General features: G+C 73.3%; 106 protein-coding genes (1 of these 106 running past the window's edge). 45 read left to right on the top strand and 61 right to left on the bottom strand.

The genetic code is table 11. From position 1 onward, the window contains the following. Window positions 1–44, bottom strand: the 5' portion of a protein-coding gene (locus QP089_RS32920; protein WP_353070656.1) for a PPA1309 family protein. 511 nt of this gene lie to the left of the window's left edge; 44 of the gene's 555 nt are visible here — the first part of the coding sequence; it begins with the start codon at window positions 42–44; the stop codon falls past the left edge of the window. 110 nt (window positions 45–154) lie between these two features. On the opposite strand from QP089_RS32920, the gene QP089_RS32915 reads away from it, so the two are divergent. Further along, window positions 155–3097, top strand: coding sequence for a UPF0182 family membrane protein (locus QP089_RS32915; protein WP_285916943.1), 2943 nt, complete (start codon window positions 155–157; stop codon window positions 3095–3097). Between the two features lie 44 nt (window positions 3098–3141). Here the strand turns inward: QP089_RS32915 and QP089_RS32910 are convergent, their stop codons facing one another. Then, a complete protein-coding gene (locus QP089_RS32910) occupies window positions 3142–4224 on the bottom strand; it encodes an NAD-dependent epimerase/dehydratase family protein (protein ID WP_285916942.1) in 1083 nt (360 codons plus the stop codon). Between the two features lie 89 nt (window positions 4225–4313). Between QP089_RS32910 and QP089_RS32905 the strand changes: the two genes are divergently transcribed. The 3 genes from QP089_RS32905 to QP089_RS32895 are packed head-to-tail and all read left to right on the top strand — an operon-like array spanning window position 4314 to window position 6474. After that, window positions 4314–5735, top strand: coding sequence for a zinc-dependent metalloprotease (locus QP089_RS32905; protein ID WP_285916940.1), 1422 nt, complete (start codon window positions 4314–4316; stop codon window positions 5733–5735). Continuing rightward, window positions 5732–5920 carry a hypothetical protein gene (locus QP089_RS32900; RefSeq protein ID WP_173099227.1) on the top strand — a complete coding sequence of 63 codons (189 nt, stop codon included), beginning with the start codon at window positions 5732–5734 and terminating at the stop codon, window positions 5918–5920. Before QP089_RS32905 ends, QP089_RS32900 begins: the two co-directional genes overlap by 4 nt. Continuing rightward, window positions 5917–6474 carry an NUDIX hydrolase gene (locus tag QP089_RS32895; protein WP_285916937.1) on the top strand — a complete coding sequence of 186 codons (558 nt, stop codon included), beginning with the start codon at window positions 5917–5919 and terminating at the stop codon, window positions 6472–6474. The genes QP089_RS32900 and QP089_RS32895 overlap by 4 nt, the downstream gene beginning before the upstream one ends. On the opposite strand, the gene QP089_RS32890 is transcribed toward QP089_RS32895, so the two are convergent. The 3 genes from QP089_RS32890 to QP089_RS32880 form a co-directional block, all read right to left on the bottom strand. Then, window positions 6471–7139 (bottom strand): hypothetical protein, encoded by a 669-nt coding sequence (locus tag QP089_RS32890; protein WP_285916936.1) that lies wholly within the window; start codon window positions 7137–7139, stop codon window positions 6471–6473. The genes QP089_RS32895 and QP089_RS32890 overlap by 4 nt on opposite strands. Further along, the gene (locus tag QP089_RS32885) at window positions 7136–7684 is read right to left on the bottom strand and encodes a M48 metallopeptidase family protein (RefSeq protein WP_285917197.1); all 549 of its coding nucleotides are present in this window, start codon (window positions 7682–7684) and stop codon (window positions 7136–7138) included. The genes QP089_RS32890 and QP089_RS32885 overlap by 4 nt, the downstream gene beginning before the upstream one ends. Before the next feature lie 154 nt (window positions 7685–7838). Beyond that, window positions 7839–8639 carry an enoyl-CoA hydratase/isomerase family protein gene (locus tag QP089_RS32880; protein ID WP_285916934.1) on the bottom strand — a complete coding sequence of 267 codons (801 nt, stop codon included), beginning with the start codon at window positions 8637–8639 and terminating at the stop codon, window positions 7839–7841. A gap of 209 nt (window positions 8640–8848) precedes the next feature. On the opposite strand from QP089_RS32880, the gene QP089_RS32875 reads away from it, so the two are divergent. After that, entirely contained in the window at window positions 8849–10180 is a 1332-nt protein-coding gene (locus QP089_RS32875) for an ABC1 kinase family protein (protein WP_285916933.1), read from the top strand. 179 nt (window positions 10181–10359) lie between these two features. Here QP089_RS32875 and QP089_RS32870 read toward each other — a convergent pair whose 3' ends face one another. From QP089_RS32870 to QP089_RS32850, 5 genes are all read right to left on the bottom strand, one after another. Next, window positions 10360–10554 carry a hypothetical protein gene (locus QP089_RS32870; protein WP_285916932.1) on the bottom strand — a complete coding sequence of 65 codons (195 nt, stop codon included), beginning with the start codon at window positions 10552–10554 and terminating at the stop codon, window positions 10360–10362. A gap of 97 nt (window positions 10555–10651) precedes the next feature. After that, complete coding sequence (locus tag QP089_RS32865) at window positions 10652–10930, bottom strand: WhiB family transcriptional regulator (RefSeq protein WP_285916930.1); 279 nt, start codon at window positions 10928–10930, stop codon at window positions 10652–10654. Between the two features lie 122 nt (window positions 10931–11052). Then, the gene (locus tag QP089_RS32860) at window positions 11053–11310 is read right to left on the bottom strand and encodes a hypothetical protein (RefSeq protein WP_285916928.1); all 258 of its coding nucleotides are present in this window, start codon (window positions 11308–11310) and stop codon (window positions 11053–11055) included. 251 nt (window positions 11311–11561) lie between these two features. After that, window positions 11562–12437, bottom strand: coding sequence for an acyl-CoA thioesterase II (gene tesB / locus QP089_RS32855; RefSeq protein ID WP_285916926.1), 876 nt, complete (start codon window positions 12435–12437; stop codon window positions 11562–11564). A 75-nt stretch (window positions 12438–12512) separates the two neighbouring features. Next, window positions 12513–14579, bottom strand: coding sequence for an ATP-dependent DNA helicase UvrD2 (locus QP089_RS32850; RefSeq protein WP_285916925.1), 2067 nt, complete (start codon window positions 14577–14579; stop codon window positions 12513–12515). Between the two features lie 174 nt (window positions 14580–14753). On the opposite strand from QP089_RS32850, the gene QP089_RS32845 reads away from it, so the two are divergent. Further along, on the top strand, window positions 14754–15038 hold the full coding sequence (locus QP089_RS32845; protein ID WP_285916923.1) for a mycoredoxin: 285 nt from the start codon (window positions 14754–14756) through the stop codon (window positions 15036–15038). Window positions 15039–15109: 71 nt separating this feature from the next. Here QP089_RS32845 and nudC read toward each other — a convergent pair whose 3' ends face one another. Beyond that, on the bottom strand, window positions 15110–16027 hold the full coding sequence (gene nudC, locus QP089_RS32840; protein ID WP_285916922.1) for an NAD(+) diphosphatase: 918 nt from the start codon (window positions 16025–16027) through the stop codon (window positions 15110–15112). A 35-nt stretch (window positions 16028–16062) separates the two neighbouring features. Continuing rightward, the gene (locus QP089_RS32835) at window positions 16063–17460 is read right to left on the bottom strand and encodes a dipeptidase (RefSeq protein ID WP_285916920.1); all 1398 of its coding nucleotides are present in this window, start codon (window positions 17458–17460) and stop codon (window positions 16063–16065) included. 152 nt (window positions 17461–17612) lie between these two features. On the opposite strand from QP089_RS32835, the gene QP089_RS32830 reads away from it, so the two are divergent. After that, a complete protein-coding gene (locus QP089_RS32830; protein ID WP_285917196.1) occupies window positions 17613–18815 on the top strand; it encodes an RNA-guided endonuclease InsQ/TnpB family protein in 1203 nt (400 codons plus the stop codon). Window positions 18816–18926: 111 nt separating this feature from the next. Continuing rightward, window positions 18927–19217, top strand: coding sequence for a DUF4031 domain-containing protein (locus tag QP089_RS32825; RefSeq protein ID WP_285916919.1), 291 nt, complete (start codon window positions 18927–18929; stop codon window positions 19215–19217). Here the strand turns inward: QP089_RS32825 and QP089_RS32820 are convergent. Then, a complete protein-coding gene (locus QP089_RS32820) occupies window positions 19214–19849 on the bottom strand; it encodes an HD domain-containing protein (protein WP_446474104.1) in 636 nt (211 codons plus the stop codon). The two genes, QP089_RS32825 and QP089_RS32820, sit on opposite strands and share 4 nt — an antisense overlap. A 140-nt stretch (window positions 19850–19989) precedes the next feature. On the opposite strand from QP089_RS32820, the gene QP089_RS32815 reads away from it, so the two are divergent. Genes QP089_RS32815 through QP089_RS32795 form a run of 5 tightly spaced genes read left to right on the top strand, consistent with a single transcriptional unit; the run spans window position 19990 to window position 25817 of the window. Further along, on the top strand, window positions 19990–21132 hold the full coding sequence (locus tag QP089_RS32815; RefSeq protein ID WP_285916918.1) for an ATP-grasp domain-containing protein: 1143 nt from the start codon (window positions 19990–19992) through the stop codon (window positions 21130–21132). Next, window positions 21129–22703, top strand: coding sequence for an IucA/IucC family protein (locus tag QP089_RS32810; protein WP_285916916.1), 1575 nt, complete (start codon window positions 21129–21131; stop codon window positions 22701–22703). The genes QP089_RS32815 and QP089_RS32810 overlap by 4 nt, the downstream gene beginning before the upstream one ends. Next, entirely contained in the window at window positions 22694–24286 is a 1593-nt protein-coding gene (locus QP089_RS32805) for an IucA/IucC family protein (RefSeq protein ID WP_285916915.1), read from the top strand. Before QP089_RS32810 ends, QP089_RS32805 begins: the two co-directional genes overlap by 10 nt. Next, on the top strand, window positions 24283–25356 hold the full coding sequence (locus QP089_RS32800) for an alanine racemase (RefSeq protein ID WP_285916914.1): 1074 nt from the start codon (window positions 24283–24285) through the stop codon (window positions 25354–25356). Before QP089_RS32805 ends, QP089_RS32800 begins: the two co-directional genes overlap by 4 nt. A gap of 11 nt (window positions 25357–25367) precedes the next feature. Further along, window positions 25368–25817, top strand: a complete 450-nt coding sequence (locus QP089_RS32795) for a hypothetical protein (RefSeq protein WP_285916911.1) — start codon at window positions 25368–25370, stop codon at window positions 25815–25817. Here the strand turns inward: QP089_RS32795 and QP089_RS32790 are convergent. Continuing rightward, window positions 25786–26436 (bottom strand): maleylpyruvate isomerase N-terminal domain-containing protein, encoded by a 651-nt coding sequence (locus QP089_RS32790; RefSeq protein WP_285916909.1) that lies wholly within the window; start codon window positions 26434–26436, stop codon window positions 25786–25788. The genes QP089_RS32795 and QP089_RS32790 overlap by 32 nt on opposite strands. A 114-nt stretch (window positions 26437–26550) precedes the next feature. On the opposite strand from QP089_RS32790, the gene QP089_RS32785 reads away from it, so the two are divergent. After that, window positions 26551–28149, top strand: coding sequence for an AMP-binding protein (locus QP089_RS32785; protein WP_285916908.1), 1599 nt, complete (start codon window positions 26551–26553; stop codon window positions 28147–28149). Between the two features lie 78 nt (window positions 28150–28227). On the opposite strand, the gene QP089_RS32780 is transcribed toward QP089_RS32785, so the two are convergent. The 10 genes from QP089_RS32780 to QP089_RS32735 all read right to left on the bottom strand — a co-directional run bounded on the left by QP089_RS32780 (window position 28228) and on the right by QP089_RS32735 (window position 41634). Next, complete coding sequence (locus QP089_RS32780; RefSeq protein ID WP_285916906.1) at window positions 28228–28533, bottom strand: hypothetical protein; 306 nt, start codon at window positions 28531–28533, stop codon at window positions 28228–28230. A 121-nt stretch (window positions 28534–28654) separates the two neighbouring features. After that, entirely contained in the window at window positions 28655–29434 is a 780-nt protein-coding gene (locus tag QP089_RS32775; protein ID WP_285916904.1) for a class I SAM-dependent methyltransferase, read from the bottom strand. 94 nt (window positions 29435–29528) lie between these two features. After that, on the bottom strand, window positions 29529–32891 hold the full coding sequence (locus QP089_RS32770) for an ATP-dependent helicase (RefSeq protein ID WP_285916902.1): 3363 nt from the start codon (window positions 32889–32891) through the stop codon (window positions 29529–29531). 75 nt (window positions 32892–32966) lie between these two features. Continuing rightward, window positions 32967–36143 carry an ATP-dependent helicase gene (locus QP089_RS32765; protein WP_285916899.1) on the bottom strand — a complete coding sequence of 1059 codons (3177 nt, stop codon included), beginning with the start codon at window positions 36141–36143 and terminating at the stop codon, window positions 32967–32969. 108 nt (window positions 36144–36251) lie between these two features. Next, window positions 36252–36515 carry an MGMT family protein gene (locus QP089_RS32760; protein ID WP_285916898.1) on the bottom strand — a complete coding sequence of 88 codons (264 nt, stop codon included), beginning with the start codon at window positions 36513–36515 and terminating at the stop codon, window positions 36252–36254. After that, entirely contained in the window at window positions 36425–37750 is a 1326-nt protein-coding gene (locus QP089_RS32755) for a S8 family serine peptidase (protein WP_285916897.1), read from the bottom strand. Before QP089_RS32755 ends, QP089_RS32760 begins: the two co-directional genes overlap by 91 nt. Beyond that, the gene (locus QP089_RS32750) at window positions 37744–38547 is read right to left on the bottom strand and encodes a hypothetical protein (RefSeq protein ID WP_285916895.1); all 804 of its coding nucleotides are present in this window, start codon (window positions 38545–38547) and stop codon (window positions 37744–37746) included. Before QP089_RS32750 ends, QP089_RS32755 begins: the two co-directional genes overlap by 7 nt. Before the next feature lie 54 nt (window positions 38548–38601). Continuing rightward, the gene (locus tag QP089_RS32745; RefSeq protein WP_285917192.1) at window positions 38602–40272 is read right to left on the bottom strand and encodes a S8 family serine peptidase; all 1671 of its coding nucleotides are present in this window, start codon (window positions 40270–40272) and stop codon (window positions 38602–38604) included. Beyond that, entirely contained in the window at window positions 40266–41228 is a 963-nt protein-coding gene (locus QP089_RS32740; RefSeq protein WP_285916893.1) for a hypothetical protein, read from the bottom strand. The genes QP089_RS32745 and QP089_RS32740 overlap by 7 nt, the downstream gene beginning before the upstream one ends. A gap of 211 nt (window positions 41229–41439) precedes the next feature. Next, complete coding sequence (locus QP089_RS32735) at window positions 41440–41634, bottom strand: CsbD family protein (protein ID WP_285916892.1); 195 nt, start codon at window positions 41632–41634, stop codon at window positions 41440–41442. 176 nt (window positions 41635–41810) lie between these two features. Between QP089_RS32735 and moeZ the strand changes: the two genes are divergently transcribed. Further along, complete coding sequence (gene moeZ, locus QP089_RS32730) at window positions 41811–42992, top strand: adenylyltransferase/sulfurtransferase MoeZ (RefSeq protein WP_285916891.1); 1182 nt, start codon at window positions 41811–41813, stop codon at window positions 42990–42992. Window positions 42993–43062: 70 nt separating this feature from the next. On the opposite strand, the gene QP089_RS32725 is transcribed toward moeZ, so the two are convergent. Next, on the bottom strand, window positions 43063–43782 hold the full coding sequence (locus tag QP089_RS32725; protein WP_285916890.1) for a TetR/AcrR family transcriptional regulator: 720 nt from the start codon (window positions 43780–43782) through the stop codon (window positions 43063–43065). 166 nt (window positions 43783–43948) lie between these two features. On the opposite strand from QP089_RS32725, the gene QP089_RS32720 reads away from it, so the two are divergent. From QP089_RS32720 to QP089_RS32710, 3 genes are all read left to right on the top strand, one after another. After that, window positions 43949–46132 (top strand): MMPL family transporter, encoded by a 2184-nt coding sequence (locus QP089_RS32720; protein WP_285916888.1) that lies wholly within the window; start codon window positions 43949–43951, stop codon window positions 46130–46132. A 213-nt stretch (window positions 46133–46345) separates the two neighbouring features. Next, a complete protein-coding gene (locus QP089_RS32715; RefSeq protein ID WP_285916887.1) occupies window positions 46346–46648 on the top strand; it encodes a hypothetical protein in 303 nt (100 codons plus the stop codon). An 80-nt stretch (window positions 46649–46728) separates the two neighbouring features. Beyond that, on the top strand, window positions 46729–47517 hold the full coding sequence (locus QP089_RS32710) for an SGNH/GDSL hydrolase family protein (protein WP_353070655.1): 789 nt from the start codon (window positions 46729–46731) through the stop codon (window positions 47515–47517). 6 nt (window positions 47518–47523) lie between these two features. On the opposite strand, the gene ku is transcribed toward QP089_RS32710, so the two are convergent. After that, window positions 47524–48456, bottom strand: coding sequence for a non-homologous end joining protein Ku (ku, locus tag QP089_RS32705; protein WP_285916883.1), 933 nt, complete (start codon window positions 48454–48456; stop codon window positions 47524–47526). 117 nt (window positions 48457–48573) lie between these two features. Here ku and ligD (QP089_RS32700) point away from each other — a divergent pair, with 117 nt between their 5' ends. The 8 genes from ligD (QP089_RS32700) to QP089_RS32665 all read left to right on the top strand — a co-directional run bounded on the left by ligD (QP089_RS32700) (window position 48574) and on the right by QP089_RS32665 (window position 56137). Further along, window positions 48574–49548: a non-homologous end-joining DNA ligase gene (gene ligD, locus QP089_RS32700; protein ID WP_285916881.1), complete on the top strand. Its 975-nt coding sequence runs from the start codon at window positions 48574–48576 to the stop codon at window positions 49546–49548. A gap of 24 nt (window positions 49549–49572) precedes the next feature. After that, window positions 49573–50481 carry a non-homologous end-joining DNA ligase gene (gene ligD, locus QP089_RS32695; RefSeq protein ID WP_285916879.1) on the top strand — a complete coding sequence of 303 codons (909 nt, stop codon included), beginning with the start codon at window positions 49573–49575 and terminating at the stop codon, window positions 50479–50481. Window positions 50482–50622: 141 nt separating this feature from the next. Further along, on the top strand, window positions 50623–51948 hold the full coding sequence (locus QP089_RS32690) for a dihydrolipoyl dehydrogenase family protein (protein WP_285916878.1): 1326 nt from the start codon (window positions 50623–50625) through the stop codon (window positions 51946–51948). 37 nt (window positions 51949–51985) lie between these two features. Then, window positions 51986–52213 (top strand): hypothetical protein, encoded by a 228-nt coding sequence (locus QP089_RS32685; RefSeq protein WP_285916877.1) that lies wholly within the window; start codon window positions 51986–51988, stop codon window positions 52211–52213. Between the two features lie 192 nt (window positions 52214–52405). Continuing rightward, on the top strand, window positions 52406–53023 hold the full coding sequence (locus tag QP089_RS32680) for a TetR/AcrR family transcriptional regulator (protein WP_285916875.1): 618 nt from the start codon (window positions 52406–52408) through the stop codon (window positions 53021–53023). A 349-nt stretch (window positions 53024–53372) separates the two neighbouring features. Continuing rightward, on the top strand, window positions 53373–53606 hold the full coding sequence (locus QP089_RS32675; RefSeq protein WP_285916873.1) for a DUF3107 domain-containing protein: 234 nt from the start codon (window positions 53373–53375) through the stop codon (window positions 53604–53606). A gap of 151 nt (window positions 53607–53757) precedes the next feature. Continuing rightward, window positions 53758–54051 (top strand): GlsB/YeaQ/YmgE family stress response membrane protein, encoded by a 294-nt coding sequence (locus tag QP089_RS32670; protein WP_285916872.1) that lies wholly within the window; start codon window positions 53758–53760, stop codon window positions 54049–54051. A 631-nt stretch (window positions 54052–54682) separates the two neighbouring features. Continuing rightward, window positions 54683–56137 (top strand): DEAD/DEAH box helicase, encoded by a 1455-nt coding sequence (locus QP089_RS32665; protein WP_285916871.1) that lies wholly within the window; start codon window positions 54683–54685, stop codon window positions 56135–56137. 307 nt (window positions 56138–56444) lie between these two features. On the opposite strand, the gene QP089_RS32660 is transcribed toward QP089_RS32665, so the two are convergent. After that, window positions 56445–57128 (bottom strand): glycerophosphodiester phosphodiesterase, encoded by a 684-nt coding sequence (locus tag QP089_RS32660; RefSeq protein WP_285916869.1) that lies wholly within the window; start codon window positions 57126–57128, stop codon window positions 56445–56447. A 70-nt stretch (window positions 57129–57198) separates the two neighbouring features. Here QP089_RS32660 and QP089_RS32655 point away from each other — a divergent pair, with 70 nt between their 5' ends. After that, entirely contained in the window at window positions 57199–58077 is an 879-nt protein-coding gene (locus tag QP089_RS32655) for an alpha/beta fold hydrolase (RefSeq protein ID WP_285916867.1), read from the top strand. A gap of 40 nt (window positions 58078–58117) precedes the next feature. On the opposite strand, the gene QP089_RS32650 is transcribed toward QP089_RS32655, so the two are convergent. The 3 genes from QP089_RS32650 to QP089_RS32640 are packed head-to-tail and all read right to left on the bottom strand — an operon-like array spanning window position 58118 to window position 65141. Further along, complete coding sequence (locus QP089_RS32650) at window positions 58118–58921, bottom strand: class I SAM-dependent methyltransferase (protein WP_285916866.1); 804 nt, start codon at window positions 58919–58921, stop codon at window positions 58118–58120. 14 nt (window positions 58922–58935) lie between these two features. Beyond that, window positions 58936–59370: an acyl-CoA thioesterase gene (locus tag QP089_RS32645; protein ID WP_285916865.1), complete on the bottom strand. Its 435-nt coding sequence runs from the start codon at window positions 59368–59370 to the stop codon at window positions 58936–58938. After that, on the bottom strand, window positions 59367–65141 hold the full coding sequence (locus QP089_RS32640; RefSeq protein WP_285916863.1) for a type I polyketide synthase: 5775 nt from the start codon (window positions 65139–65141) through the stop codon (window positions 59367–59369). Before QP089_RS32640 ends, QP089_RS32645 begins: the two co-directional genes overlap by 4 nt. A 926-nt stretch (window positions 65142–66067) precedes the next feature. On the opposite strand from QP089_RS32640, the gene QP089_RS32635 reads away from it, so the two are divergent. Then, on the top strand, window positions 66068–67141 hold the full coding sequence (locus QP089_RS32635; RefSeq protein ID WP_285916846.1) for a right-handed parallel beta-helix repeat-containing protein: 1074 nt from the start codon (window positions 66068–66070) through the stop codon (window positions 67139–67141). A gap of 61 nt (window positions 67142–67202) precedes the next feature. On the opposite strand, the gene pyrF is transcribed toward QP089_RS32635, so the two are convergent. Beyond that, entirely contained in the window at window positions 67203–68057 is an 855-nt protein-coding gene (pyrF, locus tag QP089_RS32630; RefSeq protein WP_285916844.1) for an orotidine-5'-phosphate decarboxylase, read from the bottom strand. Window positions 68058–68144: 87 nt separating this feature from the next. Here pyrF and QP089_RS32625 point away from each other — a divergent pair, with 87 nt between their 5' ends. After that, entirely contained in the window at window positions 68145–68738 is a 594-nt protein-coding gene (locus tag QP089_RS32625; RefSeq protein WP_285916842.1) for a pyridoxamine 5'-phosphate oxidase family protein, read from the top strand. A gap of 31 nt (window positions 68739–68769) precedes the next feature. Here QP089_RS32625 and QP089_RS32620 read toward each other — a convergent pair whose 3' ends face one another. The 4 genes from QP089_RS32620 to QP089_RS32605 form a co-directional block, all read right to left on the bottom strand. Further along, on the bottom strand, window positions 68770–69705 hold the full coding sequence (locus QP089_RS32620) for a CU044_5270 family protein (RefSeq protein ID WP_285916841.1): 936 nt from the start codon (window positions 69703–69705) through the stop codon (window positions 68770–68772). Further along, entirely contained in the window at window positions 69698–70303 is a 606-nt protein-coding gene (locus tag QP089_RS32615) for an RNA polymerase sigma factor (RefSeq protein WP_353070654.1), read from the bottom strand. Before QP089_RS32615 ends, QP089_RS32620 begins: the two co-directional genes overlap by 8 nt. Window positions 70304–70408: 105 nt before the next feature. Next, window positions 70409–71263, bottom strand: a complete 855-nt coding sequence (locus QP089_RS32610) for an oxidoreductase (protein ID WP_285916839.1) — start codon at window positions 71261–71263, stop codon at window positions 70409–70411. A 25-nt stretch (window positions 71264–71288) separates the two neighbouring features. Next, complete coding sequence (locus tag QP089_RS32605; RefSeq protein ID WP_285916838.1) at window positions 71289–71510, bottom strand: hypothetical protein; 222 nt, start codon at window positions 71508–71510, stop codon at window positions 71289–71291. A gap of 45 nt (window positions 71511–71555) precedes the next feature. Between QP089_RS32605 and QP089_RS32600 the strand changes: the two genes are divergently transcribed. Genes QP089_RS32600 through QP089_RS32590 form a run of 3 tightly spaced genes read left to right on the top strand, consistent with a single transcriptional unit; the run spans window position 71556 to window position 73001 of the window. Next, entirely contained in the window at window positions 71556–72068 is a 513-nt protein-coding gene (locus QP089_RS32600) for an RNA polymerase sigma factor (protein WP_285916837.1), read from the top strand. After that, the gene (locus QP089_RS32595; RefSeq protein ID WP_285916836.1) at window positions 72065–72523 is read left to right on the top strand and encodes a hypothetical protein; all 459 of its coding nucleotides are present in this window, start codon (window positions 72065–72067) and stop codon (window positions 72521–72523) included. The genes QP089_RS32600 and QP089_RS32595 overlap by 4 nt, the downstream gene beginning before the upstream one ends. Before the next feature lie 46 nt (window positions 72524–72569). Then, window positions 72570–73001, top strand: coding sequence for a DUF3995 domain-containing protein (locus tag QP089_RS32590; RefSeq protein WP_285916834.1), 432 nt, complete (start codon window positions 72570–72572; stop codon window positions 72999–73001). A gap of 22 nt (window positions 73002–73023) precedes the next feature. Here QP089_RS32590 and QP089_RS32585 read toward each other — a convergent pair whose 3' ends face one another. Both QP089_RS32585 and QP089_RS32580 read right to left on the bottom strand, forming a co-directional pair. Beyond that, on the bottom strand, window positions 73024–73686 hold the full coding sequence (locus QP089_RS32585; protein WP_285916832.1) for a response regulator transcription factor: 663 nt from the start codon (window positions 73684–73686) through the stop codon (window positions 73024–73026). Next, on the bottom strand, window positions 73674–74831 hold the full coding sequence (locus QP089_RS32580) for a sensor histidine kinase (RefSeq protein WP_285916831.1): 1158 nt from the start codon (window positions 74829–74831) through the stop codon (window positions 73674–73676). The genes QP089_RS32585 and QP089_RS32580 overlap by 13 nt, the downstream gene beginning before the upstream one ends. A 131-nt stretch (window positions 74832–74962) precedes the next feature. Between QP089_RS32580 and QP089_RS32575 the strand changes: the two genes are divergently transcribed. Further along, window positions 74963–75373 carry a DUF6069 family protein gene (locus QP089_RS32575; RefSeq protein WP_285916829.1) on the top strand — a complete coding sequence of 137 codons (411 nt, stop codon included), beginning with the start codon at window positions 74963–74965 and terminating at the stop codon, window positions 75371–75373. Here the strand turns inward: QP089_RS32575 and QP089_RS32570 are convergent. From QP089_RS32570 to QP089_RS32540, 7 genes are all read right to left on the bottom strand, one after another. Next, window positions 75370–76836, bottom strand: a complete 1467-nt coding sequence (locus QP089_RS32570) for a serine/threonine-protein kinase (protein ID WP_285916828.1) — start codon at window positions 76834–76836, stop codon at window positions 75370–75372. The genes QP089_RS32575 and QP089_RS32570 overlap by 4 nt on opposite strands. A 39-nt stretch (window positions 76837–76875) precedes the next feature. Further along, window positions 76876–77904: a family 2 encapsulin nanocompartment cargo protein polyprenyl transferase gene (locus QP089_RS32565; RefSeq protein ID WP_285916827.1), complete on the bottom strand. Its 1029-nt coding sequence runs from the start codon at window positions 77902–77904 to the stop codon at window positions 76876–76878. Between the two features lie 51 nt (window positions 77905–77955). Further along, a complete protein-coding gene (locus QP089_RS32560) occupies window positions 77956–79326 on the bottom strand; it encodes a family 2B encapsulin nanocompartment shell protein (protein WP_285916825.1) in 1371 nt (456 codons plus the stop codon). Then, window positions 79323–81665 (bottom strand): terpene synthase family protein, encoded by a 2343-nt coding sequence (locus tag QP089_RS32555; RefSeq protein WP_285916822.1) that lies wholly within the window; start codon window positions 81663–81665, stop codon window positions 79323–79325. The genes QP089_RS32560 and QP089_RS32555 overlap by 4 nt, the downstream gene beginning before the upstream one ends. Next, window positions 81665–83098 (bottom strand): family 2B encapsulin nanocompartment shell protein, encoded by a 1434-nt coding sequence (locus tag QP089_RS32550; protein WP_285916821.1) that lies wholly within the window; start codon window positions 83096–83098, stop codon window positions 81665–81667. The genes QP089_RS32555 and QP089_RS32550 overlap by 1 nt, the downstream gene beginning before the upstream one ends. Window positions 83099–83600: 502 nt before the next feature. Continuing rightward, the gene (locus tag QP089_RS32545) at window positions 83601–85004 is read right to left on the bottom strand and encodes an MFS transporter (RefSeq protein ID WP_285916820.1); all 1404 of its coding nucleotides are present in this window, start codon (window positions 85002–85004) and stop codon (window positions 83601–83603) included. Between the two features lie 86 nt (window positions 85005–85090). Further along, the gene (locus tag QP089_RS32540; protein WP_285916818.1) at window positions 85091–85693 is read right to left on the bottom strand and encodes a LapA family protein; all 603 of its coding nucleotides are present in this window, start codon (window positions 85691–85693) and stop codon (window positions 85091–85093) included. Window positions 85694–86135: 442 nt separating this feature from the next. Between QP089_RS32540 and lpdA the strand changes: the two genes are divergently transcribed. Beyond that, window positions 86136–87539, top strand: a complete 1404-nt coding sequence (lpdA, locus tag QP089_RS32535) for a dihydrolipoyl dehydrogenase (protein WP_285916816.1) — start codon at window positions 86136–86138, stop codon at window positions 87537–87539. 56 nt (window positions 87540–87595) lie between these two features. Here the strand turns inward: lpdA and QP089_RS32530 are convergent, their stop codons facing one another. Next, complete coding sequence (locus QP089_RS32530; protein ID WP_285916813.1) at window positions 87596–88174, bottom strand: TetR/AcrR family transcriptional regulator; 579 nt, start codon at window positions 88172–88174, stop codon at window positions 87596–87598. 76 nt (window positions 88175–88250) lie between these two features. On the opposite strand from QP089_RS32530, the gene QP089_RS32525 reads away from it, so the two are divergent. The 3 genes from QP089_RS32525 (at window position 88251) to ddaH (ending at window position 90305) form a co-directional block, all read left to right on the top strand. Next, a complete protein-coding gene (locus QP089_RS32525; protein ID WP_285916811.1) occupies window positions 88251–88577 on the top strand; it encodes a rhodanese-like domain-containing protein in 327 nt (108 codons plus the stop codon). Window positions 88578–88664: 87 nt separating this feature from the next. Beyond that, window positions 88665–89285, top strand: coding sequence for a TetR/AcrR family transcriptional regulator (locus QP089_RS32520; protein ID WP_285916809.1), 621 nt, complete (start codon window positions 88665–88667; stop codon window positions 89283–89285). A 177-nt stretch (window positions 89286–89462) separates the two neighbouring features. Then, a complete protein-coding gene (ddaH, locus tag QP089_RS32515; protein ID WP_285916807.1) occupies window positions 89463–90305 on the top strand; it encodes a dimethylargininase in 843 nt (280 codons plus the stop codon). Between the two features lie 2 nt (window positions 90306–90307). Here ddaH and QP089_RS32510 read toward each other — a convergent pair whose 3' ends face one another. Beyond that, entirely contained in the window at window positions 90308–91606 is a 1299-nt protein-coding gene (locus QP089_RS32510; RefSeq protein ID WP_285916806.1) for an MFS transporter, read from the bottom strand. An 88-nt stretch (window positions 91607–91694) separates the two neighbouring features. Between QP089_RS32510 and QP089_RS32505 the strand changes: the two genes are divergently transcribed. Continuing rightward, a complete protein-coding gene (locus QP089_RS32505) occupies window positions 91695–92699 on the top strand; it encodes a hypothetical protein (protein ID WP_285916804.1) in 1005 nt (334 codons plus the stop codon). Window positions 92700–92832: 133 nt separating this feature from the next. On the opposite strand, the gene QP089_RS32500 is transcribed toward QP089_RS32505, so the two are convergent. Next, complete coding sequence (locus QP089_RS32500) at window positions 92833–94302, bottom strand: WS/DGAT/MGAT family O-acyltransferase (protein WP_285916802.1); 1470 nt, start codon at window positions 94300–94302, stop codon at window positions 92833–92835. Window positions 94303–94557: 255 nt separating this feature from the next. Here QP089_RS32500 and QP089_RS32495 point away from each other — a divergent pair, with 255 nt between their 5' ends. Continuing rightward, complete coding sequence (locus QP089_RS32495) at window positions 94558–95235, top strand: uracil-DNA glycosylase (protein WP_285916800.1); 678 nt, start codon at window positions 94558–94560, stop codon at window positions 95233–95235. Here the strand turns inward: QP089_RS32495 and QP089_RS32490 are convergent. Continuing rightward, window positions 95232–96092 carry a hypothetical protein gene (locus QP089_RS32490; protein ID WP_285916799.1) on the bottom strand — a complete coding sequence of 287 codons (861 nt, stop codon included), beginning with the start codon at window positions 96090–96092 and terminating at the stop codon, window positions 95232–95234. The genes QP089_RS32495 and QP089_RS32490 overlap by 4 nt on opposite strands. A 131-nt stretch (window positions 96093–96223) precedes the next feature. Here QP089_RS32490 and QP089_RS32485 point away from each other — a divergent pair, with 131 nt between their 5' ends. Both QP089_RS32485 and QP089_RS32480 read left to right on the top strand, forming a co-directional pair. Then, window positions 96224–97009: a lysophospholipid acyltransferase family protein gene (locus tag QP089_RS32485; RefSeq protein ID WP_285916797.1), complete on the top strand. Its 786-nt coding sequence runs from the start codon at window positions 96224–96226 to the stop codon at window positions 97007–97009. 73 nt (window positions 97010–97082) lie between these two features. After that, window positions 97083–98243 carry a DUF5925 domain-containing protein gene (locus QP089_RS32480; RefSeq protein WP_353070653.1) on the top strand — a complete coding sequence of 387 codons (1161 nt, stop codon included), beginning with the start codon at window positions 97083–97085 and terminating at the stop codon, window positions 98241–98243. A gap of 12 nt (window positions 98244–98255) precedes the next feature. Here the strand turns inward: QP089_RS32480 and QP089_RS32475 are convergent, their stop codons facing one another. Together QP089_RS32475 and QP089_RS32470 are read right to left on the bottom strand one after the other, a co-directional pair. Further along, window positions 98256–99437 carry a trans-sulfuration enzyme family protein gene (locus QP089_RS32475; protein WP_285916795.1) on the bottom strand — a complete coding sequence of 394 codons (1182 nt, stop codon included), beginning with the start codon at window positions 99435–99437 and terminating at the stop codon, window positions 98256–98258. 339 nt (window positions 99438–99776) lie between these two features. Beyond that, window positions 99777–100580, bottom strand: coding sequence for a DUF2470 domain-containing protein (locus QP089_RS32470; protein ID WP_285916793.1), 804 nt, complete (start codon window positions 100578–100580; stop codon window positions 99777–99779). Window positions 100581–100644: 64 nt separating this feature from the next. Here QP089_RS32470 and rpsD point away from each other — a divergent pair, with 64 nt between their 5' ends. Next, on the top strand, window positions 100645–101250 hold the full coding sequence (rpsD, locus tag QP089_RS32465; RefSeq protein ID WP_285916791.1) for a 30S ribosomal protein S4: 606 nt from the start codon (window positions 100645–100647) through the stop codon (window positions 101248–101250). A 92-nt stretch (window positions 101251–101342) separates the two neighbouring features. On the opposite strand, the gene QP089_RS32460 is transcribed toward rpsD, so the two are convergent. The 10 genes from QP089_RS32460 to QP089_RS32415 all read right to left on the bottom strand — a co-directional run bounded on the left by QP089_RS32460 (window position 101343) and on the right by QP089_RS32415 (window position 111296). Next, complete coding sequence (locus tag QP089_RS32460; RefSeq protein WP_285916789.1) at window positions 101343–101834, bottom strand: MarR family winged helix-turn-helix transcriptional regulator; 492 nt, start codon at window positions 101832–101834, stop codon at window positions 101343–101345. Window positions 101835–101924: 90 nt separating this feature from the next. Next, entirely contained in the window at window positions 101925–103004 is a 1080-nt protein-coding gene (locus tag QP089_RS32455) for a hypothetical protein (RefSeq protein WP_285916786.1), read from the bottom strand. A gap of 25 nt (window positions 103005–103029) precedes the next feature. After that, window positions 103030–104331: an MCE family protein gene (locus tag QP089_RS32450; protein WP_285916784.1), complete on the bottom strand. Its 1302-nt coding sequence runs from the start codon at window positions 104329–104331 to the stop codon at window positions 103030–103032. Then, window positions 104328–105428 carry an MCE family protein gene (locus QP089_RS32445; RefSeq protein WP_285916781.1) on the bottom strand — a complete coding sequence of 367 codons (1101 nt, stop codon included), beginning with the start codon at window positions 105426–105428 and terminating at the stop codon, window positions 104328–104330. Before QP089_RS32445 ends, QP089_RS32450 begins: the two co-directional genes overlap by 4 nt. Beyond that, window positions 105428–106474: an MCE family protein gene (locus QP089_RS32440; protein ID WP_285916780.1), complete on the bottom strand. Its 1047-nt coding sequence runs from the start codon at window positions 106472–106474 to the stop codon at window positions 105428–105430. The genes QP089_RS32445 and QP089_RS32440 overlap by 1 nt, the downstream gene beginning before the upstream one ends. Continuing rightward, window positions 106474–107505, bottom strand: coding sequence for an MlaD family protein (locus QP089_RS32435; RefSeq protein ID WP_285916779.1), 1032 nt, complete (start codon window positions 107503–107505; stop codon window positions 106474–106476). The genes QP089_RS32440 and QP089_RS32435 overlap by 1 nt, the downstream gene beginning before the upstream one ends. After that, window positions 107505–108581 carry an MCE family protein gene (locus QP089_RS32430; protein WP_285916777.1) on the bottom strand — a complete coding sequence of 359 codons (1077 nt, stop codon included), beginning with the start codon at window positions 108579–108581 and terminating at the stop codon, window positions 107505–107507. Before QP089_RS32430 ends, QP089_RS32435 begins: the two co-directional genes overlap by 1 nt. Beyond that, a complete protein-coding gene (locus tag QP089_RS32425) occupies window positions 108578–109642 on the bottom strand; it encodes an MCE family protein (RefSeq protein WP_285916776.1) in 1065 nt (354 codons plus the stop codon). The genes QP089_RS32430 and QP089_RS32425 overlap by 4 nt, the downstream gene beginning before the upstream one ends. After that, window positions 109639–110493, bottom strand: coding sequence for an ABC transporter permease (locus QP089_RS32420; RefSeq protein WP_285916775.1), 855 nt, complete (start codon window positions 110491–110493; stop codon window positions 109639–109641). Before QP089_RS32420 ends, QP089_RS32425 begins: the two co-directional genes overlap by 4 nt. Continuing rightward, window positions 110493–111296 carry an MlaE family ABC transporter permease gene (locus tag QP089_RS32415; protein WP_285916774.1) on the bottom strand — a complete coding sequence of 268 codons (804 nt, stop codon included), beginning with the start codon at window positions 111294–111296 and terminating at the stop codon, window positions 110493–110495. The genes QP089_RS32420 and QP089_RS32415 overlap by 1 nt, the downstream gene beginning before the upstream one ends. A 291-nt stretch (window positions 111297–111587) precedes the next feature. On the opposite strand from QP089_RS32415, the gene QP089_RS32410 reads away from it, so the two are divergent. The 3 genes from QP089_RS32410 (at window position 111588) to QP089_RS32400 (ending at window position 113816) form a co-directional block, all read left to right on the top strand. Further along, complete coding sequence (locus QP089_RS32410; protein WP_285916773.1) at window positions 111588–112124, top strand: MarR family winged helix-turn-helix transcriptional regulator; 537 nt, start codon at window positions 111588–111590, stop codon at window positions 112122–112124. An 81-nt stretch (window positions 112125–112205) separates the two neighbouring features. Beyond that, window positions 112206–113099 carry an aggregation-promoting factor C-terminal-like domain-containing protein gene (locus QP089_RS32405; protein WP_285916771.1) on the top strand — a complete coding sequence of 298 codons (894 nt, stop codon included), beginning with the start codon at window positions 112206–112208 and terminating at the stop codon, window positions 113097–113099. A 75-nt stretch (window positions 113100–113174) separates the two neighbouring features. Further along, on the top strand, window positions 113175–113816 hold the full coding sequence (locus QP089_RS32400) for a TetR/AcrR family transcriptional regulator (RefSeq protein WP_285916769.1): 642 nt from the start codon (window positions 113175–113177) through the stop codon (window positions 113814–113816). Between the two features lie 18 nt (window positions 113817–113834). Here QP089_RS32400 and QP089_RS32395 read toward each other — a convergent pair whose 3' ends face one another. After that, window positions 113835–115073 carry a COG1361 family protein gene (locus QP089_RS32395; RefSeq protein WP_285916767.1) on the bottom strand — a complete coding sequence of 413 codons (1239 nt, stop codon included), beginning with the start codon at window positions 115071–115073 and terminating at the stop codon, window positions 113835–113837. Between the last annotated feature and the right edge of the window lie 270 nt (window positions 115074–115343).

Below are 115343 nucleotides of genomic sequence, written 5' to 3'. Positions count from 1 at the left end.
TCGAGGTCCAGCACGACTTCTTCCAGAAGACTCACGGAGCCCATCTTTCCCCGTCCGGGGGCCGGGAAATGCGGGAACCCCGGCGGTAGTCGGTAAGTTGCTTACACAGCACCGGCCGGCGGCCGGTGGGGGGCGATCTCGATCGGAGGGGCAATTGGCCTTCCGGACTGCCGGTACCGCGCGCCGGTTCGGCGCCGGGCGCACCCGGCTGATGCTGCCGGTCCTGGTGGCGCTGGCGTTCCTGCTGGTCGCTTTCCTGGTCTTCACCGCGGTCTACACGAATCTGCTGTGGTACCGCTCGGTGGGCTTCTCGGAGGTCTACACGACGCGGCTGCGCGCGGAGGCCGTGCTGTTCTTCGGCTCGGGCCTGCTGATGTCGCTGGTCGTGGCCGCGAACGTGGTGGTGGCGTACCGGCTGCGCCCGGCGTACCGGCCGCTGTCGGTGGAGCAGCAGGGGCTGGAGCGGTACCGGTCGGTGATCGATCCGCGCCGGCGGCTGATCTCCGTCGGGCTGCTGGCGCTGCTGGGCGCGCTGACCGGGTCGTCGGTGGCGGGCCGATGGCAGGTGTGGCTGGCGTTCCTGAACCGGACGCCGTTCCATGTGAAGGACCCGCAGTTCCATAAGGACGTGTCGTTCTACGTCTTCACCTATCCGTTCCTGCGGCTGGTGCTGGGCGTGGTGTTCGCCACGGTGATCCTGTCGTTCGTCGCGGCCGTGATGGTGCATTACCTGTACGGCGGCCTGCGGCTTCAGGGGCCGGGCGACAAGGCGAGCCCGCCGGCGCGCGCTCATCTGTCGGTGCTGGTGGGCCTTTTCGTGCTGCTGAAGGCGATCGCGTACTGGCTGGACCGGTACGGGCTCGTCCATTCGGAACGGGGCGTGGCGACGGGCGCGTCCTATGCGGACGTGAACGCGCTGCTGCCCGCGAAGACGATTCTCGCGGTCATCGCGCTGCTGTGCGCGGTGATGTTCTTCGGCAACCTGCTGCGGCGCGGCATGATGCTGCCGGGCGTGGGCTTCACGCTGCTGGTGCTGTCGGCGGTGCTGCTGGGCGGGGTGTATCCGCTGCTGATCCAGCAGTTCCAGGTGAAGCCGGACGAGCTGGCCAAGGAACGCAGGTACATCGAGCGCAACATCGACTTCACCCGGCGGGCCTACGGGGTGAAGGACGCGCAGGTCGTCCCGTACGGGTCGCAGCCGGAGAAGGACCCCGGCAAGCTGCGGCAGGAGGCGGACGGGCTCGGCGGCGTCCGCGTCCTGGACCCGAACGTGGTGGGCCCGACGTTCGAGCAGCTGCAGCGGATCCGCCCGTTCTACAAGTTCCCCGACACCCTCGACGTCGACCGCTACCTGGTCGACGGCAAGGCCACCGACACGGTCGTGGCGCTGCGGGAGCTGTCGGGCGCGCCGTCGGGGCAGCGCAGCTGGGTGAAGGACCGGATGGTCTACACGCACGGCTACGGGTTCGTGTCGGCCTACGGCGACCAGATGGCGCAGGGCGGCAACCCGGACTTCATCACCCGCGACATGCCGGCCTCGTCGGCTCGGATCCAGGTGACCAAGCCGGAGATCTACTTCGGGGAGCGGTCGCCGCGCTACTCGGTGGTCGGCGGGAAGGGCCAGAAGGAGCTGGACTACCCCGACAACAGCCCCGACGACGGGCAGCAGAGCAACACCTACGACGGCGACGGCGGCGTCCCGATCGACTCGTTCTTCCACAAGCTGCTGTACTCGGCGAGGTTCCAGGACAAGAACCTGCTGCTGTCCGGCGCGATCAAGAAGGACGCGAGGATCCTCTACGACCGGTCGCCGCGCGAGCGGGTGCAGAAGGCGGCGCCGTGGCTGACGCTGGACGGCGACCCGTACCCGGCGGTGGTGCAGGGCCGCATCGTGTGGATCGTGGACGGCTACACCACGTCCGGCGGCTACCCGTACTCGGAGGAGACGAGCCTGGGGCAGGCGACCCGCGACACCATCACCGACACCCGCTCGGCGGTGGCGCGGCAGGCCGACGACCACATCAACTACATGCGCAACTCGGTGAAGGCCACGGTGGACGCCTACAGCGGCGCCGTCCACCTGTACCAGTGGGACACCGAGGACCCCATCCTCAAGACGTGGATGAAGGTGTTCCCGAAGTCCGTCCAGCCGAAGGCGTCCATCCCGACCGAGCTGGAGGCGCACTTCCGCTACCCGCAGGACCTGTTCAAGGTCCAGCGCAAGATCCTCACCAAGTACCACGTGACGGATCCGTCCGCGTTCTACAACGGCGAGGGCTTCTGGGAGGTGCCGCAGGACCCGACGACCAAGGGCAAGCTGCAGCCGCCGTACTACCAGAGCCTGAAGATGCCCTCGTCGTTCGACGGCGCGACGGACTTCTCGCTCACGACGGTGTTCAACCCGCGCGACAACCCGCAGCTCGCCGCGTTCATGGCGGTCGACTCCAACCCGTCGAGCAGGTACTACGGGCAGATCCGGATCCTGCAGATGCCGCGCGACGCGCAGCCGCCGGGCCCCGGGCAGGTGCAGAACTCCTTCGAGACGGACTCGAAGGTGAAGACCGACCTGTTCGCGCTGAGACAGGGCGGGACGAAGACCGTCGCGGGCAACCTGCTGACCATCCCGTTCGGCGGGAGCCTGCTGTACGTCGAGCCGATGTACACCAAGGCGTCCGGAGGCAAGGAGCAGCAGCCGTACCCGCTGCTCGGCAAGGTGCTGGTGCGGTACGGCAACGAGGTCGCGGCGGCGGGGACGTTCGAGGACGCGCTGAAACAGGTCCTCGGCGGCTCGGGGGCGCCGGCGGTGACCGGGACGCAGCCGGGGCCCGGCGGGCGGCTGACGCCGCAGGAGCAGCAGGCGATCAACGAGCTGCAGAAGGCCGTCGGCGACTACGAGACGGCCCAGAAGAAGGGCGACTACCCCGGCATGGGCGACGCCTGGGACCGGATCAAGAAGGCGCAGGAGCAGCTGTCGGCCGCCCAGCGGGCCGGCGGCAACCAGGCGAAGCCGAACGCGACCCCCACTCCCTCGTCGTCGCCGTCCTCGCCGTCCCCCGGCGCCTCGCCGGCGGGCTCCACCGAGGCGTCGGCCGGCTGACCCGCCGCCGGGCCGCCGCACCCGCGGGTCCGGCGGCCGGCGGGTCAGCGGCGGCGCTTGCGGGCGCGGCGGATCGCGGCGGCGGCGCCGATCGCGGCGACGGTCGCGCCGGCCGCGGTCGCCATCGTGGCCTCCTTGCCGCCGACGCGGCGCCCGACGACGGCGTGCCGCCCGGCGGTCTCCTCCATGATCGCCCGCAGCGCGGCGGCGTTGTCGTGGGCGGGCTTCCAGCCCGCGGCGCGCAGCCGGGCGCAGTCGACCACCCACGGGTAGGCGACGTAGTGCAGGTCGGTGGCGGGCGCCGGGGTCATGCCGAGCCGGTGCAGCCGCTGCGCCATCCCGAAGGTCAGCGCGGCGGGCAGCTCGAAGCTGCGCTTGCCGGTGATCTCGGCGACCTCCTCGGGGCCGAGCCAGCCCTCGCAGCCGACCGCGACCGGCCCGGTCAGCTCCTCGGTGACGACGACCTCCAGCGCGGACGCGAGGTCCTCGAGGTGGCAGAACTGCCAGCCGGGCGTGCTGCCCTTCACCGACAGCAGCCGGGGCGCCTCGAAGTGCCGGGTGACCACGGTGTCCACGCCGGGCCCGGCGAGGGCGGCGGGCCGGACGACGGTGATCTCCAGCCCGGGGTGGGTGAGCGGCGCGGTGGCGGCCAGCTCCTCGATCTCCAGGTGGTCGCCGGCGATGCTGGCGTCGGCCTCGGCCAGCAACGGCGCGTCCTCGGGCAGCGGCACCTCGTTGCCGGGCCCGGCGCCGTACACCATCGCGCTGGTGACCAGGACCACCCGGCGGACGCGGGCGGCCGCGGCGGCGGTGACGACCGTCTGGGCGCCGCGCACGTTGTGGGTGCGGCGCTGGCGCCCTTCCGCTTCTGGGGAGTGCTCGACGTCCAGGTTGACGATCACGTCCACGTCGGAGAGCCGGTTGGACAGCAGCGGGTCCCGGATGTCGACGACGCGCCACGTGGCGCCGGTCACGTCGCCGCGGTGCCCGTCGATGGCGACGACCTTGCGGATGTCTTCCCGTTCGGCGAGCCGGGCGGCCAGCAGCCGACCCGCTCCGGAGGCCGCGCCGGTGACGGCGACGACCGGAGCCTTGCTACGCCGAGGGCGAACCTTGCCCGTTGCCACGGAGGTGCCCCCTTCCTTGAGTACGCGACCTTGCCGGGACCGGCTAACGTTGCGGATATGAGCCCATCATGCATCCCAGGGGCGAACCGATGAGTGACACTCCCTTCGGCTTCAACCGTCCCGGCGACGGAGACGACGACCGTCCCCAGGATCCATTCAAGGGCATGGGCGGCGACATGGCGCAGTTCGCCGACATGCTGCACCGGTTCGCGGACATGATCGGCGCCCAGGGGCAGGGCGGCGCGTCCGGCGGACCGCTGAACTGGGACCTGGCCAAGAACATCGCCCGCCACCAGGTGGTCGAGCAGGGCGACCCCTCGATCGTCGACACCGAGCGGCGCCAGGTCGAGGAGGCGCTGCGGCTGGCCGACCTGTGGCTGGACGAGGGCACGACGCTGCCCGCCGGCATCCGGGCGCCGAAGGCGTGGAGCCGGTCGGAGTGGATCGAGCAGACGCTGCCGGTGTGGGCGAAGGTCTGCGACCCGATCGCCTCCCGCATGGTCGAGTCGATGGGCGGCGCGCTCAGCGGCGGCGAGATGCCCGCCGAGATGCAGGCGATGGCCGGCCCGCTGATCGGGATGGTCAAGCAGATGGCCGGCGCGATGGTCGGCGGGCAGGCCGGGCAGGCGCTCGGCGCGCTGGCCCGCGAGGTGACCGGCTCGGCGGACGTGGGGCTGCCGCTGGCCCCCGACGGCGTCGGCGCGCTGCTGCCCGCGGGCGTCGAGGCGTTCGGCTCGGGCCTGGAGGTGTCCGAGGACGAGGTCAGGCTGTACCTGGCGCTGCGGGAGGCCGCGCACCAGCGGCTGTTCACGCACGTGCCGTGGCTGCGCGCGCACCTGCTCGGCGCCGTGGAGGAGTACGCGCGGGGCATCACCGTCGACCTGTCGGGCATCGAGCAGGCCGTCCAGGGGCTCGACCTGAGCAACCCGGAGGCGATCCAGGAGGCGCTGGGCGGCGAGATCCAGCTGCAGCCGGAGGAGACGCCCCGGCAGAAGGCGGCGCTGGCCCGGCTGGAGACCACGCTCGCGCTGGTCGAGGGCTGGGTCGACACCGTCGTCAACGAGGTGGCGCAGGGCCGGCTGCCCGAGTCGGTGAAGCTGGCCGAGGCGGTGCGGCGGCGGCGCGCGACCGGCGGCCCGGCGGAGCGGACGTTCGCGACGCTGGTCGGCCTGGAGCTGCGGCCGCGCCGGCTGCGCGAGGCGGCGGCGCTGTGGCGCACGCTGACCGAGGTGCGCGGCACGCAGGGCCGGGACGCGGTCTGGGAGCACCCCGACCTGCTGCCGACGGCCGACGACCTCGACGACCCGGACGGCTTCGTGCACGGCCGCGAGATCGAGGGGCTGTCCGACCTCGACCTGAGCAACCTGACCAAGGGCACCGGCGCGGGCCCGGCCGAGGCCGGCCGCAAGCCCGGCGACGGCGCCGCCAAGGCGGACGAGAAGCCCGACGAGAAGCCCGACGACCCCGGCGAGGGCGGCGCCGGGCCGGACGGCGAAGGGCCGCGGTCGTGAGCGGGACCCGCGTCCCGCACGGCGCGTCCCGGGTGAACGGCTGCCGGTACGAGCCGGGGTCGTCCACGAACGTGATCCGGCGGCGCGTCGCGCGGGAGAGCCTGTGCTGGCAGCGGCCCGTCGACCAGGAGCGGCGGCGCCGGCATCCGGCCAGCTCGCCTTACGCGCGCGCCAACCGCACGTGACCGCGCCGCCCGCCGCGGGGCCGCTGCACGCCGACGCGTTCGCGGTGCTGGCGTCGTGGGCGCCGCCCCACCCGAAGGACGAGCGGCTGCGGCGGGAGTTCCTGCGGCATCTGGAGGAGCATCCGGCGGACGGGGTGTGGCGCGCGTGCGCCGACGGGCACATCACGGCCAGCGCGGCGGTGCTCGACGCGTCCCGGTCCCGCGTGCTGCTGACGCTGCACTCCAAGGTCAAGGCGTGGTTGCAGCTCGGCGGGCACTGCGAGCCCGGTGACGCGACGCTGGCGGGCGCGGCCCTGCGGGAGGCGACGGAGGAGTCCGGCATCCCGGACCTGCGTCCGCTGCCCGGGCCCGTCCAGCTGGACCGGCACCGGGTGGGCTGCCATCCGGGCGGCACGTGGCACCTGGACGTCCAGTACGTCATGATCGCTCCGGAGGGCGCCCGGCACGTGGTGTCGGACGAGTCGGACGACCTGGCGTGGTTCCCCGTCGACGCCCTCCCCGAGAGCGCCGACGACCCGCTCCGCCGCCTGGTCGCCCGCGCGGTCCGCGCCTAGTGGAGCGGGGAGCCTTCCAGAAGCGCGCGGGTGTTCTCCCAGCCTTCCAGGCCGGGGTCGAGGAGGCGCAGGTCGGCGGGGGTGCGGATGCGGTGCCAGGCGGGCCCCTGCGGGACGAGGCCGGGGCGCGGCGCGGCGGCGCGCAGCAGGGCCAGGGCGTCCGGCACGTCGAGGGCGCCGGGGCCGAGGTCGTCGAGGGCGGCGGCGAGCCAGCCGGGCAGGGGCAGCCGGGCGGCGAGCGCGACCAGCCCGGTGCCGCCGGTGTCCTGGCAGGCGGCGGCGGGGGCGCTGCCGAGGGCGCGGAACAGCTTGCCGATCAGCAGCGGCGGCAGGTCGGGGGCGTCCGGCGCGATCAGCGCGGCCTCGCGGGCGCCGAGCGCGTGCAGGGCGGCGAGGGCGGCGGCGGGCGCGGGCTCGCGGACGATCGGGGTGCCCGGCCAGGTGATCGTCTCGGCGTCCGGCGGGCCGCCGGGCGCGACGACGAGCGCGGCCGCCACGAACTCCAGGCCGGCGGCGACCTCGTAGACGTCCTCGAGCATGGCCAGCCGGAATCCGGCGTCGTCCACCCCGGGGGGAGCGGCGGACGGACCGGACGGGTCGAACGGCAGGACCGCGGCGCAGCGGCCCGTGAGCTCGGAGGAGGGCGGGTTCCCGGGCAGGGTCACCCGGCGACCTCGTGCGGGAACTCCTCGCCGTGCAGGCCGTCGCCGTGGTGCATGCCGTCGCCGTGGACGACCTCGTCCGGCGCGTCGCCCTCGATCGGCAGGTGCGCGGCGGCGGCGACGCCCTCCAGGTACCCGCGGGCGCGGTCGGCCTTGGGGTAGTTGCCGACGAGCTGCCAGAAGTCGGCGCCGTGCCCGGGGATCAGCAGGTGGGCCAGCTCGTGCACCAGCACGTAGTCGACGACCCAGGACGGCATGCCCCGCAGCCGGGTGGACAGCCGGATCGTGCCGTCGTCGGGGGTGCAGGAGCCCCAGCGGGTGCGCTGGTTGGCGACCCAGCGGACGCTGACCGGGTCGGCGCGGCCGGCGAGGTAGCGGCGGGACAGCTCGTGGGCCCGCGACTGGAGGGCGGCGTCGGAAGGGCGGCGGCGGCGTTCGCGCTCCTCCAGCCGTTCCAGGATGGTGGCGATCCACTGTTCCTCTTCGGCCTTGCTGAGCCTGGAGGGCACCATCACCACCACCTTGTCCCCGTCGCGGTAGGCGGACACGGTCCGGCGGCGCCTGGTGCTGCGGCGGACCTCAACGTTAGGGGGCACGGCGCAACCGTACCCAAAATTTTGCGTCCTCCACAGGGGGTGTTTGACGTCAGCGCAGGTCAGAGCCCATCTTTTGCTCGATTCTCAGCCGCTTTCCACAGCCTCGTCAAGCACCGGTGAAACGGGGGGAACGCTTCTCCCGCTGGGCCGTCAATCCCTCGATCATGTCCTTGGACGCCATCGTCACGGGCTGGGCCAGGGATTCCCAGCGCAGGGCGGCCTCCATGCCGGCGTGCCCGCCCTCGGCGAGGGCGACCTTGGCGAGCCGGGTCGCGACGGGCGCGCCGGCGGCGATCCTCCCGGCGATCTCGAGGGTCCGCTCCAGCACGTCCGCGCGCGGGAAGGCCTGGTTGACCAGGCCGTGCCGCTCGGCTTCGGCGCCGGTGAGGACGCGTCCGGCCAGCAGCATCTCGCGGGCCAAGGGCAGCCCGGCGACCTCGGGGAACAGCCAGGTGGCGGCCATGCCGGGGTGCAGGCCGAGCGCGGTGAACGGGGCGAGCAGCTTGGCGTCCTCGGCGGCGTAGCGCAGGTCGCAGGCCAGGGCGAGGCAGAGGCCGGCGCCGACGGCGTGCCCGTTGACGGCGGCGATCGTGGGGACTTCGAGGCTCCGGATCGTCAGCCACGTCCGGTAGAACTCCAGCATCCGGTCGCGGAGCGCGGGGACGGCGACGGCGTTGGTGTCGGCCAGCCAGGAGAGGTCGCCGCCGGAGCTGAACGCGGTGCCGGCCCCGGTGAGGACCACGCAGCGCAACCCGGCGTCGCCGCGCAGGTCCGCGACGGCCTGCTTGTAGGCGGCGGTCATCTCGTCGGACATCGCGTTGCGCCGGCCGGGGTCGTTCAGCGTCAGGACGGCGACCCCGTCGGGACGGCGCTCGACCCGCAGCGGCTCGGGCTGTTCTCCGGACATGGCTCCGCACCGTACCGTGCGGCACCCGCGCCGCGCTCGGGCGCCCCCTCCCCGGCCCCGGACCGGACCGCGTCCGGCCTCGGGAAACGCGTGAGAAAGCGCACACTTACCACGGAATCGCAGGTCATGGCGGTCCGCTCCGCCCGGCTCCCGGATTCGGGCCCGGTCGTTGTGGCGCGAACAACAGCCGATCACCGACAATGGTCCGCGTGAGCGATCTTCCCCGCCGCGCGGTGACGCGGTCAGCAAAGCTGGCGTCCCTCCCCCTCGGCTTCGCGGGGCGCACCGCCCTCGGCATCGGGAAGCGGACGATCGGCCGGCCCGCCGAGGCCGTCGCCATGGAGATCCAGACGCGCACCGCCGAGCAGCTGTTCAAGGTGCTCGGCGAGCTCAAGGGCGGCGCGATGAAGCTCGGCCAGATGCTGTCGATCTTCGAGGCGGCGCTGCCGCCGGAGATCGCCGGGCCGTACCGCGCCACCCTCACCCGGCTGCAGGAGGCCGCTCCCCCGCTGCCCGCCTCGACCGTGCACAAGGTCCTCGCCGAGGCGCTCGGCGAGGACTGGCGCGACAACTTCACCTCCTTCGACGACCGGCCGGCCGCCGCCGCGTCCATCGGCCAGGTGCACCGCGGCGTGTGGGCCGACGGCAGGCCGGTCGCGGTGAAGGTGCAGTACCCCGGCGCCGGCAAGGCGCTGATCAGCGACTTCAACCAGCTCGCCCGGCTCGGCCGGCTGTTCGGCGTCCTGATGCCGGGCCTGGACGTCAAGTCGATGCTGGCCGAACTGAAGGAGCGGGTGGTCGAGGAGCTCGACTACACCATCGAGGCCGAGTCGCAGACGATCATCCGGGACGCCTACCTGGACGACCCCGACTTCTACGTCCCCGAGGTGATCGCGCAGTCCGGCGATGTGCTCGTCACCGAGTGGATGGACGGCACCCCGCTGTCGAAGATCATCAGCGACGGCGACCAGGAGACCCGGAACCACGCGGCGCTGCTGTACTGCCGGTTCCTGCTGTCGGGGCCGAAGCGGTCCGGGATGCTGCACGGCGACCCGCACCCCGGCAACTTCCGGCTGCTGGACGACGGCCGGCTCGGCGTGCTCGACTTCGGCGCCGTCGACCGCATCCCCGGCGGCTTCCAGCGGCGGCTCGGGCTGCTGCTGCGGATCGGCACGATGGCCGACATCGACGAGATCGAGGACGCCCTGCGCGACGAGGACTTCATCCGCGAGGGCGTGGAGGTCGACCCGGAGGAGCTGCAGGCGTTCCTCGCCCCGGTCACCGAGCCGTTCGTCACCGAGACGTTCAAGTTCAACCGCGAGTGGCTGCGCGACATGGCCGCCCGCGTCACCGACCTGCGGCCGACCAACGTCGTCCGGCAGCTCAACCTGCCGCCCGAGTACGTGATCATCCACCGGGTGCTGTCGGCGGGCACCGGCGTGCTGTGCCAGCTGGAGTGCGAGATCCCGGCCCGCGCCGAGTCGCTGAAGTGGGTGCCGGGCTTCGCCGACGACGAGGACGGCGAGCTCGTCACCGGCTAGGGCGGGCGAGAACGATGAAACGGGCCCCGCGGCGCTGATGAGGCGCCGCGGGGCCCGTTTCGGTGCGGCCGGCGAGTGGGCCGCCGCCGCACCGGGTGCCCGCCGGGAGGCGCGCCCGCCCGCCGAAACCATCCAAGAAGCGGCGGTCGGGCGGCCTGCGACCGGCGGGCCTGGGTTGGTCACCGGTGGTTCTTCGGCATGTGCGTGTCGTGGTCGGCGGTCGCGGTCGGCGCGAGCAGCACGCGCCGCACCCGCGACGCCCTCGTCTGCGCCTCCCTGCGCGCGCGCCGCAGGGCGCGCACGCGGGCGGCGAGCTCGTCGGGCACGGTCACGGGTATTCGCTCCCGGGACAGGTCCTGGCTGAGCAATGTCATCTCGTTCTCCCTGGCCGCCCGCAGGCGCGGTCCCCGCGCGGGGACCGCGCCTGCGGGTCCGGTCCGGCTGAGCGTCGGTGCGGTCGGCATCAGGCCCTCACACCGTCGCCTCGTCCGGCAGCGGGTGCTTGCGCGGGCGGCCGCGGGGCCGCTTGCGCGCGACGATCACGCCGCGGACGAACAGCTCGCCGCCCCAGACGCCCCACGGCTCCTTGCGCTCGAGGGCGCCGGCGAGGCACTCCTTGCGGAGCGGGCACTCCAGGCACAGCGCCTTGGCGAGCTCGACGTCGGCGGGCGCCTCGGCGAAGAACAGCTCGGGGTCGGTCCGGCACGGCAGAGTGAGGTCCTCCTCGCTGATCGCGAGAGCCCCCTGCATCACAGTCACCCTTGTTCCTCTCGTTGGATCTCAACGGGCGTGTCGGTTGGGTCGTCCGGGCAAAAGAAGAAGGCCGCGGATCCGGTATCGGATCCGCGGCCTGGGGGCTCGCCGGTGTCTTGCTAGACCGGTCGCCTCCAGGGATACGGACCCGACACGCCACCCGCCGGGGTGGCGCCCATGTGGGCCGTGGCCGGAGCCTGGGACTTCATGTCTCCGAGTGCGAAGACACTCCGCCCCTGCTCGTCCTGGATTCGCTGCTCAAGGCGCAGATCGCGCAGGTCGCGCAGATCGCGCAGACGGGTGCCGTCGACATACGTGGTCGAGGCGCCGGGGCAGGCGGGAGCCCAGGACGTCAGCGATTTCATCGACGTGTTCATCACCGGACTGCACACCACCTTCCTGGCTCCTCGGGCCGGGGCCGGCGGATCCAAGATCCACACCGGTCGGCCGGTTGATTGCTCGCGACGAGCGTACGGTGCTCCCGCCGAAGCAAGCAAGATATTTTTGACCTGCGGTTTCGTGGGCGACTTCACCCTCGTTCCGGGGAACCGGCGCCGCTCGCGCGGCGTCGAAACTCCCGGGAACGCCTTACAAGACGATCATCGCACACGGGACGCGGCGCGTCCCGTCAGCGCTCCCGTCCGGAGTCGGACACCCGTACGAGCCCCTCCTGCATCACCGACACCACCAGCTCCCCGGAGCGGGTGAACACCTGCCCGCGGGCCAGCCCGCGGGCGCCGCCGGCGAACGGGGTGTCCTGGTAGTACAGCAGCCAGTCGTCGGCGCGGAACGGCCGGTGGAACCACATCGCGTGGTCGAGGCTCGCGCCCATCGTCCGCTTGTCGCCCCAGGCCAGCCCGTGGTTGAGCAGGACGGTGTCGAGCAGCGTCATGTCCGAGGCGTAGGTCATCAGGCACACGTGCAGCAGCGGGTCGTCGGGCAGGTCGCCGAGCACCTTCAGCCACACCACCGACTCCGGCGAGGCGAGCGCCGGGTCCTTGGCCGCCTCCCAGGTCAGCGGCGTCGCGTGCCGGACGTCGAACGGGCGCCGGTCGACGAAGGCGCGCGCGCCGGCCTCGCCGAACAGCGGCGTCAGCCGGGCCAGCGAGTCCGGCAGCGACTCGGGGTCGGGGGCGTCGGGCATCGGCGCGTGGTGCGCCGGGCCGTCCTCGACGACCTGGAACGACGCCGACAGCGTGAAGATCGCCTTGCCGTGCTGGATGGCGCTGACGCGGCGGGTGGTGAAGGACCGGCCGTCGCGGACCCGGTCGACGGTGTAGACGATCGGGACGAGCGGGTCGCCCGGCCGGATGAAGTAGGCGTGCAGCGAGTGCACCGGGCGGTTCACCGGGACGGTGCGCCCGGCGGCGACCAGCGCCTGCCCGGCCACCTGGCCGCCGAAGACCCGCTGCCGGCGCTCCTCGGGGCTGCGGCCGCGGAAGATGTCGTTCTCGATCTGCTCGAGGTCCAGCAGGTCCAGCAGTGCCTTCAGGGAATCGCTCACGACCGCCAGTCTTCCGTATCCGCCCATGTGACGGGGCTCTCACCCCCGCGCCACACCCCGTCGCCGGGGGCCGCGTCACACCCCGCAGAGCCTCAGGACGGCCTCGCCGTAGCGGTCGAGCTTGACCCGGCCCACGCCCGGGATGCGGGCCAGGTCCTCCACCGACTCGGGGCAGCGCTCGGCGATCGCCTGCAGCGTCGCGTCCGTGAACACCACGTAGGCGGGGATCCGCTGCTCCGCCGCCACCCCGGCCCGCCAGTCCTTCAGCGCGAGGAACAGCTCCTCGTTCAGCTCGGACGGGCAGTCCTCGCAGCGGCCGAGCTTGCGCTCGACCGCGGCGGTGAGCGGCCGCCCGCACACCCGGCACGGCTGCGGCCCCTTGGCGGCGCGGCGCTTGGTGCGCTCGACGCGGGCGGGGGTGTGCGTGGCGGTCTTGCCGGTCAGGCCGTCCAGGAACCGGGACGGCCGGCGCTGCTGCGAGCCGCCCGGCGAACGCGACAGCGCCCACGACAGCGTCAGGTGCACGCGCGCGCGGGTGACGCCGACGTACAGCAGGCGGCGCTCCTCCTCGATCTGCTCGGGCGTCTTGGCGTAGACGATCGGCAGCGTGCCGTCGGTCAGGCCGACGAGATACACCGCCTCCCACTCCAGGCCCTTGGCGGCGTGCAGCGAGGCGAGCGTGACGCCCTCCAGCGGCGGCGCGTGCTGCGCAGCGGCCCGCTCCTCAAGCTCGGCGACGAACTCGGGCAGGCCGACCTTCGGGTCGTCGGCCGCCATGTCCTCGGCGAGCTGCGCCAGCGCCGCGAGCGACTCCCAGCGCGCGCGGGCCGCGCCCGCGCCCTCGGGCGGCTGGTCGGAGAACCCCGCGCCGGACAGCACGTGCCGGACCGTCATGATCAGCCCGGTCCCGTCGGTCTCGGCGTCGGCGCCCGCCCGGGCCGCGCCGCGCAGCCGCACGACCGCCTCGCGCACCTCGGGCCGCTCGAAGAACCGCTCCGCGCCGCGCAGCACGTACGGGACGCCCGCCGCCGCCAGCGCCGCCTCGTAGGTCTCGGACTGGGCGTTGATCCGGAAGAGGATCGCGATCTCGCGCGCCGGCACGCCCTCGTCGATCAGCTTGCGGGCCCGCCGCGCCGTGTCGTCGGCCTCGGCGATCTCGTCGTCGTACTCGCTGAACACCGGCTCGGGGCCGTCCTCGCGCTGCGCGACCAGTTCCAGCTTGTGCCGCGCCACCTTCGCCTGGTCGATCACCCCGTTCGCCAGCCGGACGACCTGCGGCGTCGACCGGTAGTCGCGGACCAGCTCCACGACCTTCGCGTCCGGATGCTCGCGGGTGAAGCCGAGCAGGTAGGAAGGGCTGGCGCCGGTGAAGGAGTAGATCGTCTGGTTCGGGTCGCCGACGACGCACAGTTCGTGCCGGTCGCCGAGCCAGGCGTCCAGCAGCATCTTCTGCAGCGGGTTGACGTCCTGGAACTCGTCCACGACGAAGTACCGGTACTGGTCGCGGACCTGGTTGGCGACCTCCCGGTGCTCGGTGAGCACGGCCGCGGTCAGCTCCAGCATCCCCTCGAAGTCGAGCAGGTTGCGCTCGCGCCGCAGCTGCTCGTACATCGCGTAGACGCGCGCCACGTCCACCACCTCGACGGACGGCCTGCGCCCCGCCCGCACGACCGCCGCCGGGTAGTCCTCGGGGCGGTTCTGGGTGACCTTCGCCCACTCGATCTCGCCGGCCACGTCGCGCAGCTCGGTGCGGCCGAGCGACAGCCCGCACATCCGCGCCGCGTCCGCGACCAGCTTGATCTTCGAATCGATGATCTTCGGTGCCTCGCCGCCGACGACCCGCGGCCAGAAGTAGCTGAGCTGGCGCAGCGCCGCCGCGTGGAACGTGCGGGCCTGCACGCCGGGCGCGCCGAGCTGGCGCAGCCGCCCGCGCAGCTCCCCGGCCGCGCGGGTGGTGAACGTCACCGCGAGCACCCGCTGGGGCGCCACCACGCCGGTGTGCACGGCGTAGGCGATGCGGTGGGTGATGGCGCGGGTCTTGCCCGTCCCGGCGCCCGCCAGGACGCACACCGGCCCCTGCACCGCCTCCGCGACCGCCCGCTGTTCGGGGTCCAGTCCCTCCAGCACCGACTCCACCACCATGCCCCCATACTCGCAGCAAGTCCCGACCGTATCCCCCCGCATCACCGGTTGTGGACGGACCGCCGCGGCGCCGCCGGACACGCCCCTGCTCGCGGAATGCCGGAGGGGTATCTAGTGTTCTTCGGAAGGCGAGGTCCGCAGATCGTCCGAACGAACGAGGGAGACGACGTACCGATGGCGACGCCGACGACCGACCGGGTCGAGGGGCCGACCGGCCAGCTCACCATGTACACCACGACGTGGTGCGGGTTCTGCCGGCGGCTGAAGAGCCAGCTGGCCCGCGACGGCATCGAGATGGTCGAGATCGACATCGAGCGCGACCCCAAGGCCGCCGAGTTCGTGATGAGTGTCAACGGCGGAAACCAGACGGTGCCGACGATAGTCTTCCCGGACGGCTCGGCCGCGACCAACCCGAGCGCGAAGGAAGTCAAGCGCCGCCTGGCCGAACTCGCAGGCTAGAACTCGGCGAAGGCCCGCCGACCACACGGTCGGCGGGCCTTTCGCATCCCCGCGTGCGCAGGTCGGACCCGTCAGAAGGGCGGCATGTGCGGGAGGGGGCCGCCGTACCAGCGCATGATGAGCTGGGCGGCGATCGACAGGACGCCGGGGGCGACGATCTCCTTCGCCTCGATCGCGGCGCTCAGCTCGTCGCGGGTGTACCAGGCGGCGTCGAGGATCTCCTCCGGATCGGGACGCAGCGGGACGGTGCCGTCGGCGGTGGCGGTGAAGCCGAGCATCAGGCTCTGCGGCAGCGGCCACGGCTGGCTGCCGAGGTAGCGGACGTCCCGGACGGCGAGCCCGACCTCCTCCTGCACCTCGCGCGCGACGGCCTGCTCCAGGGACTCGCCGGGCTCGACGAACCCGGCGAGGATCGAGCGGCGGTCGGCGGGCCACTGCGGGCCGCGGGCCAGCAGGATCCGGTCGTCGGCGTCGGTGACCAGCATGATCACGGCGGGGTCGACACGGGGGAAGTGCTGGGAGCCGTCCTGCGGGCAGACCCGGACGTGCCCGGCGGAGGCGACGCGGGTCTCGGTGCCGCAGCGGGGGCAGAACCGGTTGGTGCGGTGCCAGTGGTCCAGGGCGACGACGTGGGTGAGCAGGCCGGAGTCGCGGTCGGCGAGCACCGCGCCGACGCGGCGCAGCCCGGCCGGCTCGGCGCCCTCGATCGCGGGCAGCTCACCGGACACGCCGAAATAGGCGGTGCCGTCATCGTCGACGCCGAGCAGCCAGCGCTCGCCGTCCGGGGCCTGGTCCGGGGAGAGGAACACCAGCGCCGGTTCGGGGTCGTGGCTGACGAGGGCCCGCCCGTCCTGGACGACCAGGACCCGCGTTCCCGGGTCGGCCCAGGCGGCGGCGAGCCACGCGTCGTCGCGCCGCCTCAGCGCGACCCGGTCGAGCGTGCCGCGCGCGAGCGCCAGCCATGCGAGCGGTCCTTCGGTCACCGTCATCGGGCTCCTCTCCTCCACCGGACGTGTACGACGGTTCAGCGGAGTGCGGTGGCGAGTTCTTCCCACAGGTAGGCGGCGGCCTCGGCGCCCTTGAGCAGCAGCGGGATCTCGACCTTCTCGTTGGGGGCGTGGATCCGGTCGTCGTCCAGGCCGACCGCGACGAAGATCAGCGGCGCTTCGAGGACGTCGGCGAGGTCGGCCTCGGGGCCGCTGCCGCCCTCCCGGGTGAACAGCACCTCGCGGCCGAACGCGCGTTCCATGGCGCGGCGGGCGGCCTTGACGCCGGGCGAGTCGATCGGGGAGAAGCAGGGCCGGACGCCGCCGCCGGGGACGTGCACCTCGGCCTCGACGCCGTGCGGGGTGTTCGCGGCGACCCAGTCCTTGAACGCCTGCTGGACCTTGGCGGGGTCCTGACCGGCGACGAGCCGGAAGGAGATCTTGGCGTGCGCCTCGCGCGGCACGATCGTCTTGCCGCCCGGGCCGGTGTGCCCGCCCCACATGCCGTTGATCTCGGCGGTCGGCCGCGCCCAGACGCGCTCCAGGGTGGTGTAGCCCTTCTCGCCGTAGGCGGCGCGGCTCTCGCCCGCGGTGCGCAGCCACTCCGCCTCGTCGAACGGGAGCTTGGCGAACAGCGCGCGCTCCTCGTCGGTCAGCGGGACCACGTCGTCGTAGAAGCCGGGGAGGGTGACGCGGCCGTCGGCGTCGTGCAGCGCGGCCATCAGCGTCGCCATCGCGTGCAGCGGGTTGGGGACGGCGCCGCCGAACGAGCCGGAGTGCAGGTCCGAGGACGGCCCGCGCAGCGTGACCTCCGCCTCGGTGAGGCCGCGCATGCCGGTGCACATCGACGGGACGTCCGCGGCCCACATGGTGGTGTCGCTGATGACGATGGCGTCGCAGCGGAGCCGTTCGCGGCGCTCCCGGAGCAGGTCGGCGAAGTGCACCGAACCGGACTCCTCCTCGCCCTCGACCAGCATCCTGATGGTGACGGGCGGCGCGCCGGCGCCGGACGCGGCGAGCCCGGCGCGGATGCCGAGGGTGTGGAAGAACACCTGCCCCTTGTCGTCGGACGAGCCGCGCCCGATGAGCCGCCCGTCCTTCTCGACGGGCTCGAACGGCGCGGTGTCCCACTCGTCGAGCGGTTCGACCGGCTGGACGTCGTGGTGCCCGTAGACGAGCACGGCGGGGGCGCCGGGGTCGGCGGCGGGCCATTCGGCGAACACGGCCGGCAGGCCGGGCGTCTCCCAGATCTCGACGGTCGGGAATCCCTGCCCGCGCAGGTACCCCGCGAGCCAGTCCGCGGACCGCCGCACCTCGGTCGCATAGGCGGGATCCCCCGACACCGACGGGATCGCCAGCCACTCCTTGAGATCGGCGACGAACCGGTCGCGGTGGGCCTCGATGTACTGGACGATTTCCTGAACTGGCTCGTTCACCTGGTCCTCCGAAGGATGCCCCGGCCTTCGGGCCGGGGAGGGATCCGGACTCCGCCAGAAGCGGCCCGGCGCAGCCGGTACCCGCCGAGAACCGGGTCCGCTGACGTCCGAAAACCCTTACATGCAATGGTCCGGTGCGTAAATTGATGGTCGTGCGGACGGCGTACAAGTGCCGGGCCTACCCCGACCCCGAACAGGCGGCCATCTTCGGCCGCACGTTCGGGTGCGTGCGCCTGGTCTGGAACAGGACGCTCGCCGAACGCCACCGCGTCTGGTGCACCGGCGGCAAGCGCACGTCCTACAAGGAGACCGACGCGGCGCTGACGGCGTGGAAGAAGACCGAAGAACTGGCGTTCCTGAACGAGGTGTCCTCGGTGCCGCTGCAGCAGGCGCTGCGCCACCAGCACGCCGCGTTCGCCAACTTCTTCGCCGGACGTGCCCGCTACCCCCGCTTCAAGACCCGCAACTCCCGCCAGTCCGCCCACTACACCCGCTCGGCGTTCCGCATGCGCGAGGGCGAACTGCGGATGGCCAGAACCACGGCGCCCTTGGCGTTCGTGTGGTCCTTCCAGGGCGTGGACCTGGCCGAGTTGAACCCGACGATGGTGGTGGTCTCGCGGGAGCCGGACGGCCGCTGGTACGTGACTTTCGCCGTCGACACCGACGCCCCCGAGCCCCTGCCGGCCACCGGGCACCAGATCGGCATCGACCTGGGGGTCAAGGACTTCGCGGTGACCTCCGACGGGAACCGCATCGCCAACCCCCGCCACATGGACAAGAAGGAGCGCAACCTCGCCCGCTACCAGCGACGCATGGCCCGCAAACAGCCCGGCTCGGCCAACCGCCGCAAGGCCAAGAGCAAGGTCGCCCGCGCCCATCGCAAGGTCCGCGCCGCCCGCGCCGACTTCCTGCACCGCACCAGCACCGACCTCGTCCGCCAAGCCGACACCATCGTGATCGAAGACCTGAACGTCTCCGGCATGGTGCAAAACCGCAAACTCGCCCGCGCCATCTCCGACTGCGGATGGGGCGAGTTCCGGCGCCAGTTGGAGTACAAGTGCGAGCGTGCCGGGCGCACCCTGGTGGTGATCGACCGCTGGTACCCCTCGTCCAAAACCTGCTCGGCCTGCGGCCACCTGCTGGCCGAGCTGAGCCTTTCCACCCGGCGCTGGACGTGTCCGGGCTGCCGCACCCGCCACGACCGGGACGCCAACGCGGCCAAGAACATCCTTGCGGCTGGTCGAGCCGTAGCCGGGGACACCCCCGACGATGTCTGTGGAGCTGATGTCAGACGGCAAGGATCCCCCCTTCCGCAGTCGGCCGCGAAGCAGAAACACCCACGGCGCGAGCCGTAGGAACCCCCTCCCAGCAGGGAGGGGAGGAAGTCAACTGCATGCCCCTTCGCATCGTTGTCGTACTGTCAGGCACTGTAGGGGATCCCGGTCCCTCGTCCCCCAGGAGGCGCTTTGATCCTCATCGATCCGCCGTTGTGGCCCGCGCGCGGGCGGGTGTGGTCGCACATGGTGAGCGACGTGTCGTACGACGAGCTGCACGCGTTCGCGGCGGGTCTCGGCATGCCGGTGCGGGCGTTCGATCGCGACCACTACGACGTGCCGTCCGAGCTGTACGAGGCCGCAGTCTCGCAGGGGGCGGAGGCGGTCGGCTGCCAAGAACTGCTTTTGCGTCTGACTCGTGCGGGGTTGCGGCGCCGGAAGGCGGTCCGGCCGCAGCGTGCGGGCGGTCTGGGCGTGGGTTAGGCGTTGAGGAGCATCAGCTCCGTCTCGATGTTGCGGCGCGCCCGCTCCTCGTAGCGGTCGCGCGCGGTGGCGGTGTGGAAGAGGCGGGGAAGGGCGAGGAGGCCGTTGAGCACTTCGGCCCGTCCGGCGCGGAAGAGGTCCTCGGGGACGAACGCGTACTCCTCGCGGACGGCGGCGGCGTAGGCGGCGTACCGGTCGGGGTCGGCGCCGAGGACGGCGAGGTCGGCGTCGCACAGCACCTGGCCGCCGCGGTCGCCGGGCTCGGGCGCGTGGGTGACGGTCAGCTCGACGAGGCGGACGACCTCGTCGACCGTCGCCGCGGGCAGGTCGGTGTCGGCGAGCATGCGGGCGGCGAGGCGGGCGCTGCGGTCCTCGTTGTCGGCGCGCTCGGGGTCGTAGACGGCGTCGTGGAACCAGGCGGCGAGCCTGACGGTGTCGGGGTCGAAGGCGCCGGCGTGCTCCGGTTCGGCGGCCAGCTCGTCGACGAGGTCGAGGACGGCGGTGAGGTGCTCGCGGGTGTGGTACCTGCGGTGCGGTTCGCCGTAGCGCTGGTCCAGTTCCATGCCGATGTGCCGGGTCTGCGGGCCGGCCAGCGCGACCCACCGCCCGACGAGGTCCGTCCCTGTGTCCACGGCGACCATCCTTCCGGATCGCCGGACGCGGCGGGACACGCGATGCCATCGTTCTTGCCTGGGGCACGGGGCGCCGCCAGTATGGTGACGGTTGCGAGTTAGGCAAGGCTTACCTCACCGACTCACTGGAAGGGCCGACCGTGGCCGCCTCCCTCTACGTGGTCGCCGGCAAGGCGACCGACTCGGTGACGCACGGGTTCCTGCCCGCCGCCGCGCGCCTCGGGCTGGACGTGGTGCTGCTCACCGACCGTCCGGCCGCCCACGCCCGGGTCGCCGGGCGGGTCGTCGAGTGCGGCGTCTCCGACTTCCGGCACATCATCGACCGGGTCGAGGGCGAGCCCGCCGGGATCTTCTCCAACAGCGACTTCCTGCAGGCCCCGACCGCTCTGGCCGCCGCCTACTTCGGGCTTCCCGGCAAGGACTGGCGGGCCGCGACGCGCGCGAAGAACAAAGGGCTGATGCGCCGCCATCTCGCCGCGCTGGATCCGGTGTTCTCGTCGGACGCATGGTGCGTGCCGCCGGACGCGCCTTATCCGCTCGTCCTGAAGCCGCGCGAGGGCGTCGCCAGTGAGGACGTGTTCCTCGTGCACGACGGGCGGGAACTGGAGATGCGGCGCGAGGAGATAGCGACGCGCCGCAGCGATCCGCTGGTGGCCGAGGAGTACCTGCCGGGGCAGTTGCACACGCTGGAGACGCTCGGAGACGGGCGGCGGCTGCACGTGCTGGGCTCGTACCGGACGACCCTGTCCCCGCCGCCGTTCTTCGTGGAGGAGCGCCTCGAATGGGCGCCCCCGCCGCCAGAGACGCCGCAGATCCTTGCGCAGCTTGAGGCGCTGGGCGTCGGGTTCGGCGCGTGCCACACCGAGTTCGTCGTGCACGACGGCCGCGCCCGCATCATCGAGGTGAACTACCGGCTCATCGGCGACCACTGCGACTTCCTGCTAGCGGACCTGTTGGGCGTCCCGTTGTTCGAGCGGATCGTGGGCGTCCATCTCGGGGAGCCGTTGGCGCTCGACCTCCCGTCCGTGCGAGGGCATGCCGTCGCGGAGGCCGTCATTGCGGATCGCGCCGGAGTTCTGCAGGCCGCGCCCGGTCCGATGGAGCTGCACGACGGTGCTGTACGGCTGGCCTACCGTCCGCAGCGCGCCGTAGGCGATTCCGTCGCGCTGACGCGCACGAACCGCGACTACCTGGGGACGGTCCGCGCCATCGGTCCGGCGCAGGACGAGGTGGAGGCCGCGCTGACGCGCTTCCGGTCGGCCCACGACTGGACCATCACGTGACCGATCCCGACCTCGAGGGCCCGCTGGCGGCCCGGGTCCTGGACGCCCTGCTCCGGGAGGACTACGCCGGGCTGCGGCGCTTCGTCGACCGCCGGACGCTCGCGCTGCCGGGCCGTACCGTGCGGCTGGTCGACGCCGATCCGGCCTTCCTGTCGGAGTTGCGCGTCGACCCCGCGCAGAACCTTGCGTTACGCGACGTCTTCGCGCTGGTGCGGCAGGTGGCCGATCCGCGGGACGACACCGAGGCGTTCGAGCGGGAGTGCCTGGACGCCCTGGCGACGGTGAAGCTCCACAACGACGTCCGTCCCGCCGTGCACCGGCGCCTGGCGCGGATACCGGACGAGCTGAGGACGGGCCCCGGCACGTTCTACGAGAGCCTCGCCGCCTACAACGACCATCCCGTGCATCCGACGAGCCGCGGCCGTTCCGGGCTCAGCATGGCCGACCTCAGCCGCTACGCGCCCGAGTTCGCGCCGGCTTTCCCGCTGCGATGGGCCGCCGTGCGCGGCGCGACGCTGATAGGCGAGACACCGATCTGGTGGCCCGAACCGGACGATGTGGGGCTGCGCTCGGCGGACGCGCTGTTCCCCGTCCACCCGCTGGCCGTCCGCCTGGTGCGGGACGAGCCCGCCGCCACCATGGCGCCGGAACCGTACCTTCAGGTCGCGCCGACGCTGTCGATGCGGACGGTGGCGGCGGCGCCGCTGGAGCACGTGAAGGTTCCGCTGCCGACCAGCACGCTCGGCCTGCGCAACCGCCGCACGATCGTCCCCGGCACCCTGCCGGACGGCGCGCTGGTGGAACGCGTCCTGCGGCGCGTCCTCGCCCGGGAACCGCACCTGCCCGTACTGCTGGCCGACGAGCAGACCTACGGACACGCCGACAGCCCGCTTCTGGCCTACCTGGTGCGGCGTTTCCCGCCGGAAACCGCACGCGCGCACATCGTGCCTATCGCGGCCCTGTTGGCGGAGTCTCCGGACAAGGGGCACGTCATAGAGCGCTGGGACGTCGAGGCCCTCTTCGACGCCTACCTGGCAGCGCTGTTCTCGTGGAACGTCACGCTGTTCCGCTACGGGATCGCCTTGGAGGCCCACCAGCAGAACGTCGCGCTCGTCCTGGACGACGGCCCGCTGCGCCTGCTCGTGAAGGACAACGACGGCGCGCTCATCGACCCGGCCCGGTTGCGCGAGCGCCTCGGCCCGTCCCCCGGCGCCGACCCCCGCGACCTCGTCGACCGGCGGATGGTCACCGCCGACCCCGACGCGCTCGCCCGCGTGTTCGTCACGATCACCCTGCACCTGTGCGCCGCGGCGCCCGCGCTCGGGCTCGCCGAGCGCGGCCTGCTGCCCTGGCGCACCGGCCGCGCCCTGATCCGCGACCGGCTCGACGCGGCGCTCGGCCCGCCGGACGCGTTCCTGCGCTCGCGCACGCTCGACGCCGGCGCGCTGCCGGGCAAGGCGATGGTCACCGCCGGGACCCTCGTCGACAAGGCCAGGACCGGCGCCGCCGACATCAACAAGCACTACGGCCCGCCCGGGCCGAACTACCTACGGGATGCGACGTGCTTCTGACCGACCGGGCCCTGACGGCCGACGACGCCACCTCCACGGCGCTGCTCAACTGCCTGATCCGGGAGGTGTGCGGGCCCGAGCAGCAGGTGTGGCCGGACGGCGGGCACCTGGTCGCCCGGCTGCCGCGCGCCGGCGTCGTGCTGCGCACCGGCCTCGCCCGCCCGCCGGCCGGCCCCACCTACCGCCTGGCGCCGCCGTACGAGGAGCGGCGCGGCGACGCGTGGATCCCCGCCTCCTGGGACCGGCTCGCCGACCTCGTCGCCGGAGAGCTCGAACTGGCCACGGGGCAGCCGAACCCGGAGTTCCTGGCGCAGGTCGGTGACAGCCACGGCGCGCTGGCCGCGATCATCGCCGCGCGCCGCGAACCCCAGGACGACCGGTACCTCGAATCCGAGCAGTCGCTTGTGGCGGGCCATCGCTTCCATCCGTCGCCCAAGTCCCGGCAGGGCTCCCCCGCCGACTGGCTCCGCTACGCGCCCGAGACGAGGGCCCGGTTCCGTCCGCATTGGCTGGCCGTGCGGGACGACGTCGTCGCGGAGGAAGGCGATCCAGAGGCGTTCGCGGCGTTGGGCGGGCCGTCCGTACCCGGTTGCAAGACGCTGCCCGTCCATCCGTGGCAGTTCTCGTTGTTGGCGGGCAATCCGCTGCTGCGCGACGCGCTGGCGCGGGGGCTCGTCCACGACCTGGGGCCGTCCGAGGTCGAGGCCGTGCCGACGTCGTCCGTCCGCACGGTGTACCTGCCGGACGCCGACCTGTTCTGCAAGTTCAGCCTGGACGTGCGCATCACCAACTGCGTCCGCAAGAACGCCTGGTACGAACTGTCCGGTGCCGTCGCGTTGAACGAGCTGTTGCCCCGCGTGTTCACGTCCCTGGGCACGACCCTCCTCGCGGAGCCCGCCTACCGCAGCGTCGCCCTCGCCGACCGCCGCCTCTACGAGGGCCTTGGCGTCATCGTCCGGCAGGGCGTGAAACAGCTTCCCGGCACGCCCCTGCTAGCGGGCGCACTGGCCGACCCGTACAACACCCTCCTGGACGACCTGCCGGCGTTGTCGACCGCCGACGGCGCCCTCGCGTGGTGGAACGCCTACGTGGCCCACGTGGCTCCCCCTGTTCTGCGGGCCTTTCTCGAACACGGCGTCGTTCTGGAGCCGCACCTTCAGAACGTGCTCGTCTGCGTCGACGCGGACGGCATGCCCGTGCACGCCGCGTTCCGCGACCTGGAGGGCACCAAGCTCACCGCGGGCCGCTGGGACCTGTCCCACCTGCCCGCCCGCGTCGCCGAGCGCCTCACCTACGCGCCCGTGCACGGCTGGAACCGCGTCGTCTACTGCCTGCTGGTCAACCACCTCACCGAAACGGCGGCGGCCGTCGCCGACCTGCATCCCGCGCTCGAACCGGATCTCTGGACGGCGGCCCGGAGCCATCTCGCGTGCCTCGACCACCACCCGCAGATCAGGGCCCTGCTCGCCGGCGTCCCGCTGCCCGCGAAGGCCAACCTGCGCACCCGCTGGTCGCGCTCTGCCGACCGCGGCGCCACCTACGTCCCCGCCCCCAATCCGCTCTCCGCGCCGCTTCCGCTGTGAACCTCGACGACGTCCGCGACCTCGACCGCTTTCCCGCCTACGTCTACGATTTGCCCGGCCTGGAAGCGCATGTGGAATCCATTCGCGCCGCGCTCGGCCGCACCGAGCTCTTTTACGCCGCCAAAGCTAATCCCGACGCGGAGATCCTCCGCACCATCGCCCCGCACGTGGACGGAATCGAGGTCTCCTCGGGCGGCGAACTGACCCACGTCCGCGAAACCCTCCCGGACGCCCGCATCGCTTTCGGCGGACCGGGAAAGACCGACGAGGAGCTCGCTCTCGCCACCGGCATCGACCGCATCCACGTGGAAAGCCCGCGCGAACTCGACCGCCTGCCACGCCCCGCGAACGTCCTCCTCCGAGCCAATCTGCCCTTCCAAGACCCGAACGCCGCCCTCACCATGAGCGGCCCTTTCGGCATGGACGAGGACGCCCTCGACGCCTGCGCCGCGCGAATCGCCGAGAATCCGCACATCACCCTCTGCGGCGTCCACGCCCACCTCGCGTCCGGCCTGGACGCCCCCACCATGCTCGACCTCGCCCACCGGATAGCCGAATGGGCGATCCCCTGGCTGAAAAGCCACGGCGTGGACGACCCCGAATTGAACATCGGCGGCGGAATGGCCGTCGACTACACCTCTCCCGCGTCCCGCTTCGACTGGCGGACCTACGGCGCGGGACTGGCCGACATCCCCGCCCGCCTCCGCATCGAACCCGGCCGCGCCATGACCGCCTACCACGGCTGGTACCTCACCGACGTCCTCGACGTGAAAACGACGCGAGGCGAGACCTACGTCATTCTCCGCGGCGGCACCCACCACCTCAGAACCCCGGTCACGAAAGGCCACGACCAGCCCTTCGACGTCCTCACCGCGACCGGCCCGCACTCACCCGCGACCCTCGTCGGCCAGCTCTGCACCCCGAAGGACGTCTTCGCCCGCAACGTCCCCGTCCCGCCGCTGCGCCCCGGCGACCTCATCGCCTTCGCCATGGCCGGCGCCTACGCCTGGAACATCTCCCACCACGACTTCCTCATGCATCCCAAGCCCGCGTTCCGTTACCTCCGCTAGGGTCACGATCCGTGGCCGACATTTACGACTTCTTCCTGGCGATCAACCTGCGGGAGCTCCCGGACGCCGAGGTCGCCGAACTCCGCTGGCACCTCGGCCTCGGCCCGCAGCCCGAGGACCTGACGATCCCGATCGACTTCTCCGAGGTCATCGTGGGCGCCGACGGCGAGCCCGCCGTCGTCCAGACCCCCGAAGCCCAGCTCGCCCAGCGCGGCCCGGCCTGGCGGATCGGCGGCGCGCTCTTCTCCGCGCTCGAACGCCGCGAGAACGGCGGCTGGGCCCTGACCGCCCGCCAGGAACTGCACCCCGACTACTACGACCACGTCGACCCCCTGCTCGAATGGCTCGGCGCCCGCGCCGACTACGAGCACACCGCGTACGTCGGCTACGAGCGCTGGTACGAGGACACCGAGATCGAACGCCTCCTCGTCATCGAGGACCACAAGATCCTGCGCCGCTGACGCGGGGCGTGCCGTCCCAGCGCCAGGAGGTGGGGCGGGGACGGCCCGGAAGGTCGCCTCGTCCGGTGGCCCAGAGGAGCGTCGGCCAGGGCTCGGTGTCGCGCGGGGCGTCCGGGAACAGGCGCGCCAGGACCTTCGCGCACAGGTCGGCGGGCGGATTCCAGAGCAGGCCGAGTCCCTGGGCGACGTCGTGGGTGTGGACGAGCGTCTCCACCATGCCCATCGCCGCGAACCCCTCGGGGTCGGACGCACCGAAGACGTGGTGGGCGCGGACGTCCGGCGGCGTCGTCCGCGCCAGGGCGACCAGCATCGCGCCGCACGCCTCCAGCACCTGCAACAACCCGTCGGGGCCCGCGTCGCGGTCGGCGTACGTGACGTTCGCGGGGCCACCGGGGCGGCGGCTCTCCCACAGGAACGGCACCTCCCGGCCGGCGGGCCGCGCTCCGAGCTGGGCCGCATAGGCGAACAGGTCATCGCTCAGATGCTCGACGGTCTCCCAGCACGTCCATTCCAACGTGCCCGCCTTGCCGTCCCAGCCGTCCGGCGGCGCCTCCCGCAGCAGTTCGACCGCCGATCGGACGGTCCGCTCCAAGTCGTCCGGTGTCACCACATCGCGCATCCCCCGACCGTACTTGCCTCGGGCCGCCGGCCGGCGGGCGAGCGGGCGCGGGCGCGGCGGATTAGGAATCATTGGCACGGCAACGTATGGCGGAGGCGATGCGAGGAGGGTCCGGTGCTGGAGCGGGTGCGGTCGGTCGTGAAGGCGGGGGCGCGGGCGACGCGGGCGGTGTGCGACGTCGGGATCATGCATCCGGTGCGGCCCGACCGGGCGGCGCGGCTGCTGTTCCCCTACGTGCGGTTCGGGCCGGTGCCGGCGACCGTCGGCGCGATGGCGGCGCTGCGGTTCCCCGGCCGGACGGCGCTGGTCGATGAGCGGGGCGCGCTGACGTACGCCGAGCTCGAGGAGCGGGCGGCGTCGCTGGCGACGGCGTTGAGGGAGCGGACCGGCGACGGGCGGATCGCCGTGCTGTGCCGCAACCACCGCGGGTTCGTCGAGGCGGTGCTCGCGGCGTCGCGGCTGGGCAACGACGTGGTCCTGCTGAACACCGACTTCTCCTCGACGCAGCTCGGGCAGGTCGTCGAGCGGGAGGGCGTCGAACTGCTCGTCCACGACGAGGAGTTCGGCGCGGCCGTGGAGGAGTCGGGGTTCGCGGGCGCCCGGGTGCTCGCCTGGACCGACGGCGGCGCCGGGGAGTCGATCGACGCGCTGGTCGCCGCCACGGAGGCGGAGCCGCTGAACCCGGACCGCACCAGCAACGTCATCGTGATGACGTCCGGCACCACGGGCACGCCGAAGGGCGCCCGGCACGACCTGTCGGTGTCGTCGCTGCTGCCCGCGGCGCTGAGCCATCTGATGCGCGTCCCGGTGCGGTCGGGGGCGCCGATCGTCATCGCGCCGCCGCTCTTCCACATTCTCGGTTTCGCGTACACGGCGGTCGGTCTGGGGATGGGGATGCCGCTCGTCCTGTTCCGGCGGTTCGACCCGGAGGACGTGCTGACGGCCATCGCGGACTGCCAGGCGGAGACGCTGGTCGCGGTGCCGGTGATGCTGCAACGGATCCTGGACGCCGCGAAGAGCGAGCGGCGGCGGACGCCGTCGCTGCGCGTGGTGATCTGCGGCGGGTCGGCGCTGCACCCGCACCTGTCGGAGGCGTTCATGGACGAGTTCGGCGACGTCCTGATCAACGTGTACGGGGCGACGGAGACGGGCTGGGCGACCATCGCGACGCCCGAGGACCTGCGGGCGGCGCCCGGGACGGTCGGCCGGCCGTCCTTCCGGCTCACGATCAGGATCCTGGACGAGGACGGCAACGAGGTCCCGGACGGGGAGACCGGCGAGGTCTACACCGGCGGCGGCCTGCGGTTCGCCGGGTACACCGGGGGCGGTGGCAAGAAGGTCCGCGACGGGCTGACCGGCACCGGCGACCTCGGCCACTTCGACGCCGAGGGCCGGCTGTTCATCGACGGCCGCGCCGACGACATGATCGTCTCGGGCGGGGAGAACGTGTTCCCGGGCGAGGTGGAGAACCTGCTCGGCGAGCACCCGGACGTCGCCGAGGTGACGGTGAAGGGCGTCGAGGACGAGAAGTTCGGCCAGCGTCTCGCCGCGTACGTGGTGCGCAAGGAAGGCTCGCAGGTCACCGAGGACGACCTGAAGGCCCACGTGAAGAAGCACCTGGCCCGCTACAAGGTGCCGCGGGACGTCCATTTCGTGGACGAGCTGCCGCGCACCAGCACCGGCAAGGTCAGGTCGAAGGCGCTGGCCGACTGACGGAGGGCGGCGTCCGGAACCAAGGCCGCGGGCCCCGGACGCGCCCCGTCACCACCCCGCCGGCAACACCGATGATGGTCAGGCGGCGCCGCGGTTCTTGGCGGCCATGCAGATGCGGGCGAGGTCGTTCAGGGCGTCGGCGCGGCGCTCGTCCAGGGAGCGGCGGTCGCCCGGGCCCGCCTCGGCGAGGGTGTCGATGACCAGGGAGAACACCGGCCACTCCGCGGGGCCGATGGCGCCCTGGAAGTCGATGCCGTCCTCGAGGTCGTCCAGGTCGAGGTTGCGGGCGAAGGTGGCGAGCGCGGCCTCGGCGGCCACCACGCCGATGCGCATCGCCAGCGCGGCCGGCTCGCGGTCGAGGGGGCGCACGGTGCTAGAACCCATGTTCGACAAGATAGAACACACGAGCGACGCGCGTCGAACATTCGCTCGAAAACATCCGGGCGAAACACGCGAATCAGTACCCCTCAAGGGGAACGCGCCGGCGCTCCGCTCCAGGCGCCGTTCAGCCGGCGACCGCGTGCTGGAACAGGTACGAGTGCGTGAAGTGCAGTTCGCCGTCCACGCGGCTCGGCCGCATTCCGGTGGCGGTGCCGCCCGCCAGCTCGTCCTCCAGCTCCCGGCGGATCCGCGCGGCGGCGTCGGCGGGCGTCCGCGACAGCTCCAGCCACGGCTCCAGCGGCCGGGTGAAGTCGATGCGCTGGGACCGCTTCACTTCGGCGCCCGCCTCGGTGACGAGGCCCGCGATCCGCGCCCCGGTGAGCAGGGTGCCGTGCGAGGGGTCGCGGAGCCGCTCGATCCGGTCGGGGTCGCCCTCCAGTCCGTCCGGCCGGACGAGGTCGGCGATGATCAGCGCGGCGCCCGGCCGGCTGACCCGGGCCATCTCCCGCACGACGGCGGCGGGGTCGGCGACCTGGTGCAGGGAGAAGCGCGTCACGACGAGGGTGAAGGAGCGGTCGAGGTAGGGCAGCGCGGTCGCGTCGCCCTCGGTGAAGGTGACGTTGGTGAGGCCCCGCCGGTCGGCCTCGCGCTTGCCCTCGGCGAGCATCGCGGGGGTGAGGTCGAGGGCGGTGACGTGCCGGACGCGGTGCGCGATCGCCAGGGACACGATCGCGGTGCCGGCGGCGACCTCCAGGACGTTGTCGTCGAGGTCGAGTTCGGGATCCATGAAGCGGACGAGGTCGTCCAGGTGCCGGGTGAACGCGGCGTTCAGCCGCGGGTCGGCGAACCCGGCCGCCTGCTTGGAGAACTCGCGTACGACCTTGTCGCCGTGGGTCACCGTCACGTCGCCTCCCTCGTTGCGTTCCCCGGATCATCTCCGAAACGGGGTGCGGTGGCCAGGGGCAGTGACACTCTCACTGACGCAGGGTAAGCACCCGTCAGGCGGCGGGGACGGTCTCGAGGAGGGCGGCGAGGCCGGCGGCGTCCAGCAGGTCCGCCGGCCGGACGGTGGTGTTCGCGGCGACGTAGTGGAACGCGGCGCTGACCTGGCCGACGTCGACGCCCGCGAGCTCCGCCCACGCCAGCCGGTACGCGGCGAGCTGCACGGACGCGAACCGGGCGTCGTCGCCGGACGGCGGGCGGCCGGTCTTCCAGTCGACGACCTCGTAGCCGCCGCCGGACCGCCGGAACACCGCGTCCATCCGGCCGCGGACCAGCCGGTCGCCGATGATGGTCTCGAACGGCACCTCGATGTCGAGGGGCTCGCGGGCCGCCCATTCCGACTCCTCGAACCGCTCCTGGAGGCGCAGGAGGTGGGCGTCGTCGGCAGCGCCCTCGTCGGCGGCGCCGGGCAGCTCGTCGGGGTCGATGAGGCGCTGCTGGCCCCAGCGGCTCTCCAGCCAGGCGTGGAACGCGGTGCCGCGCCGCGCGTACGGGGCGGGCGGGCGCGGCATCGGGCGGCGGATCTGCCGGGCCAGCGCCGCCGGGTCGCGGGCGAGCGACACCAGCGACGACACCGACAGGTGCGCGGGCAGCTCGACGAGGAGGCCGTCGCCGCCGCGTCCCCGGTCGCGTTCGGCGAGCAGCAGCTCGACGTCGCGCGCCCACGCCGTCATGCGGCCCCGGTCGGCGTCGGACAGGCCCGCGTCGCCGGCCCACAGCCGGTTCCGCCCGGCCATCGCGTCCTCGACCATGCGGGCGGCCTCGACGACGGCCTCGTACCGTTCGCGGGCGGACGCGTCGGTCCTGCCGCGCTCGCCCGGCGCGACCGGCCACTGCGCCTCCTCGGGGTCGGCGAGCAGCGGGTTCGTCTCGCCCTCCTCGGGCGGGTCGGCCCACACCGCGACCGTCCCGGCCCCGGCGAGGCACACCGCGCGGACCTCCTCCAGGAACGGCGACGGCCCGAGCGGGCGCCCCGACGATCCCCACCAGTACCCGGTGGTGATGAGCAGGCTCGACGCGCGCGTGACGGCGACGTAGGCGAGCCGCCGCTCCTCGCGCAGGTCGCGTTCGGAGCACGCGTGGTCGAACGCGGCGAGGTCGTCCTTCTCCAGGCCGTTCAGCGGCGGCAGGTCGGCGCGGTCGCCGCGCAGCATGAACGGCAGGACGCGCGGGTTCGCCGTCCAGCGGGTCGCGTTCTGCGGCGGCGACGGGAAGATCGAGCCCTTCGCGGGGCCGCCGTTCTTCTGCGGCACGTACGACAGGCCCGGCACGACGACGACCGGCCACTCCAGGCCCTTGGACGCGTGGACGGTCAGCAGCTTGACGCTGTTGGTCTCGCCGACGCGGCCCGCCTCCAGGCCGAACTCCTCGGTCTCGGCGGCCTTGAGGTAGGCGAGGAACGCGCCGAGCGTCGGGTCCTCGGCGTCGCCGGCGAAGGTGGCGGCGGCGTCGATGAACGCGTCCAGGTCGGCGCGCGCGGTGACGGGGTCGAGGCCGGACCGGGCGGCGACCTCGATGTCCAGGCCGAGCGCCCGCTCGACCTCGTTGACCAGGTCGGGCAGCGGCAGGCCGACCTGGCCGCGCAGCGTCCGCAGCTCGTCGCGCAGCCGCCGCAGCCGCCCGTATCCCTCCGGCGAGTACGCGTCGGGGGCGCCGAGGTCGTCGAGCGCGTCGACGAGGCTGCCGGTCTCCTGGTTCAGCTCGCTGACCAGCTGCCGGAGCGGGTCGTCCCCCGTTTCCGGCGCCGGGTCGCCGCTCTCGGGCGGTGCCTCCGCGGCGGTCTCGGGCGGGGTGACGTCGCGCGCCGACTCCTGCGCCAGCGCCCGCGCGCGCCGTCCGAGCGCCACCAGGTCGCGGGGGCCGAGCCGCCAGCGCGGGCCGGTGAGCAGCCGGGCCAGCGACGCGCCCGCCGTCGGGTCGTGCATGACGCGCAGGGTCGCGACGACGTCCTGCACCTCGGGGACGGTCAGCAGCCCGCCGAGCCCGACGACCTCGACGGGGATGCCGCGCGCCTCCAGCGCCCGCCGGATCAGCGGGAACTGCGACCGCTTGCGGGCGAGGACGGCGACGTCGGAGTACTGGAGCGGCTCGGCCTGCGGGGCGCCGTCCGGCGCGACCGCCGGGTCGCCGGACATCAGCCCGGCGATGCGCCCGGCGATGCGGTCGGCCTCGTCCTCGACGGTGGCGAACAGCGCGCACTCGACGCGCCCGCGCCCCTCGCGCCCGGCGCCGGGGATCAGCCGCGGCACGGCGCGGGTCTCCGCGCGCAGCTCCTCCTGGATCTTCGCGGCGGCCTCGAGGATCTGCTCGCCGTTGCGGAACGACCGGCTCAGCTGCACCACGGGCGCCGGCATCGGCCGCCCCGACCCCACGGCCGGTTGCAGCGGGAAGTCGTGGGCGAACCGCAGCAGGTTCCCGGCGCTCGCGCCGCGCCACCCGTAGATCGACTGGCACGGGTCGCCGACCGCCGTCACCGGATGCCCGCCCGCGAACAGCGACTTCAGCAGGACGAGCTGCGCCTGGCTGGTGTCCTGGTACTCGTCGAGCAGCACGACGGAGAACCGCGACCGCTCGATCATCCCGACCTCGGGATGCCGGTAGGCGATCCGCGCGGCGAGCGCCATCTGGTCGCCGTGGTCGATGACCTCCCGGTCGGCCTTCGCCCGCGCGTACTTCTCGATCAGCGGCATCATCTGCTCGCGGACGGCCTGCTTCGCGAGGATGTCGCGCTGCGCCTTCAGCGGCTTCTTCACCGCGGCGAACCGCTCGTCGAGCCACGCGCCGACCTTGCGGACGTCGTCGGCGGTGCGCAGGTGCTCGGCCAGGTCGCCGGACAGCTCCATGACGGCCTTGGTGACGGTGTCGGGCTGCCACTCGATGCGGTCCATCGGCCCGTCGTAGGCGTCCACGACCCGCGAGCAGATCTGCCACGCGACCGCCGGCGAGATCAGCCGCATCGTCGGCTCCAGCGCCTCGCGCAGCGCGTGGTCGCCGAACAGCCGCGCCGCGTACGAGTGGTACGTCGACACCATCGGCTCGCCGTCGAACAGCGCCTCGCCGCCGAGCCGCTCCAGCTCGTCGCCCGGCAGCACCTCGCGCAGCTTGTCCAGCCGCTTGCGGACCCGCACGCCGAGCTCGGCGGCGGCCTTGCGGGTGAAGGTCAGGCCGAGGACGCGCTCGGGCCGCACGAACCCGTTCGCGACCAGCCACACCACCCGCGCGGCCATCGTCTCGCTCTTGCCGGACCCGGCGCCCGCGATCACCGCCATCGGCGCCATCGGCGCCTCGATCACCCGGGCCTGCTCCTCGGTCGGCTCCGGGATCTCCAGCAGCCGGGCCAGCTCCCCCGGCGTGATCACCTCGTTCCCCCCGAGCCAATCAGTGCCTTCCGAAGGGGGACGACCCCCCGCTCCCCCCGCCCGGCTCCGCCGGATTCATTCGCCAACCTGTCCGCCCTCGTCGTGGACGGGACAGCAGGAGCGTACGGGACACGTCCGACACTTGTCGTTCGCACGCGCCTGGAAGACGTCGCTGGCCATGCCGGTCGCGACGACCTCGATCAGCTTCTTGGGCCATTCGGGGTCGTCGTCCTCGGCGGGCGGCGGCTGCTCCTGCTCGCGGGCCCTGGCGGTGAAGGCGGCCTTGCCGACCTGGATCAGCTTCGCGCCGCCCGGCTCGATCAGGCCGTGCCGCTCGAACGCGCCGAGCATCACCGCGTACTGGTAGACGCCGAGCTGCGGGTGGCGGGCCAGGTCGTCCTTCGGGACGGCCGTGGTGGAGGTCTTGATGTCGATGATGACGGCGCGGCCCTGCTCGTCGCGTTCGGCGCGGTCGATGCGGCCCTTGATGACGACGCGGCCGAGGTCGACCTTGAACGACTCCTCCAGCGCGACGACCTCGTTGGGGTTGTCGCGGTGCCAGGTGAGGAACTTGTCGACCATCGCGGCGGCCTGCTCGCGCTGCTTCTCGGAGTACCAGGAGCTGCGGAAGTCCAGGTCGTTCCAGATCTCGTCGAGGCGCTCGGCGACGTGGACCTCGCTGACGCCGTCGTCCGCGCCGGCCATCTCGGCGACCGCGTGGATGACCTTGCCCATGGTGCTGAACTCGTTCGGGCCGCCCTCCTGCGCGCCGACCGCCGACGCCAGCAGCCAGCGCAGACCGCAGGTGGTGAACGCCTCGACCTGCGACGGCGAGATGGTGATCTGCTCGTCCTCGGCGAACGCGGGGCCCGGGTCGGACAGCGCGGTGATCGCGTACCAGTTCTCGGGTCTCGCGCCCCGCACGCCCGCGCGCGCGAGGCGGGCGAGGTGTCCGGCGGCGGCGCGGCGCAGGGGCTCGGGACGGGTCGGGTCGGACACCACCGACCGCAGGTCCGCGACCAGCGCGGACAGCGACAGCCAGCGGGTCTTCTCGTCGAGCTGGGACTGCTCGATCGCGCCGGGCAGCAGCTCGTTGAGGAACCGGGACGGCCGTTCCTCGGTGTCATCGCCGCCGACCGCCGTCACCACGAGCCGTTTGCGCGCGCGTGTGACAGCGACGTAGAACAGGCGGCGTTCCTCGTCCAGCATCTTGGCCGCCATGGACGCGCCGGCCGCCGCGTCCGAGTCGGGGGCGGCGCCCGCCGCGTGCTCGATCAGCTCCTCGACGCCCAGCAGCGAGCCGCGCAACCGCACGTCCGGCCACACGCCCTCCTGGACGCCGGCGACGATGACGACGTCCCACTCCAGGCCCTTGGAGCGGTGCGCGGTGAGGATCCGGACGGCCTCGCCCTCCGGCGCCTGCTCGGCGAGGGTGTCCCCGGCGATCTCCTGCGCGGCGATGTCGTCGACGAACAGCTCGGGACCGGCCTGCGGCAGCCGGTCGACGAACCGGGCCGCGTGGTCGAACAGCGCGACGACCGCGTCCAGGTCCCGGTCGGCGGACGCGCCGCGCGTCCCGCCCTTGACGCTCTGCTCCAGCAGGACGTCGGCCTGGCCGCTCTCCTGCCACACCGCCCACAGCACGTCCTCGGCGGACCCGCCGTCGTGGACGCTGCGCCGCGCCACGTCGATGAGGGTCGCGACCCGTTCGGCGGGGGCGCGCACCCTCTCGTGGACGGGCACCAGCTCGCGCGGATCGTTCACCGCCGCGACCAGCAGCTCCCCGAGCGGGCGCTGACCGCCCGACAGCTCCTCCAGGTCGCGCAGCGCGCGCTTGAGGCGCCGCATCGCCAGCGCGTCGGCGCCGCCGAGCGGGCCGGTGAGCAGGTCCTCCGCGACGACCTCGTCCAGGTAGCCCTTCTTCAGCGCGGCGCGCAGCAGCACCAGGAACGGGCGGACGGCCGGCTCTTGCATCAGCGGGACCTCGTCGCCCGCGACGACGACCGGGACACCCGCCTGCGCCAGCGCCCGCCGCAGGACCGGCACCTGCCGGACCGCGCTGCGCACCAGCACCGCCATCCGCGACCACGGCACCCCGTCGAGCAGATGCGCGCGGCGCAGCTCGTCCGCGACCAGGGCCGACTCCTGGCTTTCGGAGTCGGCGATCACCGCGCGGACTTCGCCTTCCTCGGCCTCGTCGGGGGTGAGGAGGGCGCGGTGCTCGGCGGCGTTGCCGGCGGAGCCGGCGGGCAGGCGGCGCGCGATCCGCCGCGACGCCGCCAGGATCTCCGGGCCCATCCGGCGGCAGGTGCGCAGCGCGACCACCGGCGCGGGCCGCCCGTCCAGGGTGAGGAAGCGGTTCGGGAACTCCTGGATGCCGCGCACGTCCGCGCCGCGGAACCCGTAGATCGACTGGTCGGGGTCGCCGACCACGACCAGGTCGCGGCCCTCCCCCGCCAGCAGGTGCAGCAGGGCCTCCTGCGCCGGGTCGGTGTCCTGGTACTCGTCGACGAACACCGCGTCGTAGGCGTTGCGCTCGCGGATGCGGACCTCCTCGTCCGCGAGCATCCCGGCGGCCATGTAGATCAGCTCGCCGTAGTCGTAGGTGGGGACGGGGTCCAGCAGGAACCGCTCGACGTAGCGCTCCATGAACGCGCCGATCGCGGGCCAGTCGTCGCGCCCGCGCATCCGCCCGAGCGCGACCAGCTCCTCGGCGTTGAGCTGCCGCTCGACGGCCCGCAGCGTGAAGTCGCGCAGCTCCTCGGCGAACCCGCGCGTCGCCAGCGCGGCCCGCAGCCGCTCCGGCCACTGCCGCGCCCCGTCCGCCAGCTCCCCTTCGAGCAGCCGCCGCACTTCGAGGAGCTGCTCCGGTCCGGACAGCAGCCGCGGCGCGGGCTCCTCGTTCAGCACCGCGTCCCGGCGGATCAGCGCGTAGGCGTAGCTGTGGAACGTCAGCGCCAGGGGCGTCCGGGTCGTGCGCCGCAGCCGTCCGGTGATGCGCTGCCGCAGCTCGCCGGCGGCCTTGCGGCTGAAGGTGAGCACCAGCACCCGCTCGGGGTCGGCGCCCCGGTTCTCGATCCGGTCGACGACCGCCTCGACGATCGTGGTGGTCTTGCCGGTGCCGGGCCCGGCCAGCACCAGCATCGGCCCGCCGGCATGCTCGACGACCCGCCGCTGCTGCTCGTCGAGCAGGGGCGGGACGGCGCGCGCGGGACCCGCGCGGCGCACGAGACGGTAGGAGGCAGGCGGCACAACAGTTCATTGGAACAGATCACCGGGGCAACTCGGACCACAAAGCACGCATGTCGCGAACGTGACCCGAGGAGAACGCGTGCAACCGGAGACCCGCCGCCCCGGACGTCAGGAGCGGCCGTCCCAGCGGGCGCGGGCGAGGTCGACCCGCCGCCCGTCCGGGCGCAGCGGGGTGCCCTCGGCGCGGTAGTGCTCGTGCGCCTCGATCTCGTTGCAGGCCGGCGGGCGCCCGTCCGCGCGGATCACCCGCCACCACGGCACACCGCCGCCGAACAGCGACATCACCCGTCCGACCTGCCGCGGCCCGCCCCGCCCCACCATCTCGGCGATGTCCCCGTAGGCGAGGACGCGGCCCGGCGGGATGCGGTCCACCGTGTCCAGGACCGCCTCGGCGTACTCGTCAGGTTCCGACCACATGCGCCGATTCTCCAGTCCCCGCCCCGCCACCGCCAACCGGCCAGGACCAGGCCCGCCAGGGACAGCGCGCAGATGGCGACGCAGCCGACGACCAGCGCGCCCGAGCGGTGCACGACCTGGACGGGTCCGATGTCGCCGGCCGCGAACCGGCGGTCCGGGGGAAGGCCCGCGCCGTCCATCCGGGTGCCCGCGAACGCGTCGGACGCGGTGACCGCGGCCAGCGCGTCGACCTGCCCGAACCCGACGCCGAGGTCGTAGCCGCCGGCCGGCCGGTGCTGCGTGCTCGCCACGATCGCCTGCGTGACCAGCGCGGGGGCGAGGCCGGGATGGCGTGCCCTGATGAGCGCCGCGACGCCGGAGACGAACGCGGTCGCCGGGCTGGTGCCGTCGCCGATCCAGTACCGGTCGCCAGGGCCCGCGCCGATGATCTGGACGCCCGGCGCCGACACGACGACGGCCGAGTTGCGGTTGGAGAAGTCCGCGTGCCGGCCCCGCGCGTCCACGGCGGCGACGGAGATGACGCCGGGGAACGACGCCGGATAGGTGTACTGGGTGTGGCCGCCGCGCCGGGCCGTCCGGTCGGCGCCGCCGTTGCCCGCCGCCGCGACCACCACGACGTTCCGGGCGACGGCGTAGGCGACGGCGGCGCGCTCGCGTTCGGTCGGGTACGCGCGGCCGAGCGACAGGTTGATCACGTCGGCGCCGTGGTCGACGGCGTACCGGACGCCCTGCGCGATCGTCCCGGCGTACCGGCGGTTCCCGGTGAACGTCGCGAAGCCCGGTTCGTCGCGTTCCAGGATCACCCGCAGCGCCAGCAGCCGGGCCTGCGGCGCGACCCCGACCATGCCGAGGGCGCCGCCGGGGCCGTGCCCGTGGCCGGCGATGACGGACGCCATGTTGGTGCCGTGCAGCCGTTTCGGCGGGACGCCGGGCGGCGACGCGCCCGCGGTGTAGTCGGGGCCGGTCGTGACCGAGCCGGCGAGGTCGGCCTGGGCCGGGTCGACGCCGGAGTCCAGGACGGCCACGGTCGCGCCGGCGCCCCGCGACAGCGTCCACGCGCGCGGGACGTCCAGCGACTCCAGCACCCGCATGACCGCGTCGCGCACCTCGTCGGCGCGGACGGTGCCCGGGACGAGCGGCGGGACGGCCAGCACCGCCGCGGCCAGCATCGCGGCCGGCCGTCTCAGCACGACCACTCCCGGGTGCCGCAGCGGATCTCGGCGGGCGCGGTGAGGGGGCGCAGCACGGCGTCGGCGAGTTGCGGCGCCAGTTCGGCGAGTTCGGGGAGCCGCCGCGCGCCGCGCAGCGTGGGCCGGCCGTCGGCGTACCCGGCGGTGGCGGCGACGACGTAGGGGCCGCGCTGCGCGGCGGCGGCCGCCTGCCGGGCCGCGTCGCCGAACTGCGCCGTGACCGTCCCTGCGAACGGCAGTGCCCGCAGGCCCGGTGTCGGCGCGCGCGGCGGGAACCACGCGACCGCGCCGTGGGCGGACGCGGTGTCGGGGAACGCCGCGACCCCGACCGTGACGGCGAGGCCCTGCGCCTGGTCGAGGTAGGTGGCGCGCAGGACCGCCTGGCAGCCGCGCGCGGTCAGCGACGCCGACAGCTGCGGGTCGACGGCGGTGTCGCAGCGGGTGTCGGTGCCGATGCCGATCCTCCGGGCCGTCTCGGCGGACCCCTCGTCGAGGGTGTAGCGGAGCGCGGCGGGGAAGATCCTTCCGGCGGGCCAGGCCCGGTAGCGGCGGCCGATCTCGGTGGCGACGGCCGCGGAGCGCTCGGCGGGGGTCGGTGCGCGCGTCAGCTCCCCGGCCAGCCGGACGCCCGCGACGACGAGCACCGTCGCGCACGCGGCCGCGATCAGTAGCGGCGCCGCCGCCGCGCCGGGCGGCCGGTGCCGGTGGCGGGACGGCGCGTCCGGGGCCGTGCCGGGAGCAGCGTCGGGGACCTCGTCCGGTTCGGTGTCCGGGCCAGGGATCTCCGCGCGCGCCACGAGCGGAGCGTAACGGACGGGCCGTCGGCGGCGCCCGATGACCGGCCGGTCAGATCAGGATTGGCCGGACGGTTCCTCCGGCGCGCCGAACGAGGGCCGCGCCGCCGGGTCGGGCGGCGCGTGCCCGGCCGCGCCCGGCGCGGGCCCGTCCGGCGGCGCGAACGACGGCCGGCCGCCGCCGGGCCGATCCGGTGGCGCGAACGCATGGGTGCCCTGGCCCGGCTGGTCCGGCGGAGCGAAGGCCGGGGCCCCCTGGCTCGGCTGCCGGGGCGTGTCGGCGGCGGTGCCCGCAGCCGCGGGCGGTCCGGCCCCGGGCGGCCCGGCCCCGGGACGGCCGGGCATCTGCGGGGCGGGCGACCCGTACACCGGACGGTTGGGCGCGCCGGCGGGGACGCCGCCGTACGGCGCCTGGGCGTACGGCGGCCCGTTCCGAGGCATGAAGCCGCCGGGCGGGCCCGCGGGAGCAGGGACGGAACCGGCCGGCAGGAACCGGGGGTGGCGGCGGTGGAACGCGACGGCGACGACGATCGAGCCGACGACGCCGGCGACGCCGATCAGGATGATCCCGGCGACCGTGGGGGTGACCCAGGCCGGGCGGTCGATGATCGTGACCGGGCCGGGGTCGTCGTCGCCGAACCGCTTGGCGCCGGGCTTGCCGGCCGCCGAGGCGGGACGGCCCCGGGCGAGCGAGTCGGCGGCGGTGAGCGCGCGCGGCGCGTTCACCTCGCCGAACCCGACGTCGGGGTCGTAGCCGGACTGCGGGCCGAAGCGGGCGCCCTCGACGAGGGCCTGGGAGACCAGCGCGGGCGCCATCTTCGGGTGCTTGGCGCGGATCAGCGCGGCGACGCCGGAGACCAGGGCGCTGGCGTCGCTGGTGCCGTCGGACAGGAAGTACTCGCCGCCGGGGCCCGCGACGGGCAGGCCGGCGCCGGGCGCGGACACCACCACCGACAGGTTGCGGTTGGAGAAGGGCGCGCGGGCGTGCGACGGCTGCGTCGCGGCGACGGCGATGACGCCCGGGTAGGACGCCGGGTAGGAGTAGGGCGCGAACCCGTTGCCGTCGATGAGCCGCTGGTCGTCGCCGTCGTTGCCGACCGCGGACACCACGACGACGCCCTTGCCGATGGCGTAGCCGATGGCGTCGCGCTCGGCCGGGATCTCGTCGTCCTTGCCGAGGGAGAGGTTGATGACGTCGGCGCCGTGGTCGGCGGCGTACCGGATGCCCTTCGCGACGGCGTCCTCGGCCTCCCGCGACCCGCGGTAGCGGGCGAAGCTCGGGTCCTCCTTCTCGCCGATGACGCGGATCGCGAGGATGCGCGCCTCCGGCGCGAGGCCGATGACCCCGTCGCCGCCGCCCGGCCCGTGGCCGTGCCCGGCGATGAGCGACGCCATCCCGGTGCCGTGCAGGTGGGCGGGCCTGCTGCCGCCGTCGACGGCGGCGAGCATGTTGGGGCCGACGGTGACCGATCCGGCGATGTCCTTCTGCTGCGGGTCGACGCCGGAGTCGACCACGGCGACGGTGACGTTCCGCCCCTTGGTGATCTTCCAGGCGGCGTCCATGCCCAGCTCGTTCAGCACGCCCCGCTGCCGGGACCGGACGTCGTCGGCGCGCGCGGGCGAGGGGAGCAGCGGGAGCCACGCGCCGGTGAGCGCCGCGGCGAGCAGCGCGGACGCGGCGGCGCGCCGCCCCCGGACGGCGGACCGGGCCCGTGTGCCGGTCAGCATTTCCACCCGCGCTCGTGGCAGTCCGGCAGGGCCTTGGCGGCGAGGGTCCGGGCGACGGTGTGCCCGAGCTGCGCCGCGATCGAGAACGGCTTGCCGGGCCGCTCCTTCCTGACGGCGGCGGCCGGGCGGCCGTCGGCCTCGCCGGAGGTGGTCAGCACCACGTACGGGCCGCCGCGGTCGGACGTGCGGTCCTGCCGGGCGGCGTCGGTGAACCGGGCGGACGCGGTGCCGGGGAACGGGGCGGCGCGCAGCGCGGGGCGCACCGAGCCGCTGCCGTCCGGGCCCTGGGAGCCGGGCAGCTCCCGGAAGGCGCGGTCGGCGGCCCAGGGGTCGGCGAACGCGACGACGCCGACGGTGACGACGATGCCCTGGAGCTGGTCGGTGTAGGTGGCGCGCAGGACGGCCTTGCAGCCGTGCTTGGCCAGCGTCGCCGCGATCTCCCGGTCGACGCCGGTCGCGCAGCCGGTGTCGGGGACGATGCCGGTGCGGGTGGCGTACTCGCCGCGCCCGTCCCGCGGGCTGTAGCTGATCTTGGTGGGGAAGATCCGCTCGGCGGGCCAGGCCTGCCAGCGCCGGGCGACCTCCGTGTTGGCGGCCCGCTCCACCTCGGCGTTGGTGGGGTCGCGATGCAGTTCGGCCCAGGCCCCGCCGATCGCGATCGTGCCGGTGGCCAGGTAGACGCAGCCGAGGACGATGGCGACGACGAGCCACTGCCGGGCGCGCAGCCCGAGCACGGTGACCGAGGGCGCACCGGGAACCCCAGGAGCACCGGGAACACCGGGCATCGGGCCGCCCGGCGGCGCCAGGGGGCCGGACGGTCCGGCGGGCATGCCGGGGACCGGTCCGGGCGGGCGGCCGGGGGGCGCGCCCGGCCGGGGGCCGGAGGGGGCCGGGGTGCCGGGCTGGAAGCGCGGGCCCGGCGGGGGCGGCTGCTGGGAGGGGGGCAGGAATGCCACAACAGCCAAGATTATCTCTGGTTCATGACATTCCGCCCTTACATCGGGGTGAGGGGGCCGTCCTAACCCGGACGTCCCCGCTCCCCGACGCGGAAAGGGGCCCCTCCGAGGAGGAGCCCCTTCCGGTCATGCAGGCGCCGCCGCGCCGCGACGTGAGGGGTCGCGGCGCGCCGTGCGGCCGGTCGCCGCTCCGTCGCGGCGCGCCGTGCGGCTACCGCTCCATGGTCCGGCGGGCCTCCTTCGCCGCGTCCTTGACCTGCTCGCCGACCTGCTTGGCGCCGCCGGCGGCCTGGTCCTTGCGGCCTTCGGCCTCCAGGTAGGGGTCGCCGGAACGGTATCCGGCCTCCTCCTTGCCCCGGCCCTTGGCCTTCTGGGTCTTGTTCTTGAGCTTGTCGAGGATGCCCATGGCTCCTTCTTCCGTACGAGGTCCGTACTGAAGGGGCCCTTGCCCGCTATGTTCCGATCCATGCCTCGGGCCACCGCCCTTCGGGGAATGACGGCGGACATGGCAAGGTTGTGCGGTGAGGGGACGACGACGTCCCGCCCCCGTAACAGCCGAGCGTCAGCACAGGAGCACCCACCGTGTCGTTGCCACCTCTGGTCGAGCCCGCAGCGGAGCTCACCCGCGACGAGGTCAACCGCTACTCGCGGCACCTCATCATCCCCGACGTGGGGATGTCCGGGCAGAAGCGCCTCAAGAACGCCAAGGTCCTGGTCGTCGGCGCGGGCGGTCTCGGCTCCCCCGCGCTGCTCTACCTGGCCGCCGCCGGCGTCGGCACCCTCGGCGTCATCGACTTCGACGTCGTGGACGAGTCGAACCTGCAGCGCCAGATCATCCACCGGCAGTCGTCGCTCGGCAAGCCGAAGGTCGAGTCGGCCGCCGAGACGGTCCGCGAGATCAACCCGCTGATCGACGTGGTGGTGCACGACACCGCGCTCGACCGCGACAACATCATGGACATCTTCGGCCAGTACGACCTCATCGTCGACGGGACCGACAACTTCGCGACCCGGTACATGGTCAACGACGCTGCGGTGCTGCTCGGCAAGCCGTACGTGTGGGGCTCCATCTACCGGTTCGACGGACAGGCGTCGGTGTTCTGGGCCGAGCGCGGCCCCTGCTACCGCTGCCTCTACCCCGAGCCGCCGCCGCCCGGCATGGTGCCGTCGTGCGCCGAGGGCGGCGTCCTCGGCGTGCTGTGCGCGTCGATCGGGTCCATCCAGGTGAACGAGGCCATCAAGCTGCTGACGGGGATCGGCGAGCCGCTGGTCGGCCGGCTGATGATCTACGACGCGCTGGAGATGACCTACCGCTCGGTCAAGGTCCGCAAGGACCCCGAGTGCCCGCTGTGCGGCAAGAACCCGACGCAGACCGAGCTGCTGGAGGACTACGAGGCCTTCTGCGGCGCGGTCTCCGAGGAGGCCAGCGAGGCCGCCAAGGACTCCACCATCACCGTCCAGGACCTCAAGGGCATGCAGGACCGCGGGGAGGACATCTTCCTGGTGGACGTCCGCGAGCCCAACGAGTACGAGATCGTCTCGATCCCGGGCGCGACGCTGATCCCCAAGGGCGAGTTCCTGAACGGCTCGGCGCTGGAGCGCCTCCCGCAGGACAAGAAGATCGTCCTGCACTGCAAGTCGGGCGTCCGCTCCGCCGAGGCCCTGGCCGTGGTGAAGAACGCCGGCTTCGGTGACGCCGTGCACGTCGGCGGCGGCATCCTGGCCTGGGTGAACCAGATCGACCCGAGCCAGCCCTCCTACTGACGCCCCGCTCCGCCGGCTGGACGAGGCCCCCGGATCCCTCGCGGATCCGGGGGCCTCGTGCCGTCCGGGGCTAGTCCCCGGCGGGCGGGGTGTAGGTGAGGCCCAGTGGCGGGGCGACCTCCTGGAGCATGAGCTCGAACATGGGGGCGGCGTCGTCCAGGGCGAAGCCGAGATGGCCGAACGCCTCCAGGCTGACGCTGCCCTGCAGCCGCACCCAGCACTTGAGGAACTGCTGGATCACCCCGAGCGGGAGCGCCACGCCGAGGCGCTCCTCGCGGTAGCGGCGCAGCTGGGGCAGCAGGTCGGGGGCGATCTCCTCGTCGGGCGGGACGGGGAACGGCTTCTTCTGCCACAGCTCCAGGAACAGTGACATGAACGTCCAGCCGAACTGGCGGGCGCACTCCTCGGCGAAGTCGGTCTGCTCGTCGGGGTCGAGGCCGCGGATCGGCGCGCCGAACAGCAGCGCGTACTCGCGCGGGTGCCCGAGCGACCAGCGCCGGAACTGCCGGGCCACCGAGAGGAACTTGCCGCTCATGTCGTCGTGCGGCACCGCCGCGATGGCCGACTGCAGCTCGGCGGTCAGCTCGGTGTAGATGTCGCCGACGACGTGGCGGAGCAGCTCGGAGTGGCTGTCGTAGTAGCGGTAGAGCGCGGGCGCCGTCATGCCCATCTCGCGGGCGATGGCGCGCAGCGTCACCGCCTCGGCCCCCTGCTCGACCAGGATCCGCCGTGCGGTCTCGGAGATCTCCCGGACCGTCGCCTCGCGCAGCCGGTCACGCCGTGTGCTCACGCTCCGCCCCACTTCCTGCCCGCCGGTGCGGCCGCCTCCGGCCGCCCCCGCATGATTCCCCAAAAACACCATTGACGAAAGTGAACGTCATATGCAAAGTTTACAGCGTTCGCTAGTTTACGGCGTTCACGAGAGTGACGCGAGGTAACAGGCAGGGGGAACGACGATGTTCGAGCGATGGGGCCGCTGGGTGCACCGCCGCCGGCGGTGGGTCCTCGCGGTCGCCGGCGCGGCGCTGGTCTTCGCCGGCGTCTGGGGCACGGGCGTGTTCGGCGCGCTGACCTCGTCCGGCGGCTTCGACACGCCGGGCAGCGAGAGCGCGCGGGCGGCGCAGATCGCCGAGCGGGAGCTGGGCCGCGACCAGGCCGACGTGGTCGTCCTCTACACGGGACGCCCCGGCATGACGGTGGACGACCCGGCCTACCGGGCGTCGGTGGACAGGGCCCTGGCCGCGCTGCCGAAGAGCGAGGTCGCCCGGACGTCCACCTACTGGACGACCAAGGCGCCGCAGTTCGTCAGCAAGGACCGCACGTCCACCTATGCAGTGCTGCAGCTCACCGGCAAGGACGAGGCCGCGCGGCAGGACTCCTTCGACGCGATCAAGGACGACCTCACCGACGCCGGCGGCGGCCTGACCGCCAAGGTCGGCGGCCGCCTCGGCACGCAGACCGCGATCAACGAGCGGGTCTCCTCCGACATCGGCCGGGCCGAGGGCATGGCCATGCCGGTGCTGCTGGTGCTGCTCGTGCTGATCTTCGGCGGGCTGGTGTCGGCGAGCCTGCCGCTGCTGATCGGCGGCCTGGCCATCCTCGGCTCCTTCACCGCGCTGCACGCGCTCACCTACGTCACCGACGTGTCGATCTTCGCGGTGAACATCACCACCTTCCTCGGCCTCGGCCTCGCGATCGACTACGGCCTGTTCATGGTCAGCCGGTTCCGCGAGGAGATCCGGCGGGACGGCGCGACCACCGAGGACGCGCTGGCCGCGACGATGGCCACCGCCGGGCGCACGGTCGCGGTCTCCGGCGTCACGGTCGCGGTGTCGCTGTCCGGGCTGCTGCTGTTCGACCAGAACTTCCTCGTCTCGATGGGCTACGGCGGCATCGCCACCGTCTTCGTCTGCATGGCCGGCGCGCTGACCGTGCTGCCGGCGCTGCTGGCCGTCCTCGGCCCGAAGGTGAACGCGCTGGCCATCCGGCGCCGCCGCAAGGCCGCCGCCGGGGTGCGGGGCGAGGCCGACGGCTGGTGGGGGCGGCTCGCGCACAGCGTGATGCGCCGCCCGGTGATCTACGCCGTCGCGACCGTCGCGCTGCTGGTCACGCTCGGCAGCCCGTTCCTCCACATCAACTGGGGCGGTGTGGACGCCAAGGTGCTGCCGTCCGGGGCGGACGCGCGGGTCGTCTCCGAGGAGCTTCAGACCCGGTTCCCGAGCAACCCCACCGAGGCGATCCAGGCCGTGGTGACCGGCACGTCCGACCGGGCCGCGGTCCAGGCCTACGGGGACTGGCTCGCGGCGCTGCCCGGCGCGACCGGCGCCACCGTGACCGGCGCGAAGGGCGACACGACCCGGATCGCGCTCACCTACTCCGCCGAGCCCGACTCCGCGGCGGCCCGCGACCTGGTGCACCGGGTCCGGGACGTCCCGGCGCCGCCGGGTGCCCGGACCCACATCGGCGGCGACACGGCCGACGTCGTGGACCAGCTGTCCAGCATCGGCGGCACGCTGCCGTGGCTGGCGCTGCTCGTCGGCGGCGTCACGTTCGTTCTGCTGTTCCTGGCGTTCGGCTCGGTGGTGCTGCCGCTGAAGGCGATCGTGATGAACATGCTGTCGCTGTCGGCGACGTTCGGCGTGGTGGTGCTGATCTTCCAGGACGGCCACCTGTCCGGCCCGCTGGACTTCACCGCGACCGGCGCCATCTCCCCGTCGATGCCGATCCTGATGCTGGCGATGCTGTTCGGGATCTCGATGGACTACGAGGTGTTCCTGCTGTCGCGGGTCCGCGAGCAGTACGACCGGACCGGCTCCAACACCACCGCCGTCGCGACCGGCGTGCAGCGCACCGGCGCCATCATCACCAGCGCCGCACTGCTGTTCATCGTGGTGATCGGCGCGTTCGCCACGTCCGGCGTCGCGTTCATCAAGATGACCGGCGTGGGGATGGCGGTCGCGATCCTGGTGGACGCGACGGTCGTCCGGGCGCTGCTGGTGCCGGCGACGATGCGGCTGCTCGGCCGCGCGAACTGGTGGGCGCCCGGCCCGCTGGCCCGGCTCTACGGGCGGTACGGGATCCGCGAGAGCGACGCCGCCGCGCCGCCGCCGCGCACCGCCGAGCCGGTCTCCGCGCCCTGACCCGGACCGTCCCGGCCCCGGCCCCTCTGCTCCACGGGGCCGGGGCCCGGTCGCGAGAAAAGGGCCGCCAAGAATGGCAAAGCGCTTGTGGACCGCTGCAACCGGCGGGAAACTGAATGACGTTCGCCCGGCGCCGTTCGTGTGACGCGCACCGCGACGGTTCGCGCCCGGCGCCCCTCTTCCCACGGTTCACGGGTACTCCCTGGAGGCATCATGTCCGCGTTGGCGATCACCGAGGCCGAGACGGCCTTCGGCCATCTGGAGCGCCTGACCGAGGAGCTGCGCTCGCGCGGCTGGGCGGTGGAGATGGCCCCGCCGTCGGACCGCTGGCCCTCCGCCCTCGTCGCCAACCCCGAGATGCGGATGTTCAACGAGAACGTCATCGCCGTGCAGGAGCGGTCCGACGCCTCCTGGTCGTACTTCTACAGCTGGGGCGAGCGGATCGCGCCCTGCACCGACCCCTCCGCCGCCGCCGCGCTGCTCGGCCGCGTCCTCGCCACCCGCCGCGACGGCTGACCTCCGCCGCGACCGCGCCGCGAGAATCCTCACATTCCGGACGGCCTGGCGATCACCGCAGGTCAAATAGCATGGCTCCCATGCTCTGGACGCGTTACGCCGCGATCGGCGACTCCTTCACCGAAGGGGTCGGCGACCCCTACGAGGGGGATGCGGCCGGCGGGGGCTGGCGCGGTTGGGCGGACCGGGCGGCGGCCGAGCTCGCCGTCCGGTCGAACGGATCCGGCCCCCACCGGTTCGGCTACGCCAACCTCGCGGTCCGCGGCCGCCTGCTCGGCCGGATCATCGACGAGCAGCTCCCCGCGGCCCTGGACCTCAAGCCCGACCTCGTGTCGGTGTCGGGCGGCGGCAACGACCTGCTGCGCCCGGGCGCCGACATCGACGCGCTCGCCGCCCGGATGGACGAGGCGGTCGCGTCGATCCGCGCGACCGGCGCCGACGCGGTCCTGTTCACCGGCGTCGACCCGGTCGGCTCGCCCGTCATCCGGCGCACGCGCGGGCGCGTCGCCGTCTACAACGAGCACCTGCGCGCGATCGCGGCCCGGCGCGGCGCGTTCGTCGTCGACCAGTGGTCGATGGACGTCCTGGGCGACTGGCGCTGCTGGAGCGTCGACCGGCTGCACATGTCGCCCGAAGGGCACCGGCGCGTGGCGCTGGCGATGCTGGAGGCGCTCGGCGTCCCCGACGCGGGCGACTGGCGCGAGCCGAGGCTGGAGCCGCTGCCGGAGCTGAGCCCGGGCGCGCAGCGGCTGGCGAACGCCCGGTGGGTGCGCGGCTACCTGGCGCCGTGGATCGGGCGGCGGCTGCGGGGCCGCTCGTCCGGCGACCTCGTCACCGCCAAGCGCCCCACCCTCGCCCCGATCGAGTAGCGAGCCTCACGCCGACTTGCGGGTGCGGCTCTTCGCGGGCTCCTTCTTGCCGGTCGACTTCGACGTGCCCTTGCTCGACGCCGTCTTGCGGCTGCGCGACGCGGGCTTCTTCTCGGACGACGACTTCTCCGACGACGATGCCGCCCGGCCGCCGCCCCCGCCGCCGCGGCTCTTCTTCGCGGCCTCGACGCTGGCGCGCAGCGCGCTCAGCAGGTCGGCGGCCGGCTCCTCCTCGGCCTCCTCCGACGGCCGCGTGACCTCGCGCCCCTCCACCTTCGCGTCGATCACCGCCTGCAGCGCCTCGCGGTAGGCGTCCTTGTACTCGGTCGGATCGAAGTCGCCCGCCATCGAGTCGATCAGCGACGAGGCCATCGACAGCTCCTGCTTGCGGACCTCGATGTCCTCGTCCAGGAACGGGAAGTCGGGCTCGCGCACCTCGTCCGGCCACAGCATCGTCTCCAGGACGAACACCCCGTTGCGGACGCGCAGCGTCGCCAGCGACTCGCGCTGCCGCAGCGCCACCTTGACGATCGCGACCTGGTCGGAGTTCTCCAGCGCGTCGCGCAGCAGCACGTACGGCTTGGCGCCCTGCGCGTCCGGCTCCAGGTAGTAGGACTTGGCGAAGTAGATCGGGTCGACCTCGGACTCCTCGACGAACTGGAGCACGTCGATCCGCCGGCTGGTCGACAGCGGCAGGTCGGCGAAGTCCTCGTCGGTGAGGACCACCATCTCGCCGCCCGGCAGCTCGAACCCCTTGGCGATGTCGGCGTAGGGGACCTCCTCGCCGTCGACCGTGCAGACCCGCTTGTACTTGATCCGGCCGCCGTCCTCCCGGTGCACCTGGTGGAAGCTGACGTCCCGCTGCTCGGTCGCGGAGTACAGCTTCACCGGGATCGTCACCAGCCCGAACGAGATAGCGCCCTTCCAGATGCTCCGCATGCAGTGTCCTTACCCAGCCGGTTCCGCTCCTCCCCTAGCGTCGCAACCCCGTTCGATTTGCGCCATAACGGGCTCTTGATCCTTTTCTTCGGCGCGGCCATCGGGTAAGACGCCGGTATGACCATGCCATGGCCCGTCGAGCCGATGATGGCCGCCACCGGGGACCTGCCCGGCGACGGCGAGCGCTGGGGCCTGGAGCTGAAGTGGGACGGCGTCCGGGTGGTGTCGCAGGTCGCGCCGGACGGCGTGCGCGCCACCGGCCGGCGCGGCAACGACGTGACGTCCCGCTACCCCGAGCTGACCGCCCTGTCGGACCTGCTGCCCGACCACGACGTCGTGCTGGACGGCGAGGTCGTCGCGTTCGACCGGGGCCGGCCGAGCTTCGAGCGCCTCCAGCGCCGGATGCACGTCGCCGAGCCGCACCCCCGGCTGATCCGCGAGGTCCCCGTCCGGTACGTGGTGTTCGACGTGCTGTTCCTGGACGGCCGGGTGCTCTACGACGTCCCCTACGCCGAGCGCCGGGCGCTGCTCGCCGGCCTCGACCTGGCCGGCAGCGGCCCCGTCGAGGTGCCCCCCTACCTGCACGGCGGCGACACCACCCAGGTGGACGAGCTGCTCGCCTTCACCGTCGAGGAGCATCTGGAGGGCCTGCTCGCCAAGCGGCTGGACTCCCCGTACCGGCCGGGCCGGCGCGTCGACTTCTGGCGCAAGGTGAAGAACTTCCAGACCCGCGAGGTGATCGTCTGCGGCTGGAAGCCCGGCCGCGGCCGGCGCGAGGGCGGCGTCGGGTCGCTGCTGCTCGGCGAGTACGACGCCAAGGGGCGGCTCGGCTTCGTCGGGCACGTCGGCACCGGCTTCAGCGACCGCGCGCTGGACGACCTGTACGAGGCGCTGTGGCCGCTGCGCCGCCCGACCAGCCCGTTCGACGAGCCCGTCCCGCGCGAGCACGCCCGCGACGCCCAGTGGGTTGAGCCGCGCCTGGTCGGGGAGGTCGCCTACAGCGCCCGCACCAGGGACGGCCGCCTCCGCTTCCCGTCCTGGCGGGGGCGCCGCGACGACAAGGACCCCCTGGAGGTCACCAGTGAGCAGTGAGTCCCCCGCGCGGGAGGGCATGCGGTGAGCGGCGGCCGGCAGGTCGACGTGGACGGGCGCCGCCTCAGCCTCTCCAACCTCGACAAGAACCTGTACCCGGAGTTCACCAAGGGCGAGATCATCGACTACTACGCGCGGATCGCGCCGGTGATGCTGCCGCACCTGAAGGACCGTCCCGCCACCCGGATCCGCTGGCCGGAGGGCGTGGACGGCGGGAGGTTCTTCGAGAAGAACGCCCCCTCGCACACGCCGGACTGGGTCCGCACGGCGGAGATCCCCACGCCGGGCAGCTCGTCCGGCCGGGAGACGGCGGACTTCGTCGTCGTCGACGACCTGCCGACCCTGGTGTGGTGCGCGAACCTGGCCGCGCTCGAGCTGCACGTCCCGCAGTGGAAGGTCGGCCCGCGCGGCAAGCAGCACGCCCCCGACCTGGTGGTGTTCGACCTGGACCCGGGCGAGCCCGCCACGATCGTGGAGGCGTGCGAGGTGGCCGCGCTGCTGCGCGACCTGCTCGCCGAGGACGGGTTCGACTCCTACCCGAAGACCAGCGGGAAGAAGGGCCTGCACCTGTACGTGCCGATCAAGGAGCCGAACGACGCGGCGCGGACGTCGGAGTACGCCAAGGCCGCCGCGCAGCGCCTGGCGTCCGAGCATCCGGACCTGGTCGTCGCGAAGATGGACAAGCGGCTGCGCAAGGGCAAGATCTTCGTGGACTGGAGCCAGAACAACCCGGCCAAGACGACGGTCGCGCCGTACTCGCTGCGCGCGGCGTCCAGCCCGTCGGTGTCCACCCCGCTCGTCTGGGACGAGCTCGGGGCCTGCCGCGACGCCGCCGACCTGGCGTTCTCCCCCGACGAGGTGCTGGCCCGCGTGGAGCGGGACGGGGACCTGCTGAAGCCCCTGCTGGACGGGCGCCGCCGCGCCCTCCCGTGACCCGGGCCTGACACGATCTCTCACTTTCCGGGCGCCGTATGTGTCCGAACCGGCACGCTCCGGCGTCGTCTTCCGTCACCATGTCCACGGGGGACGCCATGTGAGCGGGGACACACACCCGCCGTGCGGAAGGAAGAACAGTTGTCGCAGAACCATCACTACGACGCCGTGGTGCTGGGCGGGGGGACGGCGGGGGAGCTGGTGGCCACCGGCCTGGCCCGCGCCGGGCGCGACGTCGCGCTCGTCGAGAACCGGCTGGTCGGCGGGGAGTCGCCGTACTTCGCCTGCGTCCCGTCCAAGTCGCTGCTGCTGTCGGCGCGGCGCGGGGAGACCTGGGAGATGGCGGTCGTCCGCCGCGACGCCCTGACCGGGCACCGCACCGACGAGCGGGTCGTCGCCCGGATGGCCGAGGAGGGCGTCACGGTGCTGCGCGGCCGCGGCCACGTGACGGGGCCCGGCCGGATCGAGGTGGACGGCGCCGGGCACGGCTTCGGCGACCTGGTGCTGTGCACCGGCAGCGAACCGGTGATCCCGCCGGTCGACGGCCTCGCCGACGTCCCGCTGTGGACCAGCGACGGCGCCCTGTCGGTGCCCGACCTGCCGCGCCGGCTGGTCATCCTCGGCGGCGGCCCGGTCGGCTGCGAGCTCGCGCAGGTCTACGCGGCGTTCGGTTCGCAGGTCGCGGTGATCGAGGCGTCCGGGCGGCTGCTGACCGCCGAGGCGCCGTTCGCGGGCGAGGTGCTCGCCGACGCGCTCCGCCGGATGGGCGTCGACCTGCGGCTCGGCGCCGACCTCTCGCATGTCGAGCGCAAGGAGTCGGGGCTGCGGCTGTGGCTGTCGGACGGCGGCACGCTAAACGCCGACCGGATCCTGGTCGCCGCCGGGCGCCGCCCCCGGGTGGAGGGCCTCGGACTGGAGACGCTCGGCGTCGCCACGTCCCCCGGCCACGGCGTACCGGTGGACGAGACGTGCCGGGTGCCCTGCTCGGCCGGCGACGTGTGGGCGGCCGGCGACGTCACCGGCGTCGCCCGCACCGCGCACGCCGCCCGCTACCAGGCCCGGCTGGTGCTGGCGAACCTGCTGGGCGAGCACCGCGCGGCCGACTACCGCGCGATCCCGCGCGTCGTCTACACCACGCCCACCGTCTACTCGGTCGGGATCTCCCCGAAGCAGGCCGAGGAACTCGGAATAGACCTGCTGACCGCCGGGTACGACCTCGCCGCGACGGCGCGGGCGGCGGTGGAGGCCGACGAGCGCGGGCGGGTCGAGCTGTACGCCGACCGCTCCCGCGGACTGCTGATCGGCGCCGCCGCGGCCGGACTCTACGCCGAGGAGTGGATGAGCGAGATCGCGCTGGCCATCCGCGCGGAGACGCCGCTGAGCGTGCTCACCGACGTCGTGCACGCGTTCCCGACCTACGGCGAGTCCGTCGAGGCGCCGCTGCGGGAACTGGCCGGGCGCCTGTGACGGACCTTCCGAAGGGCTCTAGCGAGGAGGACGCCTGATGAGCGAGACCGACGACCTGCGGCGCGAACCGCCGGAGGACGACGCGAGCGACGCCGCCGGGACCGGCGACGCCAACGAGGCCGACCGCGCCGAGCAGCTGGCCGGGCTGGACGAGGACGGCGACGCGGCGGCCGAGTGGCCGGGCCAGGTGCCGATGGACGTCAACGAGGCCGACGCCGCCGAGCAGCACCGCGAGATCCCGCTCGACGAGGACGACTACCGGTAGCCGTCCGGGGACGGCGGCCCGCCCGTCCGGCTGCGGCGGGCCGCCGCCGGAAATACACTGACCTGCGCGTGCGAGGAACGTCGGGGGACTTTGTTAGTGACCCACGAGGTTACCGGCGCGTAGGATGATGGGATTGTTCCCCTGCGACGGACACCCTCCACCGTCGCACTGATCTGGTGATCGGAGAGTGTGGTGACGGCTACCCCGGACGCCCGCCCCCGTGGCACGCGACTGCCGCGGCTGGCGCGCCGCAGGCAACTGCTCGGCGCGGCCCAGGAGGTGTTCGTCGCGCAGGGGTACCACGCGGCGGCGATGGACGAGATCGCCGAGCGTGCGGGAGTCAGCAAACCCGTGCTCTACCAGCACTTCCCGGGCAAGCTGGAGCTGTACCTGGCCCTGCTGGACGAGCACGCCGAGGCGCTGGTGAAGACCGTCCGCGACGCGCTCGGGTCCACCACCGACAACAAGCTGCGCGTGCAGGCCAGCATGCGGGCGTTCTACGACTTCGTGGCCGGCGACGGCGAGGCCTACCGGCTGGTGTTCGAGTCCGACCTGCGCAACGTGGCGCCCGTCCGGGCCCGCGTCGACCGCGCCAACCAGCAGTGCGCCGAGATGATCGCCCAGGTGATCGCAGAGGACACCGGCGCCGCCAGCGACGAGGCCCACCTGCTCGGCATGGGCCTGGTCGGCATGGCCGAGGTCAGCGCCCGCTACTGGCTCTCCCAGCACCGCGCCATCCCCAAGGACACCGCCGAGAAGATCATCGCCCGCCTCGCCTGGCGCGGCATCTCCGGCTTCCCCGCGCTTTGATTGCAGGGCCCTTGGCGGTTGGGCGCTAGAGCGCCCTCCCTTCGGCGGGCCCTGCGTGCGATCGCTGCATCGCTCCGACTCGGCCCTGGGGCCTCGCTGCGCGATCAAGTTCTCGCAAGCTCGAACTTGGCTTCGCTCGCGATCGCGACGGTTCCGCTCGGTGCGGGGCTGAGCCGGTGGCCGGTGTGGGCTGGTGACCAGTGCGGTGGCTGGGGTTGTCGCCAGCGCTGGGACCGGTGTGTGGGCGGTGTGGTCGGGGGCGGTGGGCGGTGTGGCGCGTTGGTGATCGTGCGACCATCGTGGGGGACGCTCCGCGCGTGGGCGGGACGGACGACGAGGGGAGCAGCGCGTGCAGGTTCGCATCGGCGTGCAGAACGTGCCGAAGGAGATCGTGGTGGAGACCGACCAGTCCGGCGACGAGGTGCAGCAGGCACTGGCGGACGCGCTGGCCGAGCCGCGCGGGGTCTTCGTGCTCAAGGACCGGCGCTCGGGCCGGGTGGTCGTCCCGGCCGACCGGGTCGGCTACCTGGAGATCGCCGAGGACGAGCGGCGCGGCGTGGGGTTCGGCACCCAGTACGCGTGACGCCGCGCGGCGCCTCCGGACGGTTGTGACGCGGCCGTACCGGACTTGACCAGGATTTTGTTTCATTCCGGCAGAACGGGCATACCGGTCTGCGACCAACGGGCCGGCGGACGATCCCGGGGCCCACGGAAACGGAATGGACTGATCTGACATGCTCACGACGATCCTCTGGTTCATCGTGGTCGGTGCCGTCATCGGGGCCCTGGCACGCCTCCTCGTTCCCGGTCGCAACCCGATCGGGATCCTGCTGACCATCGCGGTGGGCATCGTCGGCGCGATCGTCGGCGGGGTGATCGCGAGCGCGCTCGGGGCGGGCTGGATCGTCGCCCTCGTCTTCGCGCTGGTGATCGCGGCCCTGTGCGTCGCGGGGCTCACCGCGGCGAACAACCGCGGCCACGGCGGGCGCCGCGGCGGCTGGCGCGGCCGGCGCCGCAGCCGCATCTGACCGACCCTCCCAGGCCTGACGGCCCCCTCGACGGACGGCCCCCGCCCCCACGGGCGGGGGTCTCCGCCGTTCCGGCCGGCGCCGGCACCGGTGATCGTGCGCGGTGCGAGCTGACCGGATGTGGCCGCGTCCGGGATGCCCGGGACGCCCCGGCGGCGGTCCGTCCGGGTCCGTTCCACGCCGTGGATCGGCGCTGGCGGGCGGGGATGGAATAGACGAAAACGCGGAAACGTTAGGCTTAGTGATCGGCTATTGGTGTATGCATCCGACGGTCGGTACACTGCGTGGCGGAGTGTGACCGCACGCAGCCACAGCGAGTGACTGCTTTCAACCCCTGACTGCGGTCGCCGAGACATTTTGATCAACGGCTGGTCCCTCCCGCGCGAGCGCGCGGCCACAGGAATCGATCGGCGGACGCGCCCGGACGGCGGAGTCCCGCCGGCGGCCACTGTGACCTCGATCGAGAGCGCCCCTGACGGGCCCGCCCACCGGCATCCGGCCGACGTGGGCGCCGAGCCGCGCCGCACCGGGGAGCGAGGACCCCGCATATTGGAGGCTGAAAGCCCTGACTACCTTTCGTGAACTCGGGGTCGTCCCCGAGATAGCAGACGCCCTTGAAGCCGAGGGCATCGTGGAAGCGTTCCCCATCCAGGAGCTCGCCCTGCCGATCGCGCTGGGCGGGCACGACATCATCGGCCAGGCCCGCACCGGCACCGGCAAGACGCTGGCGTTCGGCGCCGCGCTCCTGCAGCGCATCGAGCACGGCGGCAAGAAGCCGCAGGCGCTCGTCGTCGCGCCGACCCGCGAGCTGGCCCTCCAGGTCACCGACGACCTGCTGGTCGCCGGCGGCAAGCTCGGCACCCGCGTGCTGTCGGTGTACGGCGGCCGGGCCTACGAGCCGCAGATCGACGCGCTGCGCGAGGGCGTGGACGTCGTCGTCGGCACCCCGGGCCGGCTGCTCGACCTGGTCAAGCAGAAGCACCTGGACCTGTCGCAGGTCGCCATCCTGGTGCTGGACGAGGCCGACCGCATGCTCGACCTCGGGTTCCTGCCCGACATCGAGCGGATCATCGACCGGATCCCCGCCCAGCGGCAGACGATGATGTTCTCGGCGACCATGCCGGGCGAGATCGTCGCGCTGTCGCGCCGCTACCTGACCCGGCCCACGAACGTGCGGGCCGAGTCGCACGCGGAGTCCGACGCGACGCCGCAGGTCGTCCAGCACGTCTTCCAGGCCCACCAGATGGACAAGCCGGAGATGCTGGCGCGGCTGCTGCAGGCCGAGGGCCGCGGGCTGACGATGATCTTCTGCCAGACCAAGCGGGCCTGCGACCGGGTCGCCGCCGACCTGGTCCAGCGCGGCTTCGACGCCGCCGCCGTGCACGGCGACCTCGGGCAGAGCCAGCGCGAGCGGGCGCTGCGCGCGTTCCGCAACGGCAAGATCGGCATGCTGGTGGCCACCGACGTGGCGGCCCGCGGGCTCGACGTCGACGACGTCACGCACGTCGTCAACTACGAGTGCCCCGACAGCGCCGACACCTACGTGCACCGCATCGGCCGCACCGGCCGCGCGGGCAAGGAAGGCGTCGCCGTCACGTTCGTCGACTGGTCCGACCTCACCCGGTGGAAGCTGATCAACAGCACCCTGGACCTGCCGTTCGCGGCACCGGAGGAGACCTACTCCACCTCCCCGCACTACTTCGCGGCGCTCGGCATCCCCGAGGGCACGAAGGGCACCCTGCCCAAGGAGCACCGCCACGAGCGGGCCGGGCTGGACGCCGAGGAGCTGGAGGACATCGGCGAGACCGGCAAGACCCGCAGCAACACGCGGGGCCGCGACCGCGACCGGGACGAGGACCGCGAGCGCCCGCGCCGCCGGAACCGGGCCCGGACCCGCACCCGCGGCGGCAAGCCGGTCGAGGGCGTCTCGGCGGGCCGGCCGGCCGAGACCGGCGACGCCCCGGGCGAGCCCGCCGGCACCGTGGTCGACGCCGTCGCCACCGAGCGCAAGCGGAGCCGGCCCCGGCGCCGCACCCGCGCCGGCAAGCCCGCCACCGACACGACCGAGGCGCCGCAGAGCGCCTGACGACCGCACACCGACCGCGAGACACGGCCCGCCCCGTGCTCTCGCGGTCGTATTTATTTGCATTGCCCTTGGCGGTCAGGCGCTGGAGCGCCTTCCCTTCGGCGGGCAATGCGTGCGATCGCTGCATCGCTTCGACTCGGCCCTGGGGGCCTCGCTGCGCGATCAAGTTCTCGCAAGCTCGAACTTGGCTTCGCTCGCGATCGCGACGGTTCGGGTTGTTGCGTGGTTGCTGAAAAAGCCGCTTGTGGGCGCGGTGGTGCGAGAGCCGCTTGTGCTGGCGGTGATCTGCCTGCCCCTGGGGATGGGGTCAGATGTTGTCGCGCATGTTGAGGGCGGTGTCGGGGTGGTCGGTCACCAGGACGGCTACTCGGGGGTCGCCGAGGAAGCGGCGCATCAGGGGCTGGGCGTTGACCGTCCAGATCATCGCGGGGATCCCGGCGCGGCCGCACTGGCGCAGCACGCCGACGCGGGCGAGCCGGTGGTTCAGCGCGACCATGTCGGCGCCGGCGCGGCGGATCAGCCGCAGCGGCATGAAGTCGCGCGCGACGCCCGGCTCCCACAGGTTGCGGCCCACCGACAGGGCCGTCCTGGCCTGCGGGAACCGCTTCTTGATCTGGACGAGCGAGGACACCTCGCGGGTCGTCACCACGAACCGGCCGGGCCCGAACGCCTCCATCGCCAGCGCGACGGTCTCGTGCTCGCAGCCGCGTTCCTTGAGGTCCAGGTGGCCCTGCGCGCGGGAGGCGATGATCTCCATCGCCTCGTCCACCAGCGGCAGCGGGCGGGGTGACAGTTCCTTCGCCCGCCGGTAAGACAGCCGTGCCAGCGGCAGGCCGCCGATCTCCCGGTCGTGGTGGACGACGAGCCGCCCGTCGCCGGTGCGCCGGACGTCGATCTCCACGTACTCGGCCCCGGAGTCGACCGCCTCGCGCAGGCCCGCCAGGCCCGCCTCGTCCCGCCGATGCGCCGAGATCGCCGGCTTCGCTCGCACGCTGCGACGCTATCACCGCGCGGTTTCGCGCCGGTGGCCGGCGGATGCCCGTTTAGTATGGTTGCACTCCGTGAGTACGCCCCGGTTCCTGACCCTGCCCCCCGGCGTGAGCCGGACGACCGTCGAGACCTCGCGCGGCCCGTTCGCCGCCCTGGAGGCGCTCCCGGGGTCGCGGGTGCCCGAGCGGTGTCCCGCCCTCCTCGTGCCGGGCCTCACCGGCAGCAAGGAGGACTTCCTGGCGATGCTGCAGACGCTCGCCGCGTCCGGCCGCCGGGTGCTGGCGGTCGACATGCGGGGCCAGCACCAGACGCCGGGCCCGGACGACCCGGACGCCTACGGGCGCGCCGCGCTCGGTAGCGACATCGGCGCGCTGCTGGAGGCGCTCGGCCCCGAGCCGGTGCACCTGGTGGGGCATTCGTTCGGCGGGCTGGTGGCGCGGGAGGCGGTGCTGGCGGGCCCGGCGCGCCCGGCGTCGCTGACCCTGATGAGCTCGGGCCCGGCCGCCGTCACCGGGCAGGCCGCCGACAAGGCGCGGGCGCTCAGGGACGCGATCCCCGAGCTGGGCATGGCCGCGATCTGGAGTGTCGGCATGGAGCCCGACTACGTCGCGAGCGGCGTGCAGGCGGAGATCCTGGAGTTCCTGAAGGACCGGACGCTCGGCAACTCCGAGGCCGGGCTGGTCGGGATGTCCCGCGAGATCCTCTCCGCGCCCGACCGCGTGGACGAGCTGGCCAAGCACTGCGGCGACACGGGCCTGCGCACGCTCGTCCTGTACGGCGAGGACGACGACGTGTGGGATCCGCGCGTCCAGGCGGAGATGGCGGAGCGGCTGAACGCGTCCAGGGTGGTGATCCCGAGCGCGGCGCACTCCCCCGCGTGGGAGGCGCCGGAGACGACCGCCACCGCCCTCACCGACTTCTGGAACCAGACCGAGCACACGCTGAAATGATCGTGCGCGGGCCGCCGCGCCGCGGCCCGCGCACGAGCGTTCAGACGGCCGCGGTGAACAGGTAGTTCATCGGGAGGCCCTCGGTGCCGCGGGGCAGCGGCGGCCACGGCCAGCGGCCGAACGAGGCGCCCTCCTCGCCCGGCAGCCGTACCTCCCCGGCCGTCCAGCCGCACTCGGCGAGGACGTCCTCGGGACGGTCGGTGCCCCACAGCCAGGGGCAGCCGTCGGCGCGCAGCCGCGCCAGGCCCTCCTGCGTGAACTCGCTGATCATCGACTGGTGGGACAGCAGGTCCCCGGCCACCGCGCTGCCGGGCGCCGACAGCGACGCCAGCGTGGCCAGCAGGGCCCGGGCGCCGTCCTCCGGCAGGTAGAACAGCAGGCCCTCCACGATCCACAGGGTGGGGACGGGCGGTTCCCAGCCGGCGGCGCGCAGCGTCCCGTCCCAGGGGCCGGTGAGGTCGGTGCCGATGCCGCGCCGGTCGCAGCGGTGCCGGACGTCCAGCTCGGCGAGCCTCTTCTCCTTCCACTCCATGAGGCCGGCCTGGTCGAGTTCGTACAGGACGGTCCCGGTCGGCCAGGTCAGCCGGGCCGAGCGGGTGTCGAGGCCGGCCGCGACCAGCACGACCTGGGTGTGCGCGGACCGGGCGATGACCTCGTCCAGCCAGCGGGTGCGGATGGCGAGGAACTCGGTGGTGCCGGGGTTGTCGTAGCGTTCCCAGCGCGCGAACCCCTCCGGCCCGGCGAGGGCCTCGGCGAGCTCGTCGGTGAACAGGGCGTCGGGGCGGCGGGACTCCACCGCGCGGGCGGCGGCCGTCCAGCGGGCCGTCGCGGACACGCCTTCCATGATCCTTCTCCTTCTCAGCGGCGGCCGGCGGTGACGGCGTCGACGAGGCGGCGCATCGACTCCGGGAGCCGGGCGGGCGCCATGTTGCCGTCGGCGTCGGGCGTCACGCAGGCGACGCGCTGCTCCCCCGTGGCGACCAGCTCCTCGCCGTCGGGGCGCTGCCGCCAGTACTCGAACTTCATGGTCATCTGGGTCTGGCCGACCTCGCCGGGCGTCATCCGGACGATCACCTCGTCGAAGATCGTCAGCTCGCGGAGGTACTCGCACTGGCAGCTCACCGTGAGCAGCCGCACCCCGTCCCCGAACCCGGCGACGACGTCGGGGGTGTACTCGCGCAGGCAGAGTTCGCGGGCGCGGCCCTGCCAGCTGATGTAGTTGACGTAGTTGACGTTGCCGAGCAGATCGGTGTCCTGGATGGTGACGACGTGCCGGTACTCGTAGCCCCTCACGCCTCCTCCGTCAGGACGGCGAGGACGACGGGTCCGGCGACGCCGCGGACGCCCGTCGCCATCGTCGCGACGCGGACGTTCCCGGCGGCCAGCACGGCCCAGCCGTCCTCGTGGGTGGAGTGCAGGGTGAACGGCGTCCCGGCGGGCAGGCCCGCCTTGACCGCCGACTCGCCCGCCGCCCACACGCGGGTCGCGGCGGTGTCGAGGTCCTCGTCGAGGGCTTCGGCGAGGGCGAGGCCGTCGGCGCCGAGGAGGCCCGCCCAGGCGTCGCGGTCGCGGGCGGTGACCAGTTCCAGGTCGCAGCCGGGGGTGCTGGTGGCGAGGGTGACGCCGGAGCAGTGCGCGATCGACACGGTGTCGCCGCTGCTCGCCTCCGGCTTGCCGTCCGGGCGGTGCCGCAGCGTGACGTCCCCGCCGAGGAGGCGCCGGACGACCAGCCCGGCCGCCTCGCGGCGGGACGCGCCGTCCGGGTCGGTGTCGACGGCCGCCCGTCCGGCCAGGCCGAACGCGACGAGAGCGTGCTCGACGTAGGGGCCGAGGAGGGCGGGCACCCAGCCGGCGGGCAGCGGGAACTTCTCCACCATCCGGGTCGTGAAGCCCTCCCAGGTCTCGATCAGCTCGCCGTCCTCGTCGGTGACCTCCATGTCCCAGCAGTCCTCGTCCGTCCGGTAGCGGGCGTGGACGAACGCGGGCGTCGCGCCGGCCTGCGGGCCGGGGACGAGCCGCCGCACGCCCGCCGGGATCGCCAGGACGGTCGGCGCGCACAGCGCGAGCGGCTGCATGTAGGCGTCGCGGGCGGCCGGGTCGCCGAGCAGAAGCCTGGCGGGCAGGTAGCGGCCGAACCAGTCGACGCGGGTGTCGGGCAGCAGCCGGGCGGTGACGTGCGTGGCGTCGGCGCGCCGGATGTCGCCCATCAGCCGGAACCGGGGGCCGTGGAACAGCATCGGCCCGTACAGCTCGGTCTGCGGGTCGATCGCCATCGGCGGCAGCGCGGCGTTCTCCGGCCTGACGAGCCCGTTGCCCTTCGGTGCGGCGGCCGGGGCCTCGCAGACCGCACGGAAGTGGTCCACCTGGAAGTTGGTGGTACTGCACCGCACGACGGTCGTGACGGCGCCGGCCTCGTCGCGCAGCGCCGCGACCCGGACCGTCACCGTGGCGTCCTGCGCGACGGCGATCGCCCGCAGGAACTCCACGTCGGTCAGGATCGGCGCGGCACCCGCCTCGACGTCGAGGCCGAGCAGCGCCGCCGCGGCCTGCGCCATGATCTCCATGCCGACGGTGCCGGGCAGGACGGCCTCGGTGCCGCCGCCGAACACGTGCTCGGCGAGGTAGGGGTCGCTGCCCCAGCCGACCTCGGAGTCGGCGACCAGTTCGATGCCCGGGTAGTTCACCCGGGGCCGCTCCAGGAAGCGCAGCAGCGGCGGCTCGTCCGCGCCGAACGACACGGTCGGCATCTCGCCGAACCGTCCGGTGACGACGGCGACGACCGGCGCGTCCGGGTCGGCGACCAGCGCGCGCAGCATCGCCACGCCCTGGTCGGGCGTGATCGTGGTGACGCCGGCGCGGGACAGGTTCTCGACCGACCCGAGCCGCTCCCCCATGCCGACGCCCGACCACAATGACCATTCGACGGCGCGGAACCGGCAGTGCGGCAGCTCGGCGGCGAGCCGCTCGACCAGGTCGCTCTGCCATTCGTTGGCGACGGCGTAGTGGGCCTCGCCGCGCAGCCCGGCGCGTCCCGTCATGCTGCCGAACGTGACGACGAGCCGCAGCCGCGCCGTGTCGACGGCGGCCAGGACCGCCTCGAGCCCGGCGACCTTCGGGTCGATCGTGCGGGCGTAGTCGTCGTCGGTCAGCTCTTCCAGCAGCTTGGGGACGTTGCCGCCCGCGCCGTGCAGGACGGCGGTGACCTTCCCGAGTTTCGCTTCCGCCTCGGCGACGATCTCGGCGACCCGGGTGGGGTCGGTGACGTCGGCGCGCAGGTAGCGGGCGGTGACGCCGGCGGCCTCCATGCGTTCGAGGTTGGCGGTCAGCTCCGCGTCGCGGGCCGGGTCGGACCGTCCGACCAGCGCGAGCTTGGCGCCGCTCTCGCGGGCCAGGGCGAGCGCGCATTCGGCGGAGATGCCCTTGCCGCCGCCGGTGACGAGCAGGACGTCGTCCGGGCCGAGCGGCAGGTCGGTGCCGTGCGGCGCGACCGGCGCGAGGACGGGTTCGCGGCGGACGCCGCCGTCGTGGATCACCTCGCGGAACCGGGTCGTGGCGGCGGCGTCGGCCGCGACGCGTCCGGGCGTCGCCGGGTCGGCGAGGTCGGCGGACACGGCGGTGGTCGCCACCCAGGGCGCCTCCAGGTGCAGCGTCTTGGCGAACCCGGCCGCGCCGGGGCCGTCCTGGACGATCACGCAGCGCGTCACGTCCTTGGCGGCGAGCACCGCTTCGGCGCCCGCGCGGAGCGCCGCGAGCCGCTGCTCCCCCGGCGGGACGATCACCAGGACACCCTCGCCCAGCTCAGCGGCCTCCAGCGCCTCGCGGAGCGCGTCCGCGGCCGGGTGGTCGCCGACGACCCGCCAGGCGCCCGCGGTGCGGGGTGCGGCCCGTCCGGGGGCGGCGGTCTCGCGGCGGTCCACCGCGAAGGCCCGCACCCAGGGTCCGACGCCCGGCGGGACGATCCTCGCGGCGGCGGCCTCGGCGTCGTCCGTCCCGGCGCCGCCGTTCGCGACGAGCTCCTGCAGCGTCTCGGCGACCTGGCCGAGCGTCGCGGTCGCGTAGCCGGTGGGGGCGGCGGTCTCGGCCAGGTCGAGGGTCCGCATGGCCTCGCCGACCAGCTCCGACACCACGATCGAGCTGAGGTGCAGGTCGTCGAGGAACTTGCTGTCGGCCTGGACGGCCTCCAGGGGGAACTCGGCGCGGCGCGCGACCAGCGTGCGCATCAGCATCAGCGGGTCGTCGGTGTCGACCGCGTCGGGGACGTCGCCGCCGCTCCCGCCTCCGGACGTGGCGGCGCGCGCGGACGCGTCGGCGAGCAGCGCCGCGTCGACCTCCGGGACGATCTCGCAGAAGTTGGCGATGAAGGCCGGCTCGGCGTCCGGGTCGAACGGGCGGATCAGCCGGTCGGCGAACAGGTCGGCGACGCGGACGCCCGCGCCGGCGGCGAACGCGGCGCCGAGCGCGGCGAGCAGCCCGCCGAGCGAGTCCTCATCGGTGCGGGTCGCGACGGCCGGAACGCCGGTGATCTCGCGGGCCAGGTGGGTGAGGACCTGCCCGGGCCCGACCTCGATGAGCAGGTCGGCGCCGTCGGCCGCAGCGGAGAGCGCCTCGGTGAAGAGGACCGGCGCGGTGATCTGCTCGCGCAGCAGGCCGCGCAGCTCGTCCGGCGCCATCGCGGCGGACAGGGGCGCGCCGGTGACGGTGGAGAACACCTGGCGGCGCGGCCCGGCGAGCGGCTCATCGGCGAGCCGTCCGGCGAACGCGTCGGCGGCGGGCGCGACGAGCGGCGAGTGGAACGCGTGCGACACCAGCAGCCGGACGGCCTGGAGCCCGGCCCGGGTCGCGCGGCCGATCACCCGCAGCAGCCCGTCGGACGGCCCGGACACCACGGTCTGCTTCGGCCCGTTGTGCCCCGCGATGACAACGCCGTCGTCCTGCTCGGCGAGCAGCGCGGCGACGGTCCGCGCGTCGGCGGACACGCCCGCCATCGAGCCGCCGTCCTCGGCCAGCTCGCTCATCGTCGTGCCGCGCGCCGCGGCGATCCGCAGCAGCGCGTCCTCGTCGATGGCGTCCGCCCAGTGCAGCGCGGTGATCTCGCCGAGGCTGTGGCCGACCGCCGCGTGCGCCTGCACGCCCAGCCCGGTCAGCACGCGCAGCCCGGCCGCCGAGGCGGTCGCGATGCGCGGCTGCGCCACCGCGGTCTCGACCTGGTCGGCGCCGGCCGGCAGCGCGGCCGCCTCGTACAGCTCGTCGACCGCGTCGAAGCGGCGGCGCAGCGCCCCGCCGTCCGAGCGGGTGCCCGAGCCCTGGCCCGGGAAGAGGAACACGATGCGGGGCAGCTCGCCCGGCCCGCCGACGAACACGCCGGCCGCCGGGTCGATGTGCCGGGCGGTCTCCTGCTCGGCCAGCTCGGCGACGCGGCGGAGCGCGTCCGCCAGCTTCGCGGGGGCGCTCGCGACGACCGCGGCGCGCCACGGCCGCCGGTCGAGCCGTCCGGCCAGGTGCGCGGCGAGGTCGGGCAGCTCCGACCGCGCCGCCGCCTCGGCCACGGCGGCCAGCGCGATCGCGCGCTCGGCCAGCGCCGCCGGGGAGTCGGCGTCCAGCGCGAATAGCTCCGCGTCCTGCGGCGAGTTGAGCACCGAGCGGGTGCGGCCGTCGACGCGGGCGCGGCGGGACGGGCGCGGCGCCTCGACCACCACGTGCGTGTTGATGCCGCCGAAGCCCATCGCGCTGACCCCGGCGCGCAGCGGCTCGCCCTCCGGCCACGCCTCGCCCTTGCGCAGGACGCGCAGCGCGTCGCCGCCCTCGTCCAGCAGCGGATGCGGCCGCTCGCACCCGGTCGTCGGCGGCAGCACGCCCGTGCCGACCGCCTTCACGCCCTTGATCAGCCCGGCGATGCCCGCCGCCGCCTTGGTGTGCCCGATGTTCGCCTTGATCGAGCCGACCGCCGCCGGGACCGCGGTCCCGCCCGCGGCGCGGCGCGCCTCGATCAGCGTCTCCAGCTCCGCCGCGTCGCCGACCGCCGTGCCGGTGCCGTGGCCCTCGAAGTAGCCGACCTCGTCCGGGCCGAACCCGGCGCGCCGGTACGCCCGGTCCAGCGCGAGCCGCTGCCCGTCGGTCTCCGGACGGGTGATGCCGCCCGCGCCGTCGGACGACACGCCCCACCCGTCGAGGAACCCGTGCACGTGGTGGCCGCGCGCGACCGCGTCGTCCTCGCGCATCAGCACGACCATCCCGCAGCCCTCGCCCGGCCAGAACCCGGCCGAGCGGCGGTCGTAGACGCGCATCTCCTCGACGGCCAGCGCGCCCGCCCGGGAGAACCCGATCAGCTCGGTGGCGTCCACGCTGATGTCGACGCCGCCCGCGACCGCGAGGTCCATGTCGCCGGAGACCAGCGCGTTGCAGGCGGTGATGACCGACAGCAGCGACGACGCGCACGCGCCGTCCACGACGTAGCCGCCGCCGTTGAAGTCGAAGTGGTTGCAGATCCGCCCGGCGATCGTGTTGGACAGCCCGCCGGCCAGCGAGTCGCCGTCCGGCACCGGGAACGGCGCCTTGTAGGAGTGCTCCAGCTCCGCCAGCAGCGCCGCGAGCCGGTCGCCCGCCACGTCGTCCTTGAGCGCGTCCGCCACCACCCGCCGCACGTACGGCCAGCGCAGCCGCATCTGCGCCGCGCGGATCCCCTCGCCGGTCAGCGAGTTGCCGACGAGCACCCCGGTGGTCTCGCCCGGCGCGCCGCGCCCCTCGGGGAACCCGGCGTCGGCCAGCGCCTCCGCCGCCGTCTCCAGCGCCAGCCAGTGCGTCAGGTCCGCGTTGCGGAACGTCGACCCGGCGACCTTGAAGCGGACCCGGTCGAACTCCCAGTCGCGCAGCAGCGCGGCCTCGGTGATGTAGATCTGGTCGGCGGCGTCACGGTCGGCGCTGTAGTAGTCCTCCAGCCGGATCCGCTGCGACGGGATGCGCCGGAACGACCGGCGCCCGGCCAGCACGTTGTCCCACAGGTCGCCGGGGGTCGCGGCGTCCGGGAACCGGCACGCCATGCCGACGATCGCTATTCGAGAACTCACGGAAAACCCTCCAGAATGCGGGGCGGCGAACGGTCTGACGTTTGCCCTCCGCCCGGAATCCGGGCATGCCGGAATGACCACCGTGCGGAGGGGTGAAATAAATACGGCGACCGCCGCGAATGGCGTCCCGAGAGCGCGCGGACGACCACGCCGGCGCCCGCCCCGCTCCAAGATCAACCTAAGTTACTCGACTGTAGGCAAGCACTCTCGGCCCCGTCAAGCGACTGAACCGATCACTCGATGACAAATTTTCGCCCCTCCGGCGACCATTCTCGCCCCGGCCGTCCCCGCAGCGGATCGTTTCCACCGGACCGTTCCCCGACCACCCCTTTGACCGTTTCACCGCACACACCGCGACCAGCACTGGACCGAACGTAATGCCGCGTCCTTTTACCTGACACCACACCTAATAAAGCCCGCAGAAAAATGAATCTTCAACCGTTGCCGTCACGGTCGGCGACCGGAGAACCCCACACCGGAACCGGCTCGGCCCGAAGCCGCCCGCGCCCAGGTCCGTTCTCTCGAGGATCCGGGCAGGCAGTACGTCGACACAAGCACCTCCTCAAGAAGCTCCCACGCGATATCAACGAGCGCGGTCACAGAACGAGGATCGCTGCCGCGACATCGAACGCCGAAGTTCCCGCCACCGGGACCGATCGGCCTCCCGCGACGCTCCCAGCGAACTGCCCAAAATAAGCCATTTAGCCATAATGCCCGAGCGGCACTCCGATCGATCGGCCGAGAAAACCCCGTAATGCCGAAAGCAACGGCAAACTCGGCCGAACACGCGAAGCCCCTCCAATGTTTGTCTCTCCCGGCCTGACGGAATGACCTGCGCGGTTCCGACGAGCGGAATGCGGCGGGACCGGGCCGCGGGCGCGCGGGCGCGCGCGGCGAGCAGATCAGGCAGAAACGGAGAAAACTGAATGAGATGGACTATCGCGGGTTCGGCCGGCGCCGGCGCAGTGCTGGCCGGGCTCGCTCTCGTCGCGCCCGCAGGCCAGGCGGCGGCGCAGGACGGCAGCGCGTCCGGGCACCGGCCCCGCACCCATGTGGTGCGTCCGGGGCACTCGATCCAGGCGGCCGTCGACCGGGCCCGGCCCGGCGACACCATCCGGCTCCTCCGCGGCACCTATGACGGGGGCGTCCTGGTCAAGAAGCACCTCACCATCCGCGGCGCCGGCGTCAAGACCGTCCTGCGGCCCGGCGGCACCGACCACTGCGCCGCCGTCCAGTGGGCCGGCACCGGCATCTGCGTCGCCGGCCGCGCCGGCCACCCCGTCAAGGGCGTCACGATCAAGAACCTGACCGTGCGGAAGTTCGCGAAGAACGGGGTCTTCGGCTACTTCACCGACCGCCTCACCGTCGAACACGTCCTGGCCGCGAACAACGGCGAGTACGGAATCTCGGAATTCAATTCCACGCGCGGGCGGTTCGCGCACGACTGGGCCGCAGACAACGGCGACGAGGCCGGCTTCTACGTCGGCGACATCGCCAACGCGCACGGGACGGTCGTCACCGGCAACCGGGCCACCGGAAACGCCATCGGCCTGCTCGTCCGGCATGCCCGCAACGTCAGGGCATGGGGCAACGACCTCGTCGGCAACTGCGTCGGCGTCGCCCTCGTCGACGACAGCCAGAAGGGCGGCCAAGGCAACACCAAGCTGTGGAAGAACAACGTCTCGAAGAACAACCGGACGTGCGCCGCGCACGAGGAGGTCCCGCCGCTCGGCGGCACCGGCGTGCTGTTCTTCGGCGGCGACCACAACGTCGTCGAGAAGAATGTCGTCAACGGCAACCGGGGCAACCTGCCGTACTCCGGCGGCATCGTGCTCTTCCGCGGGACGCCGCCGCTGAACCGGCCCGCCCGGCACAACCTCGTCCAGCGCAACGTCGTCCGCGGCAACGCGCCGTTCGACCTGGTCGACAACAGCGGCAGCAAGACCAACCGCTTCCGCCACAACCTCTGCCGAACGTCCAACCCGGCCGGCCTGTGCTGACCTGACCGACCGCACCACGAACCGGCCGCACCGGTCACCCCCAACCGGTGCGGCCGCCTCCTCAGACGTTCGCGGCGGCTCGTCCAGGATCCGCCAGGGAGACGCGGCATTCACTCACCAGCCGCATGGTCTCCGAACGCAACCGGTCGGGGCCCGTCGCCAGCAGCGCGCGCGACGCCGAAGGGATCACGCGCCCGGACGCCCGGCCGAACACCCGCCGCACATCATCGGGCCCGGCCCCCTGAGCGCCGACCCCAGGAGCGAGGACCGGCCCGTTCACCCGCAAGGCCGCGCCTTCCAGACCCGACAGCGTCGCGCCGAGCACCACCCCGATGGAGCCCGGCCCGGCCGCACCGGCGTTGATCTGGGCGACCCCGTCGATAATCTCGTCGGCGACGCTCCGCCCGGTCGGGCCGACCGCCAGTTGCACGTCGGCCCCCTCGGGATTCGATGTGCGGGCCAGCACGAAAACACCGGCGTCGTTCTCCAGCGCCGTGTCGATCATCGGCCGGAGCGAGCCCAGCCCGAGGTACGGACTGGCCGTCACCGCGTCCGCGGCCAAGGGGCTGCGGCGATCGAGATAGGCCTGGGCATAGGCGGCCGTCGTGCTGCCGACGTCTCCTCGTTTGACGTCCAGGATCACCACCGCGCCCATCTCGCGCGCCCGGCCGATCACCTGCTCCAGCACCGCGATGCCCTTGCTGCCGAAGCGCTCGAAGAAGGCCGACTGCGGTTTGACCACCGCGGCGACGTCACCGACCGCGTCCAGCACACCACCGCAGAAACGCTCCAGCCCCGCCGGAGTGTCGGGCAGTCCCCAGCCCTCCACCAACTCGGAGCTCGGATCGATCCCGACGCACAGCGGACCGCGCCCGGCCAGCCGCCCCGCCACCCGCTCACCGAACGACTCACCCACGCCCGAACTCCTCCCACCCACCGCCATCCTAGGCAGGGCAAGGGTGGGGACCCCGGGGAGGATCGGCGGGTGGTCATACTCGGGGGCATGGGCAAGAGTTATGAGGGGATTGCGGGGCGGCTGCGGGAGTTCATTGAGGCGCAGCACATGTTCTTCACCGCGACGGCGCCGTTGGACGGGGATGGGACCGTCAACCTTTCGCCGAAGGGGTTGACGGGGTCGTTCGCGGTGCTCGACGAGCGGACGGTGGCGTACCTGGATTTCGCGGGGAGCAACGCGGAGACGATCGCTCATCTGCGGGAGAACGGCCGGATCACGTTGATGTGGTGCGCGTTCGACGGGCCGCCGAACATCGTGCGGGTGCACGGGCGGGGCGAGCCGGTGTTCCGGGACGATCCGCGGTGGGCCGAGCTGGTGCGGCATTTCCCGGACGTCGACGTGACCGCGCACGGGCTGCGGGCGATCATCGTGGTGCGGGCGGAGAAGATCCGCGACACCTGCGGGTACGCCGTGCCGTTCATGAGCTATGAGGGCGACCGGCCGCTGCACGGGTCGCGGTTCGCGCGGGAGACCGACGAGTCGCTCGACGCCTACTTCCACAAGAAGGAGCACGTCGCGACCAGCATCGACGGGCTGCCGGGGCTGCCCCTGCCGCTGCCGCCGCTCCCCGGGGACGCGTGACCCCGCCCGGCCGGCGGCCGGGCGGGGCGTGTCAGGGGCGTTGGAAGGGTTTGGTGACGACCGCCGTGGTCAGGAGGGCCGTGAGGTCGGTCTGGTACCCCTCCCCGATGTCCTGCACCGCCTTCCTGCCGAGGTAGCGGTAGGTGTTCGGGGCCAGGATGATCGCCAGGCTGCCCGGGGTCGTCCTGTCGTCGAAGGACCGGGCCAGCGCGATCCCCTGCCGTCCGAGCGCGTCCCTCTCGCCGCGGACGGCGTCGACGCCGGGGATCGTCGCGAGCGTCTGGAACAGCGCGGCCCGCAGCTCCGGCGGGAGGGTCATGCTCAGCAGGCGTCCGATGCGGTCGAAGACGAGCTGGTCGCGCGAGCCCGTGTTGTCCGGGTTCTGGCCCCTGCCGTGGGCGGCGTCGGAGTACAGCCGCGCGCGGAGCGCGGACGGGTCGGTCGGCAGGGTGCGGACGTCGGCATGCGGGCGCTGGTCGTCGTGGCCCGATCCGAGGGCGGGAGTCCGGCGCGGCCGGTTCTTGGAATCGCAGCGGCCCCAGTACCGCTCCGAGTACGTGGCGAAGGCCGCCATCGAGCCGTCCCGCCGGAGCCAGGTCTCCGTGCACTGCTTCTCGCCCGTCCTGCCGGGGTGGACGATCACTTCCCGCGTGTAGCTGTACGGCCCCGGTCTGACCGGGGGTCCGCTGCGGGCGGTGGCGGCGGCGTCGCGCAGCACCTCCGCGGCGGCGGCCGTGGCGGACCCGTGGCCGTCCGGTGCGACGACCTGCGCCACCGTGATCGCGGCGGCGGTGGCCACCGCGGCGGTCCCGGCGAGCAGGCCCATGACGGCCGGCTTCGGCAGGCGCGGCCACCGGCGGGCGGGGCGCGCGGCGGCGGTGAGCCGGTCGCGTCCCGCGCGCAAAGCGGCGTCGGCGGGCGGCGCGACGTCGGGTTTGGCCTCGCGCAGCATCGTCATCTCATCCATCGACGTCCTCCTCGGTGGGGTCGGCGCCGCCGAGCGCCGTGCGGAGCCGGGCCCGGCCGCGCGACAGCCGGGACCGGACGGTGCCCACGGGGATCTCCAGTGCCGCGGCCACCTCCTCGTAGCTCAGGTCGGCCCAGGCCACCAGGAGCAGCGGCTCCCGGTAGGCCTTGGGCAGGTCGGCGAGCGCCCGGGCGAGCGGGCCGCGCAGCGCCTGCGCGCTGACCCGCGCCTCGCTGTCGACGGGTTCGGCGGCCGTCTCGCCGCCGAGCCGTTCCAGCAGCAGGTAGCGGGCCGTCTCGGCCTTGCGGTGCCGGGCGACGAGCCGGGTCGCGATCCCGTACAGCCAGGGCCGGGCGTCGGCGCGGGCGAGGTCGTAGCGGCGGCGTTTGCGGAAGGCGATCAGGAACGTCTCGGCCATCAGGTCGTCGGCCGCGTCGGGGCCGAGGCGGCGCGCGACGTACCGGTGGATCGCGGGCGCGTGCCGGTCGTACACCGCGGTGAACGCGTCCGGTTCCGCGAGGGATCTGCGGATCAGCTCGGCGTCGCCCTGCGCCGTCGCGGCCGGACGGCCCGGCCGCGCCCGGATACCGATCACCACGCGGCCGGCTGTGTCGACGGCTCTGTCATCGGGGGCCTCCCAGGGATCGCGGTGTGCCTACACCGGTTATCCCTCGGACGCCGTCTCCGGGTTCCCGCGGACGGATCAGCCGAGGTCGGCGAGGTCCTCGGGGGTGAGGTGGACGTCGGCGGCGGCGCAGTTCTCCTCCAGGTGCGCCGGGGAGCCGGTGCCGGGGATGAGGAGGATGTTCGGCGAGCGGGCCAGCAGCCAGGCCAGCGCGACCTGCGGGACGGTCGCCCGGTGGCGGGCGGCGACGGTGTTCAGGCGGTCGGCGGTGAGCGGCTGGAACCCGCCGACCGGGAAGTAGGGGACGTAGGCGATGCCCGCCTCGGCGCACGCGTCCACGAGCGGGTCGTCGTCGCGCTGGGCGACGTTGTAGAGGTTCTGGACGCAGGCGATCGGCACGACCCGGCGGGCCTCGGCGAACTCGGCGGCCGAGACGTTGGAGACGCCGAGGTGGCGGATCAGGCCCTCGTCGCGGAGGGACAGGAGGGTCTCCAGCGGCTCGGCGATCGGGGTGCGGGCCTCGGCGAGTTCGCCCATGCGCAGGTTCACGACGTCCAGCCGGTCCACGCCGAGCGTGCGGAGGTTGGCCTCGACGCCGCGGCGCAGGCCGTCGGGGGTGAGGCCGGTCTGCTCGGGACCGGGCAGGTGGATGTCGGGGCCCTCGATGAGCGCGCCGACCTTGGTGACGATGACCAGGTCGTCCGGGTACGGGTGCAGCGCCTCGCGGATCAGCTCGTTGGCCGCCACGCCGTCCTGCGCGTAGTAGTGCGAGGTGTCGATGTGGTTCACGCCGAGTTCGACGGCGCGGCGCAGCACGGTCAGGGCCGTGTAGCGGTCGGGACGGGGGCCGCCCGGCCAGCCGGACAGCTTCATCGCGCCGTACCCGATCCGCCCGACGTCCAGGTCGCCGCCCAGTGCCCACCGCTCCGTCATGATCACAGCCTAGCCGCCGGCGGGCTCACGGCCAGCGGTAGGCGGCGCCCTGCGCGGGGACGTGGTGCGGGAGGTAGCACTTCGTCGTGACGTGCTCGTCCTTGCAGTCGAGGCACAGGTAGGTGCGGTGGCCGCGCAGGCCGCGGGCGCGGCCGCCGCAGGGCGGGCAGACGCACGGCGACCAGCCGACGATGACGTGGCCGGGCGCGAGGCGGTGGCCGCGGGGGCACAGGAACGGGACATGCACGACTCGAACATACTATCGAGTCATTCGAGGGATAGGGTCGGGCCGGTGAGCGCGCTCGATCCCGACGTCGTGAGGCGTGCGCAACGCGGCGACCTCATGGCGCTGAACGAGATGCTGGAGGCGCTCGCCCCGTACGTGCGGCGGCTCTGCGGGCCGATCGCGCTGCAGGACGCGCCGGACGCCGCCCAGGAGACGCTGATCGTGGTCATGCGCGAGCTGAAGGGCCTGCGCGCTCCGGAGGCGCTGTTCGGCTGGGTGCGGGTCATCGCCGTCCGGGAGGCGGTGCGGGTGGCGCGGCGGTCGTCCCGGACGGTCCCCGCCGAGCCGGCCGACCTGCCCGCGCCCGGCGACCCGTCGCTGGCCGCCGACGTCCGCGACGTGCTCGACCGCCTGTCGCCCGAGCACCGCGCCGTGCTCACGCTGCGCGACCTGGAGGGTCTGGACGAGGAGACCGCGGCGCGGATGCTGCGGGTGCCGGCCGGGACCGTCCGGTCGCGGCTGTTCCGGGCGCGGGCGCGCTTCCGGCTGAGCTGGCGCGACGAAGGGAGCACGACGTGACCTGGCCCGTCGGAGAGCTGGACGACGTGCGCCGGCTCCGCGCGCTGGCCGCCGCGTTCCCCGGCGCCGTGCTGGAGGAGGCGGTGCTGCCGGCCGCGTTCGAGGACGTGTGGACGGTGCTCGGCGACCCGGAGCGCGGCTTCCCCGGCCTGGTGCCCGACGTGCGCTCGCTGCGCGTCACCGAACGCGAGGGCGAGCGGATGCGCGCCCTGGTGCACGGCCGTTCGGGCCTGCGCGCGCACTTCGACATGGTGCTGCGTCCCGGCTGGTGCCTGATGCAGAGCCGCCTGCTGGTGTTCGGCATGGCCGCCGTCCCCGCCGGGGACGCAACCCGCTTCGCCTACATGGCCGGGGTCCGTGCGCCGGGTATGCGCGTCGCCGGCCCGCCGCTGCGGCGGCTGCTCGGCCCGCTCGTGCTGCGCCGCTTCGTCAGGCGGTTCACGCCGGAGGAGTGACGCACGTCACGGGAGTGCCGCGGCGGTCCCGGCTCCTCTTCCAGACATGGAAACCTACGAAATCGCCGCTCTGCTGACGGCCGCGGTCCTGGGCCTGGACGCGCTCCTGCACGTGTACTGGATGACCGGGCGCACCTGGCCCGCCCGCGACGTGACCACCCTGTCCCGCGGCCTGCTGAACGCCGACGTCCCCTTCACGCCGCGCGTGCTGGCCCCGCTCGTCCTGATCCTGTCGGTGGGGGCGGTCGCCGTGCTGGCCCGGGCCGACGTGATCCTGCCCGGCCTGCCCGGCTGGCTCCCGGCGGCCGGAGCCGCCGCCGTCGCCGCCGGGCTCGCCCTGCGCGCCGGCGCCGGCCTCGTCTGGGCGCTGGGCGTCGGCGCCCGGAAGGACTCCGTCTTCTACAAGCTCAACCTGGCCCTCTACACGCCCGTCTGCCTCCTGCTGACGGCCGCGACTATCGACGTGGTCATGGCCTGACGCGGACGCGGCCGCCCGGCGGTCAGGCGAGGCCGGCATCGTGCGCGAGCAGCGCGATCTGGGTGCGGTTGTCCAGGCCCAGCTTGGTGAGGATGCTGGACACGTGGGCCTTGACGGTCGCCACGCTCATGAACAGCTCGGCGCCGATCTCGGCGTTGGAGCGGCCCTCGCCGATCGCGACGACCACGTCGTTCTCGCGCGGGCTGAGCCTGGCCAGCGCGGTGCGGGCGCGCTCGTAGGCGCCGGCCTGGACGGCGGCCCGGTCCATCAGGCGGCGGGTGATCCGCGGCGACAGGATCGGGTCGCCCGCCGCGACGTGCCGGACGGCGTCGACGATCTGCGCGGGCGGGGTGTCCTTGAGCAGGAACCCGCTCGCGCCGGCGCGCAGCGCGTGCAGGATGTTCTCGTCGGTGTCGAACGTGGTCAGGACGATGACCTCCGGCGCCGGGTCGCGGCGGCGCAGGGCGCGGGTGGCGGTGATGCCGTCCACCCGCGGCATCCGCAGGTCCATCAGGACGACGTCGGGCGCGTGCAGGTCGGCGGCCTCGGGGACCTCGGCGCCGTCGGCCGCCTCCCCCACGACCGAGATGCCGTGGATGCCGTCCAGCATCATCGACAGGCCGGCGCGGACGAGCGCGTCGTCGTCCACGATCAGAACGCGCAGGGGGCGGTTCACGCCGGCCATGGTAGCCAGGCGCGCAGCCGGAACTCCCCGGCGGCGACCTCGTGGTCCAGCCGGCCGCCCGCCAGCTGCACCCGCTCGGTCAGCCCGACCAGGCCGGTGCCGGTGCCGGGCGCGAGCGGGGCGGTGCCGTCCGGCGGCAGCGGGTTCCGGATGTCGATCACCAGCCGGGTGCCCGGACGGCCCTCGATCGCCACCCGCACCGGACGGCCCGCCGCGTGCTTGCGGGCGTTCGTCAGCCCCTCCTGCACGACCCGGTAGGCGGTGCGCCCGGCGGCGGCGGGCAGCGCGGCGGGCTCGACCACCGCGTCCCGCAGCTGCACGCTGCCGCCGGCGTCCCGCGACTCCGCCACCAGGGCGGGCAGGTCGGCGAGGACGGGCTGCGGGCGGTCGTCGTCGCGGGCGTCCTCGTCGCGCAGCACGCCGATCACCTCGCGCAGCTCGTCGAGGGCCTGGTGCACCCCGGCGCGAATGACGCCGGCGGCCTGCGCGAGCTTCTCCGGCGGCGCGTCCGGGCGGTACTCCAGCGCGCCCGCGTAGGTGGCCAGCAGCGACAGCCGGTGCGCGAGGACGTCGTGCATCTCGCGGGCCATGCGGGTGCGCTCCAGCATCCGCGCCTCGGCGACGCGGCGGCCCTGCTCGGCCTCGGCGCGGCGGGCCCGCTCGCGCAGCGACGCCAGCAGCGCGCGGCGCGCCTGCGCCAGCGCGCCCCAGCCGACCAGCGCGCCGTACGCGAGGGCGACCAGCAGCAGCCACCAGGCGTAGGTGATGCCGCCCATGGGCCGCCAGAGCCCGCGCGCCGCGTGCGCGGCGATCCCCGCGGCGCCGACCGCGACCGCGACCGGGAACCGGCGCCGCTGCGCGACGTGCAACGCGCCGAAGGCCGCCGCGGGCGTCGCCGCCGGGGACAGCGCGGCCAGCACGGTCAGCGCGAGCGTGCCGGGCACCGGGCGCCGCAGGACGAGCGGCGACAGGACGCAGGCCAGCGCCCCGGCCGCGATGTCGAATCCGAGCGGCACCGGGTCCCCCGCGGGCCGGCCCCAGAGCGTCACCGCGCCGAGCGCCCCGACGGCGGCGACGACCACGGCCGCGCCGACCGCGAACCGCGGGCCGCGCCGCTCGTCTTCGCAGACGTTCTCGCTGTTCACGGGGTCAGGGTAAGGCGGGGCCCGGCGGCCGCGACACCTACCGAAGTAGGGGGTGCCCCGGGCCGGGGACGGGGCCGCCGCAGCCGCGCGCCCGATGCGCCGTGCCCCGCCCGGCGGCGATCGTTGCCGGCATGAACGAGATCACCGGAACCCGTCCCGCCGCCGGCGGCGTCACCGTCCGCCGCGCCCTCACCGTCCTCGCCGCGGCCGCCGCCGCCCTGCTGGTCTGGGTGATCGCCGACCCCATCGCCGGGGCCGGCATGCACGCCCGGGGGCGGCACGTCGGCCCGGCCGCCGTGCTGGTGTCCACGCTGCTGGTCGGGCTGGCCGGCTGGGCGCTGCTGGCCGTCATGGAGCGCCGCGCCAAGCGCCCCGGCCGCACCTGGGGGATCACCGCCGGCATCGTCCTCGGGGTGTCGATGACCGGCCCGCTGGACTCCGAAGGCCCGGGCACCTACGCCGCGCTGACGGCGATGCACCTGGTCGTCGGCGCCGTCCTGATCGCGGGGCTGGGGCGCACCGCCGTGCGCGTCCGCTGCTAGGCGACGGGCTTCGTCGTGTAGCAGTAGTTCGACTTGCTCTTGAAGTAGTGCTTGGCGCGGGAGTCGCTGTACCGCCAGCGGCATCCCGCGTCGAGCTGCGCCTTCGACATGAGCTGCGGGTCGCGCTTGTGCGCCACGCAGTACGCGCCGGGCGTCGGCGTCTCCCGGTACTCCTCCCACTCCCAGCCGTGCTTGGCGCAGTACGCCGAGAAATGGCCGGGCCCGAGCTCGACCCGCTTGTACGACGGTTTCGCCGACGGCCCGCTCGACGGCTTCTTCGACGCCGAAGGCCGCGAACGCGTCGGACTCGGGCTCGCGCCGGGACTCGCCGGGCTCGCGCTCGCGCTGCCGCCGCCCGGCGCGCGGCCCGCCTCCCCGGCCGGTCCGGGACCGGCCGCCGTGCCCGCCGACCCCTGCGGCGTCGCGCTGGCCGCGCCGCCGCCCGTGTCGCCGTCCGCCATCTGCATCACCGCGAGCACCGCGGCGCCCGCGACGACGGCGGCACCCGCCCCCACCAGGACACCCGTCCGCCGCCGGTTGCGCCGCCGCTCGTTCGGAACGGTCGACGCGTCCGCCGCCAAGTCACCGGCCGCAGCGGGCGGCGGGACGAGCGCGGGCGAGGGCGCGGGCATGCCGCCCGGCGCCGTCTGCTGCGAGCGGCGGACGAGCCGGTCCAGCAAGTTCTGCGCGGTCGGACGGCGGGCCGGGTCCTTGGCGAGGCACTCGGCCAGCAGCCCGCGCAGCGGCTCCTCCACGCCGTCGAGGCGCGGCGGCTCGTGCGCGATCCGGTTCATCACGATCGGGATGGACTCGTTCCCGAAAGGCGGACGGCCCGTCGCGGCGAACACCATCGTCGACGCCCACGCGAACACGTCCACCGCGGGTCCCAGCTCACCCGGCTGGAGCTGCTCGGGCGCCATGTACGCGGGCGTGCCGACGGCGCGGCTGACCACGGTCTGCGCGCCCGACAGCGCCCGCGAGATGCCGAAGTCGATGACGCGCGGGCCGTCCGCGCCGAGCAGCACGTTGTGCGGCTTGAAGTCGCGGTGCACCACCCCCGCGTCGTGCAGCGCGACCAGCGCCGTCGCCGTCGCGATGGCGAGCCGGTCCAGCGCGCTGCCCGACCGCGGCCCGCCCTCCCGCACGACGTCGCTGAGCGGCGGCCCGTCGACGTACTCGCTGACGATGAAGCGGCGGCTGCCGAACGCCCCGGAGTCCAGCACCTGCGCGGTGCAGAACCGGGCGACCTGCTTGGCGGCCTCCATCTCGCGGGCGAAGGTGTCCTGCGCTCCCGGGTCGCCGGCCAGCTGCGCGTGGAACAGCTTGATGGCGACGCGCTCCCCGCCGCCGTCGGGGACGGCGGCGTAGACGACGCCCTGCCCGCCCTCCCCGATCCGCCCGGTGATCCGGTAGCCGCCGAGCCGTCGCGGGTCGGTGGGTTCGAGGGGCTGGAGGTCCGGCACACCGGCACTATAACGACGGCAACGCCGGGTTTCCCCGGATCAGTGGTCGCGGTGCGTGAGCAGGTGCGCGACCGCCCGCAGCTCCGCGGCGGCCGCCGGGACGGGGTCGGCGGCGTCCAGTTCGGCGAGCGCGCTCGCGACCAGGGCGTCGGCCTCCGCCGCCGCCCAGTCCCGGCCGCCGGCCGCCTCGATCAGCGCGGCGGCGCGGGCCGGCTCGTCACCGGCGAGCGCGCCGGGCCGCAGGTACAGCGCCGCGAGCTCCTCCCCCGCCGCCGTGCCGGACGTCAGCGCCGCCACCACCGGCAGCGACTTCTTGCGGTTGCGCAGGTCGGAGTGGACGGGCTTGCCGGTGACGGCCGGGTCGCCCCAGATGCCGAGCAGGTCGTCGACCAGCTGGAACGCCAGCCCGAGCCGCTCGCCGAACACCCGGAACCGGGACGCGCGCCCGGCGCCGCCCCCGTACAGGGCGCCGAGCGCGCACGCGGCGCCGAGCAGCGCGCCGGTCTTCCCGCCCGCCATCGCCAGGCACTCGGCGGGCGTGACGTCCGTGCGGTCCTCGAACGAGGTGTCGGCGCTCTGCCCCTCCACCAGCTCCAGGACCGCGCGGCTGAGCACCCGGACCGCGCCCGCCGGGTCCGGGGACGGCGCGTCCGCGAGCGCCTCGTAGGCGCCGGCGAGCAGCCCGTCCCCGGCGAGGATCGCGGCGCTGATCCCGAACACCGTCCACGCGGTGGGCCGGTGCCGGCGGGTGCGGTCGCCGTCCATGACGTCGTCGTGCAGCAGCGAGAAGTTGTGCGTCAGCTCGACCGCGACGGCGGCCGGCAGGGCGGCGGCCGCCGTCCCGCCGGCCGCCTCGGCCGCCAGCAGCGTCAGCGCCGGGCGGACGGCCTTGCCGCCCGCCCCCGCCGCCGGCCGGCCCGCCTCGTCGCGCCACCCGAAGTGGAACTCGGCGATGCCGCGCATCGAGCCGGGCATCGCCTCGACGACGGCGCGCAGCGCGGGCTCCACCAGCTCCCGGCTCCACGCCAGGATCTCGGCGGCGGATCGGGCGGAGGTCTCCACCGGCATCTCGTCTCCCTCGCTTCCTCCGGGGCGCGGCCCGGTCCCGGTGCGGCCGGGCTAGCGGCCGATCTCGACGTTCTCCAGCACGCCGAGCGCGTCGGGCACCAGCACCGCGGCCGAGTAGTAGGCGCTGACCAGGTAGGACAGGATCGCCCTGTCGTCGACGCCGGTGAAGCGCACCGACAGGCCCGGCTGCACCTCGTCGGGGATGCCGGTGCGGTGCAGCCCGATGACGCCCTGGTCGTCCTCGCCGGTCCGCATCGCCAGGATCGAGGTGGTGCCGGTCGGGCTGACGGGGATCTTGTCGCACGGGTAGATCGGGACGCCGCGCCAGCCCTGCACGCGCCGCCCGCCGTCCACCTCCACGGGCGCCGGGTACACCCCGCGCCGGGTGCACTCGCGGCCGAACGCGGCGATCGCCTTCGGATGGGCGAGGTAGAAGCGGGTCTTGCGGCGCCGGGCGAGCAGCTCGTCCATGTCGTCGGGGGTGGGCGGGCCGCCGCGGGTCTGGATGCGGTGCCGCAGGTCGGCGTTGTGCAGCAGGCCGAAGTCGCGGTTGTTGACCAGCTCGTGCTCCTGCCGCTCCCGGATCTCCTCGACGGTGAGCCGCAGCTGCTGCTCGATCTGGTTCATCGGCTTGTTGTAGAGGTCGGCGACGCGGGTGTGGACGCGCAGCAGCGTCTGCGTCACGGCCAGCTCGTACTCGCGGGGCGAGGTCTCGTAGTCGACGAACGTGCCGGGCAGGGCGGTCTCGCCCTCGTGGCCGGACGCCAGGTCGATGGCGGCCTCGCCGTGCCGGGTCTGCGGCGGTTTCGGGGCGTTGCGGTACTCCTCCAGGCGCGCGCGCAGCGCCTCGGACCGCTCGGTGATCTCCTCGATCGCGGTCGGCGAGAGGGTCAGCACGATCGCCGGGGTGGTGGCCCGGAACGTGTGCGGCCATTCGCCGGCGTCGCCGAGCAGGGCCTGGTCGCCGAAGAAGTCGCCGCCGTCGCGGATGCCGAGCTGCGTCTCGCCGCCGTACTCGCCCTCCCCGACCTCGGCGATCTTGCCGTGCGCGATCAGGTGGAGGCGGTCCATCGGGTCGCCGGCCGCGGCGATCGTGTCGCCGGGGGCGTACTCGGTCTGGGTGAACCGGCCCGCGATCGCGTCCAGCACCATCGCGTCCAGGCCGCGCAGCTGGGGCAGCTCCGCCAGCTCGCCGGGGATGACGCGGACATTGGCGCCGTCGTTGACGAACGTCAGGCGCCCGTCACCGAGCTCGTAGGTGAGCCGGCGGTTCACCCGGTAGGCGCCCGCGTCCGCGCGCACCCACGGCAGCAGCGTGAGCAGCCACCGCGGCGTGATGCCCTGCATCTGCGGCACGGACTTGGTCGTCGTCGCGAGATTGCGCGCTGCCCGCGTGCTCAGCGCCAGCTGCGGGTCGGTCATGTGCCGCTACCTCCGGGGATCGCTGGTTGGGTCTGGCTGTGCCGGGGCGGCGCGGGACGCGCCCGCGCCGGGCGGAACGGCGCGCGGGCCGCCGAGGTGCCGAGCCCGGACGGCCCGGACGGGGCGCGCACCGCCGCGAGCCCGGCGGACGCCGCGCCCTTCCCGGCGGACGCAGCGTCGGCGGTACCGGCGGGGCGGGCGTAGCGGCCGGTGGTCGTGGACCAGTGCAGGTCACCGGCCATCCAGCGGCGCATGGCCTGGACGTAACGGGCCAGGGCGGCGCGGGCCGCGGCGTCCAGCCCGTGCTCGGCGGCCAGGACCGGCAGGTCGGCCTCGGCGGTCCGCTCGAACTGCCGCACGCGCGCCTCGATCAGGTCGGCGACGATGTCGGCGGCGCGCTGCGTCCCGCAGCCGAGGAACCGCTGGACGGCCACGACGCCGTTGTCGTGCACGCCCTCGACCTCGGTCTCCTTGTGGAAGGAGAGCAGGTCGTTGCGGAGCCCGCCGATGTCGGCGAAGGAGTCCCGCAGCGCCTCCATCGGCGTGGACGACAGCACGGCGTCCGGCAACCCGTCCGCCAGGGCGTGCCGCAGCAGCCCGGCGGTGAACGCGGCGCCGCTCGTCCTGCGGCGCATCTCGACGTAGTCCACAGGGTCGGGGACGCGGTTCTGCAGGAGCCCGGCCAGCTCCCACAGCCAGCTGTCGGTGAGCTGCCGCAGCGCCTCGGCGAGCCCGGCGCGCTCGTCCTCGGACATGGCGGCGGCGGTGCGGGCCCGCAGGTCGGCGAGCCCCCGCTGGACGGGGTCGGACGGCTCGGCGCCCGGCGGCGGCGCGAGCAGCCGGGCCGTGTACGCCCGGGCGCCGGGCAGGTCGCGGGGCCGCTTGAACCGTTCGGCGAAGAAGTCGTCGAAGTGGTACCGCCACACGTGCCAGTCGGCGATCAGCTCGAGTTCGGGACCGGGCGCGTCGGGGTGGGTGAGCGCCGCGAACATCGCGTAGTCGGCGGCGTCGAACGCGTCCGGCGTCCAGACGGCGGGCGCGGACGGGCCGGAGGCGCCGCCGTCCAGCATCCCCATCTCGCGGGCCCAGGCCGCCACGTGCGCGCGGAGCCCGGCGACGCGCGGGTTCACCAGCGTCTCGTACGGCAGCGTGAACTCCGGCATCGTGAACCCGTCGGAGGCGGGCGGCGGCGCCGCTCCTGGGAACGGGCCCCCGGTCCCCGGGGGCCTCAGCCCGGAAGGCGGGCCGGCCAGCGACCGGATCCGCACCGCCGAGGTGCCGAGACCGAGCAGCCCGGCGATCTCCGGTATCCCCGCGAGGCCGCGCCGCCGCGCCGCGCCCTCGTTCATGTAGCGGCTGGACCGCAGGTGCCAGGCGTGCCCGCCGGACTGCCAGTCCTGGAGGCCGCGCGCGTAGCGGAGCACGGCGAGGCGCTCGCCCGCGTCGAGCCCGTGCTCCTCGAACAGCATCGGCAGCTCGGTGACGGCGGTGTTCTCGAACTGCTGCATCCGGGACGTCAGCAGGTCGTTGGTGATCTCGGCGGCGCGCTGCGGCTCGGTGCCGAGGAACCGCTCCAGCACCAGGACGCCGTTGTTGACCTCGCCCTCCTGCTCGGTCTCGCGCTGGTAGGAGAAGATGTCGTTGCGCAGGTGGACGGCGTCGGAGAAGGCGTCCTTCAGCACCTGGAGCGGGCGCGTCCCGGCGACCCGCGCCGGCACCTCCGCGCCGGCCGCCACCTCGACCAGGTCCGCCGACCAGGGCGCGCCGCCGACCTTGCGGCGCATGTGCACGTAGTCGATCGGGTTCGGGACGCGCCCCTCGTCGATGCCGGCCAGCTCCCACGCCGACTCCTGCAGCAGGTTGCGGGTGCTCTCGGCGAACCGGGCCCGCCACTGCGGCGACATCAGCGGGACGGTCCGCTCCCACAGGTCGGCGAGGCCCCGCTCGACCGGGTTCGCCGGCTCGGGCGGCGGCGGGCTCCCCGCCTCCACGGGCATGAAGGCGGGGAGCCGCGCGAGGTGGCGCTCGGCGCCCGCGAGGTCGCGGGGCCGCTTGTACCGTTCGAGGAAGTGGTCGTCGAAGTAGAAGACCCACACGTACCAGTCGGTCACCAGATCCAGCAGGGAGCCGGGCGCCTCCGGGTGCGTGTACGCGGTGAGCAGTGCGTAGTCGTGGGCGTCGTACTCGTCCTCGCTCCAGACCTCGGGTCCCGTGGCGTCGGGTCCGAGGATCCCCATGTCGTGCGCCCAGCGCCGGGAGCGCGCGCGGGCCGCCTCGACGCGGGGGTTCAGCCGCGCCGGGTGCGGCAGGTAGAACTCGGGGAGCTCGAACGGTCGCACTACGCCGCACCGCCGTGCGCGATCTCGACGGACTCCAGCATGCCGAGCGCGTCCGGGACCAGGACGGCGGCCGAGTAGTAGCAGCTGACCAGGTAGTTGATGAGCGCCTTGTCGTCGATGCCCATGTACCGGACCGACAGGCCCGGCTGGTACTCGTCCGGAAGCCCGGTCTGGTGCAGGCCGATGACGCCCTGCGTCGCCTCGCCGGTGCGCATCAGCAGGATCGAGCTGGTCTTGGTCCGGCTGACCGGGAGCTTGTTGCAGGGGAAGATCGGGACGCCGCGCCAGCCCGGCACCTTGTGGCCGCCGACGTCCACGCTGTCGGGGTAGACGCCGCGGGCGCTGCACTCGCGGCCGAACGCCGCGATCGCCTTCGGGTGGGCGAGGAAGAACGCCGGGTCCTTCCAGACCAGGGTGAGCAGCTCGTCCATGTCGTCGGGGGTGGGCGGGCCGGACCGGGTGTGGACGCGCTGGGTCAGGTCGGTGTTGTGCAGCAGCCCGAAGTCCCGGTTGTTGATCAGCTCGTGCTCCTGGCGCTCGCGCAGCGCCTCGATGGTCAGCCGGAGCTGCTGCTCCACCTGGTCCATCGGCTCGTTGTAGAGGTCGGCGACGCGGGTGTGCACCCGCAGCACCGTCTGCGCGACGCTCAGCTCGTACTCGCGGGGTGCGCCCTCGTAGTCGACGAACGTGCCGGGCAGCACCGGCTCGCCGTCGTGCCCGGACGCCAGGTCGATCGCGGCCTCGCCGTGCTCGTTGCTCGCGCGGTCGGGGCTCGCCCGGTACTCCTCCAGATGGGCCTGGAGCGACGCGGACTGGCCGAGCGTCTCCTGGAAGTCGGACTCGCTCATGCTGAGCACCGTCACCGTGGTCAGCGCCTTGACGGTGTAGTCCCAGGTCGCCGGCTCCGCGCCCTCGTCGGTGCCGACGAGGGCCTGCTCGCCGAAGAAGTCCCCGTCGGCGAGCGTGCCGTGCACGGCCTCCGCGCCGTACTCGCCGGTGCCGACCCGGCTGAGCTTGCCGTGCACGACCAGGACCACCCGGTCGATCGGCCGGCCCTCCTCCACGATGACGTCGCCGGGCTCGTACTCGTGCTGGGTGAACCGGCCGGCCAGCGCGTCCAGGGCCAGGTCGTCCTCGTAGCCGCGCAGCGGGGGCAGCTCGCCCAGCTCGCGCGGGATGACCCGGACGTCCGCGCCGGTCGTCACGAACGTCACCCGCCCGTCGCCGACCGTGTAGGTGAGCCGCCGGTTGACGCGGTAGGCGCCGCCGGACGCCTCCACCCACGGCAGCAGCTTCAGCAGCCACCGGGAGGTGATCCCCTGCATCTGGGGGACGGACTTGGTCGTGGTCGCCAGGTTCCGCGCCGCAGAGGTACTGAGGCTCAACTGCTCTTCCGTCACGTCCACACCACCGATTCGTCGTGGGTCTGCCATGGATGAACCAACGGAGACGCTACCGACGGTAATCGAACGGGCGCAACGAGCTATATGTTCGCCTCGGCGCCACAGAAGTCACACCGCTCGGCGATAGCCCGCGCCGGGCCGTCGAATGAGATTCCAAACCGGTACGGGACGCCGGCATCCGGGGCGGGTGCCGGGCCGCACGGCGACGACCTGCGTTTTTACCCTCCATAGAGGTTTCGTCGCAGGTCAGAGAGGGTGGCGCGTGATCCAGATCACGCCACGGGCGGGCTCGGGCAGGGAAACCGGAACCGCATCCTGGTGTTGAACCCGGTGAGCATCGGACGCGGAAACGGGACGCGTCCGGCCGAAGACGGAGGGAGGCCCCCGGTGACCATCGTTTGGACGGCACTGGCGATCGAGACGACCGCCGCACTCGTGATCGCGGGATCGCTGGCGGGCTGGGCCCGCCGGCACTTCGCCCGCTGACGCGCCGCGCGCCGTTCCCGCCCGCGCGGGCGGGAACGGCGGCAGATCAGCGTTCCGCCCCGGAGCCCACCGGTTCCGGGGCGTTCTCCATTCCGACCCGCTCGATCGGCACGTTCGCCGTCTCCTTGATCAGCAGGATCGGGACCAGCGCCACCGCCGCCGCGATCATGATGTAGTACGCCGGGACGTAGTTGCTGCCCGTGGCGTCGATCAGCGAGCCGACCAGCACCGCGGCCGTGCCGCCGAACAGCGACGTCGAGATGTTGTAGCCGATCGCGAACGCCCCGTACCGCACCTTCGTCGGGAACATCGCCGGGAACGTCGCGCCGATCACCGCGAGCATCAGCACCAGCAGCCCGCCGATGATCGCGTAGCCGAACGCGATGCCGAACCAGTTGTTGGTCTGCATCAGCGCGAACGCCGGCCAGCTCAGCACGATGAACCCGACCGCCGCCATCAGCAGCACCGGCTTGCGGCCGATCCGGTCCGACAGGTGGCCGGTCGGCAGGATCACCGCCATCATCGCGGCCTCCACCCCGATCGTGACCAGCTGCGACTTCACGCTGCCCATGTGCAGGAAGTCGACCAGGTACGACGGCATGAAGGTGAGCAGCGTGTAGTCGGCGACGTTCAGCAGGAAGACGATCCCGATCAGCATCAGGATGATCTTCCAGTAGTGCTCGAGGGTCTCCTTCAGCGGCGAGCGGGCCTTCTTGCCGGACGCCTCCATCCGCTGGAAGGTCGGGGTGTCCTCGATCCGGGTCCGCACGTAGAGCCCGACGGCCCCGAGCGGCAGCGCGATCAGGAACGGGATCCGCCAGCCCCAGTCGTGCATCGCCGCGTCCCCGACCGCGAGGTTCACCAGCAGCACGAGACCGGCGCCCATGATGTAGCCGGTCAGCGTGCCGAACTCCAGGAAGCTGCCGAAATAGCCGCGCCGGTTCGTCGGCGCGTACTCGGCGATCATCGTGGCGGCGCCGCCGTACTCGCCGCCCGTCGAGAAGCCCTGGGTGAGGCGCACCGCCAGCAGCAGCAGCGGCGCCGCGATCCCGATCGTGTCGTAGCCGGGCAGGATGCCGATCACGAACGTGGAGCCGGACATCAGGATGATCGTGGTGGCGAGCACCCGCTTGCGGCCGAGCCTGTCGCCCATCGGGCCGAAGAACAGCCCGCCGAACGGGCGGGCCAGGAACGCCGCCGCGATCAGCGCGAACGAGCGCAGCGTCGCGCTGCCGGAGCTGCCCTCGGGGAAGAACGCGGTGCCGATGATCGAGGTCATCACCCCGGCGCTGAACACGCCGAAGTCGAACCACTCGATGCAGTTGCCCATCGCCGAGGCGATCACGGCCTTGTGCACCGCGCCGAGATCGAGGTCCTCGCCGGCGGCGTGGTCGCCGCCTTCCACCGTCCCCGCCGGGTCGGCGGACTCCGGACCGGACTCTGCGTTCATCCGCACCTCCCGGGCTTCCTCTGCCCGAAGATCAGCGAACGTAACGCGCGGTTCTGCGGCCCGGTGCCCCCTCCGCAAGGGCGCGGTCACGCCCTCCGGACGTTCCCGGCGGTGTCCTCGTCGCTCTCGACGGCCCGCCCCGCGGCGGCTCCGTTCGCGGTGGCGGCGTCGTCGGCCGGCTTCTCCTCCTCGGCGGCGTCCTCGGCGACGCGCGACGCGGCCGGATCGTCGAGGATGACGTCGCCGAGGACGCCGTCGACGAGGGTGTCGGCCGGGTCGCCGCCGAGCAGCTCGTCGGTCAGCTCCGGTAGCGCCGCGGTGCGCGACGGGTCGTCGTCGACCAGGTCCTCGTCGTCCTCCGGGATGGCCACCAGCGCCTGCGTCTCCTGCGCGCCCCGGCTGATCACGCCGCTGGCGAGGACGGTGTTGCGGTGCCGCAGCGCGCCGTTCTCGCGCAGCAGGTCGTCGACCTCCGCGCGGGCCCGGGCGATCCGCCGGCTCTGCCGGACGTGCACGACGAAGCCGCCGACGGCGAGCCCGATGACGAAGCCGGCGACGGGAAGCCCGACCAGCGGCGGCGCGAACGTGGCGACCAGCGCCACGACGAGCAGCGCGACGACGACCGCAAGTGCGCCAAAGTGCTTCTCCATCCGGTCCAGGACGGCGTTGACGCGCTTGGGAATCCTCACTCGGCTTCTCCTCCACTCGGCTCGGGACGGGCCGTTGCGCCCGGGGGCAGGCCATCTGAGGGCAACGATCGGCCGGCGCCGCCGTGTTCCAGCGGCACCGTGGTACAGCGGCGGCGCGGCGTTCCGGCGGTGGCGCGGCCTGGAAGGCGGCGCCGTCCGCGGGCGCGGTTCCGGAACGCCGCCGGGCTCGCGCGGCGGGACGGCACGGGCGCGCCTGCGGTGCGCCACCGCCGCGCCGCTCGGGCGCCGCACGCCCCCGCGAAGGTTCACGGCGGGGGACGTGGAAAACCCTAACAGCATGTGACGACGGACCCGTACGGGCACCCCGTGGTCACGCGCCGTGGCCAGGGAGATCGCCGCCCGCGGCCCGCCGCGCGGCCGGGGCCGCCGCGCCGCCGTCCGGGATGCGAGCACGGCCCCGCGCCGAATATCGTCGGTGAATATGAGCGAACATTTTGACGTCGTGGTCCTGGGCGCGGGTCCGGGTGGATATGTCGCCGCGATCCGGTCGGCACAGCTCGGGCTGAAGACGGCGGTCATCGAGGAGCGGTACTGGGGCGGGGTGTGCCTCAACGTCGGCTGCATCCCCTCGAAGGCGCTGCTGCGCAACGCCGAGCTGGCGCACATCTTCACCCAGGAGCAGAAGACCTACGGGATCAACGTCGAGGGCAGCGTCACCTTCGACTACGGCGTCGCCTACCAGCGCAGCCGCCAGGTGTCGGACAAGCTCGTCAAGGGCGTCCAGTTCCTGATGAAGAAGAACAAGATCACCTCCTATGACGGGCGCGGGACGTTCACCGACCCCAACACCCTCCAGGTCGCCAGGGCCGACGGGTCCTCCGAGACCGTCACCTTCGACCACTGCATCATCGCGGCGGGCGCGCACACCAAGCTGCTGCCGGGCACCTCGCTGTCGGAGCGGGTCGTCACCTACGAGGAGCAGATCCTCAGCTCCGAGCTGCCGGGGAGCATCGTCATCGCCGGCGCGGGCGCGATCGGCGTCGAGTTCGCCTACGTCCTGCACAACTACGGCGTCAAGGTGACGATCGTCGAGTTCCTCGACCGGATGGTCCCGAACGAGGACGCCGACGTGTCCAAGGAGCTGGCGAAGCGGTACCGCAAGCTCGGCATCGACGTGCTGACCTCCACCCGGGTCGACGGCATCGACGACTCCGGCGAGAAGGTCAAGGTGACCGTCACCGGCAAGGACGGCGCCCAGCAGGTCATCGAGACCGACAAGGTGCTGCAGGCGATCGGCTTCCAGCCGAACGTGGACGGCTACGGCCTGGACAAGGCCGGCGTCCAGCTCACCGAGCGCGGCGCGGTCGACGTGGACGGCCGCTGCCGCACGTCCGTGCCGCACATCTACGCGATCGGCGACGTCACCGCCAAGCTGATGCTGGCGCACGCCGCCGAGGCGATGGGCATCGTCGCCGCCGAGACCATTGCGGGCGCCGAGACGATGGAGCTCGAGTACGTGATGATCCCGCGCGCCACGTACTGCCAGCCGCAGATCGCCTCGTTCGGCTGGACGGAGGCGCAGGCGAAGGAGCAGGGCTTCGACGTCAAGGTGGCCAAGTTCCCCTACAGCGCGAACGGCAAGGCGCTCGGCATGGGCGAGGGCGACGGCTTCGTCAAGGTGATCAGCGACGCGAAGTACGGCGAGATCCTCGGCGCCCACCTGATCGGCCCCGAGGTGACCGAGCTGCTGCCCGAGCTGACCCTCGCGCAGCAATGGGACCTGACCGTCCACGAGGTCGCCCGCAACGTGCACGCCCACCCGACGCTGGGCGAGGCCGTCAAGGAGGCCGTGCACGGCCTCGCCGGCCACATGATCAACCTCTAGACCGGTTCCGGCGTGCCCGCCCCGTGCGGACGGGCACGCCGCGTCCCGCCGCCCGGTCACCGCAGCGCGCGCCGGGCGAGCCGGACGGCCCCCTCCCTGATGCGCTCCTCGCCGAGTTCCGGCAGGAGCGCCGCCACGTGCTCGGCCGACAGCGCCGCGAGCACGGCGTGCGCCGCGTACTCGGGGTCGGGCGCGCCGTCCGCCAGGATCGCCACGTGGCGGTGCCAGAACCGGTACGCGCCGATCCGGTACCGCGCGCCGGGCGAGGCGGTCTCCGACATCCGCACGAGCGCCAGGTGCTCCAGCAGGTAGTCCAGGTACGCCTCGACGAACGCGACCAGGCGCTCGTCCTTTCCCGCTCCCGGGCCCAGCGGCGGCGGCCCGTGCAGGATCCCCTCCTGCAGCACGCGTTCGCGCGCGTCCAGCAGCGCGACGGCGAGCCCCGCCTTGTCGCCGAAGCGCCGGAACAGCGTTCCCTTGCCGACGCCGGCCTCCGCCGCCACCTGGTCCATCGACACCGCGTCGACGCCCCGCTCGGCGAACAGCCGGGCGGCCGCCTCCAGCACGGCCGCCCGGTTGCGCGCCGCGTCCGCGCGCTCCTTGGGCGGCGGCGTGCGCAGCAGTTCCAGCGGCATTGCAGAAGCGGACTGTGGTCCGGTAACGTCTCGAGGCATAACCGGACTATAGTCCGTCTCATCTGGAGGCACAGCCATGACCGCACTCATCGGCCGGGACGAGCTCAGGGCGGCGATCGACGCCGGCACCGTCACCGTGGTCGACGCGCTCGGCGGCGAGTACTACGCCAAGCAGCACCTGCCCGGCGCCGTCCCGCTCGTCGCGGCGGACGTCGACGCGCAGGCGCCCGCCCTGCTCCCCGACCGCGACGCCGCGATCGTCACCTACTGCTCCAACCCCGCCTGCGCCAACAGCGGCCAGGTCGCAGACCGGCTCACCGCCCTCGGCTACACAAACGTCCGCAAGTACCGCGAGGGCATCGAGGACTGGGTGGACGCGGGCCTGCCCACCGAATCCGCCTGACACCGCACCGCGCGGGCCGGGCCGCTCGACTGGCCCGGCCCTCCGGCGCCGATGCGGCGCGCACGGGCCGTCACTTAGGGTGATGACATGGGGGGAACCGAAGAGGAGCAGCTGATCGGGACGGCGACGCGGATCTTCGCCGAGCTGGGGTACGACGGGACGTCGCTGCAGATGATCGCCGACGCGGCGGGCTTCGACATCGGCACCGTCCACGGCGTGGCCGCGACCAAGGCGGACCTGTACCGCGCCGTGATGCAGCGCGCCGACGAGGCGGAGGAGGCGGCCCTGCAGGCCGCGCTGGCCCGCTTCGTCCCGGGCCGGGAGGGCATCATCCGGCTCGCGGACGCCTATCTCGACTTCTACGTCACCCACCCGCAGGTGCTGGCGCTGTGGCAGCACCGGTGGATGGGCGACGCCGCCGACCTGCCCGAGCTGGAGGAGCTCTACACCAAGCCGCTGTCGGTCCAGATCGCCGACACCGTGCGCGACCTCCTGCCGCCCGACGTCGACGCCGACTACCTGATCTGGAGCGTGGTGTGGTGCGTCTACGGGTTCCTGACCGGCGGCGTCGTGCACAGCGGGCCGGATGAGCGGCCCCGCCGCCACACGCCGAGCAGCGCCCCCTGCCCCCACGACGACGTGGAGGGGTTCCGGGCCTTCCTGCACACCATGCTCGACCACATGTTCACCCCGCTGCCGCCCGCCTGACGGCCGCCGGAGCCGCCCAGGGCGCGCCGGGGAACCGGCCGCAACGAATCGCCGCACCAGGGGCCGAAGACGCAACGAATGCGCAGATCAGCGCAAGATCGGCGCATTGGAGCGCGGGACTTTCCTTTCTAGGCTTTCGCTCAGCCGATGCCCTTCGGAGAGCCCCAGGAGACGAGCATGACCGTGATGCCGGCAACGGAGCCGAGCACCCCCAGGCGGACCGCGACGCGGCGGCACTACCTGATGTGCCGCCCCGAGCACTTCGCCGTGACGTACGCCATCAACCCGTGGATGGATCCGGTCGCGGGGGCGGACGCGGGACGGGCCGTCGAGCAGTGGGAGGCGCTGCGCGCCGCCTACATCGCGCTCGGGCACGAGGTCAGCCTCATCGATCCGATCGAGGGCCTTCCCGACATGGTCTTCGCGGCGAACGGCGCGCTCGTCGTCGGCGGGCGCGCCTACGGCGCGAAGTTCACCTTCCCCGAACGGGCCGCGGAGGGCCCCGCGTACGCCGACTGGCTCCGCAAGAACGGCTTCCCCGACGTCCTCATCCCGGAGCACACCAACGAGGGCGAGGGCGACTTCCTCACCCTGGACGAGGTCATCCTCGCGGGCACGGGGTTCCGCACCGACATCGCCGCCCACCAGGAGGCGCAGGAGTTCCTCGGACGCCCCGTGGTGACGCTGCGGCTGATCGACCCGCGCTTCTACCACCTGGACACCGCACTCTTCCCGCTCGGCGGCGCGAACGTCGCCTACTACCCGGGCGCCTTCTCCTCCGGCAGCCGCGCGGTGCTCGAACGGCTCTTCCCCGACGCCGTCATCGCCGGCGAGGCGGACGCCGCCGTCCTCGGCCTGAACGCCGTCTGCGACGGCCGCAACGTCGTCGTCAACGCCGAGGCCGCCGGGCTGATCGGCGCGCTGCGCGAGCGCGGGTACGAGCCCGTCCCGGTGGACCTGTCCGAGCTGCGCAAGGCGGGCGGCGGCCCCAAGTGCTGCACGCTGGAGCTGCGCCCCTGAGGTCAGTCCCCGGACAGGGCGAGGTGGCGGCGGGTGAGGTGGCGGGTGCGCAGGACGCCGGCGACGCCGACCGTCCAGATGAGGACCTGGACGGTCCAGGCGGCGCGGAAGGCCGACGGGGTGAAGGCCTTGCCGGGCGACAGCGCGTCCAGCACGAAGCCGATCAGCAGGATCGTGATGAGGGACGCGGTGAAGCCGCCGACGTTGACGATGCCGGTGGCGGTGCCCTGGCGGCCGGGCGGGTTGAAGGTGCGGGCGTAGTCGAAGCCGATCATGGAGCCGGGGCCGCCGAGCGCGATGCCCAGCACCAGCACGGCCAGCAGCCAGGACGGGGCGGGCGGCGGCCAGGCCAGGGCGGCGGCCCAGGCGCCCGCGTTGATCGCGACGATGCCGAGCACCAGCCACGAGCGGCGCAGCGGGTAGCGGGCGACCAGCCGCCCGACGAACGGCCCGGAGACGACGTTGACCAGCACGAACAGCGTGAGCAGGGTGGACGCGGCGGCGGGCCGCATGCCCTGGCCGGACACCAGGTACGGGTAGCCCCACATGAGCGCGAACGTGGTGGAGGAGAACTGGGTGACGAAGTGCGTCCAGAGGCCGAGCCGGGTGCCGGGGGTGCGCCAGGCGGCGGCGAGGTCGCGGCCGACCTCGCGCAGCGACGGCGCGGCGGCGCGGACGGCGCCGGGCGCGCGGTCGGGCAGCACGGCGACGGCGAGCACGCCGACCAGGACGCCGAGGGCGGCGGCCGAGCCGAACGCGGTGGTCCAGCCGGGCCCGTGCAGGAGGGCGGCGAGCGGGACGGCGCTGAGCACCTGGCCGAGCTGGCCGAGCTGGCCGGTGAGCTGGGTGACGACGGGCGCCAGGCGGCCGGGGAACCGGGTCGCGACGATGGACAGCACGCTGATGAAGGTCATCGCGTCGCCGGCGCCGACCAGGACGCGGGCGGCGACGGCGGTGCCGACGGAGGTGGAGACGGCCATGACCGCCTGCCCGGCGGCCATCACCAGCGCGCCGCCGGCGATCATCCGGCGCGGGCCGACGCGGTCCAGCAGCAGGCCGACGGGGATCTGCAGGCCCGCGTAGACGAGCAGCTGCAGGACGGTGAAGGTGGCGAGGATGCCGGCGGACGCGCCGAAGCGGTGCACCGCGTCCAGGCCGGCGACGCCGAACGACGTCCGGTGCAGCACCGCCACGACGTAGGCGAGGACCCCGACGCCCCACAGCGCCCAGGCGAGGGGCGCCGCGCTCTGCCGTTGTTCTAGGGGTTCCGGGGGGTTTTCGGTACTTTGGGCGATCTGCACGTAAAGCTATTTTAGGTCACGTATCCGGCGTCCCGATCGGCGCCTCCCGCGTCCCGGCCCGCGGCCGGATCGGCTACGGTCGGTCGCGATGAACCCCGACGAGACGCGGTGGCGGGACGAGCGGGCGCTGCTGAACGCCGGGCGCGACCGGCTCGGGCGGCTCGCGAGCGACCGCTACCCCGGCGTCCCGCGCGTCGCGGGGACCCGGCTGATGTGCCGGGCGGAATGGATTCCGCGGGCGCCCGTCCCGCTGGAGGACGTCCGGCTGGAATGGGACGGCGCCCCCGCCCCGCCCGCCGTGGCCGACCCGCCCGACGGGCTCCCGCACGGGTACCGCACCTACGCCGGCGCCATGGCGGCCCTCGCCGCGCCACGGATCTTCGACGACCGGTCGAGCTACCGCCTGCTGGCCGCCGGCACCGATCCGCCGGTGCTGCGGTTCGGCCCGGCCCGGTACTTCGACGGCGTGAACGTGGGCGAGGCCGCGGCGCACGAGCTGGCCGCCGGACGCGACGGCCTGCGCGAACGCGTCGGCGACCCGTGCGACCTGCGCCGCCGGACGGCGCTGTGCGCGATCACGACGCTGACCGTCACGGTGTCCGGCTCGTACGTCCTGCACTGGCGGGACCCGGCGAAAGTCGCGCACGCCGGCGGCCTGCACCAGGTGATGCCGGTCGGCGTCTTCCAGCCCCTCGGGGACGAGCGCGACGACCTGGACCTGTGGCGGTGCATGGTCCGCGAATACGCCGAGGAACTGCTCGGAATGGACGAGGACTACGGCGACGGATTCGTCCAGGAGGAATGGCCTTTACACCGCGCGATGACGCAGGCGCGGAACGAGCGGCGGATACGCGCGCATTTCCTCGGCCTCGGCGTCGACCCGCTGACGTTCGCGCTGGACCTGCTGACCGTCGTCGTGATGGACGACGCGACGTTCGCCGACCTGTTCGGCGACCTCGTCACCGTCAACGACGAGGGCCGGGTATCGACAGCGACTTTCGACGGGACGGTCCCGGAGCCGATGCAGCCGGCCGGCGCCGCCGCGCTCGCGCTGACGTGGCGGCACCGCACCGCCCTGGGCATCGGCGCCTGACCGGGGGTGTAGGGGGCGGAGCCCCCACGGGGGGTGTGGGGGCGGAGCCCCCGCCGGGGGGCGTGGGGGGCGGGCCCCCCACCGGGGGGGAGCGGCGCCCGTAGCGGAGCGCCAGCGGAGCGAAGGGCGCAGCTCACCCCGCAGCGGGGGGTGTGGGGGGTCGCCCCCCCACAAGGGAACGCAGCTCGTCCAGCGCGTCGTCGAGGTGGTCGATGATCTCGGACGGGTCGGGTACCAGGTCGCGGCAGGCGACGATGCCGACGTCCACCTTCCCGTCGTAGGAGAACACCGTGATGTTCAGGCCGCCGCTGACGTCGGTGACGACGGAGATCGGGTAGTAGCCGAGCACCCGCGCGCCGCACAGGTACAGCGGGAACTGCGGGCCCGGCACGTTGGACACCACGAGGTTGACGGGGCGCAGCGACACCGCCGACGCGGTCTGCAGCGCGAACCGGGTCACCGCGCCCGCGACCGGCGCGGGCAGCAGCCCGCTCAGCTCCCGCACCCAGCCGCCCGACGACGCGGCGAACCGCCGCTTGACCAGGTCCATGTCGCGGCGGACGGCGGCGTACCGCTCGGCCGGGTCGGGGACGTGCGTGGCCAGCGGCGCGCTCATGATCGACACCTGGTTGCCGCCCTCGCCGCCGCGGCCCGCGCGGCGCAGCGACACCGGCACGCCCGCGACGAGCGGGCCGTCCGGCAGGTCGCCGCGCTTGTCCAGCCACTGCCGCAGCGCGGTCGCGCACAGCGCCATGACCACGTCGTTGACGCTGCCGCCGAGGCCGCGCCGGATCTCCTTGACGTCCGCGAGCGGCAGTTCGCCGCAGGCGACCGAGCGGCGCCGCCCGACGGGCCGGTTGAACGGGGTGGGCGGCGCGGCGGCCCGGGGCATCCGCGGCGTCCCGGGGCGGCCGAGCGCGCCCTGCACCACCGAGGACACGAGCCCGACGCCCGGGACGGACGACAGGCCGGGGATCTCGTCCAGGTACGGGACGGTGCGCGCGACCGACAGCGCGGACCGGACCGGATGCGCCGCCGCCCGCAGCAGCCCCGTCCCGGCCATGCTCGCCGGGCTCGGCGCCCGCGCCGGGGCGGCGTCGTCGGGCGGCACCTCGCGCGGCTCGGGCGACAGGTCGAGCAGCGCGGCGAGCGTCTCGGCGGCCATCACGCCGTCGATCGCCGCGTGGTGGACCTTCACGTAGACGGCGGCGCGGCCGCCCCGCAGGCCCTGGATGAGGGCGATCTCCCAGAGCGGGCGGGACCGGTCGAGCGGCTTCTCGTGCAGCATCGCCACCGCGTCGGCGAGCTGCCGGTCGTCGCCCGGCGCGGGCAGCCCGATCTCGACGATGTGCTTCTCCGGGGCGAAGTCCGGGTCGTCCTCCCAGTACGGGAAGTCGAGGCCGAACGGCACCGGGACGAGCCGCCGCCGCAGCGGCGCCGCCAGGTGCGCGCGGTCGCGGACCAGGTCCGCGACCATCGCGACGGTGAGCCGGCCGCCGGGGCACGAGGCCGGATCGAGCACCCCGAGGCCGGCGATGTGGGCATGCACGTTGCCCGTCTCGGCGTTGAGGAAGGTGGCGTCCACGCTGGTCAGCTGGCTCATCTGCACGTCCCGTCCGCTCGTCCCGCGGTTGCCCGCCCCCTCCAGGTTTCGGGGGCGGACGCGGTAGGTCAACGCACCGCGCCAGAAAGTAACACCGACTTAACGGGACGTTTCACCCGGTTCATCTGCCGGTTCGCGGCAACCGAGAGAACTTTTCCCGATTCTCCGTCCTGAAGTGGTCAGCGGCTTTCCCAGGCCTGATCAAGAAACCGTTCCGCCTCCGGCCCGATGATCACCGCACTAGGCTGGGGCGCCATGACGGCACGCCCCCTCACCGAGATCGTCGAAGCCGGCTGGGCGCAGGCCCTCGCCCCCGTCGCCGGGACGATCGCGGCGGCCGGCGACTGGCTGCGCGCCGAGGTCGCCGCCGGACGCCGCTACCTGCCCGCCGGGAACCTCGTCCTGCGCGCGTTCACCCAGCCGTTCGACGAGGTCCGCGTCCTCATCGTCGGGCAGGACCCCTACCCCACCCCCGGCCACGCGGTCGGCCTCAGCTTCTCGGTCGCCCCCGACGTCCGGCCGCTGCCCGCCAGCCTGGTCAACATCTTCCGCGAGTACTGCGACGACCTCGGCCACCCCGAGCCGTCCAGCGGCGACCTCACGCCGTGGGCCGAGCAGGGCGTCCTGCTGCTCAACCGGGCCCTCACCGTCATGCCGCGCAAGCCCGGCTCGCACCGCGACAAGGGCTGGGAGCAGGTCACCGAGCAGGCCATCCGCGCGCTCGCCGCCCGCGGTCGGCCGCTCGTCGCCATCCTGTGGGGCCGCGACGCCCGCAACCTCAAGCCGCTGCTCGGCGGCGTCCCGTGCATCGAGTCGCCGCATCCGAGCCCGTACTCGGCCAACAGCGGCTTCTTCGGCTCCCGCCCCTTCTCCCGCGCCAACCGGCTCCTGGAGGAGCAGGGCGCTCCCCCCGTCGACTGGAAGCTGCCCTAGGGTCCCGCGGGGAGGCGGCGCAGCAGGGCGGCGAACTCGTCCGAGGCGTGCGTCGGGGCGTCGGCGGGCAGCGGGGTCAGGCGGCGCTCGCCGTGGCTCCAGTAGACGCCGGGGGCGCACGGGTCGTCGGCGGCGGCGTGCATCTCGCGGACGACGTCGGCGAAGACGGGGAGCACCTCGCGGACGGCCGTCGAGGTGATCGGGTACAGCAGCAGCGTGCTGTGGCACGGGACGCCGACCAGCGCGCCGTGCTCGTTCGGCACCGGGAGGAACTGGTCGACCTCGCTGAGCAGCGCCGACACGTACCGGCTGCCGGGCTTGGTCACCACCCGGACGTCGCGTCCGGGCAGCAGGGGCTGGTCGTGCACCGACACGTCCGCCAGCTCGCGGTCGTGGGTGTTCGTCATCACGTAGCCGAGCTTGTGCAGGCCGAGCAGGCCGGCCCGCGCCTTCGTCAGCGGGCCGCCGTAGCGCGGGTGCTCGATCATCACCATCGCGTCGAAGTGGTCGCCCGCCGGGACGACGACGAGGCCCTCGCGGTCGCGCGGCGCGAGCTTCGGCACGATCCGCAGCCGCAGCAGCTCGCGCACGTCGCCGAACAGCTCCATCTCGCCGACGGCGAGGAACGCGCGGTCGCCGACCTCGCGGACCCACTCGCCCACCACCTGCGGCCACACCGAGCGCGGCTCGCGGGCGCAGCGCTCCAGCACCGTCCAGCTGGAGGCGCGCGCCTCGGACCGGCCGAGCGGCAGCACCACCTCGGAGGTCCCGGAGTCGAACCAGGCGCTGGGCGCCAGCGCCGGGAGCACGTCGCGGATGAGCGCGTGCACGTCCGCCGCCGCGTCCAACGGTTCCATGCTCATCCCCCTTCACCATCGGCGGATCACGTCACACCCCCACCTTCTCAGAGTTCCGGCCGGTTGTGGGATCCATCGCGATCCCTGCGCCGCACTCGCTGATCATGGCGTCCCTCAAGTACGGTGCTGACATGTCCGAACGCGTGTACCCGCCAGTGATCAAGACGGCCCTCGGCGTGTTCAAGGCCCTGAACATCACGTTCCGCATGGAGGGGACCGAACGGATTCCCAGCACCGGCGGTGCCGTGCTCGTCAGCAACCACGTGAGCTACCTCGACTTCATCTTCGCGGGCCTGGCCGCGCACCCCGCCGGCCGGCTGGTGCGGTTCATGGCGAAGAAGGAGATCTTCGACAACCGGATCGCCGGGCCGCTGATGCGCGACATGAAGCACATCCCGGTCGACCGGGAGGCGGGCGCCTCCTCGTACGCGGCGGCGCTGAAGGCGCTGCGCGGCGGCGAGATCATCGGGGTGTTCGCCGAGGCGACGATCAGCCGGTCGTTCACGGTCAAGGAGATCAAGAGCGGCGCGGTGCGGATGGCGGTGGCGTCCAAGACCCCGCTGATCCCGGTCGCGATCTGGGGTCCGCAGCGGCTGTGGACCAAGGGCCGCAAGCGCCGGCTGCTGCAGCGCAACGTCCCGGTGACGATCCTCGTCGGCGAGCCCATGCACCCCAAGCGCGGCGACGACTACGACCAGGTCACCGAGGAGCTGCGCGCCCGCATGTCCGAGCTGCTGGAGCGGGCGCAGCGCGAGTACCCCGACGTCCCGAAGCCGGGCGAGACGTGGTGGCAGCCCGCCTACCTGGGCGGCACCGCGCCGACGCCGGAGGAGGCCGAGAAGCTCGACTTCCAGGAGTCCGAGGCCCGCAAGGCCGCCCGGCTGGAGCGCGAGTCGCGCGAGGGCGGCGGGGCCTGAGCCGGACCAGCGCCGGCGGCCGCGTCCCTAATTCGGTGGACGCGCCCGCCCGGCACGCCTGATGATCAATGACATGACCATGTCGCGGGAGAGCGCGCAGGACGTCCTGCATCTCGTCGGGCCCGGGGAGAACGTGACCGATCCGGGGCCCGAGTCGACGCTGCCCGTGGTCTTCAACCTCAGCGACAACAACTCCCCCGCCGACGTGATGGACGTGCTGTCGCTGCGCCCGTTCGCGTCCGGCGAGCAGCCCTGGTCGCGGTCGACGCGGCTGGACCACGTCCGCCCGGAGGCGCCGCTGCGCCCGGACGGCGCGCGGCTGGTCCGGGTCGCCCGCGAGAAGGGCAAGGAGTCGGTGCTGGCCGAGGGCGACGGCTGGACGCTGCTGACGAACCGGTGGAAGAACGGCAGCGCCTACCTCGCGGTGTCGGCGGTCTCCGACGAGCTGGCCGAGTCGGTCCTGGACGCGTCGGTGAAGGACGCGACGGACCCGCCGAAGACCGACGAGACCAGCGTCGAGATGGGCTTCTGGCACATGGGGATGCACGGCCCGTCCCGCGACGAGCGCGCCATCTCCGCCGACGCGTGGGAGGACATCCGCGGCAACTACACCGGCGCGGTCGCGGACGCGCTCGACCACGTGATGAAGCTCACCCGCGACGAGGTGGCGGGCCGGCTCCTGCTGCTGCACGGCCCGCCCGGCACCGGCAAGACGACCGCGCTGCGCGCGCTGGCGCGGGCGTGGGGCAAGTGGTGCCAGGCCGACTGCGTGCTCGACCCGGAGGCGCTGTTCGGCACCCCCAGCTACCTGATGGAGGTGGCGGTCGGCGACGACGAGGACGACAACCGCCGCTGGCGGCTGCTCATCCTGGAGGACTGCGACGAGCTGATCCGCGGCGAGGCCAAGCAGTCGACGGGCCAGGGCCTGTCGCGGCTGCTCAACCTCACCGACGGGATGCTCGGGCAGGGCCGGGACGTGCTGGTGGCCATCACCACCAACGAGGACCTGGCGATGCTGCACCCGGCGGTGGTGCGGCCGGGCCGCTGCCTCGCGCAGATCGAGGTGGGCCGGCTGACCCGCGACGAGGCGGTCGCATGGCTGGACGGCTCCGACGCCGCCGCCGAGATCGGCCCGGACGGCGCCACCCTCGCCGAGCTGGCCGCGCTCCGCAAGGGCGAACGCCGTCCCGAGGTCCACGAGAGGCCGGCGTCCGCGACCGGCTTCTACCTCTAGCCCCGCGTCCGGTCAGGTGGCCTTGGCGAGGGCCTGCTCGATGTCGGCCCACAGGTCGTCCGGCTCCTCCAGGCCGACGGCCAGGCGGACGGTGCCCTCGCCGATGCCGGCGGCGGCGAGGGACGCGGCGTCCATCTGGCGGTGGGACGTGCTCGCCGGGTGCATGACGAGCGTGCCGGTGTCGCCGAGCGACGGGCTGAGCGACACCAGCCGCACCGACTCGCTGAACACCCGGCCGGCCTCGCGCCCGCCGGCCAGCTCGAACGACAGGACGCCGCCGGAGCCGTCCGGCAGCAGCCGGCGCGCGGTCTCGTGCTGCGGGTGGTCGCCGAACCCCGGGTAGTGGACGCGGTCGACGGCCGGGTGCGCGGCGAGGCGGCGCGCGAGGTCGAGGGAGGTCGCGCTGTGCCGGGCGATCCGCATCGGCAGGGTCGCGAGCCCGCGCAGGGTCAGCCACGCCGCGAACGGGTCGGCGACGGAGCCGAGCTCCACGGCGTGGTCCCAGACGCGGCGGTGCACGTCCGGGTCGGCGAACACCGCGGCGCCGCCCACGGCGTCGCCGTGCCCGCTGATGTACTTGGTGAGGGAGTGGACGACGATGTCCGCACCGTGCTCGATCGGCCTGCACAGCAGCGGCACGAAGGTGTTGTCGACGACGGTGAGCACGCCCGTGCCGCGGACGGCCTCGGTGAACGCCGGGAGGTCGGTGACGTGCGTGGTCGGGTTCGAGACCGTCTCCAGGTAGAGGAGCCGGGTGTTCGGGCGCAGCGCCGCGCGGACCTCGTCGGGGTCGTCGCCGGGGACGTGGGTCAGTTCGAGGCCCCACCGGTCGGCGAGGTCGTGCAGCAGCGCGTACGTCCCGCCGTACAGCGACGACTGGGCGATCACGTGGTCGCCCGACTTCAGCAGCGCCATCAGGACGGCATTGATCGCGCCCATCCCGGCGGCGGCGGCGAGGGCTCCGGCGCCGCCCTCCAGTTCGGTGAGGGACTGCTCGAGGGAGCGGACGGTCGGGTTGCTCATCCGCCCGTACAGGAACGCCTGGCCGGGGCCGTGGAAGGCGGCGGCGAGGTCGTCGGCCCCGTCGAAGGCGAACAGGTGGCCCTGGTAGACCGGCTGGCCGAGCGGGCGGCTGCCGGACGGCTCGATCACGGGCGGGTGGACGGCGCGGGTCTGCGGGTGGTGTCCGGTCATGGTTCCAGCCTGCGGTGCGGGGGAGGCCGGCGGCAGAGCCAATCGCGGGCAGTGGCCTGGAGCCGGTTTCGACCAGTGGCCCGGACCACGCCCCCGGCTTGCGCTCCGCGGCGCCGGACCACCGGCCCGGCCGGGGCCGCCGGCGTCCCGCCGTCCGGTACGGTTCCCGTCCGCCGGCTCACCCACCCCGCGAGGGCGAGCCGGCGGCCGAGGCGTCCCGGACGGGCGACGGGCGGCGTCCCACGGCCGGAGACCCGAGCATGTCCCGGCGGGCCCGGTCCGCACCATCCGGGAGACCACTGCCAACTCGCCGGATATTTCGCGTTCGTCCCGTACGGGCTAGGGGGCCGCGTGCGCGAACAGGTGCCGGTAGACCCGGCGCAGGCCGTGGAGATCACTGACAGGCTCGCCGAACGCCAGCCGCAGATCGAACGTCCCGCCCGCGTCCTGGGACGGTGCGGAGCAGCGCAGCCACATTCCGTACCGGTCGAGGCCGAGCGGCCGGACCTCCGGCAGGCCGTCCGGATCGCCGGCCGGGGACGCCGACACCGGCAGCAGGCCCTTCAGCTCGTCGCGGTGGCAGGAGTCCAGATGGGTCAGGATGCCCGCGCCGATGGCCACGAACGGGTCCGGCGCGGCGGCGGCGTACTCCTCGGGCTCCAGGGTCGCGCCGCCCCAGGCGTCCTCGACCTCGACCTGCGCGACGTCCAGCGTGAGCACCGTCCACGCGCCGTCGCGCGGCGGCGTCTCGGCGGCGAGGTCGAGCAGTTCGGGACGCGGATGCGGGCGGGACAGCTTCAGCGCGGCGTCCCGCAGCCCGGCCGGCGGCAGCTCGGTGAGCCAGCCGTGCAGCCAGGCCCGGCCGCGCACCCGGTCGGCGAGCGGCACCGGCGCGACGTCGTGGATCCGCAGCGTGGCGGGCAGGTCCTCCTCCCCGTCCAGCGCCCTGACCAGCGCCGACTCCTTCGGCAGGAGCAGCAGGGGCCGCCCGTCGAGGTCGGTGGTGTAGGCCGGGACGGGCGTGTGCGGCACCCCCGGCGCGGCGAGCACGCCGTCGCCCATGCCGTAGGCGAGCGTGCGCGCCCGTTCCGCCGCCGTCGGCCCGCCCGCCCGCGTCCCCGTCGTGTCCGCTCGCCCCACCATGGCCTCCTTGACGTACTAGGTTAGGCTTGCCTAACTAAGGCTTACCTAACCACTGAGGAGCGCGATGAACAACCCCCGCCCCAAGGTCCGCCTCTCCCGGGCCCTCGGCATCCCGCTGACGCCCAAGTCCGTCAAGTACTTCGAGGCCCGCCCGTACCCGCCCGGCATGCACGGCCGCGCCCGCAAGCAGGAGACCGACTACAAGGTCCGGCTGCGCGAGAAGCAGCGGCTGCGCGCCCAGTACAACATCCGCGAGGCGCAGCTCAGCAACGCCTTCGCCAAGGCCGCCAAGGCCGGCGGCAAGACCGGCGAGGCGCTGCTGGTCGACCTCGAACGCCGGCTGGACGCGCTCGTCCTGCGCGCCGGCTTCGCCCGCACCATCTACCAGGCCCGCCAGTTCGTCGTGCACCGGCACATCCTGGTGAACGGCCGCCGCGTCGACCGCCCGTCGTTCCGCCTGCGCCCCGGCGACGTCATCACGGTCGCCGGGCGCAGCCGCGGCATCGACGCCTTCCAGATCGCCGCCGCCGGCGGCCACACCGACTCCGTCCCGCCCTACCTCGACGTCCGCCACGACGCCCTCGCCGCCCGGCTCACCCGCCTCCCCGAACGCCCCGAAATCCCCGTCACCTGCGACGAACAACTGGTCGTCGAGCACTACTCGCGCTGACTCCCAGGGGGGCGACCCCCTGGCCGCTTGAACCTCAGCCACAGCCTGTCGACCGTTGACGGGGGTTCCAGGGGGTCGTCCCCCTGGGAGACTCAGCGGAGGTCGCCTAGTTCCTCGCGGGCGGTCGTGCGGAGGGTGCGGAGGGCTGTGACCAGGTGGTGGCGCTGGTCGTCGGTGAGGGGGGCGGCGAAGTGCGCGCGCAGGGTCTCGGCGTGCACGCGCAGCGCCTCGTCGAGCTTGGCGCGGCCGGCGTCGGTCAGCTCGACGAGGTGGCGCCGGCGGTCGCCGGCGGCGGCGCGCCGCCGCACGAGGCCCGCCTCCTGCATCCGGTCGATCAGCCGGGTCATGCCGCCGCTGGTGAGGATCAGCTCGCCGGCCAGCCCGCCCATGTCGGGGCAGTCCGCGCCGGCGTCCGACAGCCGGAGCAGCACCTCGAACACCGCGTGCCGGATGCCGCAGCGGCGCTCCAGCTCCCGGCCCGCGATGCGCTCCAGCAGGGCCGCGGCCGACAGCAGCGCCCCGAACTCGTGGACCACCTCGTCGGGCACCCGCGTGCCGCCGCCCGAGACCGTACGCTCCGTCACCGTCGTCATTCTGCCCGCCCCCTCCGACAACTCCGCACAACGCGCCGCGCCCCGCACGGCTTCCACCGTGCGGGGCGCGGACCGCGGCGGTCAGTTCTTCGGCTTGCCGCTCGGGCTCGTGCTCGGGGACGGGGAGGCGGCGCTGCTCCCCGGGACCAGGCCGTTGCTCCCCGCGTTCTGGTTGCTGTCGTTCACGCCGGACGGGTACTGCTTGGTGACCTTCCACTTGCCGTCGAGCTTCGCCATCGCGACGCGGATCAGCGTGGCCGGCTGGTTCACCTTGCCGTCCTTGGTCTGCAGGCCGATGTCGACGGCGACGACCGCCGTGGCGAACTTGCCGTTGACGCTGCCGACGAAGACGTCGCTGGTCTTGGACGACATGCCGACCTGGGCGTCGCTCTTGAACGCGGCGGTCAGGCCCGGCAGCGTGGACTGCTTGAACTGGTCGAGCAGGTCGCCGGCCATCAGCTTCTCGGCCTTGGCCGCCTGCGCCTGGTAGTTGGACGCGTTGTAGTTGAACGCCACGTCGCCGTACTGCGACACCACCTTGGCGACCTCGGCGCGATCGTCCTTGTCCGACGCCAGGCCGCTCGCCCGCGTCCACTGCCAGATCGCGAGGCTCGCCAGCAGCGCCACCACGACGACCACCGCGATGACGCGGCCGAGGGCGGGCCCCTCGGCGTGCTCCTTCGGCGACCGGGTGGGGGTGTAGGAGAACGGGCCGACCTTGCGGACGGGACGGGCGGCGTCCCCCTCCCCGGCATGCTCCTCCGGGGGCTCGAGCCGCGCGGGACGGGGCTTGGCCGCCGCCGCGGGCCGGGCCGGCGACGGCTTCGCCGCGGGCTTGGCCGTCCTGACCGCCTTGGCCGGACGGGCGGGGGGCTCCTCGTCCTCCTCGGCCTCGATCGCCTCCAGGACGTCGTCGAGGTCCTCGTCGTCGTCGATGACCTCGATGACCCGGACCCGCCGCTTGCGCTTCGGCCTGGCGGCGGCCGGGCGCTCCCCGGCCTCGGCCTCCTCCTCCGACGCGGCGGCCGTGGCCTCCGCGGCCTCCGCGTCGCCGACCGCCTCGTCCTGCGCGGACGCGACCGCCTCGACCTCGCCGGCCTCGTCGGCCGGGTCGCGCCCCTCGGCGGCGTCCGCGGCCTTCTTGGTGGTCTTGGCTGTCACTTCGGTACTCCTACGGGGATTGGGGTCAGTCCTTGCCGCGGCGGCGAAGCCGGGACAGGCGGGACACCACGGGCACCGAGCCCATCATGACCCTGATCAGCACCATCAGTGCCAGAACCGGGGGAATGTACACTAGCCAAACCGGCGGCCCACCAGAAGAGTCCTTTCCGCCGTTCGCGGCGTTCCGGACGTTCAGCGGCTTGTCGAGCGCGGGATCGTGGGTGGGGATCACGTCGCCCGGGTTCTTGGCCCGGTAGGTGTTCTGCTTGACGCCCAGCGCGGGCGTCCGGCCGCCGGCGCAGGTCGGCACCGTGGCCAGCTGCGGCTGCGGCAGCGGGTACCGGTACTCCAGCGCCGCCTTGCGCTTCAGCGTGATCTCGAAGATCACGTTCAGCACCGGCTTGCCCTGGTCCAGCCCGATCACGTTGTCGAGGACGGTCTTCAGCTGCGGCGCGACCGCCAGCGTCCGCTTCAGGTCCGCCAGGTAGTTCGGGTTGTAGGCGGCGATGCCCCAGTTGCCGAGCATGTCCACCGTGCACTCGAAGTCCGGGCCGGTCTCGTCCAGCAGCTCGTTCACCGTGGACAGCAGGCCGGGGCCGGTGTCGCGCAGCTCGGCGAGCTGGCCGCGCATCTGGGCCAGCGCCGAGGTCAGGGCCGCGACGTTGTCGATGCCGGCCCCGAGCGCCCCGCGGTTGTCGTTCAGCACGCTGGTGATCTTGCCGAGGTCCCTGGTCAGCCCGTCCAGCAGCTCGGTGTTCTGCGCGAACGTCTGGGTGAGCTGGTCGCCGCCGTTGACGATCTGGCGGATGGAGTCCTCCCGGCCGGCCAGCCCCTCCGACAGCTCGTGGGTGAGCACCTTGGCGTCGTCGGGGTTGATCGCGTTCAGGGACTTGATGACCGCGCCGAACAGGTCGCTGTACTTCGGCGGGACCTTGGTCTGCGACACCGGGATGACGGTGCCGGGCCGCATCGGCGGCGCGCCCGCCTTCCCCGGGCCCGGGGTCAGCTCGACCACCGGCTCGCCGACCGCGGACTTGCGGGCCGCCGCCGCGGTGACGCCCTGCGGGATCTTCACCCCGCGCTTCATGTCGAGCCGGACGACCACCTTGTTCTTGTCCAGCCGCACCGAGTCGATCTTGCCGACCCGCAGGCCCAGGTAGTCGACCTCGAAGCCCGGGTGCAGTCCCGGCGAGGACTCGAACTCCACCGTGATGTGGTACGGCCGGTCGATGAAGTCGAAGTGCACCACGTTCCGGAACGCCCACACGACCATGATCACGGCGAGCGCGCCGAACACCGCCAGGTTGATCGTCACTCGCCTGGTCATTGCCGCCCCTGCAGGATCTTGTCGAGGTCCGGGAACGCGGTCTTGAACGGCTTCGGCAGCTCGGTCCCGCCCGTGCCGCCGCTGCCGCCGGTGCCGCCGCCGCCCGCCGCCTTGCTCTTCTTCTTGGCGGGCTTGTCGCCGCCCAGCACCGGCGACCCGTCCGGCCACACGATGTTCAGCAGCGGGTACAGCAGCAGCTGGCCGTCGTAGCTGGCCTTCGGCAGCTTCTCGGTGAAGGTGACCAGCCCGTTGACCAGCTTCGTCAGCCGGGTCCGGTTGTTGCCGAGCTGCGCCAGGACGGGGTCGAGGTCGTCCAGCAGCCGGCGGAACCGGGCGATCCGCCCCTCCAGCACCTTGTCGTTCAGCTGGCGGGCCGCCTCGGTCAGCGTGGAGACCGTCCTGAGGATCTTCTGCTTGTCCTGGTCGAGCAGCCGGGTGGTGCGCTCGAGCTGCACGGGCGCCTCGCTCAGCGCGTCGTCGCCGGCGGCCAGCGACCGGCCGAGCCGGGCGAGGTGGTCGACCGACTCGCCGAGCTGCTCGCGCTGGTCGGCGACCAGCTTCAGCAGGCTGGTCGCCTTGGCGATGGTCGTGTTGAGCCTGGTGCCGTTGCCGTCGAGCGCGGTGGCGCCGGCGTTGACGACCGTCGCCACGTCGTTGCCGGCCAGCGCCTGCACCAGCGGGCCGGCCTGCCCGACGACCTGCTCGAACGCCGGCTGCACGCTGGTCTGCCCGATCGCCGCGTGGTTCGCCAGGAACGGGCCGCGGTCCATGCTGGCGCCCGGCGGCATCTGCAGGTCCACGAAGTTCTCGCCGAGCAGCGACGTCACCTTGATCTCGGCGCGGGTGCCCTGCGGGATCTTGATCCCGTCCTTGATGGACAGCGTCACCTTCGAGCGGTAGCCGTCCAGCTCCACCTTGGTGACGCTGCCGATCGTGATGTCGGACATCTTCACGCTGTGCCCGGCGACGAGCCCCTGCACGTCGCTGAACTCGGCCGTGAGCGTGAGGTGCCCCTTCGGCGCGCCGACCGTCTTGTAGCTGCAGCCGGAGACCGCGACGACCACGGCGAGGACGAGCGAGACGAGCTTCCTGCCCATCAGTTGCCTCCGTTCTGCCAGGGACAGTTGGAGTTGGGCTCGGGAAGCGGGCAGGCGACCTCGTCGGAGTCCATCAGGCCCTTCAGCCACGTCCGGACGAACGCGTCGGTGGCGAACCGGATGTGCAGCGACTTGTCCTTCTTGCCGTAGCCGCCGATGAGGGCGTCGCTGACGCCCGGCAGCACGTTCAGCAGCTGCGCGACCTGCTTGGCGTTGCCCTTCAGCATCAGCGCGACCCGGGTGAGGACGGCGAGGTCGTAGGGCAGCTGCCCCTTGTACCTCTTGAGCAGCTTGTTGCCGTTCTTGGACAGGTCGAGCACCGCGCCGATCAGCTCCTGCAGGTCGCCGCGCTCGGAGGCGAGCACCTGCGTCGCCTGCCCGAAGTCCTGGATCATGGTGCCGAGCACCTGCTCGCGGCCCCGCACCACCCCGGCCATCCGGCTGAGGTTCTGCGCGACCTCGATCAGGTCCTTGTCCTGGCCCGCGACGTTCTCCACCAGCCGGGAGCTCTGCTCCAGCGTGGCGTTGAACTCCTTGCCGTTGCCGTTGACCGAGTCGGCGGCCTTGCCGAGCGCGGTCTGCATCTTGGTCGGGTCGAGCGCGTTCGCCAGGTTGGTGAAGGAGTTCAGCGCGTCGTCCACCTCGACCGGCACCGACGTCCGCTCGATCGGGATGACGTTCGAGGTCTCCTTCGCCTCGCCCGGCTTCCACGCCGGGTGCAGCACCAGGTTGCGCTCGCCGACCAGGTTCAGCGGGACGATCGAGGCCTGCACGCCCTGCGGCAGCGGGACGTCCCGGTCGATGTGGAACGTCACCTTGATCTTGTCGCCCTGCTTCTCGACCGTGTCGACCAGCCCGACGTCGACGCCCATCACCAGGACCTTCGACTGGGGGTAGAACGAGCGCGCCTTCGGCACGTAGACGGTCATCTCGCGCTTCCCGCCGGAGGAGCCGAGCGAGCAGCCGCCGAGCGCGGCGGCCAGCGCCAGCGCGATCGCGGCGGCGCCCAGCCTGGTCGTCCGGGAGACGCGGGTCAGCCGGCCCATCAGTTGCCTCCCTCTCCGGCGGGGGAACGCCGCGTGGAGATCGGGCCGGGCGGCTGGATCGGCCCGAGTCCGGTGAGCACGCCCTCGATCCAGGGCCCGTTGCCCTTGAGGTTGGCGACCTGCTGGAACGTCGGGCCGAGCAGCGAGAAGTCGGTGTTCAGCGCGTCCATGTTGGGTGCCAGCCGGTTGGTGAGCAGGTGCAGGTTGTCCAGCAGCGTGTCCAGCTTCTTCTGGTTCCTGGAGATGACGTTGTCGAGGGTGCGGACCGTGCGGCTGCCCTGCCCGATCGTGGCGGCCAGCTCGTTGCGCCGGTTCACCAGCGACTGCAGCAGCACCTGGCCGGCGTCGATGATCTCCCGGAGCTTGTCGTCCTTGGCCGCGAGCGTGCCGGTGATGGTCTTGCTGGCCTCGATCAGGTTCTGGATCTGCGGGTAGGAGTCGTTGAGCGTGCGCGACAGGTCCTGGATGTTCTCCAGGATCCGGTGCAGCTTCGCGGCGCCCGGCGACTTGATCGCCGACACCTCCGTGAGCAGCTTGGTCATGCTCTTCTCGTCGAGCTTGCCGACGATGTTCTGGGTGTTCTGCAGCGCCTCCGGCACGGTGAACGGGACCCCGGTGTGCGCCAGGGGGATCCGCCGCCTGGGCTCCGGCAGGCTCGCCAGGTAGGGCTTGGCGACCGGACCGGACAGCTTCAGGTAGCGGCCGCCGAGCAGCGTCGTCGTCTCGATCTCCGCCCGGGTGTCGCGGCCGAGGTCGATGCCGGAGTTGACGTGCCAGGTGATGAGGACCCGGCCGTGCGCGAAGTCCGGCTCGACCGCGGTGACGCGGCCCGACTTCACGCCGGCGACCCGCACGTCGTCGCCCTTCTTCAGGCCGGCCTGGTCGGAGAAGTAGCCGCTCATCGTGTAGCCCTGCTCGAACAGGTGCAGCTGGCCGATCGCGAACGCGAAGATCAGCCCGGCGGTGAGCACCGCGAGCGTCCCGATCGCGACGAGCTTCTGGTTGACGTCCCGCAGGGACTTGAGCGCCATCAGCCGCCACTCCCCGTCAGCATCGCCTTCAGCTTGGCGAGGTCCTGCTTGGACGGCTGGTCGGTGCCGGGCGCCTTCGGCAGCTGCATCGGGAAGGGGCACGGCCCCTGCACGATGTTCAGGCACAGCGCGTTGGTGCGCAGGAAGTGCCCGCCGTTGGCCGCGGCGAACAGCTCCCGCAGCGTCAGCGGGAGCTGCTGCACCATCTTCTCCAGCTGGTCGACGTTCAGCCGGAAGGTGTCGCTGAACTTGCCGAGGTTGTCGATGATGCGGGCCAGCTGCGCGTCGTTGCCGCCGAGCACCGCGTTCAGGTTGGTGGTGACGCCCGAGATCTGCACGACCGCGTTCTCCAGCAGCTTGCGGTTGTCGGCGAACACGCCGGTCAGCGAGGCCAGGTTGTCGACGCTGGCGGCGATCTGCGAGTCCCGCTTGGCGAGCGCGTCGCTGACCGTCTCGTAGTTGTCGATCATTCCCTTGATGGTGTCGCGGCGGGCCTCGAAGGTCTGCAGCAGCGCGTCGAGGTTGTCGGTCAGCAGCGAGACGTTCTGCTCGTTGCCGTCCAGCGCCTGGGAGAAGGCGAACAGGATCTTGTTGATCTGGTTCGGGTCCAGGCTCTGGGTGAGCGGGCCGAGGTTGTTGAGGATCTCGCCGAGGTCCACCACCGACCGGGTGTGCGGCACCCGGTCGCCGTTGCCGAGCTTCGCGGTGCCGGTGCCCGGCTCCAGGTAGATGACGCGCTGGCCCATCACGTTGCGCCAGCGGACGGCGGCGGTGGAGTCGACGGGCACCCGGACGTCCCGGTCGACCGCCATCCCGACCACGGCCTTGCCGCGCACCACCTTGATGCTCTTCACCTGGCCGACCGGCGTGCCCGCCACCTTCACCTGGTCGCCGGTGAGCAGGCCGGTGACGTCGTCGAACGTCGCGGTCAGGGTGTAGCGGGAGTTGAAGCTGGTGCCGAGGATCTGCTGGCCGATGTAGAAGGTCAGCAGCAGGGTCAGGACGAGGAAGACCAGGAACTTCAGGATCGTGGTGTACTCCGGGCCGCGGGCCGTCTTGCCGAGCACCGGGCTCATGGCCTGCCTCCCGGCGTCGTCGCGGTCTTGCCCTTCGGCTGGAACGGGTCGGTGGTGCACACGTCGATGAAGACCTGGCACAGGTCCAGCGAGAGGACCTCCTTGGCCTGCGCGATCGTGGTGCCCGACGGGCCGGGGATCCGGATGATCTGCGACAGCAGGCCGAAGAAGCCGTTGAGGCTGTCCATCAGCACCGGCAGCTTGTCGTTCTCGGAGTGCACCGTCGCGGCGATCCCGCCGACGTCGTCGATGAGCCTGCCGAGGTTCGCGCCGTGCCCGCGCATCGTGGTGCCGACCGTGTCGCTCAGCCGGGTCGCCTGCGCCAGCAGCTGGTCCACCTTGTCGGGCTTCTCGGTGATCACCTTCGACACCGTGTTGAAGTCGCCGGTGAAGCGGGTGACGTTGTCGCCGTGCGCGGCGAGGGTGCCCGACAGCCCGTTGAGGTCGCTCAGCAGCGCCCGGATGTAGGCGCGGTCCTGGTACGTGGCGTCCACGACCGTCGCCCCGTTCTGGATCAGCCGGCGGGCCGCCGGGCCCTCACCGGACAGCCCGGCTCCGAGGGTGTGCAGGATCGTCGCCACCTCGTCCGGGTTGATCGCCTTGGTGAGGTTGTAGGCGGGCCACGCCGTCTGCGACAGATCCTGCGGGTCGGAGGTCCGCACGACCGTCCCGCCGTCCCGCAGGTACGGGCCGGACACCTCGTGCGCGCCGGGGTTCAGCACCAGGTCCTTCGGCCCGAACACCGAGACCGGCTCGATCGTCGCGCTGGCCGTGTCGGGGACCCGGACGCCCTTGTCGACGCGGAGCCGGACGGTGACCCGGCCGTTGCGGTCGAGCTTGATGTGCTCGACGGTGCCGACCGCGATGCCGCGGACCTTCACGTCCGACTTGCCGGGGTCCAGGCCCTGCCCGGCGGTCCCGAAGGTCGCGTTGTAGTACGTCGATCCGGCGTGGGACGGGGTGCTCGCGATCGCGACGCCGATCGCGGCGGCCGCGATCACGCCGGCGCCGACCAGCCCGAACATCGTCCGGGACCGGCTGGAGAGGCTCTCGTCGCTCATCCGGTCAGCCTCACCGTGCTGCCGTGGCCCCAGAAGATGTACGACAGGAGCAGGTTCATCAGGATCATCAGGATGGTGGACTCCCGGATGGCGCGGCCCGCGGCGACGCCGACGCCGACCGGGCCGCCCGCGGCGTAGTAGCCGCGGTAGCAGTGGATGAACATCACGATGAACGCGAACACCGCGACCTTGATGACGCTGTAGAAGACGTCGATCGGCGGCAGGTACAGGTGGAAGTAGTAGTCGTAGATGCCGGGCGACAGCCCGAAGTACTGGATCGTGATGAACCGGGTGGCGAAGAACGCCATGAACAGCGACACCAGGTAGAGCGGGACCAGGGCGATGACGCCGGCGGCGACCCGGGTGCACACCAGGTAGGCCAGCGAGTTGATGCCCATGACCTCCAGCGCGTCGATCTCCTCGGAGATCCGCATCGCGCCGATCTCGGCGGTGAACCCGGTGCCGACCTGCGCGACCAGCGCCACGCCCGCGATGATCGGGGTGACCTCGCGGACGTTGGAGTAGCTGGCGACCAGCCCGGTGAACGCCTCCGCGCCGATGCGCTCGAGCCCGGGGTAGCCCTGCAGGCCCACCATCGCGCCGGTGGCCAGCGACATCGTCGCGATGACGAAGATCATGCCGCCGCCGATCACCAGCGCGCCGACGCCGACGGTGATGTCGCTGACCTGCTTGGCCAGCGTCTTTCCGTACTTGCGCCGGATGATGATGTCGAAGAACAGGTGGTACAGGACGCGGCCGAGGAAGATCGGCAGGTTGGCCGAGGCCGACAGCCCGGCCGCGCGGCCCTTGAAGGCCCGGCCCAGCTTGCGTACGGGGAAAATGGCGACCATCAGAACCTCGGGGGGAACAGGACCTGGTAGATCATGGTGAGGATGTAGTTGGTGGCGAACACCATGATCGAGGTGACCACCACCGCCTTGTTCACCGCGCGGCCGACGCCGACCGGTCCGAGGTCGCAGTTCATGCCCATGTAGCAGGCGACCGCGGCGGCGATGAATCCGAAGATCCACGCCTTGAACAGGGTGATGACCAGGTCCGAGAACTGCAGCAGGGTCGTCGCGCCGTCGAAGAACGCGCCCGGGCTGACGCCCTGCTGGATGACGTTGAAGTAGTAGCCGCCGAGCACGCCCGCCAGGATCACGACGGAGCAGAGCAGGCCGGACACCATGCTCGCCGCCCACAGCCGGGGGGTGACCAGGCGGTGGATCGGGTTGATGCCCATGACCTCCATGGCCGCGAGTTCGTCGCGGATGTTGCGGGCGCCCATGTCCGCGGTGATGGCCGAGCCGCCGACGCCGGAGACCAGCAGCGCCGCGGCCAGCGGGGCCACCTGCTGGATCATCGCGGCGGTCAGCAGCGCGCCGGTGCCGGACTGGGCGCCCAGCTGCCGGGCGATGTCGCCGACCTGCAGCGAGATGGTGGCGCCGAGCGGCACCGCGATCAGCATCACCGGCACGCTGGTCACGCGGGCGAGGAACCAGCACTGCTCGACGAACTCGCCCCACCACTGCCGCAGGTCCCAGGTGCGGCGCAGCCCCTCCAGCAGGGTCACGCACAGCAGCCCGGTCTCGTCGAGCGCGCGCTCGACCCGCCTGCGTGCCAGGTCCGGGGCCCTCGTCAGGCTCAGGGCCATCAGCCGGTGCCCTCCCCCGCGGGGGGTGCGTGAAGGGTCATCCCAGCCTCCTTCGTTCTCGGACGTCGGCGCCCATCCGATACTCCGGTTCCCTGCCCTGCCACGGGGGCGCCGCTGTGTCCTACGGGTGTTCCGCGCCACCGCGGTCTCGGTCGAGACCGGTACCACTCACGGGACCACCAGGGTCACACGGACGCTCTCGTCCCGCTTGTGATCTGGAGCACTCTATTGGAAGAAGTTCTAAGAAGCGAGTACTTACATGATGATTTGTCCGAAGCTACGATCTCCCGCGTGCGAATCGAGGCGCGACGAGGCGCGGAACAGGCCCGGGAGGACGGCGTGGACCCGCTGGTCACCGGGATCAGGGACCGCTGGGCCGGGCAGGGCATGGCCGGCGGGCCGTGGCCGTTCATGGCGATCAGCTCGGTCGAGCGGCTGCACCAGATGCTCAAGAGGGCGCTGGACGCCGAGCTGAAACGGCTCGGGCTGAGCCGCACCGGCTACTTCCTGCTGACCACGCTGGCGCTCATCGGCAACGGGCACGCCCGGCTGAGCACCCTCGGCCGGATCCTGATGATGCATCCGACGACGGTGAAGCTGACCGTCGACCAGCTGGAGGCCGCCGGGCTCGTCGAGCGGGCCCGGCACCCGCGCGACCGGCGCGCCACGCTCGTCGAGATCACCACGGCGGGACGCGAGCAGGTGAACGCGGCGAACCTCGCGCTGGAGGCGCCCGGCGGCGCCCTCGCGCCGTTCGAGGGGATGCACCGCGAGCTGTTCGAGGCGCTGCAGCCGGCCCGCCTCGCGGCCGGCGACCTGGAGCTCTGACGCCGGTGAACCGCGTGCGACGCCGCCCGCGTACATCGTCATAGGCAACACAGGACCCGGGTGATAAGGCAGTCTTCTCCTATGCCACAGAGTCACGGCACGCGCAGACGTACCGGCCCCGCCTCCGCCCGCACCCGTTCCGAGCAGCGGCGCGGCGGCCGGAGGCGCGGTGGTGAGCGGGGCCCCGCGAGCCGCCGGACGGCCCTGGTCCCCGCGCCCCGGCAGTCCCCCGAGGAGCTGGAGGCGCTCGCCGCGTCCGGCCCGTCCGGCCCGTCCGGAGGCGACGGGCGGGCGCTGCCCGACCGGTACCGCCCGGAGCGGCGGCGCCGGGTCTGGCGGCTGCTCACCCACAACGTCACCATCACCGTCGCGGGCATCGCGGTGCTCGCCGGCGGCGTGGTGTTCGTCGACTGGGACAGGGTGCTGGGCGAGGCCGAGCCGCCGAAGGTCGCCACGGGCGGGCCCGTCTCCACCAACGACATGCTCGCCAAGCTGCAGGGCTCCGACATGGACGCCGTCACCGCCGACTCCATCGCGGCCGCCAAGGAGCGCGCCTACAAGGAGCACCAGGCGTACATGAAGAAGCTCAAGGAGCAGGCCAAGAAGGACGCCGCGGCCCGCGCGAAGCTGAAGGCCGAGAAGGAGAAGGAGCGGCTCGCCAAGTCCAACCCGAGCGCCGCGCAGAACAAGGCGTACGGCAAGAAGATGAACGCGGCCAAGGGCTGGGGCGACTGCTGGTCGTCGCTGCTGACGCTCTGGAACCACGAGAGCGGCTGGAACGAGCGGGCCGTCAACCCCGGCAGCGGCGCGTACGGCATCCCGCAGGCGCTGCCCGGCTCCAAGCTGGCCAGCGCGGGCTCCGACTGGCGCACCAGCTCCCCGACGCAGATCGCCTGGGGCCTCGGCTACATCAAGGCCCGCTACCACGACCCCTGCGGCGCGTGGTCCTGGTGGTCCGCCCACCACTGGTACTGAGCGGACCGCGGGCAGCGAGCGCGCCGCCGGTGCCGCGTGCTGGTGGCCCGGCCGCGATCCGGGCACGATGTGGGGATGACCACGAGCAGGGCGCGCCCGGCGGGCGGCGCGGGTGAGGCCGGCGGCGCCGGACGGCAGTGGGCGCGCGCGGACGCGACCCGGCAGGCGCTGCTGACCGCCGCGCAGCAGGTGTTCGCCGACCGCGGCTACGCCGACGCGGGCATCGCCGAGATCGTCGAGCGGTCCGGGATCAGCGTCGGCAGCCTGTACCACCACTACGGCGGCAAGGCCGGGCTGTACGTCGCGCTGTGGGAGGAGCTCACCGACGAGCAGGAGCGCAGCGCGGCGCAGGCGGTGTCGGCCGCGCGCAGGGACGGCGAGGACGACCCGATCGCGCTGTTCATCGCGGGCGCCCGCGCGTACCTGCGGGTCTGCTGGGAGCGGCGGGAGGCGGCCCGGCTGTTCCACGGCGGCGAGGGGCCGTCCGGGTCGTCGCTGATGCGGCGCAGCCGGGCGCAGCACTGGATCGCGCAGAACACCAAGCTGCTGCACGGCACGTCCGGCACCCCGGCGGGCCGCGCCGGGCAGGTGCTCAGCCTGGTGCTGACCACCGTGATCGGCGAGGCCGGCCGGGAGATCGCCACCGCCGAGGGCGAGGCGGAGGCCGCCGAGATCATCGACGAGGTGTGCCGCATCCTGATCCGGCTCGCCCGCTGACACGGCCCGGCCCTGCTCTCAGCGGGCCCGCGCGGGCAGCAGGGCCAGGCGCGGGCCGCGGCGGGCGTGCCGCCTGCGGCGCCGGCGGGCGGGTCCGGGCTCGCGCCAGTCGACCTTCGGGGCGGCCGCGTCGCGCGGCACCGCCTGCGTCGTCTCCGCCGGCGCGACCGTCCACACCACCACGGGCCTCGGCTCGGGCCGCCTCGGCTGCGGCCGTACCGGTTGCGGCGGGACGGGCGTCACCGGGCGCGCGGCGGCCCCGCTTGCCGCGACCCGGGGGCGGGCGCGGCGGAGGTGGAAGCGGCCGGACCGCCGGGGCGAGACGCTCTCCCGGCGGGCCAGCCGCAGTCTGAGCAGCAGCAGGGCCACCGAGGAGGCCATCGCCGCCAGCACGCCGGCCTGCAGCGCGGTCAGGTCGTCGAGGTCGGAGCCGTCGCCGGGCAGCGAGCGCAGGTTGGACATGGGGACCGGCGCGATCGGCGCGGGCGCGGTCTGCGGCCCTGCGACCGGCGGCAGCACGACGTTCGGCCCGCCCGGCCCACCGGGCAGGCCGGGCACGCCCGCGGCGGTGACGGGCGGGACGCCGGGCGGCATGGCGCTCGGAGTGATGCCGGGCGGCAGCGCGCCGGACGGCTGGGTGACGACAAGCGTGTACGTCCGGGACCGGGTGGCCGCGTGCGACGCCGAGACGCGGACGGTCAGCCGGATGGTGCCGGGCGCGGCGCCGGACGGGACCCGCACGGTGACCGTCCCCGACGCGCCGCCGGAGCCGACGCTCCCGAGCCCCTGCTCGGACGGCGCGGTGGTGGCGCCGCCGGTCGCCGACGCCCGCAGCACGGCGCCGGAGGCGGTCGCACCGGACGCCGACACCCGCACGGTGGCGGTGATCGAGTCGCCGGGGCGCACGGTCGCCGACGACACCGTGACCGCGACCGACAGCACCGGCTTCGCCGGCCGGCCCGGATCGTCCGGATGCGTCGGCCTGGGCGTGGGGGTCGGCGTAGGTGTCGGGGTCGGGGTGGGAGTCGGCGTGGGAGTGGGGGTCGGCGTGGGCGTCGGAGTCGGCGTGGGAGTGGGGGTGGGCGTCGGAGTCGGTGTGGGGGTCGGGGTCGGCGTGGGGCTGTCCGTGGGCGTCGGCGACCCGCTCGTCGGGGTGGGCGTCGGCTCCGCGATCACCGGGGACGCGCCGGAGACGGCGAGCACCGCCGCCACGCCGAGCCCCGCGAACACCGCACCGCCGGCCGACCGTGAGCGCACCTGTCCCCCACCTCCACCCTTCGAGACCCGTCAACGGTGCGATCGAATCAGGTCGCGAATGGCGCTTCAAGGCGTCCGGGAAAGCTTGTCAGCGAGCGACGAATTACCGTCCCCGGTCATTGATCCGGTTTATCGGGGATTGCGCATTAAGAGCGTGTCTCATGTGGGCTGTTTGGCGAGCTTCTTGTAGCAGGTGATGGCGGCGGCCAGGACGAGGAAGGCGTTGAACAGGTGGCCGTGGCGTTCGTAGCGGATGGTCAGGCGCCGGTA

This window comes from Actinomadura opuntiae (assembly GCF_030283205.1).
GTDB lineage: Bacteria > Actinomycetota > Actinomycetes > Streptosporangiales > Streptosporangiaceae > Spirillospora.
The sequence above is the reverse complement of the archived record's forward strand: the minus strand, read 5'-3'. Positions and strand labels throughout refer to the sequence as shown.

Bases quoted from the DNA above. Each gene is read 5' to 3' on its own strand.
- QP089_RS32905 (WP_285916940.1), top strand. From the start codon at position 4,314: ATGAGTGACACTCCCTTCGGCTTCAACCGTCCCGGCGACGGAGACGAC.
- QP089_RS32880 (WP_285916934.1), bottom strand. From the start codon at position 8,639: ATGTCCGGAGAACAGCCCGAGCCGCTGCGGGTCGAGCGCCGTCCCGAC.
- QP089_RS32870 (WP_285916932.1), bottom strand. From the start codon at position 10,554: ATGACATTGCTCAGCCAGGACCTGTCCCGGGAGCGAATACCCGTGACC.
- QP089_RS32865 (WP_285916930.1), bottom strand. From the start codon at position 10,930: ATGCAGGGGGCTCTCGCGATCAGCGAGGAGGACCTCACTCTGCCGTGC.
- QP089_RS32860 (WP_285916928.1), bottom strand. From the start codon at position 11,310: ATGAACACGTCGATGAAATCGCTGACGTCCTGGGCTCCCGCCTGCCCC.
- QP089_RS32850 (WP_285916925.1), bottom strand. From the start codon at position 14,579: ATGGTGGTGGAGTCGGTGCTGGAGGGACTGGACCCCGAACAGCGGGCG.
- QP089_RS32845 (WP_285916923.1), top strand. From the start codon at position 14,754: ATGGCGACGCCGACGACCGACCGGGTCGAGGGGCCGACCGGCCAGCTC.
- nudC (WP_285916922.1), bottom strand. From the start codon at position 16,027: ATGACGGTGACCGAAGGACCGCTCGCATGGCTGGCGCTCGCGCGCGGC.
- QP089_RS32790 (WP_285916909.1), bottom strand. From the start codon at position 26,436: ATGCGCGATGTGGTGACACCGGACGACTTGGAGCGGACCGTCCGATCG.
- QP089_RS32780 (WP_285916906.1), bottom strand. From the start codon at position 28,533: ATGGGTTCTAGCACCGTGCGCCCCCTCGACCGCGAGCCGGCCGCGCTG.
- QP089_RS32745 (WP_285917192.1), bottom strand. From the start codon at position 40,272: ATGCTGACCGGCACACGGGCCCGGTCCGCCGTCCGGGGGCGGCGCGCC.
- QP089_RS32735 (WP_285916892.1), bottom strand. From the start codon at position 41,634: ATGGGCATCCTCGACAAGCTCAAGAACAAGACCCAGAAGGCCAAGGGC.
- QP089_RS32720 (WP_285916888.1), top strand. From the start codon at position 43,949: ATGTTCGAGCGATGGGGCCGCTGGGTGCACCGCCGCCGGCGGTGGGTC.
- QP089_RS32715 (WP_285916887.1), top strand. From the start codon at position 46,346: ATGTCCGCGTTGGCGATCACCGAGGCCGAGACGGCCTTCGGCCATCTG.
- QP089_RS32710 (WP_353070655.1), top strand. From the start codon at position 46,729: ATGCTCTGGACGCGTTACGCCGCGATCGGCGACTCCTTCACCGAAGGG.
- ku (WP_285916883.1), bottom strand. From the start codon at position 48,456: ATGCGGAGCATCTGGAAGGGCGCTATCTCGTTCGGGCTGGTGACGATC.
- ligD (WP_285916881.1), top strand. From the start codon at position 48,574: ATGACCATGCCATGGCCCGTCGAGCCGATGATGGCCGCCACCGGGGAC.
- QP089_RS32685 (WP_285916877.1), top strand. From the start codon at position 51,986: ATGAGCGAGACCGACGACCTGCGGCGCGAACCGCCGGAGGACGACGCG.
- QP089_RS32670 (WP_285916872.1), top strand. From the start codon at position 53,758: ATGCTCACGACGATCCTCTGGTTCATCGTGGTCGGTGCCGTCATCGGG.
- QP089_RS32650 (WP_285916866.1), bottom strand. From the start codon at position 58,921: ATGGAAGGCGTGTCCGCGACGGCCCGCTGGACGGCCGCCGCCCGCGCG.
- QP089_RS32635 (WP_285916846.1), top strand. From the start codon at position 66,068: ATGAGATGGACTATCGCGGGTTCGGCCGGCGCCGGCGCAGTGCTGGCC.
- QP089_RS32625 (WP_285916842.1), top strand. From the start codon at position 68,145: ATGGGCAAGAGTTATGAGGGGATTGCGGGGCGGCTGCGGGAGTTCATT.
- QP089_RS32620 (WP_285916841.1), bottom strand. From the start codon at position 69,705: ATGGATGAGATGACGATGCTGCGCGAGGCCAAACCCGACGTCGCGCCG.
- QP089_RS32610 (WP_285916839.1), bottom strand. From the start codon at position 71,263: ATGACGGAGCGGTGGGCACTGGGCGGCGACCTGGACGTCGGGCGGATC.
- QP089_RS32590 (WP_285916834.1), top strand. From the start codon at position 72,570: ATGGAAACCTACGAAATCGCCGCTCTGCTGACGGCCGCGGTCCTGGGC.
- QP089_RS32585 (WP_285916832.1), bottom strand. From the start codon at position 73,686: ATGGCCGGCGTGAACCGCCCCCTGCGCGTTCTGATCGTGGACGACGAC.
- QP089_RS32575 (WP_285916829.1), top strand. From the start codon at position 74,963: ATGAACGAGATCACCGGAACCCGTCCCGCCGCCGGCGGCGTCACCGTC.
- QP089_RS32565 (WP_285916827.1), bottom strand. From the start codon at position 77,904: ATGCCGGTGGAGACCTCCGCCCGATCCGCCGCCGAGATCCTGGCGTGG.
- QP089_RS32560 (WP_285916825.1), bottom strand. From the start codon at position 79,326: ATGACCGACCCGCAGCTGGCGCTGAGCACGCGGGCAGCGCGCAATCTC.
- QP089_RS32550 (WP_285916821.1), bottom strand. From the start codon at position 83,098: ATGGCAGACCCACGACGAATCGGTGGTGTGGACGTGACGGAAGAGCAG.
- QP089_RS32545 (WP_285916820.1), bottom strand. From the start codon at position 85,004: ATGAACGCAGAGTCCGGTCCGGAGTCCGCCGACCCGGCGGGGACGGTG.
- lpdA (WP_285916816.1), top strand. From the start codon at position 86,136: ATGAGCGAACATTTTGACGTCGTGGTCCTGGGCGCGGGTCCGGGTGGA.
- QP089_RS32530 (WP_285916813.1), bottom strand. From the start codon at position 88,174: ATGCCGCTGGAACTGCTGCGCACGCCGCCGCCCAAGGAGCGCGCGGAC.
- QP089_RS32525 (WP_285916811.1), top strand. From the start codon at position 88,251: ATGACCGCACTCATCGGCCGGGACGAGCTCAGGGCGGCGATCGACGCC.
- QP089_RS32520 (WP_285916809.1), top strand. From the start codon at position 88,665: ATGGGGGGAACCGAAGAGGAGCAGCTGATCGGGACGGCGACGCGGATC.
- ddaH (WP_285916807.1), top strand. From the start codon at position 89,463: ATGACCGTGATGCCGGCAACGGAGCCGAGCACCCCCAGGCGGACCGCG.
- QP089_RS32505 (WP_285916804.1), top strand. From the start codon at position 91,695: ATGAACCCCGACGAGACGCGGTGGCGGGACGAGCGGGCGCTGCTGAAC.
- QP089_RS32500 (WP_285916802.1), bottom strand. From the start codon at position 94,302: ATGAGCCAGCTGACCAGCGTGGACGCCACCTTCCTCAACGCCGAGACG.
- QP089_RS32495 (WP_285916800.1), top strand. From the start codon at position 94,558: ATGACGGCACGCCCCCTCACCGAGATCGTCGAAGCCGGCTGGGCGCAG.
- QP089_RS32490 (WP_285916799.1), bottom strand. From the start codon at position 96,092: ATGGAACCGTTGGACGCGGCGGCGGACGTGCACGCGCTCATCCGCGAC.
- QP089_RS32485 (WP_285916797.1), top strand. From the start codon at position 96,224: ATGTCCGAACGCGTGTACCCGCCAGTGATCAAGACGGCCCTCGGCGTG.
- QP089_RS32480 (WP_353070653.1), top strand. From the start codon at position 97,083: ATGACCATGTCGCGGGAGAGCGCGCAGGACGTCCTGCATCTCGTCGGG.
- QP089_RS32475 (WP_285916795.1), bottom strand. From the start codon at position 99,437: ATGACCGGACACCACCCGCAGACCCGCGCCGTCCACCCGCCCGTGATC.
- QP089_RS32470 (WP_285916793.1), bottom strand. From the start codon at position 100,580: ATGGTGGGGCGAGCGGACACGACGGGGACGCGGGCGGGCGGGCCGACG.
- rpsD (WP_285916791.1), top strand. From the start codon at position 100,645: ATGAACAACCCCCGCCCCAAGGTCCGCCTCTCCCGGGCCCTCGGCATC.
- QP089_RS32450 (WP_285916784.1), bottom strand. From the start codon at position 104,331: ATGACCAGGCGAGTGACGATCAACCTGGCGGTGTTCGGCGCGCTCGCC.
- QP089_RS32445 (WP_285916781.1), bottom strand. From the start codon at position 105,428: ATGGGCAGGAAGCTCGTCTCGCTCGTCCTCGCCGTGGTCGTCGCGGTC.
- QP089_RS32440 (WP_285916780.1), bottom strand. From the start codon at position 106,474: ATGGGCCGGCTGACCCGCGTCTCCCGGACGACCAGGCTGGGCGCCGCC.
- QP089_RS32435 (WP_285916779.1), bottom strand. From the start codon at position 107,505: ATGGCGCTCAAGTCCCTGCGGGACGTCAACCAGAAGCTCGTCGCGATC.
- QP089_RS32430 (WP_285916777.1), bottom strand. From the start codon at position 108,581: ATGAGCCCGGTGCTCGGCAAGACGGCCCGCGGCCCGGAGTACACCACG.
- QP089_RS32425 (WP_285916776.1), bottom strand. From the start codon at position 109,642: ATGAGCGACGAGAGCCTCTCCAGCCGGTCCCGGACGATGTTCGGGCTG.
- QP089_RS32420 (WP_285916775.1), bottom strand. From the start codon at position 110,493: ATGGTCGCCATTTTCCCCGTACGCAAGCTGGGCCGGGCCTTCAAGGGC.
- QP089_RS32415 (WP_285916774.1), bottom strand. From the start codon at position 111,296: ATGGCCCTGAGCCTGACGAGGGCCCCGGACCTGGCACGCAGGCGGGTC.
- QP089_RS32405 (WP_285916771.1), top strand. From the start codon at position 112,206: ATGCCACAGAGTCACGGCACGCGCAGACGTACCGGCCCCGCCTCCGCC.
- QP089_RS32400 (WP_285916769.1), top strand. From the start codon at position 113,175: ATGACCACGAGCAGGGCGCGCCCGGCGGGCGGCGCGGGTGAGGCCGGC.